This window comes from Mesorhizobium sp. WSM4840, from assembly GCF_055811755.1.
In genome coordinates, this window is record NZ_JBVVQD010000001.1 from 327887 (window position 1) to 442728 (window position 114842).

The window sequence follows — 114842 nt, forward strand, 5'->3', positions numbered from 1 at the left end:
GCCTGGGTTGAAGGCCTCCAGAAGCGGTACCAGCCGCCCGGCGGCGATGTCGGGTTCCACATGCCAGCGCGCCAGCCGGGCGATGCCCGCCCCCGAAAGCGCCATCTGCCGCATCGCCTCGCCATCGCTGACCAGCGCATTTCCGGTTATCGGAACGAGAACGGCCTCGCCGGCCGCGTCGACGAATGGCCAATCATCGACATGGCGCACGAAACAGAAACCCATCCGATTGTGGCGATCGAGATCGGCCGGCGTCCGGGGGATGCCGTGCGTCCTGAGGTAGGACGGCGCAGCGACGACCACCACCGGACTTTGCCCGAGCTTGCGCGCCACCAACCGTGATTCGCCGAGCGGCCCGGCGCGGATCGCGACATCGGCGCGCTCCTCCATCAGGTCGATGACATGATCGGTCAAAACCAGATCGATGGTGATTTCCGGATAGCGTTCGAGGAAACGCGGCAAAAGCGGGATCAGCCGGTGCTGCCCGAAGGGCACGTAGCTGTTGACCCGCAGCCGACCGCGCGGGGCGGCGCCGGCCGCCGCCTCGCGCTCGGCTGCCGCCATGTCGGCCAGGATGCGCACGCCGCTGTCGAAGAAGGCCGCGCCCTCCGGTGTCAGTTGCAGCTTGCGTGTCGAACGGCTGATCAGCCCCGCGCCAAGACGCGCCTCAAGCCGCGCAATCAGTTTGCTCACTGCCGACGGCGTCATCCGCAACGCGCGAGCGGCGGCCGAAAAACTCCCCGCCTCAACGACGCGGACAAACACTTCGATCTCGCCGGAGCGGTTGATGTCGGGTCTCGCCATTCGTGAATCTATTTCACAGACAATGTGCCCTGCGCAAGGCTGGTTCACAGCACGCCGCGACACGATCTTCCGGGACGGGGCGTGGGAGGACACGGCGTCCCGTCTTCAACACTGGCTGTCATCGAAATGGGAACCGCCATGCCTCTTGCTCTTTACGCCCTCGCCGCCGGTGCCTTCGGCATCGGTGTCACCGAATTCGTCATCATGGGCCTGCTGCTCGACGTCAGCACCGATCTCGGAGTCTCGATCTCGGCCGCCGGCCAGTTGATTTCCGGCTATGCGCTCGGTGTCGTCATCGGCGCGCCGCTGCTGACGATCGCCACCGGCCGCTGGCCGCGCAAGACCGTGCTTCTGGCGCTGATGGCGATCTTCACGCTGGGCAATCTCGCCTGCGCGCTCGCCCCCGACTACTGGACACTGATGGCTGCCCGCGTGCTCACCGCCTTTGCCCACGGCACGTTCTTCGGCGTTGGTTCGGTCGTTGCGACCGGGCTGGTGGCGCCAAACAAGAAGGCCTCGGCGATCGCCCTGATGTTCACCGGCCTGACCATCGCAAACATCCTCGGCGTGCCCTTCGGCACCTGGCTCGGCCAGGCCTTCGGCTGGCGGGCGACCTTCTGGGCGGTAACCCTGGTCGGCATCGTCGCCTTCGCCATCATTCTCCTGCTGGTGCCGCGCAGCCAGGCAGCGCCTGAGAAGAGCAACCTGAGCGGCGATCTCGCCGTGCTCGGCCGCGCGCCGGTCCTGCTTGGCTTCGCCACCACCGTGCTTGGCTATGCCGGCGTCTTCGCCGTCTTCACCTATATCGCTCCCCTGCTGACCGAGATCACCGGTTTTGGGGAAGCAGCCGTGTCGCCGATCCTGCTGGTCTTTGGCGGCGGCCTCATCGCCGGCAATCTGCTTGGCGGTAAGTTCGCCGACCGCTGGCTGGTGCCTTCCGTCCTCGGCAGTCTCGTTGTGCTGGCGCTGGTGCTCGGCACGATGACCTTCGCCCTGCACAGCCAGGTGATGGCCGTCATCTATGTCGGCCTGCTCGGCGCCGCCGCCTTCGCCACCGTGGCGCCGCTGCAGATGTGGGTGCTGGAAAAGGCTGAAGGCGCCGGCCAGAGCCTGGCCTCATCCTTCAATATCGCCGCCTTCAACCTCGGCAACGCCGCCGGCGCCTGGCTCGGCGGCGTGGTGATCGCCCATGGCCCCGGCCTCGGCGCCGTCAGCTGGGTCGCCGCCCTGCTGCCGCTCTCCGCACTGGCCGTGGCGGGATTAGCGCTGCGCCTCGACCGCAGCTCGGAGCTCGGCGCACCGGCATCCGCCCGGTCGTGACGATCCCAAACAAATCCAACCACCCTTCGATACAAGGAGCAAAACCATGGATTATCGACGTCTTGGCGCCTCGGGTCTGAAGGTCCCGGCGCTCTCGTTCGGCGCTGGAACCTTCGGCGGTTCGGGGCCGCTGTTCGGCGCCTGGGGCAACAGCGATGCGACGGAAGCGCGGCGGCTGGTCGACATCTGCCTTGAGGCCGGCGTCAACCTGTTCGACACCGCCGACGTCTATTCGAATGGCGCCTCCGAGGAGGTGCTCGGCGCGGCCATCAAGGGCCGCCGCGATGCCGTGCTGATCTCGACCAAGACCTCGCTGCCGACGGGCGACGGTCCCAACGATGCCGGCTCTTCCCGCTCGCGTCTCATCAAGGCCGTCGAGGATGCGCTGAGGCGTCTCGGCACCGAATACATCGACCTGCTGCAACTGCACGCTTTCGACGCCGCAACGCCGATCGAGGAGGTGCTGTCGACGCTGGACAGTCTCGTGCGCGCCGGCAAGCTGCGCTATGTCGGCGTTTCCAACTTTTCCGGGTGGCAAGTAATGAAATCGCTCGGCCTGGCGGACAAGCACGGCTACCCACGCTACGTTGCCCATCAGGTCTATTATTCGCTGGTCGGGCGCGACTATGAATGGGAGCTGATGCCGCTCGGCCTCGACCAGGGCGTTGGCGCGCTGGTGTGGAGCCCGCTCGGCTGGGGCCGCCTGACCGGCAAGATCCGCCGCGGCGAGCCACTGCCGGAAACAAGCCGGTTGCACGACACCGCAGGCTTCGGGCCACCGGTCGAGGACGAGCAACTCTACCGGGTCGTCGATGCGCTCGACACTGTCGCCAAGGAAACCGGCAAGACGGTGCCGCAGATCGCCATCAACTGGTTACTGCAGCGGCCGACCGTCGCCTCTGTCATCATCGGCGCGCGCAACGAGGAGCAGCTGCGCCAGAACCTCGGCGCCGTCGGTTGGTCATTGACATCAGACCAGATGAAGAAGCTCGACGCGGCAAGCGCGGTCACCGCGCCCTATCCGCATTTTCCGTATCGCCGGCAGGAAGCCTTCGCCAGGCTCAGCCCGCCCGCGGTCTGACCCCGCTCGATACATCAAACGTCCGGGGATAGGGCGTGTTGAGATTTAGGTCAGGCCGCGCCGAGAATGGTGGCTTCCGAGAACCGGAGCGGAGCGTACTTAAAGTAGGTGAGCCCGCGCATGACCCCGAAATCGAGATCGATTTCGGAAAGGTCATGCGCAAAATCAAAGTTCTACAGCGTCCTTTGCCCGCCCAATAGGGCGCGCGGCGCTGTAGGTAAGCGCAGGAAACCGCCATTCGCAGGCCGGCCTCACCTGAATATCGACACGCCCTAATGCAGCACGAACTCGCCGTCCACCTTGTGCCATTCGTTAGGCGCGATCAGCTTCTGGTGCGTATAGCTCACCGAATGCAGCGGGCCGTCGAGCTTGGTCTGCCAGAACTCGATGAACCGGATCAGCACCGGAAATTTCGGAGCGATGTCGTAGTCCTGCCAGATGAAGCTCTGCAGCAGATGCGGATGATCGGGAAAATGATAAAGGATCTTGGCCGTGGTCAAGCCGTAGCCCTTGAGCATCAGGTCCATTTCGGAATGGTCGCGCATCGCGGTCCCCTGGTTGATTCTCCTTTCCTCCCAATTTGAAATTGTGCGCGCAATTCGCTTAATCGTCTATTGATATTTCGTAGCTGAGGCCGGGTTTACGACGCAAAAACATGTAGTTAGCAGCGATCCAACCCGAGTGCTGATAACAGTGAAGAAAGCGTCTGCGGCATCCCGCCGCGCAAATCCAACGTCTAATATTGCCGTCACCGCGGAACTGTTAATAATGCGCGCGAATTCGCGGCCGCTTCGCCGTGATGCCGACGGCGGTCAAGCCGGGCGGCTTGGTCTTGGGAGGAAAGTGAAAAAATGTCCGAGGTTCATGTCCATCGCGTCCAGCCGGCGTGGAAGAAGAACGCACTGATCGACAATGACACCTATTTGAAATGGTATGCCGAGAGCGTGAAGAACCCGGACAAGTTCTGGGGCAAGCACGGCAAGCGCATCGACTGGTTCAAGCCCTACAGCAAGGTCAAGAACACCTCCTTCAACGGCAAGGTCTCGATCAAATGGTTCGAGGACGGCGAGACCAACGTTTCCTGGAACTGCATCGACCGGCATCTGAAGAAGCGCGGCGACCAGACCGCCATCGTCTGGGAAGGCGACAATCCCTACGACGACAGGAAGATCACCTATAGCGAGCTTTACGAGCATGTCTGCCGGCTCGCCAATGTGATGAAGAAGCACGGCGTCAAGAAGGGCGACCGCGTTACCATCTACATGCCGATGATCCCTGAAACGGCCTACGCGATGCTTGCCTGCACGCGCATCGGCGCCATCCATTCGGTGGTCTTTGGCGGCTTCTCGCCGGATGCATTGGCCGGCCGCATCGTCGACTGCGAATCGACTTTCGTCATCACCACCGATGAAGGCCTGCGCGGCGGCAAGCCGATTCCGTTGAAAGACAACACCGACAAGGCGATCGACATCGCCGCGAAGAATTTCGTGATGGTCAACAAGGTCGTCGTCGTGCGCCGCACCGGCGGCAAGGTTGGCTGGGCTCCGGGGCGCGACGTCTGGTACCACGACGAGATCGCTTCGGTGAAGGCGGAGTGCAAGCCGGAGAAGATGAAGGCCGAGGACCCTTTGTTCATCCTCTACACATCAGGCTCGACCGGCAAGCCGAAGGGCGTGCTGCACACCACGGCCGGCTATCTCGTCTATGTCTCGATGACCCACCAATATGTCTTCGACTACCATGATGGCGACATCTACTGGTGCACCGCCGATGTCGGCTGGGTCACCGGCCACAGCTATATCGTCTACGGGCCGCTCGCCAACGGCGCCACCACGCTGATGTTCGAAGGCGTGCCTAACTATCCGTCGCAGTCCCGCTTCTGGGAGGTCATCGACAAGCACAAGGTCAACATCTTCTACACCGCCCCGACGGCGTTGCGCGCCTTGATGGGCGCGGGCGACGCCCATGTCACCAGGACGTCGCGCAAATCGCTGCGCGTGCTGGGCACCGTCGGCGAGCCGATCAACCCGGAAGCCTGGGAGTGGTATTTCAACCTCGTCGGCAACGGCAAGGTGCCGATCGTCGACACCTGGTGGCAGACCGAGACTGGCGGCATCCTGATCACGCCGCTGCCCGGTGCCACTGACCTGAAGGCAGGGTCCGCGACGCGGCCCTTCTTCGGCGTCAAGCCGCAACTGGTCGACGGTGACGGCAAGGTGCTGGAAGGCGTTGCAAGCGGCAACCTCTGCATCACCGATTCGTGGCCGGGCCAGATGCGCACTGTCTATGGCGACCACGAGCGCTTCGTGCAGACTTATTTTTCCACCTACAAGGGCAAGTACTTTACCGGTGACGGCTGCCGCCGCGACGCCGATGGCTACTACTGGATTACCGGTCGCGTCGACGACGTCATCAACGTCTCCGGCCACCGCATGGGCACGGCCGAGGTCGAATCAGCACTGGTTTCACACGAGAAAGTCTCGGAAGCCGCCGTCGTCGGCTATCCGCACGACATCAAGGGCCAGGGCATCTACTGCTACGTCACATTGATGGCCGGTGAGAAGCCGGGCGAAGAGTTGCGCAAGGAACTCGTCGCCCATGTCCGCAAGGACATCGGCGCCATCGCCACGCCCGACAAGATCCAGTTCGCTCCCGGCCTGCCGAAAACCCGTTCCGGCAAGATCATGCGGCGCATCCTGCGCAAGATCGCCGAGGACGATTTTGCCGCGCTCGGCGATACCTCGACGCTGGCCGACCCGGCGGTCGTCGACGACCTCGTCGCCAACCGGCAGAACAAGAGGGCCTGATGCATTGGGTGCCGTCACCGGGCTTTGGCGCTATCCGGCGAGTTCGCTCGCTGGCGAATGCCTGGAGGTGATCTCGGTCGGTCTGGAAACCATCGATGGCGACCGCCTGTTCGGCCTTGTCGATGCCTCGAATAATGAAATCGCACGGCCCGACCGCGAGGCGAAATGGCACAAGGTGCCACGCATCCGGACCCGGTTGTCGCAAGCCCGCGAACTGGAGATCGCGACGCCACAGAGCGATTGGCTGCCAGCGCCTGGAGCCGAAAGCGACCGCGCTGTTTCCGCCTTTCTCGGCTTCGAAGCCTCGATCCGGCCGTTTCGCCGGGAAGATGCTGCGCCGGATTACGCCGGTCCCCTGACCGTGGAGCGTTACCGCAAGGCCCCCATCCACCTCCTGACCACCGCTTCGCTGGCGCGCCTGAAGGCGCTGCATCCCGACGGCACCGCCGACCCGCGCCGGTTCCGCCCCAACATCGTCGTCGACATGCCGGCGGTCGAGGGATCATTCCCGGAGACGGAATGGATCGGTCGCAAGTTGGCGATCGGCGACCTGCTGTTGACGATCTCGGAGCCGTGCCGCCGATGCGGCTTCACCATCATCGCACAGGATGGTTTCGACCACGATCCGGCAATCCTGCGCAATCTGGTCCGTCACAACGCGCATAATCTCGGCGTCTACTGCACGGTCGACCGGCCAGCCCGCGTCGAAATCGGCGAGACGATGCGGTTGGTCTAATGCATGTTGCCCAAAAGTGCGCAGCGGTTTTGGGATAACGACATGTATAAAAACAAGGACTTAAAGCGCGTCGCGCGTCGCGTGAATCCTTTCAGACGCGACGCGCTTATTAGTCCGGTTGGGCCATGCCGAACGCGCCGCGACGAGCCGGACGATTGCCTTCTCGCGCGACCTCACCTTCGCGCCCGTACAGCCGGGCAACTGTCAGCGGCACGCCCTGCCCTCACGTTCGTATCCAGAAGCTTGCGCCAATACCAACCGAACGGCACCATAATGAGCGCAGCAAGGATCAAGATCGTTGGCAACCATTGGCCTATGTCAGCGACCTCGCAGCCGCTAATCACCGCGCCGACCTATCCACCGTGGACGAGGCAATTCGTCGGCGTATCCATATGCTGCATTCACACTGACCATCCCGAAGGAACGCGTCGATAACCCCCGGATCTTAATGAGGGGCAGCTAGTGTGCCGCGGCCGAGATGTTTTGGTTGAGGCTGAAAAAATTCATGGGATCATATTTCCGCTTCACCTCGGCAAGCCGACTGTAATTATCACCGAAGGAGGCACGGATCACCTGGTCCGCGGGTTCGCTCTGAAAGTTGAGAAGGTGCATGCCACTCGAATGCGGCTCGAACGCATTGTACATGGCCTGCACCCAGGCTATATGCCTTTCGCTTTCGGCCGGATCCGTCCACTGCGCGGTCATCCCAATGTTGTATTCCGCGTTCCGCTGGGCGAAGGCAGAGTCCGTGCGACTGACCCGGCCCGGCGCGCCGCCGTAGAACTCCACGAGACAGGCCGAGAGAGGCGACTCCATGCGGTTTCCATGCTCAACAAGCAGGTCGATGACCGTATCGGTAAGTTGCGGAACGAAGCTCGCCTTCCAGTAATTGTGGGTGCCGTCCGGGAACGCCCCGTCCAGCAGCTTCTGCATCGACGGGTAGGGCATTGGCTGTATGGCGTCGACCAGCGGCGGACCGAAAGCTCGCAGCGGCGCCAGCACGCGTGCACCTTCTTCCATGTCACCGCACCAGCATGCGACTATGCCGACCGCCGGCATGCCGTCCGGCGTCGTCAACATGGCCGCGTAGGCAGTCAGTTCCTCCGGTGCCGTGGCCATGAAGTCGCGATAGAAGCGCAGCACCTCGCGGGCCTTGTCGCGGCCGTGAACAATCAGGCCGCCGAACACCGACGATATTTGCTGCGCGCGGAAGGTGAAGCAGGTGACGATGCCGAAATTGCCGCCTCCGCCGCGTAGGGCCCAGAAAAGGTCGGGGTGTTCTTCTGCGCTGGCCGTCAGCAGGCGTCCCTCAGCCGTCACCAGCTCAAACGAGATCACGTTGTCGCAACTCAGCCCGTGCTTGCGGACCAGCCAGCCCACGCCGCCGCCGAGTGTCAGCCCGGCAACGCCGGTCTTCGACACGACGCCGACCGGCACCGCCAGCCCATGCAGATGTGTCTCGCGGTCGAGGTCGCCAAGCGTCGCACCGCCTTGCACCCGCACGGTGCGCGTCTTGGGTTCAACCAGCACGCCACGCATGGCGGAGAGATCGACAACAATGCCGTTGTCGCATAGTGCCCGCCCGGCGACATTGTGACCGCCCCCACGGACCGCGACGAGAAGGTCGTTTCTGGCGGCGAATTTCACCGTGTGGATTACATCGGCGACGCCGAGGCAACGTGAAACCAATCCCGGATGCCGGTCGATTGCGGCGTTCCAAATCCGGCGCGCCTCGTCGTAGTCGGCATCAGCGGGCCGGATTAAGCGTCCAGCCAACCCGACGGCGAACTCATCGATAAGATCAGTGCCAATCCGCACGCCACTGCGGTTTTGAAGCTCCGTCACTGCCATGTCCCCCTCCTCAGCCTCGTCGCACGTCAGCATTGACCAAGCCTCGGAGGCGAAAGGCAGCATAACACCAGCGGGCGGGGTTGTGATGTGCCAAAACACCCTCGATCAGATCAGCAGACGCGCCACCGCGTCTGGTGCGCGGCCTTGCGCAGTCTGCGCTTTGGTGCGGCACACTTTTGGCCTATGGCTGCACTGTTGCGTTTGGTGATGCTAGGCCTGTTTGCCGCCGGGATAGGGCGGGCGGAGGCACCGCAAATAGCATCGTCTCCGCCGATGAAGTGCGAAACTGGTCCAGCGAACAGAACGTTCGGCGGAGCGAGTTGGATCGTCTGCAGCTGTGATGACCAGCCTTCGACGGCAGTCGTCTCTGCGCAGGGCAATCCGGTTTCACCCGACGCCGCTGGCGACGCTCTCTTCAAAATGACCCCAGCAGACTTTCGCAGCGCTTCTTGCAGCAACCAAGGCGTCAAAGACTAACCGCTGAGCCGTTACGTTTATGAGTTCACAACCTAAACCAACTACCGGTACAAATCCGCCCGCGTCGGCGGCAGGCCGCTCGGGCCCCGCGCGCGCTTGGTGACGACGGTCTGGAAAATCTGCGCCGAGCCGCGTTCGAAAGTGATCGAACAGCCGGTGAGATAAAGCAGCCAGAGGCGCGCCTTGGCTTCGCCGACCTCGGCGATCGCTTCGTCGAAGCGTGCGTGGAGGCGCTCGGCCCACAGGCGGCAGGTGCTGGCGTAGTGCTCGCGCAAATTCTCGACATCGTAGACAAGAAAGCCGTGCGCTTCGAGATTGCCAAGCGTCATGCCGATCGTGTCGAGCTCACCGCCGGGAAAGATGTATTTGATCAGCGCCTTGAATTCCGGGCCCTTGCGCAAGGTCTTCTTGACGCTGCCCTTGTCGCGCCGGGTGATGGCGTGATGCAGATAGATGCCGCCCGGTTTGAGCAAGCGATGAATGGTCGAGAAATAGGCGGCGTGGTTGGCCAGCCCGAGATGCTCGAACATGCCGATCGACGAGATCTTGTCGAAGTGGCCGGACAGCTCGGCATAGGACTTTATCTCGATGGTGATGCGATCCTCCAGTCCCTCGGCACGGATGCGCTCGCGGGCGAGCTCAGTCTGGGCTTCCGACAGCGAGACGCCATGGCCGACGACGCCATAATTTTTCGCGGCATGCATGAGCATGGCTCCCCAGCCGCAGCCGATGTCGAGCAGCCTTTCGCCGGGCTTCAGCCGGAGCTTGCGGCAGATATGGTCGAGCTTGTCTTTCTGCGCCTGGTCGATGCCATTGGCGAAATCGGTGAAATAGCCGCAGCTATAGACCATGCGTTCGTCGAGGAAGAGCCGGTAGAAGGCGTTCGAAATGTCGTAGTGGTGCTGGATTGCTTGCCTGTTCGACCCGCTGACGAAGGGGTTGCGGCCGGAAAGGTCGGTCCGCGCCGTCATCTGCTTTCGCGAAAACAGCACGGCCGGCAGGTCGCGCAGGACCGCGAGCTTAGGCAACGACTTGAGCTTCGTCCTGAGCTTGCCGTGCGCAGGCAGAGCGTAGAAATCGAACAGCGACCCGTCTTCCACGTCGATGGTCTTGGAGATCCACATTTCGATCAGCGTCGAGAGGTTGGGCCGGCGCATCACCTGCCAGACGATGTCCTGGTCGTTGATGGTGACCACCGGGCCGGTGGCGGGGCCGATCCGCTCGCCGTTCCACAGCTTGACCGCGAAACCCGGCTTCAACGTCTCGATAACCGTTCGAACGATCCGTGCGGCTCTGTCGGCTGCCTCCATCCCCGTCCTTCCTACTCATCCCGCTGGTGGTCCGGCAGCGACTTTGCCTGTCCGATCGGATAGCCGCAAGCAGTAGCGGCAAACGTGCACCGCATTTTCGAGATGGCGGCTTGCCATTTGCGGATCGACACCCCATCATGGGGGCGTCTTCAACAAATCGAAAGGAGGTGATCCGATGTCGAGTGATTTCGTTTTCCAGAACGTGGCCTCAGCGGATTGCACTTTCGGGAAGCAGTCTTCCCGTTAAGGCGCGAGATGCGCGGCCGGCGACGCCTGGAGCGCCGCGCGTCCTTTGGACGCGCAAAGGACGCTCCAGCACTTTAACACTTTAAGTGACACGTCGCCGCCATGAGCCGCGCCATGGACGGAAACACGGAAGGCCGCCGACTTCGAAAGAAGCGGCGGCCCTTTTTCTTGTCCGGATCCTCTCTGGTCAATGCCCTCTATTTGGTCAATGCCAGGCTTTCGATGTTGTGCGCTATGTCCTGGAAAGCCTGGTTGAGTTCCGTCCCGTTGGCGGCCTGATAGAAGTGCTTGATCTTGGCGGTATCCGGGCTCGCGCAATTGTGCAGTGTCGCCTGGGCAATCTCTTCGTTGAGATCGAAACCGATGGTGAAGATTTCGATGCCCTTGGCGCGCATGGCGGTACAGAGCGTCTTGGCTGCCGTGCGGGTCGGTTCCTTGCCGGCATCATTGTAGACCTCACCGACAGTGGCGGCATCGAAATAGGACAGGTTGAACTCGCCGTCGGTCATCAGGATCGCGATTTTGGCGACCTTGTTCGGATCCGCCTTGGCCGGCCGCTGCGAAGCATTCATCACGCTGCCCCAGCTTTCCGAAAGCATGTACCAGCTCCACTGCACGCCGATATGGCCCGAGGTGCCGCCCGATGCGACAAAGGTCTTGATGACGTTCTTGAGCGCCGCGGCGTCCGCCGTCAGCGGCTTCAACGCGGCGGCCGGGCAGGCAGCCGTGCCGGTCTGCCAGGCAAAGGACGACAACAGGTGATCGCGATTGACCATGCTGACCTCGGGGCCTGCATCCGAATATTGATAGGTGCCTTTGCGCTCGGTGGCGCAATTATCCGGACGCGTTAAGCCGGAGACGTACTGTATGGCGCCATTGCCTGGCGCTTGCTTGCGCTGGCTGGTCGAGGTTTCGACATAGACGCTGCTGGCGGCAAGCGCGCCGGCATTCACCGAATTGGCGTATGGTACGATGGAGACACGCACCCGGGGGTTGGAGGAGTCCTGGCCGTCCAGGAAGCTGTCGACCGCGTTCGCTGCAGCTGTCCTCAGATCGATGATTTTCTGGCCGGCCATCGACCCTGTGACGTCGAGCATCATCGCCACTTCGATCGTCTTGTCCGAATAGAGCGCTGTCGTCGGTGCGGCAACGCGCTTCATGTCACCCATGCTGAAAAGCGGAAAATAAAGGCCGAGATCGACATGGACGTCCGCCTGAACCGTCTTGGCGGTCCTGTCGATGGTCAATTTGTCGAGGACGATCCGATCAGCCTGCAGGATGCCCGCTCGGCTGTTGGCATCGAGAAACGCCTGCACCGACTTGTTGGCATCGGCTTCCTTGATGACGCCGGTCGTCAGGTCGCGTGCAGTAGACGTCACCGCCGCATCGATCACGCCCTGCAAACTCGACTTGGCGTTGTAGAGTTGGGAAATATTGACGGCAAAGCCGACGCCCAGCGCCAGCACCGACGCAACCATGCCGAACAGAACCGCTAAATTTCCGCTGCGATCCCCGGCAACGCTGCCGATTGCGTGAAAAAGACCCCCAAAATGCCGCATGCTTCCGACTCCATTCGCCACGACCTCAAGGCCGTGTGAAGGCCGCATTGCAGGATTCCGGCCGTATGGCGCCGCGAAGGGACCAACAGCTACCGGCTCATTGTCAAACCGTTGTTTCTGCTTGGTTTCGAAATGCGGCAAGGTGAATAGCCGGTAAACGACAAGCCGCTGCGGCAGTTTCGTTTACGAAGCGCTTACCATGATCCCGATGTCTGCCGTGGAGCACAAGGACTCGATCCCGCTCCGGCACAGGCGGGCTGTGCCGAAGCGGATCAGGCGCATCGGACCTGTACGACGGCCCGGATGATCGTAACAACGGTCGCAGGCCGTTCGCGCTTGCGCTTTTATGCCAGCATCTGCGCGGTGACGGTTCTGTCGACGCCGCGATGGGGCGGGCTGAACAGATTGCTTTCCTGCTCGTAGGTCCAGACCTTGAACAGGCTGAGCCGGTGCGGGCCGAAACTGTGCAGCAGCGGCACGTCGGTCGCGTCGCGACCGCGCGCGATGACGACCCGGCCGATCCTCGGCATGTTATGGCGGGGATCGAACGTGTACCATTTGCCGTCGAGGAACACTTCCAGCCACGCCGAAAAATCCATCGGAGCCGGGTCGACCGGCACGCCGATGTCGCCGAGATAGCCGTTTGCGTAGCGGGCGGGAATGTTCATGCAGCGGCAGAGCGTGATCGCCAGATGAGCGAAGTCGCGACAGACGCCGACGCGCTCCTCATGCGCTTGCGCCGCCGTGCGGGTTGGGCGCGCATAGCCGTAACCGAACGACAGACGGTTGTGGACATAGTCGACGATCGCCTGCACCCGCGCCCAGCCGGATGGAACAGGGCCGAAAACCTGCCAGGCCAGATCACTGAGATGATCGGTCTCGCAATAGCGGCTGCCGAGCAGATAGCAGAGCACATCGTCGGGCAACTCCGTCACCGGCACTTCCCTGGCCAGCGGGTTGACCTCGTCGGCCTCGCCGCTGTCCTCGACAACGGCATCGTAAAGAATGCGAAAGCTGCCGCCGGGCGCCGTGAAGCGGCGGCAGGCGTTGCCATAAAGATCGTGATAGAGCTGGGTTGGGACGGAAGGCGAGGTCAGCACGCGGGTCTGCCGCTTGATGTCGGCCTGGCGGTCCTTATGGATCTCGAGCAGCGAAATCACCGGGGTGGCTTCAGCGCAGTCAATGGCGATTTCGTAGCCGAGCCGAATCAGCATCGCGGTTCCCCTCTTTTTTGAGTGTTGTGGAAGACGATTAGGTTAACGCGAGATGGCCGGCCGTGGTTCCCTGGTCTTGTCGAAAAAGGCGATCTCGCGCCTTCCCATGCCGCCGATGCGACGTTACGGTCGATCGACAGGCTTTTGGTCCCTTCCGAAACAACCCGGGATAGCAGATGTTCGCAGGCAGAAAATTCGCAGCCCTGCTGTTCGACATGGACGGCACGGTGGTCAATTCGATCGCCGCGGCAGAAAGGGTCTGGGCAGATTGGGCACGACGGCAAGATCTCGACGTTGCCGCATTCCTGCCGACGATCCACGGCGTGCGGGCAATCGAGACCATCGCGCGGCTGGCGCTTCCAGGCGTGGACCCGATGCGCGAAGCCGATGCGCTTCTGCAGGCCGAGGCGGCCGATATCGACGGCATCCTTCCGATCGCCGGCGCAGCGGCGTTTCTGGCGTCGCTGCCGCCCGAGCGCTGGGCCATCGTCACTTCGGCGCCGCGCGAGCTGGCTCTCCTGCGCATCGCCGCCGCCGGCATCCCGCGTCCCGCCATCCTTGTCGCGGCCGAGGACGTTTCCCGCGGCAAGCCAGCGCCGGATTGCTTCCGGCTGGCGGCCGAGCGGCTGGGCGTCGATGCGCGCGACTGCCTCGTTTTCGAAGATGCGCCTGCCGGCATATCGGCGGCCGAGGCCGCAGGAGCCACGGTCGTTGTGATCAGCGCCACCCACCAGCATCCATTGCAAACGCCGCATGCTGCGATCGCCTCTTATGCCGGGCTGGGCATCACGGTCGACGACCGCGGCTGGATTGTCCTCGCTGCGGAGCGCGCTGCGGCTTAGGGTATGTTGAGATTCAGGTCAGGCCGGCATCACTTGAATATCAACATACCCTTAGAAATCGCTGGTCAGGCCCTTCACTTCCCAGTCGTCATAGCGGCCGGGCTCCTTGCCGCCACGGCCGCCGATCTCCCGGGGCATCGCGGCTTCCTGCTGGCGATAGTGTTCGCGCCGGGCTTCCGCTTCCGCCAAAGCGCGGCGGGCTGCCGGCGTCAGCGTTTTTTGCGGCGCGCCGTGACCGGAGCCGGCGTTTGTATTGCTGGTTTCGCCTGTTCTACTGGTTTCGTCAATCATGCGATATTCCCGGCGGATTGAAACCGGCCCCAATTGAAACAGGGCCGCATGTTTCCCATCATATAGCGATGAGCCGATAGGGATCGACCCCTTTTACGCAGGGCCGGCAGAAACGGGAGCAGACGATGAACACACTTCGCACCGCCATGCTTTTGGCCGCGATGACCGCGCTGTTCATGGGCGTCGGCTATCTGATCGGCGGAACGGGCGGCATGATGATCGCCTTGCTGATTGCCGCCGGCATGAACCTGTTCAGCTATTGGAACGCCGACAAGATGGTGCTGTCGATGAACCGCGCCGTCGAGGTCGACGAAAGGAACGCCCCGGAATATTACGCCATCGTGCAGAGCCTCGCCAGACAGGCCGGCCTGCCGATGCCGAAAACCTATCTGATCGACAACCCGCAGCCCAACGCCTTCGCCACCGGCCGAAACCCGCAGAATGCCGCGGTCGCCGCCACCACCGGGCTGCTGCAGCAACTGTCGCATGAGGAGGTCGCGGCGGTGATGGCGCACGAGCTCGCCCATGTGCAGCACCGCGATACGCTGACCATGACGATCGTCGCCACGCTTGCCGGCGCGATCTCGATGCTCGGCAATTTCGCCTTCTTTTTCGGCGGCAACCGCGACAACAACAATTCCTTCGGCATTATTGGCGTGCTGGTGGCGATGATCGTGGCACCGTTTGCCGCGATGATTGTGCAGATGGCGATCAGCCGCACCCGCGAATACGAGGCCGACCGGCGCGGCGCCGAGATCTGTGGACAGCCGCTTTGGCTTGCCTCGGCGCTTGACAAAATCGCCCGTGGCGCCGAACGCATCCGCAACCCGGATGCAGAGCGCAATCCGGCGACCGCCCACCTCTTCATCATCAATCCTCTTTCCGGCGAGCGCATGGACAGTCTGTTTTCCACCCACCCGAACACCGACAACCGTATCGCGGCCTTGCAGGCGATGGCGCGGGATATGGTCGGTGGCGGCTCATCCGACGTGACCCCAGTGTCGCGCCCACGACAGGCCGACGAACAATCGCCATCGGGCCCGTGGGAGAAGGCAACACAGCAGCCTGAGCAGCCGCCGGCGCAACCGGCCCCGCCGAAGCCAAATCCTTGGGGCCGCAATCCGACCGGACCCAAGGGTCCGTGGTCGTGAGCGAAGCGAAACGCCGGCACCGAATTTCAGGCGATCACGAAAACAATGCAGTGAGCCCCGGCGAGCCCGTTGCCGGTCTCGCCGCGCGCAAGGCGGCTGCCCGGCTGCTCGCCGCCGTCATCGATGCCAAAACGCCGCTTGATGGGCTGACCGACCACGAGAACGGCCATCCGCAGTACAAGGCGCTCGACCTGCGCGACCGGGCGCTGGTGCGCGCCATACTGGTCACTGCGCTGCGCTTCCGCATGACAATATCAGGGTTGCTGGCCCGCCGCCTGGAAAAGCCGTTGCCGCCCAATGCCACCGTGCTTTCGCATATTCTGCATGTGGCGGCGGCGCAGATCCTGTTCCTCGATATTCCCGACAGCGCCGCCGTCGACCTTGCCGTGACCCACGCCAAGTCCGATCCGCGCACGGTGCGCTTCTCCGGTCTCGTCAACGGCGTGCTGCGCACGCTGGCGCGGTCCAAGCAGGCCGAGTTGGCTGCAGCGCTTGCCGGTACCGACGAGGCGCCGAAGTGGTTTTCCGACCGGCTGAAGGCCGCCTATGGCGTCGACAAGACCAGGCAAATCCTCGCCGCTCATCGGTACGAGGCGCCGGTCGACTTCACCGTCAAGTCAGATCCCGAGCTGTGGGCCGAGCGGCTCGGCGGCATCGTGCTGCCGACCGGCACGGTGCGCGTGGAAAAGCTCAGCGCCTCCGTCACCGAACTGCCCGGCTTCGAAGACGGCGCCTGGTGGGTTCAGGATGCCGCCGCCAGCCTTCCGGCCCGGCTCTTCGGCGACATCAGGGGTTTGCGCGTCGCCGACCTCTGCGCCGCCCCCGGCGGCAAGACCGCTCAGCTCATTCTCGGCGGCGCCACGGTCACCGCGATTGATTCCTCGAAGAACCGGTTGGCGCGGCTGTCGCAGAATCTCGAACGGCTTGGCCTGTCCGCAGAGATCGTCCAGGCCGATCTGCTCAAATACGAGCCGGAACAACTGTTCGACGCCGTCCTCCTCGATGCACCCTGTTCTTCGACCGGCACGGTGCGGCGGCATCCCGACGTGCCCTGGACGAAGACGGCGGCCGACATCGAAAAGCTCGCCGATCTGCAGCGAAGGCTGCTCGCCCGCGCCGTCACCCTGGTCAAGCCCGGCGGGCGCGTCGTCTTTTCCAACTGTTCGCTCGACCCGCTCGAAGGCGAGGCGCTTCACCGCGCCTTCCTCGCCGGAACGACTGATATCGTCGACGATCCGCTCCGCCCAGGCGAGATCGCCGGCATCGATCCCTTCCTGACGCCGCAAGGCACGCTACGCACCACACCCGCCGATCTGGAGCTCGGCTCACCGGAACGGTCCGGCCTGGACGGCTTCTTCGCCGCCCGCATGCGCAGAGCCGGCTAACGCTGAGAATTTGAAGACTGTTTTAGGGAAAATCCTGCGGAAAACAGGCTGAACTTCCAAGGTCTCCATGGAATTCGCCTTCGCATAAGTTCTTGAATCATATAACTTGTCTTCGGGTTGAGAGGTATGAGGAGGGCTTTTGGCGATCGCTGCCGGCAGCACGACGCGTCTATGGACGCTTGTCGCGAAGGAGTTCTGGCGCAAGACGCGCCGGCGCCTGCGTGCCGGGCCACTCTATCGCTGGCGCTATTCCGGCCGCACGCCGGAACGTGTGTTGATCGCTCCGCCGGACCTGCGCCTGGCCGACCCGCAGATTGCGCTCGAGATCTACTATGGCCGCTATCCGCTGTCGGGACATATGGTCGAGACCGGCGGCAAGTCGCCCTTCCAGATCGCCGTGGCCAATCCCGGCTGGCAAAAGGCCCTGCACGGCTTTCGCTGGCTGCGCCATATGCGCGCCGCCGGCACCGAGCTCGCCGCCGCCAATGCCCGAGCGCTGGTCTCCGACTGGATTGCCATGCACGGCAGCAACATTTCCGGTGTCGCCTGGGAGCCTGGCACGACGGCCAAGCGCGTCATTGCCTGGCTGCAGCATTCCTCGGTGGTGCTGCAGGGCGCTGAATTTCCCTTCTACCGGGCCTTCCTGAAATCGCTTGCCATGCAGATCCGCTATCTCAGGGCGATGGCACGCGAGATGCCGGACGGCAAGGACAGGCTGCGCGCCCGCATCGCGCTCGCTTTTGCCGCTCTGTCGCTGCCGGCGCCGGCATCGGCGCTGCGCGGTGCGACCCGCAGCCTCGCCGATGAGCTCGATCGCCAGATTCTGCCGGATGGCGGCCACATTTCCCGCAATCCGATAACCGTTCTTGAAATCCTCGCCGACCTTCTGCCGCTGCGCCAGACCTATGCCAATCAAGCCGAAACGCCGCCGGCGGCGCTGATGGGCGCCATCGACCGTATGCTGCCGGCGCTGCGTTTCTTTCGCCACCAGGACGGCAGCCTCGCCCGCTTTAACGGCATGGGCGCGACCATCCACGACCGCATTGCCACCATTCTGCGCCACGACGACACCGCCGGCGCGCCTTTGCTGCACGCGCCGCATTCAGGCTACGAGCGCCTCTCAATGGGCGGCGTCACTGTGATCGCCGATACCGGCCCGCCGCCCCCAATCGACGTTTCCAACGCGGCGCACGCCGGATGCCTGGCTTTCGAATTGTCCTCCGGCCGCCAGCATTATGTCGTCAATGCCGGCGTCGACACCTATGGCGCCGCCGAATTCCGGCCGCTTGCCCGCGCCACGGCCGCCCACTCGACCGCCACCCTCAACGACACCTCGTCGGCGCGTTTCAGCCATTCGCTGCGAGTCAACGATCTGCTCGGCACACCGTTGATCGGCGGCCCGCAGCATGTATCTTGCAAGCGCACCGACCAGCCAGGCAGCCAGGGTTTCCTGGCTCGCCACGACGGCTATGTCGCGCGCTTCGGCCTGCTGCATGAGCGCGAGCTGAAATTGTCGACGAACGGCAATGTGCTTGCCGGCAGGGATCGCTTTCTGCGGCCGGGCAATGCTGCGATCCGCAACAACGGCCGCGATTTCGTCACGGTGCGCTTCCACATCCATCCCGCCATAGGCCTGCTCCAGGACGAGCACGGCCGCCTGGTGCTGACCGCCGAACAGGCCGACACGTGGGTGTTCACCTGCACCGAGGTAGCGCCCGAGGTCGAGGAATCCATCTACTTCGCCGGTTTGGGCGGCCCGCGCCGCAGCCGGCAGATCGTGCTGGCCTTCAAGGCATCGGAGGTTTCCGAAGTCCATTGGCAGCTGACGCGAACGGTGATCGCCGGTCAGGTCGCAAAAAGCTGAGACTGCGGTTAGCCTCGCAGTTTGATTTCCAGGCCTCATGTGCTACGGCGCGCGGACACTTTCCCAATCAGCCGTGAAAGGCCGCCAGCCCATGGCCGTCGCCGCCAAGAACATTCCCGCGCCCGACCTCGTTCCCGTTCGTCGCGCGCTGCTTTCCGTTTTCGACAAGACCGGGCTCATCGATTTCGCGCAGGCCCTCGTCTCGGTCGGTGTCGAGCTGGTCTCCACCGGCGGCACGGCAAAGGCGATCGCTGAGGCAGGCATGGTCGTGCGCGACGTCTCCGACCTCACCGGCTTTCCCGAGATCATGGACGGCCGCGTCAAGACGCTGCATCCGTCCGTGCATGGCGCGCTGCTCGGCGTGCGCGACGATCCCGAACACGCCGCGGCGATGCGCGATCATGGCATCGAGCCGATTGATCTGGTCGTCTCCAATCTCTACCCTTTCGAGGATGTCCGCCGCTCCGGCGCCGCTTACGCCTCGATCGTCGAGAACATCGACATAGGCGGCCCGGCGATGATCCGCGCCTCGGCCAAGAACCACGCTTATGTCGCCATCCTCACCGATCCCGAGGACTATGCCTCAGTACTCAACGCACTGGAGATGAATTTCGGCTCGCTCTCGCTGGATTTCCGCAAGAAGCTGGCGGCCAAGGCCTTCGCCCGCACCGCCACCTATGATGCGGCGATTTCCGGCTGGTTCGCCGAAGCCCTAGAGATCGAGCATCCCACCTGGCGCGCCTTCGGCGGCAGGCTGGAGCAGGTGATGCGCTACGGCGAGAACCCACACCAGGGCGCCGGCTTCTACGTCGATGGCGACAGGCGGCCGGGCGTCGCGACGGCGCGCCAGCTTCAGGGCAAGCAGCTTTCCTACAACAACATCAACGACACCGACGCCGCCTTCGAACTGGTCGGCGAGTTCGATCCGGCCCGCTCCGCCGCCGTCGCCATCATCAAGCATGCCAACCCGTGCGGCGTCGCCGAGGGCGCGTCGCTGAAGGCGGCCTACGCCAAGGCGCTTGCCTGCGATCCGGTCTCGGCCTTTGGCGGCATTGTCGCGATGAACCGTACCCTCGATGCCGAGGCCGCCGAAGAGATCGTCAAAACCTTCACCGAGGTCATCATCGCGCCGGGCGCCTCGGAAGAAGCAATCCGCATCGTCGCCGCCAAGAAGAATCTGCGCTTGCTTGTCACCGGCGGCCTGCCCAATCCGCGCACGGCCGGCTCCACCGTGAAATCCGTTTCCGGCGGGTTGCTCGTCCAGGGCCGCGACAATGCGGTGGTCGACGACCTGGAACTCAAGGTCGTGACGAAGCGGGCGCCGACGCCGGCTGAAATGGCCGATCTCAAATTCGCCTTCCGCATCGCAAAGCATGTCAAGTCGAACGCCATCGTCTATGTCAGAGATGGTGCCACCGTCGGCATCGGTGCCGGCCAGATGAGCCGGGTCGATTCCTCGCGCATCGCCGCGCGCAAGGCGCTCGACGCGGCTGAAGCTGCCGGACTGGCCGAGCCGCTGACCAAAAATTCTGTCGTCGCGTCGGACGCGTTCTTTCCCTTCGCCGACGGGCTGCTGTCTGCGATCGAAGCCGGTGCCACCGCCGTCATCCAGCCGGGCGGCTCGATGCGCGACGACGATGTCATCGCCGCCGCCGACGCCCACGGCATCGCCATGGTGTTTACCGGCGTGAGGCATTTCAGGCATTGAGCGATTCTTTCCTTCTCCCCTTGTGGGAGAAGGTGGCCGAGCGAAGCTCGGTCGGATGAGGGGTGTTGGCAGGATCGCTACGATGAAGGCGTAAGCGGCTCAAATCCCTTGATGTTTTCACGTCTTGCTTCTTCCAACACCCCCTCATCCGTCTCGGCGCTACGCGCCGATCCACCTCCTCCCACAAGGGGAGAAGGCAAGAGCCCTACTCCGCCGGCCGGTTATCCGCCGGATACGGCGTGCGGACCAGGATCGCCAGGCCGACGCCGAGGAACAGCACGATAACCGCCATGCCAAGCCGTTGCGAGCCGCTGACCCAACCTATGGTCGATACCAAAAACGGCGCGAGGAAGCTGGTTGCCCGTCCGGCCAGTGCGTAGATGCCGAAATAGCGACCCGATTCGGCCGCAGTGACGCTGCGCGCCATATAGGAGCGGGACGAGGCTTGTACTGGCCCGAAGGCAAGGCCGATCAGCAATCCGTAGAAAATATAGGCCTTTTCCGCCGCCGTGCCGAACAGGCCGCCCGAATCGGCGGTGGAGAGCTGTAGCATCCCGAGCAGCGTGAAACCCGGTCCGGTCGAGACAATGCCGATTGTCGCGATAGACAGCATCACCAGCGAAATCATCACCACCGCCTTGGAGCCGAGCGCCGTGTCGAGACGGGCGGCGATCCAGCAGCCGACGATGGCGACGACGTTGAGGATGATGCCGAATAGGCCGATCTCGGTGATCGACCAAGCGAACATCCCTGCCGCGAAAAGCCCTCCAAGCGCAAGCAGCGCGTTGACGCCGTCCTGGTAGATCATGCGGGCGACCAGGAAGCGGAAGATGCCGCTGCGCTGGCGCACTTCGGCCAGTGTCGACTTCAGCTCCGACAGCCCCTCGCGCACCGCTGGCCCGATCGGAATGCCTTTGACGGCATCCGGGGTGAAGAAGAACATTGGCAGGATAAACAGCAAGTACCAGCCAGCCGACAGCGGCCCGGTCGCCCGAGCGTCCTCGCCGAGCATCGGGTCGAGACCGAAGATCGGGTCGAGACCGATGATCGTCTTGCCGGTTTCCGGCGAGCCGGCCATGACGGCAACGACGAAGATCAGCGCGATCATGCCGCCGAGATAGCCGAGACCCCAAGCGATGTTCGAGATCCTTCCAATCTCGCTCTTCGGCACCAGGCGCGGCATCATCGAATCGTTGAACACTGTCGAGAATTCCGCTGCAACCGACGCCAGTGAAAAGAGCATCGCGACCAGGAAAAGACTCGAGCCGGGGGCGGCAAACCAGAGCAAACAAAGACTGGTGATCTTGATCGCAGCAAAGAACGCGATCCACGGCTTTCGCGGGCCAGTCTGATCTGCGATCGAGCCGAGTATGGGCGACAAAACGGCAATGACCAGTCCCGCTGCGGCGATGCTCCAACCCCAGACCGTCTGGCCAAGTAGGTGCTGGGATTCGACGTAAGTTTCAACTGCGGCTGGACCGGCTGTCTGGGCAGCTTGCATGGCAGCCGGATCCAGAACCATGCGCGAAGCGAAGTAAGGCCCGAAGATGAAGGTGGTGATGACCGTGAAGAACGGCTGCGCTGCCCAGTCGAACAGCATCCATCCCCAGATGCCGCGTTCCGGCGCTCGCTGCACTGCTACCTCGGCCATGTGCCCTCCCACGAACGGCGCCCCGAAGTGGGGCACCGCTCCGCTCTATAGCGCAGTTCTTCCCGGCAATCCCGCGCGATGTGGAAGACTTCTCACAGCGCTGTCAGGTCGCTGATCAGCCCCGATGCCACCGACAGCCGCGACACGGTGATGTCGCCGCCCTCGGTCAGCGCCTGCAGCCGCTCGCGGATGCGCCCGACCCTCTCGCCGCCGGCCTCCAGCCACGCCGCCACCGGGTCCGCCGCCTCGGCATGGCCGATGAGCGCCGCCACCGCGATGCCGCGCCTGGCTGCGCCGATTGTATCGGTGGCGCGGGAAAGCGCCAATTGATCATAGTAGTCGGACGGCGCGATCGAGCGCGCCGCGTCCTCGACGCGAGGAATGCGGAAGGCATCGCTGACCGCGAAAAACGCCTTCGCGGCGACGACGATGTCGGCATTCGCGGTTCGGGCCGTCAGCGCGATGTCGGGGACGACGCCTGCCACATCGGTCAGCGCCAGCCGTTCGGCCAGGCTTTCTGGCGCGCCGCCCTTGGCCAGACCATGCCGCCGTTCCTCGATCCGCTCGCGCGAGAAGGCCGGCAGCAGCGAAATCAGCTTCGGCTCCAGAGCCTTGCGCGCGTCCTGCAACTCGGCGATCCGTTGGCCGAGCGGAGCGGTGCTGGTATCGTTTTTGAGATACCAGCCGCTGGCCACATAGGTAAGCCGGCTAATGGCCTGATAAAGATCGAGCTGCACCTGTCCGTCGATCTGGTTGTCCAGCGCGTCGATCTGGCGATAGAGCGCCGGCAAGCCGAAGCCGTCGCGCACCACGGCGAAGGTCCGGACCACGTCGGCCGTGCTGCGGCCGGTCGCTTCCTGCAGCCTGTTGACGAAGGATGGGCCGCCGCGATTGACCAGATCGTTGGCGACGACACGGGCGATGATTTCGCGGCGCAGGCGATGACCATGGATCTCGGCCGCGTATTTCTTCGCCATACGGTCCGGAAAATAGCCCATCAGGTCACGGTCGAAATGCGGATCGTCCGGCACGTCGCTGGCGACGATGTCGGAAAACAGCACGATCTTGGCATAGGCCAACAGCACGCCGAGTTCGGCCCTGGTCAACGGCTCGCCGCGCGCCTCGCGCTCCGCAAGGGCTGCCGGCGACGGCAGAGCTTCGACATTGCGATCGAGCAGACCGCGCGCCTCGAGCGCGGCCATGAAACGGCTCTGATGGGCGATGTCGGCAAGGCCGCGCTTGCGGGCCAGGGACAGCGCCAGCGTCTGCTCGTAATTGTTGGACAGCACCAGCGCGCTCACCTCGTCGGTCATCTCGGCAAGAAGCTTGTTGCGCGCTGGGCGGGTCAGCGCCCCCTTGCGCATGGCGGAAGCCAGCGCGATCTTGATGTTGACCTCGACGTCCGAGCAGTTCACGCCGCCCGAATTGTCGATGGCGTCGGAATTGCAGCGGCCGCCATTCAGCCCGAACTCGATGCGCGCCCGCTGCGTCACGCCGAGATTGGCGCCTTCGCCGATGACCTTGGCGCGCACTTCGAGCGCGGTCACCCGAACAGCATCGTTGGCGCGATCGCCGACATCCTGGTTGGTTTCTGTCGATGCCCTCAGATACGTGCCGATGCCGCCGAACCACAAAAGGTCGACCGGCGCCTTGAGGATGGCGCTCATGATCTCGACCGGCGAGGCGGTCGTCTTGCCGAGGCCAATCGCCGCCGCTGCGGCCGGCGGCAGCGTGATCGACTTCTGGCTGCGCGAGACGATGACGCCGCCTTCGGACAGTTTTGTCTTGTCGTAGTCCTGCCAGCTCGAACGGGCGAGGGCGAACACACGCCGGCGCTCGGCCATCGAAGCGGCCATGTCGGGGGCGGGATCGATGAAGATGTCGCGATGGTCGAAGGCGGCGATCAGCCGGGTCTGCTCGGACAGCAGCATGCCGTTGCCGAACACGTCGCCCGACATGTCGCCGACGCCGACGACGGTGAAGGGCGCGGTCTGGATATCGCGGTTCATCTCGCGGAAATGCCGCTTGACCGCTTCCCAGGCGCCCTTGGCGGTGATGCCCATCTTCTTATGGTCGTAGCCGGCCGAGCCGCCGCTGGCGAAGGCGTCGTCGAGCCAGAAGCCATGTTTCTCGCTGATGGCATTGGCGGTGTCGGAGAAGGTCGCCGTACCTTTGTCGGCGGCGACGACGAAATAGGGATCGTCCTGGTCGCGCCGCACCACGCCGGCTGGCGGGATGACGCCGTCCAGGCCGATATTGTCGGTGATCGACAACAGGCTGGAGACGTAGTTCTTGTAGGCGGACGCGCCGGCTTCGAACATGGCGTCGCGCCCGGCGCCCATCGGCAGCTTCTTCGGATAAAAACCGCCCTTGGCGCCAACCGGCACGATTACCGCATTCTTGACCTGCTGCGCCTTGACCAGGCCGAGCACCTCAGTGCGGTAGTCCTGGGCGCGGTCCGACCAACGCAGGCCGCCGCGGGCGACCGGGCCGAAGCGCAGATGCACGCCCTCGACCTCGGAACCATAGACGAAGATCTCCCGCCACGGCCGCGGCGCCGGCAGGCCGTCGACCGCCTGCGAGTCGAGCTTGATCGCAAGCGACTGGCCCTTCTCCTTCGTATCGGCAACGAAATGATTGGTGCGTAGCGAGGCCTCGATCAGGTTGAGGTAGCGACGGATGATGGTGTCGTCATCGATGTTGGGAACCTCTTCCAACGCATCCCTGATCTTGGCCTTGAGGTGCTTGGCCGCGACTAACCCTTCCGTCTCCGCCATCGGCCCGAGGCGGGCGACGAACAGCTCATGCAGGCCACGCGCGATCTCCGGATAGCGGTTGAGTGCGGCGGCAATGAAATCCTGGCTCTGCGGGATCCCGGCCTGCTGCAGATAGCGGCCATAGGCGCGCAGGATGATGACCTCGCTCGACCACAGGCCGGCGGTCTGGGCAAGGCCGTTATAGCCGTCATTGTCGATGTCGCCGCGCCAGACGCAAAGGAACGCGTCCTCGAACAGCGCGCCGCGGTCGCCAAGGTCGATCGGCTTGCCATAGCTGTTTTCGAGCTCCATGTCGTGGATAAAGACCATGCCGGAAGCCTCGTCCCCAACCTCGAAGGTGCGCTCGCTGATAACCTGGAAACCGATGTTCTCCAGCACCGGAACCCGTCGCGACAGCGCCACCGGGCTGCCGTGGTGGTAGATCTTCAGCGCCGCCTGATGCGGTTCCTGGTTGGCGTGACGGTAGTAGTCGATGGCGATCGGATTGGCTGCGCTGATCCTGGCGATGCGCCCGGCATCGGCCAACGCCTCCGCCGGCGAGAAGCTGTCGCGATAGCTTCCCGAGAAGCGCGAGGCGATCGCCGTGAGCGCCGCATCGGCGCCGGTCTCGGCCGCGGTCTCGCGCAGAATGTCGTCCCAGGTCCGCACGATGGCGCGGATCGCTGCCTCGATCGTCGCCTGGTCGACCTTCGGCGTCCTGCCGCCGGAACGGCCGATGATGAAATGGACGCGCGCCAGCCCGCCTTCCGGAAAGGCGGGGTAGTAGGCCGACAGCCGGCCTTGGAACACCGTCTTCAGATAGGTGCCGACCTTCTCGCGTACGACGCTGTCATAACGGTCGCGCGGCACGAAGACGAGGATCGAGACGAAGCGGTCGAACTGATCGGCGCGCACCAGCGCTCTGACGCGCGGCCGCTCGATCAGCCCCAGAATGGCTTCGGCGTGCTTGCGCAGGATCGGCACCGGAACCTGGAACAGCTCGTCGCGCGGATAGCTCTCCAGCACGTTGATCAGTGCCTTGCCGGAGTGATCTTCAGGGTTGAAACCGGATTTGGCGATGATGGTTTCGGCTTTCGACCTGAGATAAGGGATCTTCATCACCGAGCGCGTGTAGGCGGTCGAGGTGAACAGGCCGACGATGCGCAGTTCGCCGGCAAGCACGCCCTTGGCGGTGTAGGTCTTGACGCCGATGTAATCGAGATAGATGCGGCGGTGCACCGACGATTTGGCATTGGCCTTGGTGACGATCAGCGGTTCCGGCCCGTGCAGGAAGGCGCGGATTTCCGGCGTCGTTGTCACCGCTTCGGTGCCGCGCCGCAACACCAGCACGTCGGGATCGGAGAGGATGCCGAGGCCGGGCTTTTCGGTGCGCTCCAGCGTGCCGCTCTTCTCGCCGCCGGTGTATTTGAACTCGCGCATGCCAAGGAAGGTGAAATTGTCGTCGCGCAGCCATTCGAGGAAGGCGATCGCGTCGGTGACGTGGGCCTTGTCGAGCGGCACCGGGGCGTAGCGGAACTCCGAGATCGCCTGGTCGAGGCGGGCCAGCATCGGCTTCCAATCGGTGACCGCGGCGCGCACCTGGCCCAATATTTTTTTCAGCCGCTCGGCCAATGCCTCGGCCTGATCGGCCGAAAGACGCGCGATATGGACGTGGATGACGCTCAGCCGCTCATGACTGTGATCGCCCTTGGCAAAGCCGCCATCGCCGAGGATTTCGTCGACGCCGCTCTTGCCGTGCCTGACGACGATGACCGGGTGGGTAACCAGCAGCGGTTCGCCGGCGCTCTCGGTGATCTCGCCGAGGATGGAATCGAACAGGAACGGCATGTTGTCGTTGACGACGGTGATCACCGTTATCGGCCTGCCCTGGCGGACGACACCGGAATCGACCTCTATGGCAACGAGGCAATCGCCCTTCCTGTGCCTGGCGACGGCGCGTCCGGCGAGATCGGCGGCGCGTTCGAGGTCGGCGACGTCATAGGCGGCGACATCTTCGGCCGGCGCACGGGCCAGCAGGTAATCGGCAAGCCTGCCGGGTTTCTCGCTGCCCTTGGCCGTGCTTATCTTTTTCAACTGGCTTGCAGATTTCAGGCCGGCCATGTCGCTAATACCTCCCGTCATATGTTTTGCGACTATGGTAGCAGATGACCGATATTTGGCGACAAAGGTTTGACCGCTTGCGACGAAATGTCGGGATTCGCCGGTGGGTCACCGAAAATGAGGAGAAAATCCGCCATGAAAGACAAAATCATCGCACTTGACCTCGCGCCTGCGGAACTGAGCGAAGCGACGAAAGCCTATTTCGCCAAATGCGAGGAGAAGCTCGGCCTCGTCCCAAATGTGCTTTTGGCCTACGCCTTCGACGAGACGAAGCTGCGCGCCTTCACCGACATGTACAACGATCTGATGCTGGGCCAATCCGGCCTGTCGAAGCTGGAGCGCGAGATGATCGCGGTGGCCGTCTCCTCCGTCAACCATTGCTACTATTGCCTCGCCGCCCACGGCGCGGCGGTGCGCCAGCTTTCCGGGAGCCCGGCCTTCGGCGAGATGATGGCGATGAATTTCCGCGCCGCCGATCTTTCCGCGAGACAGAAGGCGATGCTCGAATTCGCGGTGAAGCTGACCGAGCAGCCGGCGAAAATCGTCGAGGCCGACCGTGCAACGCTGCGTGAGGCCGGCTTTTCCGATCGTGACATCTGGGACATCGCCTCGACCGCCGCCTTCTTCAACATGTCGAACCGGGTGGCGGCGGCGGTCGACATGCGGCCGAACGATGAATACCACGCGATGGCGCGGTGAGGTGCGGCCCAACCGAATCTTATATTAGCTATTGCGCATTCTCGTTGCTTGTTTGCCGGTTTGGTCCGATGATCGCCCTGCGGCGTGACCGCATGCAGGTTCGACGCCGCTGATCAACGGAGGAGAACATGGCGAAATTTCTCTATGTGTATCACGGCTCGGGCAAGATGCCGACCGATGAGGCCGAACGGAAGGCAGCGATGGATGCCTGGAACGGCTGGTACGGCAAGCTTGGCTCGGCCGTAGTCGACGGCGGCAATCCGGTCGGCATGTCGAAGACCGTCCTGCCCGGCGGCAAGGTCGAGAACAATGGCGGCAGCAATCCGACCGCCGGTTACACAATCATCGAAGCGAAAGACATCGACGATGCCGTCGCCAAGGCCAAGGATTGTCCTATCCTGACGGACCCGGGTTTCAGCGTCGAGATCGCGCCGATCATCGAGATGATGTGACGCTCAGGACCGCGCCGCGATCGCCGCAGCGGCGCCGGCCATGGTGCCGGCGCTGACGCGGTTGGCGATCTTCATTGCCCGCTTGCTCTTCAGCAGTTTTCGCGCCTGCGCTGCCGCAAGCACCCAGGCGAGATCGATGGCGACCAGAACCACGGCCATGGTCAGCGTCAGCTCGATCCAGCCGACGACCGTCACCGAAGCGAGGTCGATGATGGTCGGCAGCAGCGCCAGGTAGAACATCATGATCTTGGGATTGCCGAGCGTCATCGCCATGCCGGCAAAGAACAGTTTAACGGCCGACTCTTCGCGCGGCATCTCACCCTCGCGCGCCTCGACCGGGGCCGTCCACATCTTCCAGGCGAGGTAGGCGAGATAAGCGACGCCGACCCATTTCAGTACGACGAAGGCGAGATGGAAGGTCTGCGCCACCACCGCCAGCCCGAACACCGCCAGTGACAGCCAGATGCCCTCGCCGATCCACATGGCGAGCAGGAACGGGAACACATCGCGAAAGCCCTTTGCGATGACCCGCGCCACCAGAGCGGCAATCGAGGGGCCGGGCGAGCCGGCGGCGACGAAAAGGGCGGCGGCGAAGATCAGAAGCGAGGTGAAGTGCATGACCGGGATCTTTGCTTGGGACGTTGATCGCTCGATTGTAGCGCAAGCGTCCCACCGGCGGTAGCACCGATCAAGGAAGAGGCTTGCCGGCTCGACACCTCGCGGTTAGAATTTCCGCCCCGACACAATTTCGAGCTTCACTTTGCCTACGTAACCGCCGGTCTCGTCAACTCCCCCGACACAATGCATGGCGCCGCTTTTCGCGACGCCTGTTTCATATCATGTGTTCCTCAGGGTGGCGGTTCGAGACCGGTTTGGCACTGCTGAACCGCTGTCGCGCGCAGTCACCCGCGACACCTGATTTCCGACCACCGCAGCCTCTCGCCACGCCGTGCCCGCATGGGCATCTCGACATCGCCGATCTGACGAACTTCCCGACGGGAAGGCCTTTTCGCATGTCTTCGATACTGCGTATGCGCTGGACGATCGCACCCAAAACCCCACCTCGACCTCACAACAACTGCAATCGCTGCGGCGGCCTGAAGGCGTACCACAGCAGCGGGAAATTCCGCGTCAACGCCAACGGCAAACGCATCGACGCGTGGCTGATCTACCGCTGCATCGGGTGCGACAATTCCTGGAATTTCGGCATTCTGGAGCGGTGCAATCGCCGCGAGATCGAGCCGGCGCTGCTGCAGGCGCTCGAAAACAACGACCCGGCCCTGGCGCGGCGCCATGCCTTCGATGTTGTCGCACTGCGAAGCAGGATCGGACGCGTCGAGGAATTTCCCGAAACCGCCGTCCACAAGGAGATGCTCGGCGACAGGCCGGAAAACATCACCGCTCTCGAGCTCCAGCTCGGGCTCGAGGTGCCGACAGCGTTGCGGCTCGACCGGTTGCTCGCCAGCCAACTCGGCATCTCGCGATCGCGGCTTCAGGCCTGGGAAGAGAAGCGATCACTGGTCGTTGGTCAGGACGGCGCCAAGGTACTGCGCAAGCCGGCTCGAACGGGAACGGTGATCCGCGTCGATCTGGCCGGCGAATCCGACCGGGACGCCATTATCTCGGCTGCCGGCGGGTAAACTAAAAGGGAGGGAGCACGCGCGTGCTCCCTCCCTCATAATCGCTGAGAAAAAGTGGCTTACGCCGCGCCGACCACTTTCGCCGACTTCTCAAAACGCTTGCGCTCGTTCGGGTCGAGGTAGAGCTTGCGCAGGCGTATGGTTTTCGGCGTCACCTCGACCAGCTCGTCGTCCTGGATCCAGGCCAGCGCGCGTTCCAGTGTCATGCGGATCGGCGGCGTCAGCTTTACTGCCTCATCCTTGCCGGCGGCGCGGATGTTGGTCAGCTTCTTGCCCTTCAGCACGTTCACTTCGAGGTCGTTGTCGCGGGAATGGATGCCGATGATCATGCCCTGATAGACCTTGACGCCCGGATCGATGACCATCGGACCGCGGTCTTCCAGGTTCCACATGGCATAGGCCACCGATTCACCCTGTTCGTTGGAGATCAGCACGCCATTGGTGCGGCCCGGCAGCTCGCCCTTGTAGGGTTCGTAGGCATGGAACAGCCGGTTCATGACAGCGGTGCCGCGCGTGTCGGTCAACAGTTCCGACTGGTAGCCGATCAGGCCGCGCGTCGGCGCGTGGAAGACGATGCGCTGGCGGTTGCCGCCTGACGGGCGCAATTCGACCATTTCGGCCTTGCGCTCAGACATCTTCTGCACGACGACGCCGGCATGCTCCTCGTCGACGTCGATAACGACTTCCTCGACCGGCTCCAGCAATTCGCCGTTGTCGCCCTGCTGCATGACGACCCGCGGACGCGACACGGCGATCTCAAAACCTTCGCGTCGCATCGTCTCGATCAGAACGGCAAGCTGCAATTCGCCGCGGCCGGAGACGAAGAACGAGTCCTTGTCCGGCGATTCCTCAATCTTCAGCGCGACATTGCCTTCGGCCTCGCGCAGCAGGCGGTCGCGAATGACGCGGCTGGTCACCTTGTCGCCCTCGGTGCCGGCCAGCGGGCTATCGTTGACGAGGAACGACATCGTCACAGTCGGCGGATCGATCGGCTGCGCATGCAGCGGTTCGGTCACCGACGGGTCGCAGAACGTGTCGGCGACGGTGCCCTTCGACAGGCCGGCAATGGCGACGATGTCGCCCGCCTGCGCTTCGTCGATCGGCTGGCGCTCGAGCCCGCGGAAGGCCAGGATCTTCGAGATGCGGCCGGTTTCGACCTGGGTGCCATCATGATGCAGCACCTTGACCGCCTGGTTGGATTTCAGCGTGCCGGATTCGATGCGGCCGGTGATGATGCGGCCAAGGAACGGATTGGCTTCCAGAATGGTGCCGATCATCCGGAACGGGCCGGGATGGACGGTCGGCGCCGGCACATGCTTGATAACAAGGTCGAACAGCGGCGCCAGACCCTGATCCTTCGGACCTTCGGGGTTTTCCGAGACCCAGCCGTCGCGGCCCGAGCCGTAAAGGATCGGGAAGTCGAGCTGGTCGTCGGTCGCATCGAGCGCTGCAAACAGGTCGAACACTTCGTTGACAACCTCGACGTGGCGGGCGTCCGGCCGGTCGATCTTGTTGATGACGACGATCGGCTTCAATCCGACCTTGAGCGCCTTGCCGACAACGAATTTGGTCTGCGGCATCGGCCCTTCGGCGGCATCGACCAGCACGATGGCCGAATCCACCATCGACAGGATGCGCTCGACTTCACCGCCGAAATCGGCGTGGCCGGGGGTGTCGACGATGTTGATGCGGGTGTCCTTCCAGTCGACCGAGGTCGCCTTGGCCAGGATGGTAATGCCGCGTTCCTTTTCGAGGTCGTTCGAATCCATGGCGCGTTCGGCAACGCGCTGGTTGTCGCGGAACGAGCCGGACTGTTTCAGGAGCTGGTCGACGAGGGTGGTTTTTCCATGGTCGACGTGCGCGATGATCGCGATATTACGAATTTTCATGTTGTGGTCTCGGGAGCGTTGCAGGCAGCAGGCCAAATGGCGCTGCCTCTTTCGGTTGGGCGGCTCATACAGGGTTTTTCGCAATTGCGAAAGAGGAGGCGTGCCACCAAATACATGGTCACCAAATCTTAAGCGTCTTGGTGTGAAATGGAATTATTAACCAAAGCGGAACCTTTCACGGTCGGGACAGTTCAAATTTCATGAGCAATACGGGCATCAGATACCGGCCAATCGCATGGGCCGCCCTCGCCGTCCTCCTTGCGGCAGGCGCGGCACAATCGGCCGCGTCGTTGAAGGACACACGGCCTGCCCTGCCGTCCGACGCCCGAACGGCGGAGCAGTTGTTTGCCGATGCTCCCGATGGCGTCGACCCGGTGGTGACCGGGCCGGTTAGCGCCGCCTTCAAGCAGAGGCAGGAGGCTGCCAACTGCGACATCGCTGTTTGGCCCGAAATTCCGACCGTTTGCTATCCAGATTAGGACTGCTTTCGGCACATTGTGGAAAAGATCGGATCGGCCCTTCCTGAAATCTTGCCCGCGCCGGCGCGGCCCCTCATCCGCCTGCCGGCACCTTCTCCCCGTAAACGGGGAGAAGCCCGCTGCGCGAAATGTCGGCTCTCCTTCTGCAACGTTCGCGATTAGCGAAATCTTCGATGCGGGCCACTTTCTCCCCGTTTACGGCGTTTACGGGGAGAGATGCCCGGCAGGGCAATGAGGGGCAGCACGACGTCACCCAGGCTTGATACAAGGTGACCCAGTCCCCTCACGCCGACTGCACCGGATCGAGCGTGACCTTGTAAAGTTCATTGTCGTCGCGATCCATCAGCCGCACCGTCATCTGTTCAGTGGCGCCGTCGATGTCGACGAGGCCGAAGAACTGCAGGCCGGCCGAGGGTGGCAGGTTCTGCCCCTGCTCGGCGGTTGGCGCCTTGATGAATTTCAGCTCCGGGCCGAAGGTCATGTCGAAATCATTGGGTCCATACGTGCCGGCATGGAGCGGACCCGAGACGAATTCCCAGAACGGATTGAAGTCCTGAAACTGCGCCTTGTCAGGATTGTAGTAGTGCGCCGCCGTGTAGTGCACGTCAGCGGTCAGCCAGACGGTGTTGGTGATACCGGCGTTCTTTATGTAGCGAAGGAGGTCGGCAATTTCCAATTCGCGGCCTTTGGCCGGACCATTGTCGCCATTGCTGATGGCCTCGGCGCCGGCCTTCTTGGTGGCGTCGTTCCAGACGACGAGACCGAGCGGCATGTCGGCGGCGATGATTTTCCAGGTCGCGTTGGAGGTTGCCAGTTCGCGCTTCAGCCACTTCGTCTGCTGTTCGCCGAGAATGCGCGATTGCGGCGTCACCGTATCCTGCATGCCGGGGCCGTTGGCGCCGCGATAGGAACGCATGTCGAGGAAGAACACGTCGAGCAGCGGCCCGTAGGCGATCTTGCGATAGACGCGGCCCGGTTCCGACGGCTCGTAGCGGATCGTCGTCATCTCGTGGAAGGCGCGTGCCGCGCGTGCCGCCAGCACATGGATGTTTTTTTCCGAGTAGCGGTCGTCGGCGCTCAGGTCCTTCGAATCCGACCAGTTGTTCACCACCTCGTGGTCGTCCCACTGGTAGAAGGTCGGGCAGATGGCGTTGAGCCCCAGCACATGCCCATCCATCAAATTGTATTTCCACTGGCCGCGGTACTCGTCCAGCGTCTCGGCAACCTTGCGCTTTTCGTCGATGAGGACGTTGTTCTTCCACTTGCTGCCACCGGGGAGGTCGACCTCGTCCTTCATCGGGCCGTCGGCATAGATGGTGTCGCCGGAATGCAGGAAGAAGTCGGGCGTATGCTTGCCGATCGTGGCATAGGTCTTCATGCCGGTGTCGTCGATGCCCCAGCCCTGGCCGGCGGTATCGCCCGACCAGGCGAACCGGATATCACGCTTCGAGGCCGGCGCCGTGCGGAAGCGGCCGACGATCGGCTCGGAGACGGCGTTGATGTCGGCGAGATCGGCCGCGATCATGCGGTAGAAGATGTCCTGGTCGGAGGCGAGGTCGGTGAGCAGCCGCTTTACCGTGTAATCGCTGGCCGGCGACGTATCGAGCGGCGCAAGGCGCAAGGCGTTGGCGAAATTTTCCGTCGACGACACTTCGAACATGACACGCGAAGGGCGGTCGGTGCGGGTCCACACCACGCCGCTGATTGCATCGACATCGCCCGACTGGATGCCATGGGTGAAGGCGGGCCGCTGATTGGCGCGCGAATAATAGGGAACCGCGAGGCCCGATACGCCGACGAGGCCGGCGGCGCTCACGGACGTGACGAAGGCGCGCCGGGTCATCGAAATCTTGTTCATGGCTGTCTCCTGGATGGCGTTGAACGGCGCCGCCAAGGTCCAGCCTCAATGTTTCAGGCACATCTCGAAACCATGAAGGTTTCGTTACAATCGACAGGAGGGAAGGCTGGGTCGCGCAGACGGCGAAGCTGCCGATCTCCCCCCTCGTGGGGGAGATGGCCGGCAGGCCAGAGGGGGGCGCTGTCCCGCCGACGTACAACAATCAGATAGAAATCAGATAGAGTCGCAAACGCTTTACAGAGTACGACGCAGAATCCAGAGGGTAGCGATCCTTCGCGCCCCCCTCTGCCCTGCCGGGCATCTCCCCCACAAGGGGGGAGATTGGCAGTTTGGCCGACGGCGCCTCTCCTGTGACGAGGGCGCCTACGCCGGTTGACCTTCCGGCGCGAAGGCCGGACGGCTGGTGTTGATCAACAGCGAGATGCAGGCTGCGGCTATTGCGGTCATGCCGGCGATGAGGAAGGCAAGCTCGTAATTGCCCTGCAATTCACGCATGGTGCCGCCGAAGAAAGCGGCCGCCGCCGCACCCACCTGATGGCCGGCGACGATCCAGCCGAAGACGATCGGCCCGCTGCGATCGCCGAACGCCTCGTTCGACAGCCTGAGCGTCGGCGGCACGGTGGCGATCCAGTCCAATCCGTAGAGCACGGCGAAGATGATCAGGCTGGTCGACGAGAAGCCGGAATAAGGCAGGTAGATCAGCGACAGGCCGCGGATGCCATAATAGACGCCGAGCAGCTTGCGCGGATCGAAACGGTCGGTGAGCCAGCCTGACAGCGTGGTGCCGATCAGGTCGAAGATGCCCATCAGCGACAGCAGGCCGGCGGCTTGCACTTGGCCGATGCCCATGTCGCCGCAAAATGCGATCAGGTGCGTGCCGACCAGTCCGTTGGTGGTGAAGCCGCAGATGAAGAAGGTGGCGAACAGGTACCAGAACACGCGCGTGCCGGCGGCACGGCGCAGCGTGCTGAGCGTGTGCGTGAGGAAATTGCCCTGCGAGGCCGGCGGAACCGGCGGCACGTCATCGGCGTCCGCACCATAGCGTACCATGCCGATCGAAGCCGGACGTTCCGGCACCAGCAGCCAGACCAGCGGCACCAGGCAGGCGGTGGCGACCGCAATGGCGATGGCGACAGGCTTCCAGCCGCCCAACTGGGCGAACGCGGCGAGCAGCGGCAGGAACACCAGCAGGCCGGTGGCGGCGGAGGCCGACATCAGTCCCATCACCAGGCCGCGATTGGTCTTGAACCAGCGGTTGACGATGGTGGCGCCGAGCACGGTGGCGACCGCGCCCGAACCGACGCCGGAAAATACGCCCCAGGTGAGAAGCAGGTGCCACGGCTCGGTCATCAACAGGCTGAGCGCCGTCGAACCCGACATCACCACCAGCGATGCCAGCAGCGTGCGGCGCAGCCCGATCCGCTCCATCAGTGCCGCGGCAAACGGTCCGGTCAGGCCGTAGAGGAAGATGCCGATTGCCGCGGCGAGCGAGACGACATCGCGCCGCCAGCCAAAACTCTCCTCCAGCGGCAGCATCATGACGGCCGGCGCCGACCGCAGGCCCGCCGCGATCAGTAGGCAGAGGAAAATGACGGCGACCACGACAAAAGCGTAGCGCTGGCCAAACGGGCGGGATTGGACTATCATGTTACTGACCAGTACGTTGCTATTGCACCGAGGTATACGTACCGATCGGTAACATTGTCAAGCAGGCAACACCGTGTCGAGAATCAAAAGCATTGAACCAGCGATCAAAGCGGATGAAGTAGCCCCGCCCCGCGCCGGCGAAAAAATCCTTCGCGTTGCCCGCGACCTGTTCTACCGGCAAGGCATCAGGGCGATCGGCGTCGACGAGATCGTGCGGCGCGCCGGCGTCACCAAGCCCAGCCTCTATCGCAGCTTTCCCTCCAAGGACGAATTGGCCGCCTCCTATCTGCGGCAGTACGACCTGGAGTTCTGGGATCGCTTCGACGCGGCGGTGGCTGCCCATCCCGGCGATCCGCGCGCGCAGATCGCCGCCTTCCTGACCCGCATCGGCAAGCGCACGCAAAAGCCAGACTATCGCGGCTGCGGCATGACCAATGCGGCCGTCGAATATCCCGAGCACGGCCATCCGGCCCGCCTGGTGAGCGAGGCCAACAAGCAGGAATTGCGACGGCGCCTGCGCGCCATGGCGGCGGCAATGGGTGCCGGCGACGCCGATACGCTGGGCGACGGGCTGCTGCTTCTGATCGAGGGCGCCTATATCAGCGGCCAGCTGTTCGGTGCCGGCGGACCGGCGAAGTCTGTAGCCCGCAACGCCGACCTGCTGATCGAAGCGAGCTTGAAGAAATAGCGTTTGACGATACCGTGCGGCAGCCCCGAAACGGAGTTGCTCGCGATGCGTCGCTTTTTGATGATCCCGCTTGCCCTTGCCGGCCTCTGCCAGGCTGCCCAGGCCGGCGATATTTCCAGCGCCTACACCGATCTCGACTGGAAGAAGGACTGCGTGACCTACGCGCAGGCGGAGGAAGGCGAAGGCGACTGGACCAGTCTCGCCTGTTCGGGCTATCGCGGCTACTCGGTGCTGATCGCCTACGACGATGCCCGGGAATCGCTGTTCTATGGTTTTCCGCCCAGCGACATGACCGCGGTCTGGGAAAGTTTTGTCGGGCTCAATTCGGCTGGATCAAAACTCGAATGGCGCATCGAGACGAACGGCGACGCAGCCATTCCTTTCGCGGTCATCCACCGTCGCTCGATCAGCAATCCTGAGGGAGAGAACAAACCCACCGACGTGCTGGTCGTCGCCAAGGTCGCCCAGCCGGAGACCTATGAGGGCTGCACCGTCGGCCTGGTGCTGGCCACCGGCAACCCCAGCGCCAACGACCAGGCCCGCAAGCTCGCCGACGAGAAGGCGCGGACCTTTGCCTGCGGCAAGGACAAGCGCGTGGTTATCGGCGACGCACCCGATTTCGGCCGCGTCGATAACTGACTTCGTCATCCTGGGGCGGAGCAAGGAGCGCAGCGACGCAGCGCAGACCCCTGGATCCATGCCGTGACGTCAAAGCGCCGCAACGGTGCAGAATTCTGGTCCCTGCATTCTTCGGCTGATGTCACGATCGGGTAGGAGGGAGCCTTGCGGCATCCCCCCTCCCACACCACCGTGCGTACGGTTCCGTACACGGCGGTTCATGAAGCGTGGTTTAGGCGTCGAAGCTCGTTTTGAAGCGAGATCAGCCCTAGCTTGCTGAAGAAGGCATTGCGGAAGGCATCGCTCATATGACTGGCCCCGGCATTCCACCACGGGCCGCGGCCGTTTGAGGCCCCGTCACGCGCACGCTGCTCCGTCAATCCTCGCTGCATCAGCCGCATGAACCGGGTGCGTGGCCGTTTCCATTGCCGCCATAGGATGCAGCGCAACCTGCGCCGTACCCAGCGATCCAGTTCCTCGAGAACCCCTTGCCGTCGGTCAGCCGAAAGTAGGCGATCCAGCCGCGCAGTATCGGGGCGAGGTCCTTGATGGTGGCAGCAAGGGCGCGACCGCGCCCGGCACGGAAGAAAGCCCTCAGCTTGTGCCGCAGCCGCGCCACGCTTTTGTGCTCGATCCAGAGACGCGGCACTTTGTGGGCGGACATGGTATAGCCAAGGAACGTTCGGTTCCACGGTCGGTCCACAGCGCTTTTGTCGCCGTTGACCTTGAGCTTCAGCCGCGCGGCCAGGAACCGGGTGAGCGAGGCCATGATGCGCTCGCCGGCACGCTGCGACCGTACATAGACGTTGCAGTCGTCGGCGTAACGGCAGAAGGCATGACCACGCCGTTCCAGTTCCTTGTCGAGATCGTCGAGCAGGATGTTCGACAGCAGCGGCGAGAGCGGCCCGCCTTGCGGCGTCCCTTCGCTACGCGCCGTCTCGACCCCGCCCGTCATCAACCCTGCCTGCAGGTAGCGGCGGATCAACCGCAGCACCCGCTTGTCTTCGACCTTGCGCGCCACGCGTGCCATCAGCACGTCGTGGTTCACCCGGTCGAAGAACTTCTCCAGATCAAGATCGACCACGAAGCGGCGACCTCCGGCCACGTGCGACCGGGCGGCCAGAACCGCATCATGAGCGCTCCGCCCCGGCCGGAAGCCGTAGGAGGAGTCGGAGAAGTCCGGATCGAAGATCGGCATCAGCACCTGATGCATCGCCTGCTGAATGAGCCGGTCCAGGACGGTCGGGATGCCCAGTTGGCGCATTCCCTTGCCGCCGGGCTTGGGGATTTTCACCCCACGCACCGGCGCCGGTCTGTAACGACCCGCCAGCAGCTCTTCTCTGATGCGCGGCCAGTGCTCCGTGAGGTGGGGCTTCAGCTGTTCCACCGTCATCTCGTCGATGCCCGGTGCGCCCTTTTTCCTCACCACCCGGTGGTACGCCGCCATCATGTTCTCGCGGCTGAGGATCATCTCCATCAGTCGCTCGTCTGCCTCCGGTCGAGAGGGTGACGGTCCTGCCGTGGGGCTCGATGCAACCGATGCCTGCTTTCGCGGCTTCCGGCCGCTGCTCCAGGTTTCGGCATGGGGATTTTCGGCCCCGTTTTCTGCATCTTGTCCAACCATCGAAAGACCGTTCTCCGTCCGGCACTTCATGTTCAGCCCTTCGCCGTTTGGTCCGGCTACTACGGCCTCTGCTGACTCCTGCCGACCCATCCCGGCGCCTCTCGGCGGCGGTAGCACACCTGTTTCCAGGGGCAGGCCGGCAGGCCTCCCAGGGTAAGACGCGTGACCTTCGTGCCATGTGCCTGTCGCATCTACGGCCGCACCCTCCGGGGTGATATCGGGCTTCGGGTCCATTCGCCCCCTCGCCCGGATGCAGACGCCTCATATGCGCTTGCTGTTCGTCAGGCCGGCACTTTGCTTGCAGCTTCCTTCAGACCCCGCCTCGCGACGACGCCCTTGCTGTTCGGCTAGCGGTTCCCATCACCCGGGCCCGCAGAGGACTTGCACCTCCAAGTCACCTCGACCGCCACCACAGCGGCCGAAACAGCGCCATTCACGGCGCTACGCGCCATGCCTGGCGCACGAATGGATCCCAGGGTCTGCGCTCCGCTTCGCGTCGCTCCGCCCAGGGATGACGAAGCTGAGGGGCTTCGGCCAACCTCAATCGTTGCGACAACCCATTCGGTCAACTTCAGGCGTTCGGCTACTTGCTTTTCTTCGCCCGTTCGATCGCCTCGATGATCATCTTCTTGGCGTAGGCGGCATCGTGCCAGCCTTCGATCTTGACCCATTTGCCGGGTTCGAGATCCTTGTAGTGCTCGAAGAAGTGCTGCACCTGCTGGCGGGTGATGTCGGGCAGGTGCGTGTATTCGGTGACATTCTCGTAGCGCAGCGTCAGCTTGGGCGAAGGCACCGCGATGATCTTTTCGTCCAGACCGGAGTTGTCCTCCATCACCAGCACGCCGATCGGCCGCACATTGATGACGCAGCCCGGCACCAGCGCGCGCGTGTTGCAGACCAGCACGTCGATCGGGTCGCCGTCACCCGACAGCGTGTGCGGCACGAAGCCGTAATTGCCGGGATAGCGCATCGAGGTGTGCAGGAAGCGGTCGACGAACAGCGTGCCGGCCTCCTTGTCCATCTCGTACTTGATCGGCTCGCCGCCGATCGGCACTTCGATGATGACGTTGACGTCCTCCGGCGGGTTCTTTCCGATGGCGATGGCTTCGATACGCATGGCTTTTGTCCCTCTTTCGATTGGAGACCGATAGCGGGCAGCGGCGCATGGTGCAATGCGGCGAATGGTACTGAAAGCAGCTGAGGGTGTTAGCGAAAGGCGTGTCGAGCCGTCATTCCCAGACGAAGGCGACCTTCTTCAGAGCCTTCTGCTCGAAGATCTCGACGCCCTCGGCGACGTCGCGGCCGCCGGCGCCGGCATAGAAGGTGAGCGCGCTCTGGTTGTCCTCCAACGCCCACACCACCATGCCTTTCAGGCCGTGGTCTGCCAGTCGCGCCCGTGCGGCCGAGAATAGCCGGCTGCCGAGCCCGATGCCCTGATATTCCGGGCGCACGTAAAGTTCGTAGATCTCGCCCTGCTGCTTGAGCTCGCGGGCGCGGTTCTTGCCGATCGTGGCGTAGCCGGCGACCTTGCCGCCGATCTCGACGACCAGGACGGTGGCGGCACGACGGATGGCGTTCGCCCACCAGTCGGCGCCGCGGCGGTTGATCATCGATGTCAGCGTGCGATGCGGGATGATGCCGGAGTAGGCGCCGCGCCAGGCCAGCAGGTGCACGTCGGCGATGGCGCTTGCGTCGCGCGGCTCGGCTTTCCTGATGTCGATGCTCAGCGTCTTCATGATTGGTTAACCATAAACCCGCATCGCCCGATTGCAAGAGTCCCGTCAGCGGCTCGCAAGCTTTCGCACAGCCGATGAACGTGCTTGCGACACGAAAAGAGCCTGTCTGAAAACGCGCTCTGCCGAGGCGAATGGCGCGGTTTTCGAGAACCGAAGCGCAGCGGACATTTAAGTCCGTGAGCATCGGAGGCGCAGAAAATCGCGTCAGGCGTCCGGCAGAGTAGCGTTTGCAGGCAGGCTCTCAGATTTCGACCAGATGATCGTCCAGCTCGTTGCTGTCGCCGGTAGAAACCGGGAAATGCTCGGCCAGTACCGCACCCGTCGCTTCGATCGCCTTGATGAAGCCGTCGGCGAGACGATCGTCGCGGGCATGCGCGGTAAGGTCGCGGACGACGCCGTCCCAGACATGCTGGCCGACACGGCTGTCGATGCCGCTGTCGGCGACCACCTCGGCATAGTGTTCGGCAATGGAGACGAAGACCAGCACGCCGGTGCGCGCCGTGGTGCGGTGGACGTTATGGGCGAGGAACTGCATTATCGCATTCGCGTGCGCGGCCTGGTAGCGCAGCCGCCTCGGCACCAGGTGGATGCGCAAGCCGGGCAGCGCCCACAACAGGACAAGCACCGAGGCCATCGCCAGAAGCTGCGCAATAACGAAATGCGGCACGCGGATCGAAAGCCACCACGCTTCCAGCCCGTAACTGACGGCGAGGCTGACAACGAGCATGGCCAGCGTCGCCATGAAGGCGGCCGGAAAGAAATAGCCGTCGCTGGCATAGGCGACCACGCAGTAGATTTCGCCATCGGTCTTTGATTCGGCGGCGCGGATCGCCTTGGCGATACGGTCATGGTCCTCGGGGCTGATCGGTCGTGTTGCCATGTTGTGTCTCACCAGCTTCCTGAGGAACCGCCACCACCGGACGAGCCGCCGCCGCCCGAAAAGCCGCCGCCACCACCGCCCGACGACCAGCCGCCGGCGGAACGGCCCGATGACCAGCCGCTGCCGGTGCCGGTTGTCCAGACGCCGCCCGAGGCCGCGGAACCCGACCTTTGGCCATAGCGACCCGATCCTTGGCCATAGCGGAATGTCATGCCCAGCCATTTATACACGCCCGGCGACAGCTTCGTGCCGAAGATCGGCGGCAGGAACGCCATCGCCAGGCCGCCTAAAAACAGCGTCGCCCACACGATGATGAACAGCGCGACGATGGGATCGACGGCATTGCTTTCGGCCGGGTTGCGCTCGCCGCGCGCTTCCAGTTCTTCCGGATTGCCTTGCAGCACCATGATCAGGTCGTCGACGGCCTTGGCCATGCCGCCGGAGAAATCGCCGGCGCGGAAGGCCGGCACCATGTCGTTTTCGATGATCAGCTTGGTGTGCAGGTCGGTCAGCGTGCCTTCCAGTCCGTAGCCGACCTCGATACGCATCTTGCGGTCGTTGTTGGCGACCAGCAAAAGCACGCCATTGTCCTCGCCGGCCTGGCCGAGATTCCAGGCGCGGAACAGACGATTGGCGTAGGGCTCGATCTCCTCGCCGTCGAGGCTATTGATTGTCGCGACGACGATCTGGTCCGAGCTCTTGGCTTCGAAATCGGCGAGCTTCCGGATCAGCGCCGCCTCGGTCGCGGCATCGATGATACCGGCATTGTCGACGACCCGCCCGGTCAGAACAGGCAATTCGGCGGCAAGTGCGGTGAAGCCGACCAGCAGCAGCACCGCCGTGGCCGCCAAGGCAGCGCCGATCGTCGCGGCGAAACGGCCGGAAGCTGGTGAGCGGATGGCGCCTCTTGTCATGCCGTCACCAGCTTCCCGATGAGCCGCCGCCGCCGGACGAGCCACCGCCGCCGGAAAAGCCGCCACCGCCTGAGGACCAGCCTCCCCCGCCGGAACTTCCCGACCAGCCGCTGGAAGATCGCCGGCCTGGCTCGAAAGTCATGCCCAGCCAGCGATAGCGGCCGGGACCGAGTTTCCGGCCGAAGATCGGCGGCAGGATGGAGGCGGCGATGCTGCCGAAGAAGATGATCGCCCAGATGCTTATGAAGATCGCAAAGAACAGATCGTCGGTGTTGAATGGCGCCTGCTGGTTGCGGGTCCCGCGCGCTTCCAGCTCTTCCGGATTGCCTTCCAGCACCATGACCATGTCGTCGACGGCCTTGGCTATGCCGCCGGAGAAATCGCCGGCGCGGAAGGCTGGCACCATGTCGTTTTCGATGATCAGCTTGGTGTGCAGGTCGGTCAGCGTGCCTTCCAGTCCGTAGCCGACCTCGATACGCATCTTGCGGTCGTTGTTGGCGACCAGCAAAAGCACGCCATTGTCCTCGCCGGCCTGGCCGAGATTCCAGGCGCGGAACAGACGATTGGCGTAGGGCTCGATCTCCTCGCCGTCGAGGCTATTGATTGTCGCGACGACGATCTGGTCCGAGCTCTTGGCTTCGAAATCGGCGAGCTTCCGGATCAGCGCCGCCTCGGTCGCGGCATCGATGATACCGGCATTGTCGACGACCCGCCCGGTCAGAACAGGCAATTCGGCGGCAACGGCGGTGATGGGGAGGAAGAGAAGGCTTAAAAGGAAGCCAAAAAATATCAGGCTGGTGTTTCTTCCCACCCCCCTCTGTCCTGCCGGACATCTCCCCCACGAGGGGGGAGATCGGCTGTCGCGTTGGCTTTCGCCAATTTTGAATGCTGCAGGAGCGGACGGAACGCAGAAGCTGCAAATCTCCCCCCTTGCGGGGGAGATGTCCGGCAGGACAGAGGGGGGTGGGACGGAGTACAAGGCCAATGGAAACTGCGCTCGCTAAGCGCCGATCACCCGCCCTGCTGCGTGCCGAAATCGACCTTCGGCGTCTGCATCTTGTCTTCCTCGATGGTGAAATTGGCGAACGGCTGATTGTCGCGGAACCACAGGGTCGCCCAAATCACCGACGGGAAGGTCCTCAGCGTCAGATTGTACTCCTGCACCGCCTGGATATAGTCGCGGCGGGCGACCGCGATGCGGTTTTCGGTGCCTTCGAGCTGCGCCTGCAGTGCCAGGAAATTCTGGTTGGCCTTGAGGTCGGGATAATTCTCCACCACCGCCAGCAACCGCGACAGCGCGCTGGTCAGGCCGGCTTGACTGTCCTGGAATCTCTTGACGGCTTCCGGATCGCTCAGCGTTTCCGGCGTCACCGTCACCTGCGTCGCCTTGGCGCGCGCCTCGACCACGGCATCGAGCGTCTCCTTCTCGTGCGCGGCATAGCCCTTGACCGTCTCGACCAGGTTGGGAATGAGGTCGGCGCGGCGCTGGTACTGGTTCAGCACCTGGCTCCATGCGGCCTTGGCGTTTTCCTCCGCCGTCGGGATGGTGTTGTAGCCGCAGCCGGCCAGCAGCGGCAGCACGATCGCCATCATCAGCAAGGCAGGCAGATTGCGGAAGACGAAAGGGGAGGAAAGGGCAAGCATGGAAAGATCCCTCGATAAGACTGACAGGCGAAGCATTACCACAATCCGTGCGCGAGGACATGACCTCCGGGGGACCTTACTGGTGCTTTATCATTCACTGTCAGGCCCTGTAATTGGCCGGGCGAACAGGTTAAAGTCGCCGCGAAAACAGGGCATCGCCATGGCGGAACGCCAGGACAGCGACGACGAATCGCGCCGCATCATCGAGCGCGTGGCACGCGAAACCGACCCGGCCTCGTTCATTGCGCGGACCGCGAAGGGCGCGCGCGATCACGTCACAGCTGCAGACGCCAACCAGTCGGACCCGATCGAATATTGGGGCACGCGCATTGGCCGGGCGCTGGGGTTCGTTATCGCCATTGGCCTGTTGATCTGGCTCGTGGTTTTCATCAGCCAAAGTTAGGAACCTCGTGAGCACCGAAGAACACGACGCGCCGCGCGCGGTCATCGTCATTTCCAGCCATGTCGCGCGCGGCTCGGTCGGCAACCGCGCCGCGGTCTTTGCGCTGGAGACGCTGGGCTTTCCGGTGTGGGCGGTGCCGACCGTCATCCTGCCCTGGCATCCGGGCCATGGACGGGCGACGCGCATCGTGCCGCCGCTCGATCAATTCAAGGCGCTGATGGCTGATCTCGAGCGCGCGCCATGGCTGGGCGAGGTCGGCGCGGTGCTGTCCGGCTATCTCGGCGAAGGCGGCCAGGCCGACGCCGTCGCCTCGCTGGTCGGCGCGGTCAAGGCGAAGACGCCGGACGCCGTCTATATCTGCGACCCGGTGATGGGCGATTCGGGCGGGCTCTTTGTGCCGGAGACGACCGCCATTGCCATGCGCGACCGGCTGATGCCGATCGCCGACATCGCCACGCCCAACCGCTACGAGCTGGAATGGATGGCGGAAGCGCCGCTGCCCGACCTGAAAGCGGTGATGGCGGCCGCCCTTCATGCCGGGCCGTCGACCATGCTGGTCACTTCCGCGCCGGCGATGATGGCCGGCGGCACCGGCAATCTGCTGCTCAACGGCAATCAGGCGCTGCTCGCCGAACATCGCCTCATCGACAATCCGCCTAATGGCCTCGGCGACCTGACGGCGGCCGTCTATCTGGCGCGCATCCTGTCCGGCCAGCCGCCGATCAAGGCACTGCAGTCGACCACGGCGGCGGTCTACGAGATACTGGCGCGCACTGCCAAGCGCGGCGGCGACGAATTGCAGCTCGAAACCGACGCGCAGAGCCTGTCGCACCCGATGGCGATGGTGCAGCTTCGCCATCTCCTGCATCCGGGGCGGGACAAAAGAGCGTGACTTTCGTCGGTGTCGACGGCTGCAAGGCCGGCTGGATCGCCGTTCGCCGCGATCCGGGCGCAGCCCCCTCGGTAGCCGTTTTTCCCAGCTTCGCGGCACTGCTCGACGGATTGCCGGCCGATGCGACGGTCGCCGTCGACATGCCGATCGGCCTGCCCGACCTTTCGCAAAAGGGCGGCCGCGGGCCCGAAGCGCTGGTGCGGCGGCTGCTTGGCAAAAGGCAATCCAGTGTCTTCGCCATCCCCTCGCGTGCGGCGCTTTACGCGCATACGGATGGCTTCACCACGATCGAGGCCTGGTATGCCGCGCATCGCCAGGCAAGCGAAGTGGCCAAGGCGACCTCCGATCCGCCGCGCGGCGTCTCGATCCAGGCTTTTGGCATCTTTGCCAAGATCCGCGAGGTCGATGCGGTGCTGATCGCGCGTCCCGAACTGCGCAGCCGCGTCTTCGAATCGCATCCGGAAGTCGCCTTCTGCCGCCTGAACGGCGATCAGGCAATGCGCCTGCCGAAGAAGATCAAGGGCGCCGTCAACCCGGCCGGCATGGCGGAACGCAAGGCGCTGCTTTGCCGGCACGGCTATATCAGTGGCTTTCTCGACCGGACGCCGCCGCGAGGCGCTGCTGCCGACGACTTTCTCGACGCCGCAGCGATGATGCTGATCGCCGGCCGCATCGCCAGCGGCGAGGCAAGGCCGTTTCCGGATCCGCCGCTCGCCGACCGATTTGGCATCTCTGTCGCGATCTGGGCATGAATTTCTTGGTCCCGTCTATCGGCGAGACAATCGCATTGGGCGAAGGCCCCTCATCCGGCCCTTTCGGGCCACCTTCTCCCCGCTGGGGAGAAGAGGCTGGCACCGGCGCCTGCGACCTCTTCTTCCCTTGGGGAGAAGGTGGCCGTAGCGAAGCGGAGGCCGGATGAGGGGGCCTTCCAGCATGGCAATTGCAGCCATCTGCGATTCGGCATTGCTCGCGACCGGCTTTTGCCGTTAGAGCCTTCCTGACTTGAAAGAGCTGCCGTCTAACCCCGAAAGGCTCCAGACGCCGCCGATGCCTCACCTCCCTGACCATCTGCTCACCGGCTACCGCAATTTCATGAACGGCCGCTATCTCGCCGAAAGCGGACGCTATCGCTCGCTCGCTCGCGAGGGCCAGGCCCCCGAAACGATGATCATTGCTTGCTGCGACTCGCGCGCGGCTCCCGAGGCGATCTTTGACGCTCGCCCCGGCGAACTCTTCGTGCTGCGCAATGTCGGCAATCTGGTACCGCCCTATGCGCCCGACGACCAGTTCCACTCGACCTCGGCGGCGCTCGAGTTCGCCGTGCAGAGCCTCAAGGTGAAGAACATCGTGGTGATGGGCCATGGCCGCTGTGGCGGCATCCGCGCGGCACTCGACAGTACGGCAGCGCCCCTTTCACCCGGCGACTTCATCGGCAAATGGATGAGCCTGATTGCGCCGGCGGCCGAGACCGTGTCGTCAAGCACCTTCATGACGGCGACCGAGCGGCAGACCGCGCTCGAGCGCATTTCGATCCGCTATTCGATTGCCAATCTCAGGACCTTTCCCTGCGTCTCGATCCTGGAAGGCAAGGGACGGCTGTCGCTGCACGGCGCCTGGTTCGACATCTCGACCGGCGAGCTCTGGGTGATGAACAAGGACACCGGTGACTTCGAGCGGCCGGAGATGACGTAGGAGGCTTGCATGGTATGCCGTTCGATCGCCTTGGCCGCAGCGGCGCTGCTGATTTCACTCATGTCCGCCCACGCCGATGACGGCGCGCTCATCGACCGCTGGTACGCGGCGCTGCTGGTCGCCGATCGCACGGAATTGTCGGATCTGCTTGCCGACGACGTCCGGATAAAACTCGACGATCTCGGCGTCGTCCAGACCAAGCAGGAATTCATCGCCTCGATCGACGACTGGGAAGGCGCTGTCGCCGGGGCTGAAATCCGGCATCGGATCGAGAAGACCGAGGGTGGCGTCACCACGGTCATCGCCTGCTATGATTTCCCCAACAACGACATGCTGATGCAGGAAACCTTCGCGATCAGCGACAACCGCATCACCGCCAGTTCGCAGGCGGCGATCGCGGAAAACTGTGACGGCTACTGACCGGCCGCGATATTGCGTGCGGCAAGCCAGCGCCTTACATCGGTGGTGGTCCCGACCTGCCTCTACAGCCACTCAGCGAAAGCCCCTCACTTACGAAAGCCCCTCACTTAACGGAAGATTGTCCATGCCGTCCACGAATACCGTCGACCTCGCCGCCCATCCGCTGACCGCATGGCAAGGGCCGCTCGGCCTGCCCGATTTCACCCGCATCGGCGACGGCGATTTTTCTCCGGTGTTCGATGCGGCGTTAAAGGCGCATGAGGCCGAGATCGAGGCGATAGCGGGCAATGCCGAGACGCCGACCGTCGAGAATACGCTTGCAGCACTAGAGCTTGGCGGCGAGGCGCTCGACCATGTCTCGTCGATCTTCTGGTGCCGGGCCGGCGCCCACACCAACGAGGCGATCCAGGCGCTGGAGCGCGACATCTCGCCAAAGATGTCGCGGCATTTCTCGGCGATCTCGATGAACGAGAGGCTGTTTGCCCGCATCGACGATCTCTACCAGCGCCGCGAGGCCCTGAAGCTCGATGCAGAAACGCTGCGGGTGCTGGAAAAGACCTGGAAAAATTTCGTCCGCTCCGGCGCCAAGCTCGACGCCGAGGGCAAGAAGCGGCTGGCGACGATCAATGAGGAGCTGTCGTCGCTCGGCACGATTTTCGGCCAGAACCTGCTTGCCGACGAGCGCGACTGGGCGCTGTTTCTTGATCAGGCCGACCTTGCCGGCCTGCCGGAATTCCTGAAAAGCGCGATGGCGGAGGCCGCCGAGATGCGTGGCCAGAAGGGCCGCTATGCCGTCACCCTGTCGCGTTCGATCTACGAGCCGTTCTCGACCTTCTCCGAGCGCCGTAACCTGCGCGAGATTGCCTTCCGCGCCTTCACCATGCGCGGCCAGAACGGCGGCGCCACCGACAACACCGCCGTGGTGCGCGATATGCTGCGTCTCCGCGCCGAAAAGGCGAAGCTGCTCGGCTACGCTTCCTACGCCGCCCTGAAGCTCGACGACACCATGGCAAAGACGCCGGAGGCGGTGCATACGCTGCTCGACCCGGTCTGGGAAAAGGCGTTGGAAAAGGCCGCAAGCGACCAGATCGAATTGCAGCGGCTGGCGGCCGAGGCCGGCAGCAACGAAGAATTCGCCGCCTGGGACTGGCGCTTCTATCAGGAGAAGCTGCGCGCCGAGAAATTCGCCTTCGACGAGGCCGAGCTGAAGCCCTATCTGCAGCTCGACCGCATCATCGACGCCTGTTTCGAAGTGGCGACACGATTGTTCGGCATCACCTTCGAGGAGAAGAAAGGCATCGCCGCCTGGCATCCGGACGCACGCGTTTTCGTCGTCAGAAATGCCGACGGCAGCGAGCGCGGTCTATTCCTGGCTGACTATTTCGCGCGGCCCTCAAAGCGCTCCGGCGCCTGGATGAGCGCGCTGAAGTCCGGCTACAAGCTTGGCGATGGCTCGAAGCCGGTCATCTACAACATCATGAATTTCGCCAAGCCGCCGGAGGGCGAGGCAGCACTTTTGTCGGTCGATGAGGCCAAAACCCTGTTCCACGAATTCGGTCATGCGCTGCATGGCATGCTGACCGAAGTCACCTGGCCATCGGTCGCGGGCACCTCGGTCAGCCGCGATTTCGTCGAACTGCCCTCGCAGCTCTACGAGCACTGGCTAACGGTGCCGGCGGTGCTGGAAAAGCATGCGCTGCACGTGACGACCGGCAAGCCGATGCCGAAGGCGCTGGTCGACAAGATGCTGGCGGCGCGCACCTTCGGCGCCGGCTTCGCCACGGTCGAATTCACCGCCTCAGCACTGGTCGACATGGCCTACCACGCGCGGTCGGATGCGCCGGAGGAGCCGCTTCGTTTCGAAGCCGAAACGCTTGAGAAGCTCAACATGCCCGACACCATCGCCATGCGCCATCGCACCCCGCATTTCGGTCACATCTTTGCCGGCGACGGCTATTCGGCCGGCTACTATTCCTACATGTGGTCGGAGGTGCTCGACGCCGACGCCTTCGCCGCCTTCGAGGAGATGGGCGACCCGTTCAATCCGGCGCTGGCCGAGCGGCTCAGGAAGAACATCTACGCCGCCGGCGGCTCCAAGGACCCGGAAGAGCTCTACACCGCCTTCCGCGGCAAGATGCCGTCGCCCGAAGCGATGATGATCAAGCGCGGGCTGGTGTAAACGCCGAAGCTGCCAATCTCCCCCTTGCGGGCCACAAGGGGGAGGGAACGCTGCCGCGCGCCCTTACTTCCCCTTTGGCGCCGAAAGGCAGGCAATTTGCCGAGGTCAGCGCCAGCGGAAGTCTCCCTCCCCCTTGTGGGGAGGGGTTAGGGGTGGGGGTACATCGTAGAGCGAAAGCCTCGGCTTTCCACCTGCGATAGCCCTGCCCTTGTGGGGGAGATGCCAAGTATTGGCAAAGAGGGCAGGACTGAGACGGTTCAAGCGCTGCTAAGCGCCTCGATGGCTTTCGCCAGCGCAGCCGGATCGCCGAGGATGCGCAGCGTCTTCAGCCGGGCCGTGCCGCCGGCGACGACCGAGACGGCCGATCGCGACACTCCCAGCGCCTTGGCGACCAGCCGTACGAGCGCTTGGTTGGCGGCGCCGTTTTCCGGCACGGCGCGGACGCGCGCCTTCAGGTGGCTTCGCCCGTCTCCCGAGGTCTCGATGCCTTCGAGCCTGTCCATCGCCGCTTTCGGCGTCAGCCGGACGAACAGGTCGACACCGTCATTACGCAAGCGAAACGAGGTGCTCATAAACGCTTGGTCAGACCAGCGGCAACACCGTGGTGAGCAGGAACTGCCTGAGGAAGAACAGGATCAGAAGCAGGATGATCGGCGAAATATCGATGCCGCCGAGATCGGGCAGGAAGCGGCGGATCGGCCGCAACGCCGGCTCGGTCAGCCGGAACAGCATGTTGCTGACGCTATCGACGAACTGGTTGCGCGAGTTGACGACGTTGAAGGCGTAGAGCCATGAGAAAATCGCCGAAGCGATGATGATCCACCAATAAATGTCAAGCGCCAGGACAATGGTCTGAATGAGGGCTATCATGCCGGTCTCCGATTGGTTGCCGACATGTAGCCATTACGGGCGAAAGCGGCAAGAGCTTCCGCGGCCACGCCAGGCCGGTGGCTGGCCGCGCGGCTTTTGGGCAAAACGCAGTCTTGACAGGAAACCGCCGCGCCCGATAAATGCGGCCATCCGCTGGACGGGGCTGTAGCTCAGCTGGGAGAGCGCGTCGTTCGCAATGACGAGGTCAGGAGTTCGATCCTCCTCAGCTCCACCAGCGGAAATTTACCCCAGTAAAATCAAGAAGATAGCTGTACCGGCGCACCCCGAAGGCGCTCTGGCGGAAGGCCGCTTTGAGCTTGGGGCTTAAACCTGCCCATCAAGCCATTCTCGCAGATCGCGGTCCTCGTGATCTTCAGCGATAGATGGTCTCGTCCTAACGTACCAGATCACGGCAAATCCACCGGCCGCCCACGCGCCAGCAAACACGTCTACGATGATGTCCGTCACTTCAAAACCCCTAAGCCCAACCCACATTTAGCTCGACCGAAATCGCTCCACAACAGCAAAATCAGGTCGTTGCCGGAGTGGGCTGGCGCCCCGCCTGGGGGAGTCATGCTGTTGTCAGATGCCCAATCAGCCGCATCTTTGCAGCGGTCCAACGCCAATCTGCATTTTCTCAATGGCATGGTCGGCGCCTCGCAGGCCTCGCTCGGCCGCATCGACAATGGCCTCGACATCGCTTCGAGCGCATGGTTGATCTGCTGGCTTCCATATCTGAAAAAATGAAACGTTGTTCCGGGAGGAGGAATGGAACTTCGGCTAGACAACAAGGTGGTGCTGGTCACCGGTGCGACGCAAGGCATTGGCCGGGCGATCGCCGAGACGCTCGCGCGTTCTGGTGCCGGCGGTCTGCTGGTCACCGGCCGCGAGCCCGTGCGCGGCAACGAAGTGGCGACGTCGCTCTCCCAGGCCGGCACGCCAACCGCGTTCGTCGCCGCCGATCTGGCGGATACCACGGCGCCGGCGCGGCTGGTGGACGAATGCGTCAGTCGTTTCGGCCGTATCGACGCGCTGGTCAACGCCGCCGGCCTGACCAACCGCGCCTCGTTTCTCGATGCCGACCTCGACGATTGGGCGGCGCTGTTCGCCGTCAATGCGCGGGCGCCGTTCTTCCTGATGCAGGCAGCCATCACGCAGATGCGCAAGCAAGGTCAAGGCGGCGCCATCGTCAACATCCTGTCGATCAACGCGCATTGCGGCTCGCCGGAACTCGCCGTCTATTCGGCCACCAAGGGCGCGTTAGCCACACTCACCCGCAATGCCGCCAATGCGCACCGATTCGACCGCATCCGCGTTAACGGCATCAATGTCGGCTGGACCGACACGCCGGCCGAACGCATCATGCAAGCCGAGACGCTGGGGCATGGCCCGGGCTGGATCGACGCCGCCAACGCGTCGCAGCCTTTCGGGCGCCTGCTGGCAGCCGACGAGGTGGCCAACCTCACTGTCTTCCTGCTCGCCGACGCCTCCGGGCCGATGACCGGCGCGCTGATCGACCAGGAGCAATGGGTCGTCGGGGCGAACCGGTGACGGCTTCCGCATCGCCCGAACCGCTGGGCCCGGCACTGCTTAGCCGGCTTCCTCCTTCCGTCCAAAAGCCGTCCTACGACCGGACAGCGCTGGCCCCGGGCATCGCCCATATCGGCGTCGGCGCCTTCCACCGCTGCTTTGCCGGGTGGCGCGGGAATGGCGGACTGGATCGCCGCTAACGATGATTTCCGCACGGCTGTCACGGCCAGTCACGACGGCTTGCTCTGCGACGATCCGATGGCGTTCGTCGGACAGGTTTGCGCATTGCCGGCGGCCACACGGTTGAAGCGGCCCGCACAATCGGCATAGTAGATCGGTCGTGGATCACGACCAGGGGAGGGCAATATGAAGCTCGGACTGCTCACCGCACCGTTTGCCGACACCTCGCTCGGCGAGGTCGCCGACTGGGCAAGTTCTGCCGGCTTCGAGGCGCTGGAGATCGCCTGCTGGCCGAAATCCTCAGGCGCTGCCCGGCGCTATGCCGGCACCAGCCATATCGACGCCGCCTCGACCTCGGCCACGCAGGCGAAGGAAATCGCCGCCGCACTGGCGGAAGAGAACCTGTCGATCTCCGGCCTCGGCTTTTATCCCAATCCGCTGCATCCCGATGCCGCCCGCCGCAAGGCCGTCATCGATCATTTGAAGAAGGTGATCGTGCTGGCGAGCCATATGGGCGTGCCGGTGGTCAACACCTTCTGCGGCGGCGACGCTTCAAAAACCATCGACGCCAACTGGCAAGAGGCACTCAAGGTCTGGCCCGCTATCATCGCCCATGCGCGCGACAACGGCGTCAAGCTGGCCTTTGAGAACTGCCCGATGATCTTCAGCTATGACGAATGGCCGGGCGGCCACAACATCGCCTATTCGCCCCATATCTGGCGCCGCATTCTCGAGGCGTGGGGCGGCGACGTCGGCATGAATTTCGACCCGTCGCATCTGGTCTGGCAGATGATCGACCAGGCCCGCTTCATCAGGGAATTCGGCCCGTACATGCTGCATGTTCATGCCAAGGACCTGATGATCGATCATGATGGACTTTACGAGCGCGGTATTCTCTCGGCCGGCATGGGCTGGCAGGTGCCGCGCATGCCGGGGCTTGGCGATGTCGACTGGAATGTGATCTTCTCCGGCCTCTACCGGGCCGGCTACGACGGGCCCATCATCATCGAGCACGAGGACCGGGGGTTTGAGGGGAGCGATGAAAAGGTCAAGCGCGGCTTTCTGCTGGCCCGCGACGTGCTGCGCCCCTTCGTGAAATGAGCCCCTTTTCGAACTGAACTGAGATCAATGTGGAGGAAGACTGAAATGAAAAAATATCTGGCAATGGTCCCGCTGCTTGCCGGCGCGGCATTTCTGGCTTCGGTGGGCGTCTCGTCCGCTGAAGCCAAATACACGATCGGCGTCTCCAACACGGTGCAGGGCAACGGCTGGCGCGAGGAGATGATCTGCGCCATCAAGGCGCAGGCGCTCGCCTCCGGCGAGGTGACCAAGCTCAACATTGCCCATCGCAACACCGACGCCGCCGGCCAGCTCGAGGACATCCGCAACCTGATCAGCGCCAAGGTCAACGCCATCGTCGTCAACCCGGCCGATCCCGCCGGCATCAAGTCAGCCCTCGAGGAAGCCACCAAGGCCGGCATCGTCGTCGTCGCCGTCGACCAGGCGGTCACCGAGCCCTCGGCCTACATCATCTCCAACAACCAGGAGCAGTACGCCTATCTCGGCGCCAAATGGCTGTTCCAGCAGATCGGCGGCAAGGGCGACGTCGTCTACATGCGCGGCGCGGCCGGCGCCTCGGCCGACAGCGACCGCGACAAGGGTTTCAAGAAGGCGCTTGCCGAATTCCCCGACGTGAAGGTCGTGCACGAGGTTTTCACCGGCTGGCAGCAGGACCAGGGCAAGCAGCAGATCCTCGATTTCATCGCCACCGGATCGCCGTTCAACGGCATCTGGACCTCGGGCATCGACAATGTGATCGTCGACGCGCTGGTCGAGTCGCAGACGCCGCTGGTGCCGGTGGTCGGCGCCGACAATGCCGGCTTCGTCGGCCAGCTGAACTCGGTCGAAGGCCTTGTCGGCGCGGCGGTGACCAATCCCGGTTCGATCGGCGGCGCCGGCGTGACGCTGGCTCTGCAGATCCTGAACGGCAAGAAGCCGGCGGAGCAGACCGTGCTGGTCGAACCGCAGCTCTGGGAGAACGCCACCGAAGAGGGCAAGGCCAAGCTGAAGGGCGCGGCCGATCCGTCGCTGAGCCCGGAATGGCCGGTCTCGATCTCCATCCCGGAGTGGACCACCTACACCAAGGACCAGATCATCGCCTGCAAGGGCCCGGGCGAGTAAAGATCGCTTCAGCCGTAGCGCGAGGGACGGCGAACTGCCGTCCTCGCGCTACAAAGAGTTGATAGACTGGCGCTCTACGGCGCCCGCCTCTGTCCTGCCGGACATCTCCCCCACAAGGGGGGAGATCAGCCGTCACCAAGGCTTTGGCCAATCTTCGGCGTTGCAAGAAGAGGGCCAGCGTCAAAGCTGCTAATCTCCCTCCTTGTGGGGGAGATGTCCGGCAGGACAGAGGGGGGCGCCGTAGAGCGCCAGCAATAGAGTTTCGGGAACGAGAGCAACGCGATTTTGACCACCAACCCCCTCCTGCACGCCACCGGCGTCGTGAAGACTTACGGCGCCGTGGTGGCGCTGCGCAACGCGTCGCTGTCGGTTGTGCCGGGCGAGGTTCACGCCCTGATGGGCGCCAATGGCGCCGGCAAATCGACGCTGGTAAAAATCCTGACCGGCGCCATCCGCGCCGATGCCGGGCATATCCTGATCCGCGGCGAAGCCCGCGACGTGCGCTCGCCCGCCGATGCGCGCCGCGCCGGCCTGCTTCCGGTTTACCAGGAACCATCGCTCATCCCCGATCTCGACGTCGCCTCCAATCTTCGCCTGACCGACACGCCGGTCGAGCCGTTCCGCGCCTGGGTGCGCGAACTCGGCATTCCCGACCTCGACATCCGCGACACCGCGCGCGACATCCCGCTTGCCGTGCTGCGCGTGCTCGATCTGGCGCGGGCGCTGGCGGTCGAGCCCGACGTTCTGCTGCTCGACGAAATGACCGCGGCACTGCCGGCAAACCTTGCCGAAAAGGTGCTCGAGGTCGTTCGCCGCCAGGGCGACAGCGGCCGTTCGGTGATCTTCATTTCCCACCGTTTTGTCGAGATATCGGCACTTTGCGACCGCGCCACCGTGCTTCGCGACGGCGAGACCGTCGGCGTCGTCGACATCGAACCAGGCGTCGAGGAGCGCATCGTCGAGATGATGCTCGGCGTCAAGGTCGAAAAGACGCAAGTGGCGGCGCGCCAGGCGGGCCAGGCCGCTTCGCCTAGGGATAGCCGTCCGCGCCTCGGCGTGGCGAACCTTCGTGTCGGCACCAAGCTCAACGACGTCTCGTTCGACCTGGCCAACGGCGAGGTTGCGGGCGTCGTCGCGCTTGAGGGACAAGGCCAAAACGAGCTCTTCGCCGCCCTCGCCGGCTCCATCCGCCCGTCCGGCGGCACGATCGAGGTGGACGGGAAGCCGATGAGATTCGTGCATCCGGCCGATGCGATCCGCGCCGGCATTGCCTATGTGCCCGGCGACCGCACCGAAGCTTTGACCATGCAGCGCTCCGTGCGCGAAAACATCGCGCTCCCGTTCAGCGCCGCGTTGCGCAACTGGGGGCCGATCAACATGGCGCAGGAACGCTCCAGCGTCGTCAGTGCGATCGAGCGTCTGCAGATCGACACGCGCGCCCAGCGCGAGGTGCAGCGCCTGTCCGGCGGCAACCAGCAGAAGGTGACGATCGCCCGCTGGATCGCCGCCGAAGCACAGACCATCCTCTGCTTCGACCCGACACGCGGCATCGATGTCGGCACCAAGCAGGAGATCTACAAGCTGCTGCGCGAACTCGCCGACCAGGGCAAGTCCGTGCTGTTCTATACATCCGAGCTCGAGGAGGTACAGCGTGTCTGCGATCGCGTCATCGTCATCTTTGGAGGGCGCGTCGTCGATGTCTTCCCCGTCGAACTCGCCGACGAGCCGGCGCTGATGCGCGCCGCCTATGGCTTGCCGCGCGGCGCCAAGGAGGATGTCGGCATTCTCGCCGATATCCACTCGAGCCCGGTGGCGAAACCTTGACCCGCCTCGTCCGCCGTCAGGGCTGGGTCGCAGGCCTGCTTGTCCTCTTCGTGGTCCTCTTCGTGATCACCAGGCTCATCCAGCCGGGCTATGGCAGCGGCGATTTCGGCTCGCTGGTGCGCGCCGTGCTGCCCTACGCCTTTGCCGTGGCCGCCCAGACGATTGTCGTCATCGCCGGCGGCATCGATCTTTCCGTCGGCGCCATGATGGCGCTGACCAGCGTCACCGCCGCCTCGATGATGGACGGCGCCAGCGAGGAATACGCGCTTTTCGTCGTGCCGTTCGTGCTGGCCATGGGACTGGTGCTGGGCGCCGTCAACGGCATGCTGATCGTCGTCACCCGCGTGCCCGACATCGTCGTCACGCTGGCCACCCTCTTCGTTCTGCAGGGCGCGGCGCTGCTGGTCCTCAGTGCGCCCGGCGGCGCGGTCGCCGAATGGCTGAGGGCGACCATCGTCGGGACGGTCGCGATCCCGGGGTTGCCCGGGATCTCCGCCTGGATACCGAAGGCGCTGGTGCTTTTGGTCGTCTGCCTCTGCATCATCTGGATACCGCTCAAGCGCTCAAAACTCGGCCTGTCGATCTACGCCATCGGCAGCAGCGAGCTCGCGGCGTTTCGCAGCGGCGTGCCTGTCGCGCGCACCAAGATCATCGCCTACGCCCTGTCGGGGCTTTTCGCTGCCATGGGCGGGCTGGCGCTGACCATGAGCACAGGCATCGGCGCCCCCATTCCCGGCCCCTATCTTCTTGCCAGCGTGGCGGCGGTCGTGCTCGGCGGCGTCGCACTTGGCGGCGGCAAGGGCGGGTTGCTCGGCCCGATCGTCGCGGTCTTCGTGCTGCGGCTGGTGCGCACCGACCTGACGCTGCTGGCCATCGATCCCAACGTCACCGCAATCATCGAGGGCGCGATCATGGTCGCCGTTGTCATGTTCGGCGCCTTCATCACCATGCGGAGCCGGCCATCATGAGAGGCGAGGTGATGCTGACGATCTCTCCCTTTAAGGCAAAGCAATCGCGTATGAGAGACCCCCTCATCCGGCCGCTTCGCGTCCACCTTCTCCCCGTTGGGGAGAAGAGGCTGGCGTCGACGCTGGCGACCTCCTCTCCCCTCGGGGAGAGGTCGGATTGCCCCGAATTGCCCTTCGCAATTCGGTTGGCAATCCGGGTGAGGGGGCACTTGCTCCTATGCGATCGCCCTGTCCCTCGTGGCGACCGGCAGGACAGAGGGGGGCGCCGTGGAACGCCATCCTCCCCCAACCGGAACAGCACCAACATCGGGCAAAACCAATCGCGAGCAACGTCATGAGCACAACCGCGATCCAACCGGTACCCTTCGGCCGCCGCCTCAAGCGCTTCATGGCCGACCGGCCGCTGATTCCCCTGATCATCCTGCTCGTCATCCTGGTGCTGGTGCTGCAGATCCTGCGCCCCGGCATCGTCAACGAGCGGTGGCTTGCCAACACCGTCAAATTCGCCATCCCGCTGGCAATTCTGGCCGGCTGCCAGACCATGACCATGCTGACCGGCGGCATCGATCTGTCGGTCGGAACCGTAGCGACGATGAGCGCCTTCATCATGGCGACGCAGGTCGTCAATCATGACCCGGCGGTGGCGATCCTCATCGCACTTGTGCCGGCGGTGCTCATTGGCCTGGTCAACGGCATCGGCGTCGGCGTGTTTCGCGTGCACCCGCTGATCATGACGCTCGGCACCAGCCTGATCGGCACCGGCTGCCTGCAGGTCTATCAGCGTACCGTCATCGCTTCGGGCGCCAAGATTCCGCCCTTCCTGGCCTGGCTCGGCACCGGCCTGACCTATGGCGTGCCCAATGCGCTGCTGTTGTTCGTGCCCATCGCCGTCCTCATTGTTTTCACCTTGAACCGCACCGGGTTCGGCCGCCTGCTTTACGCGGTCGGCGACAATGAAGGGGCAGCACGCCTGTCCGGCGTCCGCTACTGGCAGGTCATCACCGCGCTCTACGTCATCTCGAGCGTGCTCGCAGGGATTACCGGGCTGCTCTACATCGGCCTGATCAAGGCGCCGTCGCTGTCGCTGGCAGAGCCGCTGGTGCTGCCCTCGGTAGCAGCCGCCGTGATCGGCGGAACCTCGATCTTCGGCGGCCGCGGCGGCTACACCGGCACCATCATCGGGGCGCTGATCCTCACCGTGCTGACGACGCTGCTCACCATCCTGCAGATGCCAGAAGGCGCGCGGCGGATACTGTTCGGGCTGATCGTGCTGTTTGTGACGGCGGCTTATCTGCGGATTATTGAGGATCGGTAGGGGAGGATTGACGCGAGCAGCTGCTTTGACCCGAAGCAGACTCTCGCAAACGGAGCCGTGCATGACAGCTTTGCGCCCCGATGTCGTGCATCGAGATCAGAATTGCCGCTTCCTGAGAGCCGACATCCCAAGCGACCACGCTGAGGGTCGTGGTTGCCGGGAGCAGTCATTCGGTGGAAGCTGGATAAATGTCCGCTTTGCGCCGCCAATTACGGACTTCCGCTGACGCCGGCCCGCTGTCAGGACGACCTGCTCGTGGGCGGTGGCGTAGAAGGAACCAACACCTTCCGGTTTTCCGCCACGGCCGGAGAGGGCGATTTCCCTACGCTCGCAGATTTGGTGGCGCGCTTCGATGGCGTCGCGCTCGACACGAATAATGATTTTGGGTTCCGGGGCGACGCGGCATGACCGGGAGCGTGGAGATCACGCTGGCGGGATCGCGTTGCTCGGCGCCGATGACCTTTTCTTCATCACGTGACTGACGCCCTCGCCCATCTGTTGCACGTTGCGGCTGGCAGGCGCAAAATGGCGGCGACATGGCGAGCCAAGGGCGCGCAGCCGCTACTCGAGCTTCGGAGACAGACTATGGACTGGACCAAGGGACGCGGCCGGCAGATCCTGATTGCGGGTGCGGTGGGGGCCTTCGCCCTCCTGCTCGGCATGGAGGCGGTGAGGGAGGATGAGGTGGTGACCCTCACCGAGCTGTTGACGGAAGCGGCGGGCATTGCACTTCTCGTAGGCTGCTCGGCCTGCGTTGCGCTCCTGTCCTCGCGCCTGCGGGAGCAGGAAGCGGAAAGCTTCGACATGCGCGATGAGATTGCGCGAATCCGTGAGCGCGACACGCAGTGGCGGGCCGGCCTGGATGACCATTTCCAGGAACTCGGCGCCGCCATCCAGCGCCAGTTTGCGGCTTGGGGTTGCACCCAGACGGAGCAGGAGGTCGGGCTCCTGCTGCTCAAGGGCTTCAGCCACAAGGAGATCGCGCGAATCCGGGGAGCAAGCGAAGCGACCATTCGCCAGCAAGCGACTGCGCTCTACCACAAGGCTGAGCTCTCGGGCCGCGCGGCGCTCTCTGCCTATTTCCTCGAGGAGTTGCTTCTGCCGCCGGTGCCGTCGAACTCCTTGGAGGCTCGCAACGGCCTTGCTCGTCCCGAGATGTCGAGCCGGCCGGCCGCTTCGCGCCGGGCGTAGCGCGGAGCTAGCTCCAGGGTCACGGGCCGTGCGCTTTCTTGCCTCAGTTCTCACCGGCCTGGGGTTGCTTGTATTCTCAACTCCAGTACTGGCCGAAGATCCAGTAGCGGAGCTGGTCGAGGGCTGCGCGGCGCCCTGTGTCAGTTACGAACTATCTACGGAACTTCAAAACGACTGGATTTTTGCGGCCGATCCGTCATTCCTGACGTCCGACGTGCTTCAACCGACATTCACAGCCGATTTGCTTTTCGCGCCGACGGATTATCTGCAACTGGAGACTTCCATCATCACCGAGCCGGTGGTGGACTCGGCGCCCGGCGAGAATACGGTTCTTGAAGGAATTGGCACCTACGTAGCCGAACTGTATACCGTGATCGAGGCAGGTCCCGCTACCACGCGGGCCGGAAAATTCGATACGATCTTCAGTCTCGCCAGCGAAGTCGCGCCAGGGATCAATGCCACGGAACTGGTGTCGGATTTCGACGCGGACGAACGTCTAGGCGGGGAAATTGTTCTCCGCTTCGAAAACCTCGGGTTGAACCATGCTTTGGCAGCGACTGCATTCACAACCGATCGCACGATCCTCAGCGAGTCGCTCTTTACCAACCGGGGCCGGGCCAGCCTGTCGGATGGCGGCGCGGGCAACACAAAGGGCGTGTCGTCGTTCTCGGTAACTCTTGATGGCTGCGAAGGTTCGGAAACAGCCGATTGCTATTTGGACGGCGAATTTGGCTACAGGTTCGGCTTTCGGTATCAGAGGGCCGGGCATCCTACCGAGGAGGACATCGAAGACGACGTTAAGCTTGGTGACGAACTTGCCTACCTCGCCGCCGCGACCAAGAGTTTCGAACTGGACGAAATGACGCTCAGGCTGCTGGGCGAAACGTCGTATCTTCGGCATTTTGACGGCCGCCAGGACGATGCCCTGGTCGTCACGGGCTCCGCCGCGCTCGACGTAGACTCCTTAACCTATATCGCGACCTACACGGAGCAGACGAACCTGGTCGCCGGAGGTCCGGATACCCGCGATTACCTAGCTGATTTCGAGGTCATATATTCGTCCGACGACAATACGCCGTTCGTTGGATCAAAATGGCAACTCGCCGCCGCCTATACGTTCGCGCGGAATGCGGATCACGAAAACGCTCACATTCTCAGCGTGCGTGCGGTGTTCGATTTCAGCGGAGGTGTGGAGTTCGGCAGGTAGACTGCCGCACGTCGGCACGGAGATAAGGGCCCCAATTGCGTTCACGCATGATGGCCAAGGCGTCCCTTGAAGAAGCCCGTGAACGCCAAAATTGCCCTCCCTCGTTTTGGTCCGCCGCTGGCCAGCTTCAAGGCTTCACGCCCTCAGATACTCGACTGCAGTCCGTGACCGGGAAAGCTGTCATGCTAACTGCCGCCGGCAGGGCACTCACATCCGTAGGATGTGCCGTCTAGGGCTTTGAAAGGCTGAGTCTTTTTACCCGTCACGCCTGCCGGATTCCCGTGAGGCGGGAGCCAAGCCATGCTGGGGACTGCGGCGAGCGTCCGGCCGCGAACGCGCCCGCGACGCGATCCACCTCGGAGGACATTCCCATGGCCATTTTACCCGACTTCGCCGCCGCCACGTTCGGCAATTCCACGAATATCGACAACACGTTCTTTCCGCTGCCCGGCGGCACCATCAACAGCTACGGCGCCGCGCTCATCGATCCCGAGACCGGCGAGGAGGAGACGGAGCGCAACGATCACTTCGCCACGTTCGAGACGAAGATCATCGAGGGCGTCGAGACGATCGTCGTCCGCGATACGGCCTATGCTGACGGCGTTCTCGTCGAGGACACGCTCGACTGGTACGCGCAGGCCGATGACGGCAATGTCTGGTATCTGGGCGAGATCGCGACGAACTACAACTACAACGACGAGGGCGAGTTCATCGGGACCGACTTCGGCGGATCGTGGGAGGCAGGCGTCGACGGCGCCGCGCCGGGCTGGATCATGCGCGCAGCACCGATGCCGGGCGACAGCTATTTTCAGGAGTTCTACGCCGGAGTGGCGGAGGATGAAGGCAAGGTGATCGCGACAGGCCTCGACGTCGAGACCGACTTCGGCTCCTTTCACGGTGTCGTCAAGATCCTCGACACTTCGGGCCTGGAGCCCGGCGTGGGCGCCTACAAGTACTTCGCGCCCGGCATCGGCCTGGTGTTGGAGGAGGAGGTCGTGTTCCCGGAGGACGAGCCCGAGCTCGTCATCGAGATCACGAACAGGCGCGAGGTCGACGTTTCCGCCCCCGTCGATCCGACGGAGCTCGCCTTCGCGGGAGACGGCGCTGCCAAGACCATCACCTTCATCAGCGAGGACGCGAGCACCAACGGCGCGATCGGCGCCTACACTTTCGACACCGCGACGGGCGAAATTGGCGAGGCGCGCATCCTCTTCGCCGACACCGAGGACGTGAAGGCGGGCGCCCAGGCGACGATGGCAGTCGCGGCCGGGCAGTCGCTCGGCCTGTTCCTCATCCCGGATGTCGAGGAACTCGGCCTCGAGCTCGAGGACTACGCAGACGGCGGCCTCTTCTTCCGCAACTTCACCTCGGGCGATGTCGCCGACGTTTACGACGGCGACGACGCGACGACCTACACGCCTGGCCCGGCCACCATCTACGACCGGGTGGCGCCGGTCGTCACCGATGCCGACGGCAACCTGCTGCCGATCCGGGCGTTCCATTCGGTCGGCAACCGCGACGGCTTCAACTTCCTGAACCCGGTGGCCGGCGAGAACGCCCTTGCAAGCGATATCGACGACGGCCTCGCCGGGGTCGAGGTGGTGAGCTTCGAGGATGGCCTGGCCAGCACCGAGGACTTCGACGGCGATTTCGACGATGCTTTCGTTGCCGTTAGCGATGCGCCGCTCAGCGGCGAGACAGTCAATGCCCTGGTTGAAGCAACCGGCATCAGCCGGCGGGTCGGCACGGACGGCCCGGATCGGCTCGTCGGAACCGATGAGGACGATCAGCTCATCGCGCTCGACGGCAATGACGTGATCCGTGGTAGCGGCGGCGGCGACCAGATCGAGGCCGGCGACGGCAACGATCGTGCCTATGGCGGCGCCGGCGATGACGAGATCTCCGGCGAGGAGGGGCACGACCGGCTGTTCGGCGACGAGGGCGACGACGAGATCGATGGCGACGAGGGTCGCGACAGAATCCAGGGCGATGCGGGCGATGACGAACTCGCAGGTGGCGAGGGTAACGACCGGCTCTGCGGCGGCGATGGCTTCGACGAGCTCAAGGGCGGTGAAGGCGACGACCGGCTCCAGGCCGGCGGCGACGGTGCGCGGATGTCCGGCGGCGCGGACGACGATACCCTCTTTGGCGAGGCCGGCGCCGAGGATGTCTTTGTCTTCGACCTGATACCTTTCGGCAGTGACCTGATCCGGGGCTTCGAGAACGGCGCCGATCGCATCGAGATCGCGACCTATACGGGCGTCGAGAGCTTCGAGGACGTCGCCGTCACGCAGGACGGACATTCGACCGTGCTGAGCTTCGCGGAGGGAACCGTAGAGATCGCCAATTTCGACTCCGCGCTGATCAATGCCTCCGATTTCTTCTTCGTCTGACGCGCGGGCGGGGCGCGGTCTCCCTGGCCGCGCCCTTGCCCATCGGCTGGAAGGAGTCACCTGCAAGCGCTACAAGCGCAGCACGGCGCGTGAAGTTCTGATTAATAGTAAGGAATAGGGCCGCATGGGCCGGCGCCGCTTGCTCCGCGGTCATTGGCCCTAAACTTGCGGCGCCTCTCCCGAAAATGAACCGGATGCTTGGCGCGAGCGCCAAAAAGGCCTCTGTCAAAGGAACCATGATGTCCGCTTCAATTGCCCCGCAACCTTTCAATCAGCGAAAGAGACTTCTTGTCGTCCAGGGCTTGAGCATCGCGGCGATCGGATCGCTGTTGTTCTCTCGACCAGGCTGGGACGAAGCATCGACCCTTCATGAACTTATCGAGATGACAGGCTTTGTCCTGATCCTCGTCTGCATATTCGGAAGATTGTGGAGCATCCTATATGTCGGGGGCCGGAAGAACACCGAGTTGGCGGTAAACGGGCCATACTCGATCACTCGCAATCCCCTGTATCTGTTTTCGATGATTGGAGCATTCGGCATCGGCCTCATGTTCGGGTCGATCATCGTTGCCGTCGTTCTCGGAGTGTGCACCTACGCGGTTTTCGGGATGACCGCTAGAAAGGAAGAGGCGTTTCTTCTGGGAAAGTTTGGCCCGAAATACGAGGCGTATGCGGCCAGAACACCACGGTTCTGGCCCAAACTATGGCTTTATCACGACGAGCATCAGCACACGTTCTCCACGAAAGCGCTAAGAAGCACATTCTTCGATGCTCTCTATTTTCTCGCGGTCTTTCCAGCCATCGAAGGCATCGAATACCTCCAGGTGATTGGTTATCTGCCAACCTATTTCTGGCTATTCTAATCCCAAGGTCGAGGCAATCCGCCGTCGCCAACTTGCCTACCATTTAGCCTTTGTAACCCACTAGAACCGCGCCTGTTGCGATCAATATAACACCTACCCAATTCGACAACGACGAGTGCTCCTTGAGGAATGTCACTCCGAACATCGCCACGAGCACGACGCTCAGTTTGTCGATAGGGGCAACGCGTGCCGCATCTCCCAATTGAAGCGCACGGAAATAGCAAATCCACGACGCACCTGCAGCAAGCCCCGACAGGCCGAGGACAGGTAGGTCCTGCTCGAAATAGAGCTAAGCGGCTGGAACTGTTGGTGGCCGCAAGGATCGTCCCAAGGACTAACAGAATAACAATGGTACGGATGAAGGTGGCGAAGTCCGAGCTAACGTTCTCCACTCCGACCTTGGCGAAAATAGCGGTCAGAGCGGGGAAGCAGCCGAGAGCACCGCCCAGGACTGCCACGAGAGGAGAAGGTACTTCACACTTCTTACCCACAAATTGTACCGATCAGGAACGGCGGCGTCCAGCGCGACAAGCAAGTAAGCCGCTGTCGCGAGAGGTTGAAGACGCGCCCCATCATTACGGCTGTCACGTTCGCCCGCAAAGATGTTGCCGAGCGCAGCCCCGCTTTTTTTGGTGCAACTTGCTCGTTGGGTGGGACAGAAGGCAGCTTTCCACACTAAGCTGACCATCGTGCAGTCCGGCCGAGAGGTCCGGTTCGGTCAGGTTATGACGATGCTCACGCCGACATGAACGTCCGCTCTTGAAGATCCGCAGCCTGAAGCTGCCAGTCCGCTCGGCCCCAAACGCGACGTCTGAGTAGCACAATGACCGCTCTTGGCGCTTTTCTGATTTTTGAGCGACGTCAGCTTTCGCCCAAACTGCATCAGCCCTCACACAGCCAAGCTCCCCTGCGCCACCTCCTCCGCATTAGGATCCCCCGGCGCCGTCGCCCAGGCCAATTCCACCAGCGTCACTGTCCGCCTCCCGACCCCGTCAAGCTGGCATACGATCAGCCCCTGCTCCTAGATATAGGTCAGCAGGCGCCGGGCGCGGCGCAGCGAGTGCGAACCATAGGCGCGGGGCAATCGCCGCGTCGCTGGGGCAGGACCAGCCTTCCTTGGCCGCGCGGGCGATCATCATGAACACACCTTGCATATCCTCGGGCAGCAGCGAGGCGCAGGTCGTCCTCAGGAGGGATAGCTAAGCGGTCGGCCGGAAATAGCCGATGTCGCGCTTGCCTTGCCGCGAAACATGCCGTCCGTCAGGCCCCTCCACAGCATTAATCATCGCGCACGTTCCCCCGATCAGCGCGGAAATCAGCGTGGAGCGATCTCTGCGACGAGATCGTTCGTCGTCTTGACCCCAGCCATGAAGCCGGCGGCATTGAATTCGTTCATGACGAAGAAAGCGCCGACGCCGCGTGTCGGTGCAATCGCAACATAGAGAAACATCCCTTGCAGGCCGCCGCTCTTCTGGAGGATGAGCGGGCGATGCTCGTTGGGGAGCATGATGACCCATCCGAGACCCATGGCGTCCATCGGGCCGCCGTCATCCAGCCCCACCACCGACGCGAGCCCGTCCCGGTACAAAAAAGCCGCGTGGTTCACGAGGCGGAACTCGGCGTCGGCCGCGGAAGGCTTGTTGTCGACATGCCAGTTCATCCAGCGCAGCAGGTCGGCCGCGGTCGAGTACAATCCACCGGCGCATTCCATGGCTGTGCTCGTCGGCACGATTGGCATGGGGCTGCCGTCGAAGTTATGGCCCTGCATCAGGCGCGGCTCGTCGTCCGGCCTTGGGTTGAAAACCGTGTCTTTCATGCCGAGGGGATCGAGGACACGCTCCCGAAGGACCTCGGCATAAGGCTTTCCAGAGACATTCGCGAGCGCCGCTCCAAGGAGGTCGTATCCGAAGTTCGAATAGAGAACGGCGGTACCCGGCGTGAACAGCAGCGGATTGTCCTTGAGGGCGGCAATCTGCGCCTCTTTGGTGTTCGTAGAGAAGGGGTCGGAGGGGGGCGCCTCGGCCACTGGCACCTCCCGCGGAAGGCCGGAAGCTTGCGCGACGAGATCGATCAGGCGGAGGGCGTGGCCATCTTTCTCAGGGAGCGGGACGTCCCAGCCAAGGCGATCCTGCAGCCGGTCGGTGAGCTGTACCTTGCCGTCGATCGCCAGCGAGGAAAGCACACTGCCGCAGAACACTTTGCTCACGGACGCGATGCAGAACATTGTGTCGCCGTTGGGCACCTTTTCACTCCCGTCGGCAATCTTGCCGAAACCGGCCAAGGCCGTCTCGCCGTTGCGCACCGCGCCGAAGATCAGGCCAGGCACCTCGGTGGAGAGATACAGGATTGTACCGTTGAACTGCACCGCTTCCGTCAGCAGCTTGTCCTCGGCATGTCCATAAGAGGGAAGGGTGACGGCTGCGATTGCCGTCAAAGCGATGGCCATAAGTCGGCGCGATCGAGACAAACGCATTGCCAAATCCTTTGATGAAGCTGCAGAATAAATCTTCGGAAAAGAGCCGCCGCGTAGTATCTTACCATCTCTCCAGAAGCAGGAGATGTCAACAGAACGAACCGAGGGGGTAATCGGCGGCGGTAGCCGTAGTTTCGGCGGCTATTTGCGCTACAGTCCTGCCGTATTTCTTATCCTTCGTCAGTTGATCGGGGCTGATCTCTTCATTGGCAAACCGACGCGCGGGTAATTTAGAAGATATGTAAAGCGCCGTCGGCAGGAGGGAGTGCTGTAGCGTCGAACAACTTACAATAGGCGGATCTGCGTCGCGCCAATCGTCGTCGTATGATGAAGACCGGGCAGAAGAGTTGTGGCGGGCCAGCGAGGCCCTATCTGCGCAAAAAAAGACTCGCCGCTGTACCTGCCGCTTAGCCATACCTCGACTTTATGCGTGGCATTCCCCTTGCGCGCTCGGCCGCCGCCTCACACAGCCAAACTGCCCTGCTCCGCCTCCTCGACGTTGGGGTCGCCGGGTGCCGTTGCCCAGGCCAATTCGACGAGCGTCACGACCCGCCGGCCGAGACCGTCAAGCTGACACACGATCAGGCCCTGCTCCTCGATATAGGTCAGCAGGCGCCGGGCGCGGCGCAGCGAGTGCGAGCCGTAGGCGCGGGCAATCGCCGCGTCGCTCGGGCAGGGCCAGCCTTCCTTGGCCGCGCGGGCGATCATCATGAACACGCCCTGCATATCCTCGGGCAGAAGGGAGGCGCGCACCGAGACATCCTGCCACGCGTCATCGCCTGCCATATCGGAGCCGAGGCCGGCGCGGGCGCGTGTCAGCATGCGGCGGAATTCGGGCAGATCCGGCACGACCGAGGCGAGGCCTTCTATGCGGCAGCGGACCACGAACTCCTGATAGAGCACGCCGATGACACGGAACCCCGCATCGGGCTGCGCCAGCACGGCGCGCAGCACGCGGTCGACGCGCTCACGCCGCTCCGCCAGATCCTCGGCACTGATCGGCGGCTCCACCGGTTCGGGGCGGATTTCCAGCGCCGCCGACTTCGCCGCCATCAGCTGATCGAGCAGGTCCGGCGACGACCGGCGCTGCGGCCGGACAGTTTCCGGCGGCGGGGCTGCCAGGATGATGGCGCGCGCGTCCTCCAGTGCCGCTTCCGGCAGCGGCATCAGCCGCGGCGTGCCATTGCGCGGACTTGTATCCGTCGGGCCGATGCGCAAGCCGAGCGGACGGCGCGACAGCGCCGGGCCCAGCGCCATGAATTGCCCACGCTCCAGGTCGCGAAAAGCCTCCGCCTGCCGCCGCTCCATGCCCAGAAGGTCGGCGGCGCGCGCCATGTCGATGTCGAGAAAAGTCCGGCCCATGAGGAAATTGGAGGCCTCGGCGGCAACGTTCTTGGCGAGCTTGGCCAGTCGCTGGGTGGCGATGATGCCGGCCAGGCCGCGTTTGCGGCCACGGCACATCAAATTGGTCATGGCGCCGAGCGAGAGCTTGCGCGCCTCGTCCGAGACCTCGCCCGCCACTGCCGGCGCGAACAGCTGCGCCTCGTCCACCACCACCAGCATCGGATACCAGTGGTCGCGGGCGACTTCGAAAAGCCCGCCGAGAAAGGCGGCGGCGCGCCGCATCTGGTTCTCGGCGTCGAGCCCCTCGAGATTGAGCACTGTGGAGACGCGATGGATGCGCGCCCGCTCGCCGGCGCTCTGCAGGCCGCGCTCGGTATGCTCCTCGGCATCGATCACCAGATGGCCGAAACGGTCGCCCAGCGACACGAAGTCGCCTTCGGGGTCGATGATGGTCTGCTGCACCCAGGGCGCACTCTGCTCCAGCAGCCGGCGCAGCAGATGGGATTTGCCGGAGCCCGAATTGCCCTGCACCAAAAGGCGGGTCGCCAGCAGCTCCTCAAGATCCAGTGCCGCCGGGGCGCCCGCGGTCGTGTGGCCCATCTCGATCGCAACGGTCATGTCTCGACTCTCCTTGAGCGAGGGCTTATCAACCGCATTACAGCCCGTCGAGCGCCGATGGCCGGCGGCACGGGGTTGCGCACAGGTCGACGCTGCGCGCGGTGTCAGTTCGCTGACGTAAGCATCACGGGCGCAAGAGGCTGTCTTCTGATCAGGACGATTGCCGAGAAAGCCAGTATTCCGAGCATGCCGACCGCAGCAGTCAACCAGAGCGATGGCTGGACGCCGATGCCTGCCATCGCCATGGCTAGGGCAAACGGCGCAAGCGCTGAAGAAAACTGACGCGCGGCCGTCACCCAGCCGAGCCGGGCGCCGTAGCGCTCCCGTCCGAACAGTTCCAGGGGCAGCGTGCCGCCGACGATGCTGGCGAGGCCCGAGCCCAATCCAAACAGGATGACAAAGGCGATGGCGCCAGGCACCGATGGTGTGGTCCCCAGCAGGGCGACAAGGCCGAGCGGTAGCAATGTCGCGCCGATGACCGCGAGCCAGGTCTGTGCCAGCCGGCCGCCGAACAGCATGTTGATCAACCGGCTCGCCACCTGGGACGGGCCAAACAGCGTGGTTACGACAAGCCCGACGGAGCCAAGCCCGAGCGCCGTCGTCAGCGGGACCATGTGAACGAGGATCGAGGAGAGGACAAAACCCTCGACCGCGAAGCCGCCAAGCATGAGCAGAAACACTCTGCTGCGGTCGCGCGCGGTGAACGCAACCGGACCGCCTGCCGACCCGATGGCAGCAGCTGTCGCCGAAGCGTTTTTGTCCACCCGACGCGACAGCCGCGCCAGCCAGGCATGGATGGGCAGGCAGATGGCGACATTGATGCCGGCAAAGACCAAATAGACCTCGCGCCAGGTCAGGTATTCGTGCAGTGCCGCCGTCAGCGGCCAGAACAGGGTGGAGGCGAAGCCGGCGATCAGCGTCAGATGGGTGATGCTGCGCTGCGCCTTGGCGCCGCCGATCTGGACGATCGCGACGAAAGCGGCGCTGTAGAGCACGAAGGTGGACGCCAGCTCCATCACCATCAGCGCCGCCACGAAACTCACCCGGCCTGGTGCTATCGCGCAAGCGACAAGCGCTGCTGCGGCCGCAAGCGAGCCAAAGGTCATCACCCGGCCGGCGCCGAAACGATCGGCCCAGCGCCCGGCTGTCGGAGCAAACAGACCACCGACCAGCAGCGACGCCGACAAGGCGCCGAAAACCCATTGTTCCGGCCAGGCGAACTCTAGCGCGATCGACGGCACCAGGATGCTAAAACTGTAATAGAGCGTGCCGTAGCCGATGATCTGCGTCAGCCCCAACGCCCAGAGTGCGGCAGCCGGGATTTTCCGGTCGCTCATTGGGCGGCAATCTCGAGATCGCCGCTGCGCACTGCTGCGATCGCTTGCGTGCTGCCGCAGCCGCACCCAGACTTGCCGCTCGCCTTTGCCTTTGCATCGTCGGCACAACAGGCATCGACAGCAGCCGGCGCGGGTCCGCCGCAGCAACCCTGAGATGACGTGCCTGAAAGTGACGCCGGCACAGTGCAGACGCCGGTCTCGGGCAACACCAGTTGCACAGCATCGGCGGCAGCCATGTCGCCGGCGAGCGCCGCGGCGACCGAGCGGACCTGTTCATAGCCGGTCAGCAGCAGGAACGTTGGCGCCCGGCCATAGCTTTTGACGCCGACCGTATAGAAATCGGGCTCGGGGTGGCTGAGTTCGCGATGACCATGCGGTGGGACATCGCCGCAGGAGTGTTCATTTGGATCGATGAGCGGTCCGAGCGCCTTAACTCCTTCGAGCCACGGATCGAGGTCCAGCCGCAGCTCCCGGGTCAAGGCGAGATCGGGGCGCTGCCCCGTCGCGGCGATGATCCTGTCGACGGGGCCGAGCGTGCGCAACCCGTCCTTTGTCTGGCCTTCGACAATCAGCCGGCCGTCGACCTCGCGAATGGCAACCGTGGCAAAGCCGGTCACCAGCCGCACACGGCCGCTCTCGGCGAGCTGCCGGACATCGGAACCAAGCTCGCCCCGCGCCGGCAGGGCATCGGCATCGCCGCCGCCGTAGATGCGGACAAGATCGGTGCTGCGCGTCACCCATAGTGCCGAGGTGCCCGGTTCGGTTTGCGCGAGCCTGTCCAGTTCCAGCAAGGCGTTGGCGGCGGAATGGCCGGCGCCCACCACCAATGTCGTGCGGCCTGCATAGAGATGACGGTCGCGTCCCAGGACATCCGGGATGCCGTAGGCGATGCGGTCGCCAAATTCCCTCTCGCCTTCGGCCGGCAAGCCGCCCGCACCGAGCGGGTTCGGCGTCTGCCAAGTGCCGGACGCATCGATGACGGCACGAGCGCTGTCCCGGCGCGTGCCTTTCGCCGTTTCGACCAGAAGCATGAACGGCCGCGTCTGCCGCGCCTTGCTCAACACCTTGTCGGCCCCCCACCGGGAAATGGCGACAACACGGGCACTGGTCCCGATCGACGGCGCCAGTTCGGAAAGCTTTGCGAGCGGCGCGAGATACTGGTGGACGATCTCATTGGCGGTGGGGAATGCCTCCGGCTCCGGCATTTGCCAGCCGTGGCTCTCGAGAAGTTTTCGGGCGACCGCATCAACACAATAGCGCCACGGCGTGAAAACCCGCACATGGCCCCAGTCCAGAAGGTTCGACCCAACCGCGGGACCTGCCTCGTAAACTGTGACCGGAAGGCCGCGGCTGACAAGTTGGGCGGCGGCCGCCAGGCCGACAGGTCCGCCGCCGATGATGGCGACCGGGAGATCGTTTTCAGAAACCATGGCACACCTTCTATGTTTCTAGGATTATAGAAATATAGGCCAAAAAAGAGTTAAGCAGCCGCCTCGCCGACAGCCGGGCCGCATGCGGCATCGGCACAACATTCATCGGCAAGAAAGCCAAGGAGATCGTTCATCACAGGGTAATTGGCACGGCAAATCAGCGTCGTTGCCTGGCGTTCCTGGGTGACCAGGCCGGTCAGGATAAGCCGGTGGAGATGATGCGACAGGGTCGACGCAGCGATGCCGAGGGCTTCCTGCAGATAACCGACCGGTCGCCCGGCCTCACCTGCCCTCACCAGCGTACGATAAAGATTGAGCCGCGTCGGATTGCCGAGCGCCTCGAGCTGTTTTGCTGCTTGTTCGAGTTTCATGGAAATAAGCTAGCGCCCGCTGCCGGGTGTCGTCAAGCGCTATTTCCAAGGTTATCGAAGAACTACATTATACCTTCAGACGCGCCGCCCCGATGCGTCGATGACGACTTCGCCGTCTTCCTTGGTGAACGGCCCGATCTCCGGATTGGGCAGGATGTCGAGAACCGCTTCAGACGGCCGTGCAAGCATGGTGCCGAGCGGTGTGACGACAATCGGCCGGTTGATCAGGATCGGATGCGCCAGCATGAAATCGACGATCTCGTCGTCGGTCCATTTGGGGTCACCGAGATTGAGTTCGGCGTACGGCGTACCCTTCTCGCGCAGCAATTCGCGCGGTGTCATCCCCATCGCCTTGATCAGCTCGACCAGCCGTTCGCGCGACGGCGGGTTTTTCAGATACTCGATCACATCAGGCTCTTCGCCGGACTGCCTGATGATGGCGAGCGTGTTGCGCGAGGTGCCGCAGTCGGGATTGTGATAGATGGTGATGGTCATTTCGCGGCTCTCATCTGTCTGACTGGTTTGGGCTCGCTGAGCAGCCATCCTGCCAAGGCCATGGCAAGCAGCGCCCCCAGGAGCTCGGCGAGGATGAACGCCGGCAGGTCCATCGGCCGGATGCCCGCGAAGGTGTTGGAAAGAGCGCGGGCGACCGCGACCGCTGGATTGGCGAAGGACGTCGAAGCCGTGAACCAATAGGCCGCGGTGATGTAGAGGCCGACCAGCCATGGAATCGCATCCGAACGGAAGCGAAGGCCGGCGAGAATGGTGAAGACCAGGCCGAAGGCCGCCACCAACTCCGCAATCCATTGTCCGTTTCCGGTCCGCACGGTTTGCGAGATCTGGAGAATCGGCAGTTCGAACATGGCGTGCGCCATCAGCGTCCCGGCGACGCCGCCGACAATCTGGGCGATCACATAGGCCAGTGCAGCGTTCGCTTCGATTTCCCGCCTGAGGGCAAAAACCAGCGTCACCGCCGGATTGAAATGCGCCCCGGAAATCGGACCGAGTATGGTGATCAGCACCACCAAAATCGCTCCAGTCGGCAACGTGTTGCCGAGCAGGGAGAGACCCACGTCGTCCGTCAGACGATCTGCCATGATGCCGGACCCGACGACCGTCGCGACGAGCATTGCCGTGCCGAGCGCTTCGGCGACGATGCGACGGGGAATGTCTGCCGCCATGAGGTCAGCCGGCCTTCGGTAGATCGCGGCCGATTTCATCCAGCCGTTTCTGCAGGGCGAGCTTGTCGATCGTGTTCATCGGCAGGCTGACGAAGATCGAGATCCGATTGTTGAGCATGCGGTAGGCTTCGGCAAAGGCCAGGTGCTTTTCGGCGTTCGTGCCGTCCACGGCGGCCGGGTCGGGCACGCCCCAATGCGCCGTCATCGGCTGTCCCGGCCAGACCGGGCAGGATTCATTGGCCGCGTTGTCGCACACGGTGAAAACGAAATTCATCTCCGGGGCGCCGGCAGCCGCGAATTCCTGCCAGTCCTTCGAACGGGCGAAGGACGTGTCGTGGTTGAGGGTTTTCAAAAGCTGGAGTGCGTAGGGATGGACTTCTCCCTTCGGGTGCGATCCGGCCGAATAGGCCCTGAACTTGCCGGCACCGACACGGTTGAGGATCGCTTCGGCAAGGATCGACCGTGCCGAATTGCCGGTGCAGAGAAAAAGCACGTTGTATGGGTCATTCATGGGGTGGTCCTCCCTTCTAACAGTTGCAAGTCACGGCCTGAATGACCGGCTGGCAGAGTTCCGGCGCGCCGTTGCAGCAATCCTCCATGAGATAGGCAAGCAGATCGCGAAAACCGGTCATGTCGGCGACGTAGCGGATCGTCCGGCCGTCGCGCTCGGCGCGGACGAGACCGGCATGATCGAGAACCTTCAGATGCGCCGACATGGTGTTCTGCACCGTACCGAGGCGCGCGGCGATCTCGCCGGCAGGCACACCGTCTGCGCCCGCCCGCACCAGCAGGCGAAACACCTCGAGCCTGGTGTCCTGGCCAAGCGCTGCCAATGCGAGAAGAGCGGTGTTCTTATCCATGCATCCTAGAATCCGGAATTATGGATGTATATGGCCGGCATATGACAGACAGATGACGACGGATAGTCGAGATTATCGCTGGATGCTGGCTGCAATGGTCCGCGCCCTGCAAAGGCGACTACGAAATCGGAAGGACCTGGTCCTCGGTCGCGTCGCCTAATTACGCAGGGCGAACGTGAACGGCGCGGTGCGGGTTATGCGGGAGCCGAGTTCCGGCGGCGGCTTGGGCACTGAGGCACCCTGCAATGTGCTAAGCGCCGCGCTATCGAGGTCTGGATCGCCGGAGGAACGAGCCAGCCGGGCGGATAGGACCCGGGCGGACGCGTCGACGGTGAAGGTCACGCTCGGACTACCTTCCACGCGCCGGGCCTTCGCGGCCCTCGGATAGTCGGTGTGCCGCCTTATCCACGCACGCAATTGAGAGTCCCATCTGGGCGAGTTGCCGCGTTTTGCAGCCGCCGCTTTGGCCGATTTCGGCGCGGCCGCCCTGGCTGCGGGATTCGCAGCGACACTGGCGGTGACTGTCTTCTTCGGCGGAGGTGCGGCTTTCTCCTTTTTCGGACGCTTTTTGGCCTCTTCGACCGGCTCCTTGGCTTTGACCTCAGCCGGCTCCTTCACCTTGGCCTTTGCCTGCTTCTTTGGCTTGGCCTCGACGGGTATCTCGACCGGTTTCGGCTGCGGCAGCAGGATGACCACTTCCGGCGTGACGGCCTCGGCAACATCGGGCACGACCTCCTCGAGCGGCGGCTGGTCGACCCGTTCCGCCACGGTCGGCGGGGTGGGCTCGACTGTGTCGGCCGGAGCGGCTTCCGACGGCTCGGTGACCGGCTCTGCCCGCTCGACGGACGGTTCGGGCGGAGGCTCCGTTTCGACTGTCTCGGGCTCGTCGACCGGATCCGGCTGATCGGGCGCTATCTCCTCCGTCAGCGGGGCCGGCATGGCCGGCGTGAACGCCATTGGCGCCAACTCGATCACCTGCGCCTGCGGCGGCCCGCCATCGGGCTCGGCCGGGCGCCAGCTCTGCATCGCATAGCCGATCGCGGCATGCGCCACGAGAACCAGTGCAGCCGGGCCCGCCCACCAGGCAATCTCGCGCACGCCGAAACGCCGCTGATCGGCCATCGGCAGGGCGGCCGACGGCGACATTATTGGCCCGTTCCGACTTGCGGTGCCGCGGCATCGCCGGGCGCGGTCTCGAGGCCGACCAGCGCGATCTTCAGATAGCCGGCGCCCCGCAAAAGGTTCATCACCTCCATCAGCTCGCCATAGCCGACCGCCTTGTCGGCGCGCAGGAAGATGCGCGTCTGCCTGTCGCCTTTTGTCCTGCCGACCAGCGCGGCGGCGAAGGCTTCGCGCCGCACGGTGTCGTTGCCGATTGCCAGGCCGAGATCATCTTTCAGCGTCAGGAACACGGCGTCTCCGGCCGGGGAGCCGGCGTTGCGGTCGAGCCCGGCAGGTCGACATTGACGTCCACCGTCGCCAGCGGCGCCGCGACCATGAAGATGATCAGCAGGACCAAGATCACATCAATGAACGGCGCGACGTTGATCTCGTGGTTTTCCTCGAGATCGCCGTCGATGTTCTCTCGAATTCTAGCCGCCATGGCGTCGCTCCGTGTTCATTCCGCGGCCATCTGCTTTGCCGGCGCGACCGTGCGGAAATCCAGATCCCGGCTGACCAGCCGTTCGACCCCTGCCGACGCGTCGGCGAGGATCTGCCTGTAGCCGGCTATCGATCGCGCGAAGACATTGTAGATGACCACCGCCGGGATCGCCGCGACAAGGCCCATCGCGGTGGCCAGCAAGGCTTCCGCAATGCCCGGGGCAACGACGGCGAGATTGGTGGTCTGCGCCTGCGAGATGCCGATGAAGGCGTTCATGATGCCCCAGACGGTGCCGAAAAGGCCGACGAAGGGCGCGGTCGAACCGATCGTCGCCAAGACGCCAGTGCCGCGCGACATGCGCCGCACCGCCGCCGCCTCGATGCGCGACAGGCGCGAGGTGACCCGTTCCTTCAGCCCGTCGCCGGACACGTGGTCGAGCGAGCCGGCCGAAAGCGCGGTCTCTTCTTCGGCTGCCCGCACCAGCAGGGCGCCAGGACCGTTATTATGGCCAAGCGCGCGGCCGGCCTGGTTCAGCGTCGCGGCATGGCCGATCGCTTGTGCCGCGCGGCGGGCGCGCAGCTTGCCGCCAAGGATCTCCAGCGATTTGGCCAGCCATATCGTCCAGGTGACGAAGGACGCAAAGGCCAGCCCGATCATCACCGCTTTCACGACGATGTCGGCCGCCATGAACATGCCCCATGGCGACAGGTCACGCGGCAGGGTCAGGGAGGTTGCCGTCGAAGGCCCCGTCTCGACAGGCGTGGTCACGGTAGGCGTGGCCTCTGGGGGCGCGGGCACGCCGGGCTGGGTCGCCGGTGGCACGGCGGCGTCTGGCGCAGCCTGCCCAGGCGCCGGAGCCGGCGCCTCGATCGCCGGGGCCGCGGCCGATTGCTCCTGGGCGGCAGTGCCGCCGGCCGACAGGATGACGGATGCGAGCAACGCCGCGAACAAACCATGTCTGGACAAGGGCTTCTTCCTTATTCTCACAGTGGCCTCATTGCACATAGCCGATGGGCTGGCCGGTGACGGGGTGCGCAAACACGCCCATCTCGACACCGAAAATTCCTCTAAGCACCTCGCCCTGCATGATCTGGTCCGGCGTGCCGCGCGTCAGCAGCCTGCCGTCCTTCAGTGCGATCAATTCGTCGCAGTAGCGCGCCGCCATGTTGGGATCGTGCAGCACGACGACGACGCACAGGTCGCGTTTGCGGCTAAGATCCCTCACCAGTCCCAGCACCTCGACCTGATGGGCGATGTCGAGCGCCGAGATCGGCTCGTCGAGCAGCATGACGCCGGCATTCTGCGCCACCAGCATGGCCAGCCATGCGCGCTGGCGCTCGCCGCCGGACAATTCGTCGACCAGCCGGTCGGTGAAGTCAGCCATATCGGTCAGGACAAGCGCCTCGTCGACATGGCGCCTGTCCTCGTGCCCGAAACGGCCGAGCGCGCGGGCGAGTTCGCGTGCGCCCCACTGCGCCTGCGGCCGCCGCGCGAAGGTGATGCCTCCCGAGCTTGCCGGCTGCTCGCGCGCCAGGAGCTTGATCAGCGTCGACTTGCCCGAGCCGTTGTGCACGATCAGCCCGTAGATGCGCGAGCGTTGCAGCTTGAGCGTAACAGGACCGAGCAGGTTCCGCTCGCCGACGGCGAACCGCACCGCTTCGACCTGGAAGGCAGTCTGGGCATGAGTTCCTGCCACGGTCTCGGCCTCTTTCCAGCTTCGCGCGCGCATTTCGAAATCCGGATTTCGGCAATACGATTTGCGGCTCCGACGCCCGGTTGACTATGAAACATGAGTTTACGAGTCAACAATGAAGATGGCTGTTTGAGTCAACAAAATGTCGTGACGCCGGATTTACCTCGAAATTCGAAAGGGGAGCGCGCCGAGATGGTGACTGGTTTTGGTCGCGGAAGAATTCGAGACGAAACGACTGCGCGCCGAAACCTGCTGATCGCGGCACTGTCGCTGCCGGTGCTGCTTGGCGGCCACGCGTCGTGCAGGAGGCGACCACCACTCTCGACCCGACCAACATTCAGGAACGGGTCGAAAGCGTCCTTTGGGACGGTCGACGGCGATGTCGCCACCCAGGGCTCTACCGCCCGACCGAGGAGACCCTCCGCGAGATCGAGCTCGGCGCCGGAAGTTTCGACCGCTATGAAGGAAAGTTCGACTTCAGCGGGGCTGTCAACGCTGACAAGTCGCTGCCGTTCCGCCGGCGCGTGCTTCCCGGATCGCGCGGGACGCAAACGCCCCGGGCTGGGGGACATCGGCCTCGCGGCGCGTCAGCGAATTGCGCAGCAGCGCGATCGTTTCGCGGCCCGCCGCCGCGATCTCGCGCGGCCTGTCGACACCGACGATCATGAATTCCTCGATTCCCAGCGCCGCATAAGGGAGCAGCGACAACGCGACCTGTGCCGGCGGTCCGGCAATTTCGACCGCCTTCTGGCAGGGGTCGTTGTGCTCCGAACGGATCCGGACGGGAAGCGCAAAACGCAGCTTGCCGGCCCGGCCGTGCTCGGCGGCGGCACTGCGCACCCGCCCTATCAGCTGCCGGATCTCGTCGGGCGAACCCGGCGCCAGTTCGAAGACATCGGCATGCCGCCCGGCGACCCTGAGGGCCGTTCCGGACTGTCCGCCCATGCGGATGGTCATGTCGGCGCCATGCGGGCCCTTGCGCGGCACGTAGCCGCCCTTGACGCTGTAGAAGGCACCTTCATGATCGAACGGCCTATCGTTCGACCACAGCCGCTTCAGCAGCACCAGATATTCGTCGATCCGCTGCCAGACGATCGTATGGCCGACCGGCCGTGCCTCGGCATCGTCGTCGTTCAGCGGCTCGCTGAGCATCCTGAGCGACAGCCGCCCGCCGCTTTCTGCGTCGAGCGCCGCCAATTGCCGTGCCGCCACCGTCGGCTCGATCACACCGGCCCAATGCGTGAGAACGACCTCGAGTGAGGACGTGCGGTCCAGCGCCCGGGCGGCAATATCCATATTGGTCAGCAGCCCGGCCGGATCGTCGACGACGATCTTCTGAAAACCGATGTCCTCGATCAGCAACAGCTTTGTCGCGGTTTCCGCGAAATCGTAGAAAAACGGCACGGTTGAATCGGCAGGGTGAGTTTTGCCGGGAACATGCGTGAACTCGATCGGCATTGCCATCTCCTCCATCACGTTGGGTCAGGGGCACGCGCGAAAGCGCACCGGCACTGGGTTCATTCAACTCCGATATTGCGCAACGGCAGATCGCTATCCCTGTAAGTCAGGACCCGATGACTCGGGCGCTCCATGATCAGGGGATAAGGCCCAGGACGACTGCCCCGGTGAACACGAACGCAAGGGCAAAGACGAGATAGGCAAAGGCGCCCTCATAGGCCGGCCGCCAAGTCTGGTCAGAACCGAGTCTTTGGTCTTTGCGGGCGGTCCGGGCGTTCTGGAAATAGGACATATCGATCTCCGTCTCGGCAGTTACTCTATAAAATCAGTAGACTTTGTCGAGTGCTATTTTTCAGCGATCCTTGGAATGTTTTTCTCAAATCAGAAGGCAATTTGGTTTGTTTGCTGCTTAGCGCGGCGCTCCCGAGCCCGATCGGCCCGATGGCAAAAACGCCGGGCCCATGCAGGCGCAGGGACACGGGCCGGGGCGGCGTGCTATTTGCTGGGCGGCCTGTAAGCTTCCAGACCGAACAGCATCAGCACCAGCGACACCAGGAAGAATCCAACCGCTACGCCGAGCGCGATCCGGGCGTAGAGTTTGTAAACATCGCAGATGATGGTGCCAAACACCCGTCGCGCCGGGCCATCGGCTGGGCGCGATTTCTCATCGAGGTAGAGCCAGACTTCGGTGTGTTTGGGATTCTTGCTGCCTGCGGTCGTGGCTTTCCACATCAGTGCCAAAACCATAGTCAGCGTGAGGAACGCGCCGGAACGGAATGCTGACACCGGGTTGAAGGAGAAGCCGACCATGACACAGCCGATGGCAAGCGATCCGAACATTACGGCGCGCCCGATGCATCCCACAGCAACCCGTCTGATCTCATCCATCGGCCGCCTCGGCAACAAACTCGCCGACAATGTGCGAGCGCTTCGACCGTATCAAATCACTTTAAGGCGAATGTGCCGCCTGGACGGGTGTGCCATCGCCTGAATTCGGCCATCGACGCGGCCCGGCGGCGCGCTCTATGCTGCAGGGCAAGCAGGATCGAACCTTTCCGGCATCGACAGAGCGCTGTTTCGGCAAGCCGGGACATCCGGCAGAGGAAGCCTATCAGCTATGTCAAAAGGGACGAAATTGAAGCCGGCGACCGGCGCGACACCGCTGATAGCGATTGCGGCTGCCGCCGTCGACACCGAAACAACCGGGCCAGACGCCACAAGGGCACGCGTGGTCCAGATTGGTGCGATCGGCATCGCGCATGGCAAGGTCGTCCGGAAACCTCAGCTCGATCTCCTCATCGATCCTGGCGAAGCAATCTCGTCCGAGGCCTCGCTTGTCCACGGCATCACCGATACCGATGTTGACGGAGCCGGGAGCTTCCCTGATGCATGGGGGCAATTCCAGGAGTTCGTCGGCGACCGCATCCTCGTCGGACACTCGATCGGCTTCGACCTGGCGGTCTTGGAGCGCGAATGCCGACGCGCCCGCTTGCCCTGGAAAAAGCCTCGGGCGCTGTGCGTCCGGCTTCTTGCAACCATAGCAAATCCCAATCTGGCAGATCATTCGCTGGAAACGATCGCCGCCTGGCTTCGCCTGGAGATAGCTGGCCGCCATTCGGCCCTGGGCGATGCGATCGCGGCGGGAGACATCTTTGCCGCGTTGATTCCGGAATTGCGCAAGCGCAACATCCGAACACTCGGAGAGGCCGAGGTCGCCTGCCTTGCTCTTTCGGACGCTCTCGAAGCCGGCCATCGCGCCGGCTGGGCCGAGCCGGTGTCGCGACCCCAGGCTCCCGCGTTTCAGCCGGTTGATCCCTATGCCTATCGCCATCGCGTCGGCAGCCTCATGAGCGGCCCGCCAGTCGTGGTCAAGTCGACCAAACCGACCAGGCAGGTCATCGACCTCATGGTGAAGCGCAAGATCAGCTCGGTCCTGGTGTCCGACCGTGGAACGCCGGATCAACCGATCGAGGAGTATGGCATCGTTACCGAGCGTGACCTGATGCGCCGCATATCGTCCGACGCCGAGCGGGCTTTTGACATGCCGGTCGGAAGCATCGCAACGCGACCGCTGATAAGCATCCGCGCCGCCGCCTTCGCCTATCGGGCGATCGGCCGCATGGATCGACTGAAAGTCCGCCACCTCGCTGTCCGCGACGATGGGGGCATGCTGGTCGGCGTGCTTTCGGCGCGTGACCTGCTCAGGCTCCGAGCTGCCGCGGCCATCGATCTCGACGACAACATCGAACATGCCAGGGACGCCGCCGAACTGGCGGCCACCTGGTCGATGCTGCCGGGCGTGGTACGTTCGCTCATCGGCGAGGAAATCGACCCGCGTGTGGTGGCGGAAATCATCAGCGACGAACTTTGCTCGCTTACCCGTCGCGCCGCCGTGCTTGCCGAACAACAAATGCAGATCGAAGGCCACGGCCCGCCGCCCTGCGCCTATGCCGTGCTCGTGCTCGGCTCGGGCGGCCGTGGCGAAAGCCTGATGGCCCCGGACCAGGACAACGCAATCGTCTTCGCAGACGGCGAGCCGGATGGGCCCGAGGACAGCTGGTTCAAAATACTCGGCGCCAAGCTCGCCGACATGCTCGACATCTCAGGCGTACCGTATTGCAAAGGCGGGGTAATGGCCGCGAACGCCGCATTCCGCGGAAGCCTCGACACCTGGAAGGGGCGCGTCGAAGATTGGGTTCGCCGCCTACGGCCGGAGGATCTGCTCAACGTCGATATCGTCTACGATCTGCGGCCGGTGCACGGCGACACGACGCTGGCCGCGCAGTTTATCGAATATGCGTATGAGCGTGGCCACGCCGAGCCGGTGTTCGCGAAGCTTCTCGGCGAGCAGATGACAACCGGCAATCCCTTCACTGTTTTTGGTGGCTTTCAGCTCGAAAATGGCCGGCTGGACATCAAAGCGCATGGCCTTTTTCCGATCGTCGCGACCGCACGCACGCTTGCAATTCGCCACGGCATCCGCGAGCGGAGCACACATGCCCGGCTCGAGAAACTGATCGCGCTGGAGATTGGCGGCGAGCGCGACATGAAGGCGATGCTGGCCGGCCATGCCATGCTGATCGGCTTGCTGCTCGGTCAGCAGACGCATGACATCTACGTCGGTATACCGGTATCCAACCGCATCGAGATCAATGCCCTGACGCGCGAGCAGCAGGCAGAGCTCAAGAGCCTCATCAAGCGCCTCCAGTCGGCACCCGACCTGGTGCGGGACCTGATGTTCGCATAGCCGGCGACGCTCGGAAGGCGCAGGGCCGAAGGGGGAGCCTTCGACATCGGCGCGCCGGAACAAAGCTCAGATGCGTACGGCACCAAGCAGCTCGTCGACGAGCGCGCTGCGGTCAGCCTGCGCAAGGAAATCCTCATGCGCGCGCAGCAGATTCATCCTCAGGAAGTTGAAGATATAGTCGTAGTCGTTGGTCAGGAGGTTGGGATGGATCGGGACCATCTCGAAAACCATTCGCGCCAGCGGCTCGGGGATCTCGCGCACCGGCCGCGGCGGGCCGATCTGGGTGGCGGCGAGGTGCTGACGTGTGAGCTGGGCGGCGTCCTCCCAGAAAGTGGGGGGCGAGCCCTCCGGAACGGCATATTTGGAGAAGCTTGCCAGGGCCACTTTTTCCAGCGCCGCTGGCAGGCCTCGCTGGCGCAAGCCGGCGGGTTCGCGCAGCGCACCCTCCACCATTTCCGCCACGATGGCGTAGCACGCAGGGTAGGCGCGCCAGCGTGAATGGTTGAGCGCCGCCTGGAATTCCTTCTCGCTGAACAGCTTCTGCCAGTAGACCCCTGCCCTGACCCGGCAGAACTCGACGATGCTCTTCTGTGCCAGGAAGGCGGCGCGCGAATCCATGAAGTCACCCAGGTCGTCGACGCTGACGATCGGCTGCGGCTTGCGCAGGAACTCGGGCAACAGGTCGTTCAGCAGGCCCATGACGCTCTCCCTTCGGTTTTGTTTCCAACCGATATTGACCGTTTAGCCTCCGCCACGCCGCACCGCCAGTCCTCTCACCGATTCTAAAGTCGTATGAACAGACGCGACAAGAAGTGATACTCATACAAAGTTACGGTCGGCTGATTCTATACCTGGCCGCGACCTATGCCGGAGGGCTTCCGCGTTAGCGGAAGAGGCAAGCTTTAAACGGCGCCTTGCGGTCGAGACGGTTCGCAAGCTGCCAACCAAGGGAGGGTTCAAGCTATGGCGACGCCAGACCGCGTAAGTTATTGGAACAAGACCAAGGGCCTCATGTTCACCATGCTGGGCCTGTGGGTATTCTTCGGTTACGTCATCCACATGTTCGTGGAGCAACTCAACACCATCGTCATTTTTGGTTTTCCGCTCGGCTTCTACATGGCCGCTCAGGGTTCGCTCATCGCCTTCGTCGTCATGCTGTTCTGGTTCGCACGGCGCCAGAACGCGATCGACGAAGAGCATGGCGTCCATGAAGATTGATCGGGGGAACGTCAATGGCTAACACGACATCTACCACCGCAGGCGGAGGCGACTTCACCTCCAATCTCGGCCGCATCTACGGCATCTACACCGGCGGCTTCATAGCCTTCATCATCTTGATGGCTATCTTGAGCGCCATGGGCGTCGAAAATGTCGTAATCGGCTACCTGTTCATGGGCTTTACCATCGTCATCTACGCGGTAATCGGCATCCTGAGCCGCACCATGCACGTCGGCGAATATTACGTCGCCGGGCGCCGCGTACCGGCGCTCTACAACGGCATGGCGACCGGCGCCGACTGGATGTCAGCGGCCTCCTTCATCGGCATGGCCGGTTCGCTCTACCTGCTTGGCTATGACGGCCTCGGTTTCGTGCTCGGCTGGACCGGCGGCTACGTGCTCGTGGCCATCCTCGTTGCGCCCTATCTGCGCAAGTTCGGCGCCTACACAGTTCCCGACTTCCTGTCGGCGCGCTACGGCGGCAATCTTGCCCGCTTCATCGGCGTGATCGTTCTGTTCTCCTGCTCGTTCACCTATGTGGTCGCGCAGATTTTTGGCACCGGGCTGATCTCGGCTCGCTTCCTTGGCATCGACTTCAACGTCGCGGTCTATGTCGGTCTTGCCGGCATCCTGGTGTGCTCGATGCTGGGCGGCATGCGCGCCGTCACCTGGACGCAGGTCGCCCAGTACATCGTGCTGATCATCGCCTATCTCATCCCTGTCATCTGGATGTCGACGGTGAAAACCGGCGTGCCGATCCCACAATTGATGCAAGGCCAGGCGCTGGCGAACATCACCGCGCTTGAGACGGCGCAGGGCATCACCGTGCATCACATCACGCCGTTCGTGCATGGCGGCTATGATGCCAAGAACTACTTCCTGCTGATCCTCTGCCTGATGGTCGGAACGGCGTCATTGCCGCACGTCCTGATGCGCTACTTCACCACCCCGTCGGTGCGTGAAGCGCGTGTTTCGGTCGCCTGGTCGCTGCTGTTCATCTTCATCCTCTACTTCACCGCGCCCGCCTATGCGGCGTTCGCCAAGTGGACGATGCTCGACCTGGTGGCGTCGGGTCTGACGCCCGAAAGCATCGCCGAGAAAGCCGGATGGATGATGCGCTGGGCCGCTGCCGACAATACGCTCGTGCAGATCTGCGGCAAGGCGGCGACAGACACCGCGGCGATCGTCGCGGCATGCGCCGAAAAGGGCGTGACGGCACTTTCGTTTGCCGACATCAACCTCAACGCCGACATGATCGTGCTGGCGACGCCGGAAATGGCCGGCATGCCTTATGTCATCTCGGGCCTCGTCGCCGCCGGCGGTCTTGCCGCCGCGCTGTCGACGGCGGACGGCCTGTTGCTGGCCATCGCCAACGCGCTCAGCCACGACATCTACTACAGGATGATCGACCAGAATGCGCCTACGTCGCGGCGCCTGATCGTGTCCCGCATCTTGCTGGTTATGGTCGCCGTGCTGGCCGCCTACGTCGCGTCGACCAAGCCGTCGGACATCCTGTCGATGGTGTCGTGGGCGTTTTCGCTTGCCGCCGGCGGGCTGTTCCCGGCGCTGGTGCTCGGCGTCTGGTGGAAGCGGGCCAACTCGGCCGGTGCGGTCGCCGGCATGATCGCGGGCTTCGGCATCACCATCTTCTACCTTGTCATGACTCAGTATGGCGCCGACTTCGACAAGGCGACGCCGAATATGGAACTGTGGTGGGGCGTGAAGAACATTTCGTCGGCGGCCTTCGGTCTGCCGGTGGGCTTCGCCGTGATGATCATCGTCAGCCTTCTCACCAGGGCACCGTCCCGGGCTATGCAGGATTTCATCGAGGAAATCCGCGTACCGCGCGGCAAGCAGATGATGGAAGAAAAGACTGCCTGATCGCGCATAGCGATCGGCGCTCGAAGCGGGGTCCGGCGACGGACCCCGCTTTCATTTCGGAGGCGTCGCTGGCATAACGCGGCGCCGCCGCTGCCTGGAAAATCCTACATGAACGATTTCTGGTCCTATTGGTATTTCCACATTCCGAATTTCATCCTCGCCGCGGTGATGTACACGCTGATGGGGCGTCTCGTGCTCGGCCTCTTCGTGCCCGAAAGCTGGGACAACTACATCTGGCGCTTCTTCAAAACCGTCACGGACCCGTTCCTGCGGATCGTGCGGACCATTACACCGTCGATCCTGACCCAGCCGGTGCTGATCGTCTTCAGCGTGCTCTGGCTTATGGCCTTGCGCGTGGGCTACCTCGTCTTGCTGATCAATTTCGGTATTGCACCGATGGCTTCACAGGGGGGTTGAGGCAATGGACAGAAACGCTCTTGTGCCTGTCATGGCGGTCGCCATCGTCAACGGTATCTTTTCGCCGTGGGTGCTGATGGTGTTCCTGTTCTATCCGGTCTGGTATCCGGGCTGGGCGCCTCCCTTAAGCCAGATCGTTTACATGGCAAGTGCGCTGATCCTGTCGACGGTGACCATCATGCTCGCCGGCGTGCCGGCAGCGCTTTATGAGCGCTGGTCGGCGCAGCCCAGGAGCATCGTCGTCTCGTCTATCTGGCTTGCCGGCACGGTTTTGTTGACGCTGCCGGCGCTGCCGAATGTGATGCGGGCGCTAAGCGGCGGCTGATAATTTCGCCCCAGCCTGTCAACGTTCCTCCCGGCGGAACGGCTTGAGCAGCGCCGAAGGCGCGACGGCATTGCGCGACATTACCGCCATCGCAACGATGGTGAAGATGAAGGGCAGCATAAGGAACGCCTCATAGGGAATGTGGCCGAGCCCGCTCGCCTGCATGCGCAGTTGCAAGGCATCGACGAAGGCGAACAGCAGGGCGGCCCCTGCCGAACGCCAGGGATCCCAGCGGCCGAAGACAACCAGCGCGATCGCCACCCAGCCACGCCCTGAAACGAGGCCGAAGGTGAATGCGTTGAACTGCACCATCGACAGGAAAGCCCCGGCCAGCCCCATCAAGGCACCGCCGAGGATCACCGCTTGGAAGCGCGTGGCGATGACGCTGACGCCGGCCGAGTCGGCGGCGCGTGGATTTTCGCCGACCATGCGCACCGACAGGCCCCACGGCGTCCGATAGAGCACGAAGGCGGCCAGGGGAACGGCTGCCATCGCCATGTAGACCAGCGAAAACTGGTTGAATACCGCCGGTCCGAGCACCGGGATGTCGGAGAGAACAGGGATCGGCAGCGTTTCGAAACTCTTGATGCTGGGCGGCACCGATTGCTGGCCGAAGATCAGCCGGTAGAGGAAATAGGCCAGGCCCGACGAGAACAGCGTGACGCCGATGCCGCAGACATGCTGACTGAGGCCGAGCGCCACCGTAAACAGCGCATGCACGGCACCCATCAGCGCACCGGTCAGCATCGCCGCAAGCACGCCGAGCCACAGGCTGCCGCTGAGGCTGGTCGCGGTGAAGCCGGTCATCGCCGACAACAGCATGATGCCTTCGATGCCGAGATTGAGCACGCCGGCCCGCTCGGAGAACATCTCGCCCAGCGTTGCGAAAGCCAAAGGCGTGGCAATGCGGATGATCGCGGCGAGGAAGCCGACCTGAAAAATCTGTTCGAGCACCACGCTCATCTGGCTGTCCCCACGCGGCGGACGCGGTAGACGGTGAACAGCAGCGCCACCAGCATGGCGAGCAGCGCGGTTCCCTGGATGACATCACTGAGGAAGGCGGGAACGCCGGTCGCCCGCGACATCGCCTCGGCGCCGGTCATGACGGCGGCGAGGAAGAGCGCCGCCGGCACCACGCCGAGCGGATTGAGCCTCGCCAGCATGGCGACGACGATGCCGGAATAGCCATAGCCCGGCGAGATGTCGCTCATCACCTGGAAATGCACGCCGCCGACCTCGCCGACCCCGGCAAGGCCAGCCAGCGCGCCGGACAGCAGCGCCGTCGAGATCAGCACCCGCTCGACATGGATACCGCCATAGCGCGCGGCCTCGGGATTCTCGCCGATGACCCTGATCCTGAAGCCGAGCGTCGTGCGCGCAATCAGGAACCAGATCACCGGCGCAGCAAGGAAAGCCGCCACGACGCCGAGATGCAGCCGCGTGCCTTCAAGCAGCACCGGGAAATTCGCGGAATCCTCGATCGGCGGCGAGATCGGGTAGCCGCTGAAACTGTCTTTCCACGGGCCTTCGATCAGCGCCATCAGGGCATAGAAGATGACCGAGTTGAGCAGCAGCGAGCTGACCACGTCATCAACCCTGAAGTTTACGCGCAGCGTCGCCGGCACCAAAGCGACTGCCGCACCGGCGGCAGCGCCCGCCACCGCCATCAGAAGCATGGCGAGCGGCCCCGGCATCGGGATGGCGCCGACGGCGCAGCTCGCCACCGCACCGGCAAGCAACTGCCCCTCGGCGCCGATGTTCCAGAATTTGGCGCGGAAGGCGACGGCGACGGCAAGCCCGGTAAAGATCATCGGGGTCGCGCGCACCAGCGTTTCGGTGATGGCGTAGCTGTCGCCCAGCGACGCCGAGAACATCACGCCATAGGCCTCGATCACCCCGGCGCCGGCCAGCGCGATGAGGCCGCTGCACAGCACCAATGTCGCGCCGATCGCCAGCAGCGGCAGGGCGAGATTGAACCAGCCGGGCGTGCTGGTGCGGGCTTCGAGACGGAACATCAACTATGGCCCTCCGCCCCGGTCATCATCAGGCCGAGCCGCGCGATGGTGGCATCGGCGCTGTCGAGCGTACCGACGATACGTCCCTCATACATCACCGCAATGCGGTCGCAGAGCATGAGCAGCTCTTCGAGATCCTCGCCGATGACGATGATGCCGCAGCCCTTGGCACGCATGTCGAGGAACTTCTCGTGGATGAAGCGCGCCGCACCAATGTCGAGACCGCGCGTCGGCTGCGACACGACCAGCACCTTTGGGTCGAAGGCGAGCTCGCGCGCCAGCAGCGCCTTCTGCAGATTGCCGCCGGAAAGCGCCCCGGCCCGCGTCATCGGTCCCGGGCAGCGTATGTCATAGGCCTTGATCTGTGCTTCGGCGAAGGCGCGGATCGCGTCGGACCTGAGCAGGCCGTTGTGGCTGAACGCCCCCGTGCCGATGCGCGGCAGCACCATCGAATCCGCCAGCGGCAGATTGGTGACCAGCCCGGTCGTCATGCGGTCTTCCGGTATACGCCCGAGGCCGAGCGCCTGCACCTCGCGCGGCGAGAATCGCGAGACCATTTTGCCGGCTATCGTCATCCGGCCGGCATCGGGCGCACGAATGCCGGAGACCACCTCCGCCAGCGCCCGCTGGCCATTGCCGGAAACGCCGGCAATGCCGAGGATCTCGCCCGCGCGGACAAAGAGCGAGACATCGGCGAGCGCCATGCCGGAATGGCGCGAGGTCGAGATGCCGTCAAGGGTCAGCACAGCCTCACCCGGCGTGGACGGTCCCCTGGCCGGCGGAACGATCTCGTGGCCGCACATCAGCCGCGCCATTTCCGACGACGTCGTGCTGGCAGGGGCATCGACGCGCCCAGTCACGCGGCCATGCCGCAGCACCACGCAGCGATGGGTCAGCGCGCGCACCTCGTTGAGCTTATGCGAGATGAAGATGATGCCGAGACCCTGGGCCGCCATCGACCGCAACGCCGAAAACAGCCCGTCGACCTCTGTCGGCGCCAGCACCGCCGTCGGCTCGTCGAGGATCAGCAGCCTTGCACCGCGAAACAGCGCCTTGACGATTTCGAGCCGCTGCTGCTCGCCGATCGACAGCGCCGAGACGGGAAGGTCCGGATCGAGCGTAAGCCCATGCTGCCGGCCGATCTCGTTGAGCCGCGCCCGCCCACCGGCGCGATCGATCCGGCCCGATTTGCCGGGAATGCCGATCAGCAGGTTTTCCAGCACCGAAAGCCGCGGCGCCAGATGAAAATGCTGGTGCACCATGCCGATGCCGGCGACGAGCGCATCGGCCGAGCTGTTGATCGTCACCGGCCGGCCCTGAACCAGGATCTCACCGGCGTCCGGCGCATAGGCGCCGAACAGCACGTTCATCAGCGTCGTCTTGCCGGCGCCGTTTTCACCCAGCAGCCCGAGAATTTCGCCCGGCGCGACGCTCAGATCGACGGCTTCGTTCGCCTTGACGGCGCCGAAGCTCTTGGAGATGCCGCGCATTTCGATGAGAGGGGCGGGCGTTGACAAGGGTGCTCCTGGTGAGAGATGGCGCTGACACCCCTCCCCCTTGAGGGGAGGGTGCCGAGCGAAGCGAGGCGGGAGGGGTCACCTCAGCTGCCTCGACCTTTAGACCGATAAAGATGGAGCGCGTCACAGCGGACCCCACCCGGCCCTTCGGGCCACCCTCCCCTCAAAGGGGAGGGCTGCGCCGCTCAATCCGAAACCGGCGTTTCCTCGTCGACGTTGACGCGGAAATTGCCGTCGAGGATTTCTGCCTTTTTCGTTTCGACCAGCTCCTTGACGTCGGCGGGCAGCGTCTTCTCGAATTTGTGATACGGCGCCAGAAAGGAGCCGCCCTTGGCCATGCGCGAGAAATCGCCGTAGTCCTGCGCGGTGAAGACGCCGGCCTTGACCAGCTTGATCGCGTGCTCGACCGTCGGATACATGTCCCAGACCGGGCCGGTGATCACTGAGTCCGGGCCGAGGTTGGACTGGTCGGACATGTTGGAGATGGCGAGGATCTTCCTCTCGACCGCCGCTTCGATGACGCCGAAACGTTCGGCATAGATCACGTCGACACCGGCGTCGATCTGGGCGATCGCCGCTTCCTTCGCCTTTGGCGGGTCGAAGAAGGAGCCGATGAAAGCGACCTTCCTCTTGATTTCAGGATTGACCTCCCGGGCGCCGGCAAAGAAGGCATTGACCAGCCGATTCACTTCCGGAATGCCCATCGCCGCGACGGCGCCGATCGTGCCTGATTTCGACATCTTTCCGGCGATCAGGCCGGAGAGATAGGCCGGCTCGTGAATCCAGTTATCGAAGACTGCGAAATTCGGCTCGGCCGGCCCGGCGCCGGAGCCGAACAGGAAGGCGACCTTCGGAAACTGCTTGGCCGTGCGGCGGGATTCGCGCTCGGCCGCGAAAGCATCGCCCAACACCAGCTCATAGCCGCCCTGCGCATATTCGCGCATGACACGGCTGAAGTCGGCCGTCTGCACTTTCTCCGACCATTTGTATTCGATGCCGAGTTCCTTCTCGGCCCTCTGCAGGGCGACATGGATCTGGTGGACCCATGGCTCCTCGGTCGGCGTGGCGAAGATCGCCGCCACCTTCAGCTTCTTGTCCTGCGCCAAGGCACTGCCCGGCAGCATGGCTGCCGCCAGGCCAAGCGCGCCGAGTTCCAGCACATTGCGTCGCGAAAGTCCTTCGCGTTTCGATTGCATTTTGCTCTTCCCATTTTCCATTGCATGCCCCTCTGATTGGCGCCGCGTCGAGCCGGCTTTGTTCTCTGGAGTATCAGCCAGAGAACTATGGAACGGAGCCCCACCTTTGTCCACATGGTCAAATTTGCCGGCGGAAAAGCTGCAACCTGGCCGCCCTCCATCGCAACCACGGCGGCAGTGGATCGCTTGCGCTCAATGCTTGATGCGGTCGCGCATGGCGTACCAGAGCATGCCGAGCACATAGAGCGGGCCGCGCAGCGCGGTGCCGCCGGGAAACGGCATTGGCCTCAGCGTCGAAATCAGATCGAGCCGCGAAGCATCGCCGGTGATCGCCTCGGCAAGCAGCTTTCCCGACAGCGTCGACAGGATCACGCCCTTGCCGGAATAGCCATGCGCAAAATAGACCTCGCCATAGTGGCCGACATCCGGCAGGCGCGATGTTGTCACCGAGACCAGCCCGCCCCAGGCATGATCGATGCGGCGGCCGCGCAATTGCGGAAAGGTCTTTTCCATATGCGGCCGCACGAAGCCGGCAATGTCGGCGGGCGGCGACGGCGTGTAGCGCTCGCCGCCGCCGAACAGCAGGCGTCCGTCCGCCGACAGCCGGTAGTAGTTGACCACGAAGCGGGTGTCGGAAACGGCGACATTGCTTGGGATGACGTCGCTCGGGTCGTCCAGCGGCTCGGTGGCGACGATGTAGTTGCCGACCGGCATGATGCGGCTGTTGACGCGCGGCTCGAGCCCCTGGAGCAGCGCGTCGCCCGCCAGCACGACATGCTTGGCCCGGACCGAACCCTTGGCCGTCGCAACCCTGATGGCAGGTTCCCGCTCCAGCCGCAGCGCCACCGAATTTTCGTGGATGGTGACACCTGCCGCTGCCGCGGCGCGGGCAAGACCCAGCGTGTAGTTCAGCGGATGCATATGGCCGCCGAGCTTCTCGTACATCGCGCCGTGATAGGGCGTGTTCACCATTGCACGCGCCTGCTCCGCCGACAGTATCTCGACGTCATGAAAGTCCATCACGGCGGCAAGGCACTCGGCCTCTTCTTCGAGGTCGCGCAGGTCGGAGCCGTTGACCGCACCGGCCAGATGCCCGGTGAGCCGAGGGTCGCAATCGATGGCATGGCGCTCGATCAGGTCGAGCACCAGCCCGCGCGCCTCGAAGGCGAGATCGAACAGCGCCCGAGCCCGTTCGGGCCCATAAAGCTTGACCAGACCCTTGGCGCCCTTGCGCAGGCCGGGGATGATCTGGCCGCCATTGCGCCCCGATGCCCCCCAGCCGATCTTGCCGCCTTCCAGAAGTACGACCTTCAGCCCGCGCTCGGCCGCATGAAGGGCTGCGGACAGGCCGGTACAGCCGCCGCCGACCACCACCAGATCGGCGTCGATATCGCCCTGCAGCGCCGGATGATCCGGCGCCGGATTGGCCGTTGCGACATAGTAGGATTTGCCGATATCGAGGCCGGAGTTGAAGCCCATCATCAAACCTTGAGCAGCAGGTGATCGCGTTCCCAGCTCGTCACGACGCTCTGGAACAGGTCGAGCTCGACGCTCTTGACGCGCAGATAGGTCTGGAAGAAATCCTCACCGAGCAGCTCCCGAACCGGGCTGCACGCAGCGAAACGGTCGAGCGCCTCCTCCATGGTTTTCGGCAGCGTGCTCTTGCTGCGATAGGCGTTGCCCGATGCCTCGGGCGAACGCGAGAGCTTTTCCTCGACGCCGAGATAGCCACAGAGCAGCGAGCCGGCCATCGCCAGATAGGGATTGGCGTCGGCGCCGGGCACCCGGTTTTCCACCCGCCGCGCGGCCCGCCCGCCGGCCGGCACGCGCAGGCCGCAGGAGCGATTGTCGTGCGACCACTCGATGTTGGCGGGGGCGCTGTGGTTCGGCCGGATGCGGCGGAACGAATTCACGTTCGGCGCAAACAGCGGCATCACGTCGGGAATGTATTTCTGCAGGCCGCCAATGAAATGCCCGAACATCTCGGTGTCGGCATCGTCACGCCCAGCAAACAGCGTATTCCCGGCCTCGTCGATGACCGACATGTGGAGATGCATGGAGCTGCCGGCTTGCGCGGCGATCGGCTTGGCCATGAAGGTCGCATGCATGCCACCTTCCTGCGCGGCCTGGCGCGTCAACCGCTTGAACAGCAGCACCTTGTCGGCCAGCGGCAGCGCGTCGCCATGCAGGAAATTGATCTCGAGCTGCGCCGTGCCCGATTCGTGGATCAGCGTGTCGAGCGGCAGCCCGGCCGCCGCGGCATAGTCGTAGAGGCGCCGGATCACCGGCTCGAACTCCTCCAGCGCCGCCATGTCGTAGGGGTGCTGTACGGTTTCGGGGCGGCCATTGCGCCCGACCGGTGCGGTCAGCGGCCGATCGGGATCTGGATTGGGCGCGGTCAGGTAGAATTCGAGCTCCGGCGCGACTACTGCCCGCCAGCCGCGCTGGCGATAGAGATCAAGCACGGCCCTCAAGACATGACGTGGCGAGGCCATCCACGGCCGGTCGTCCATGTGAAACGCATCGGCGAAGACATAGGCTTTCCCTGCTCCGGCACCGGGTGCAAGGCAGAGCGTCGCGACATCCGGCACCATCCGCATGTCGGGGTCCTGATAGCCGAAGCCCTCGTCGTTGGAACCGGAATAGCGGCCGTCTATGCAGACCAGGAAGGCGCTGCTCGGCAGGTAGAGCGCACGGTCCTCGAGCGACTTCAGGAACCTGGCCTTCGGCAGGGCCTTGCCACGCAACACGCCATTCACATCCGGCACCAGGCACTCGACTTCCCTGATCCCCTGCTGCTCCAGCCATCCCTTCGGATCCTCCGTTGGGGTCATTTGCGGTGCATCCGTTGTCGTGGTGTTGAGCATCAGGTCACGTCCTTACGAGGGCGAGAATGGCTTCGGCGGTGGCGTCGGTTCCCGGCGCCCGTGCCATGGTGGCTGCATTCTCCTTGAGACGAAAGCGCATCTCGCGATCGGCCATTAGGCCAAGGATGGCGTTTTCCAGTTCGTCGTCGCTCCAGCCATCGCGGCTGATGTGGCGGCCGACTCCGGTTTCCTCGGCGCGTCGCGCATTGTCATGCCCGTCCCAGCAATAGGGCATGATCAGCGACGGCACGCCGAAACGCAGCGCTTCGCAAAAGCTGTTGTTGCCGCCGTGATGGATGAAGAGGTCGGATTTCGCAACGACCGACGGCTGCGGAAACCAGGCGTCGAGATAGACATTGTCCGGAACCGCGCGATAGGTGTCACGCAGGCCACCGACATTGACGATGAAGCGGGCCGGAAGCCGGTCGAACAAGGTGAGCATGCGCTCGATCAGGCCGACATCCATGGCGCCCAGGCTGCCGAAGCTGAGATAGACCAGCGGCCCGTCATTGCGCGGAAAGACCGGCACGTCGAACGGCCCTTCCGAGCGGACGCAGCCTTCAAGATAGACGAAGCGGGCCGGGTCGAGCGGCTCTGCCCGCTCCCTGCGCACGATCGTCGGAGTCAGCAGCAAATTGAGGTCAGGCGAAGCTTCCAGAAAAAGACCCTTCGGCAAGGGCGCAAGTCCAGCGTCGGTCCGAAGCCGGTTAAACCGATCATGCGCCGGAGCGACCGCTGCCAGATAACGGACCTCGAAGGCCGCACGGCTCGGGTCGTCGGCGGCGAGCCCGGACAGATAGGGGGGTACATCGGCGTCGGGTAGCTCGGTCTCGGCGCAGGAGACGACGCGCACCCAGGGGCAGCCGACGGCAGCCAGCGCCGGAAACATGATGACGTTGTCGAGCACCACGGCATCCGGCTTCAGCCTGGCCAGCAATTGGCGCAGCGGCGCCTCGGCATTGACCGCGGTATCGACGATCGCTTCCCAGGTCGGGGCGACGTAGGTTTCGAGCTGATCGATCGGGCTCAGCCTGAAATGCGGCAGATGGCGGCGCACGAACGCCTGCCAGTAGCTCTGGCGCTCGCTGTCGGTCAGCGGATCGTCGGTCGGCAACTGGTATTCCTGAAACCCGTAGTCGGCAAACACGCCGGAAAAGCCGGCGTGACAGATGAACACCGGCCGGGCGCCCCTTGCGCGCAAGGCCTGTGCGATGCCGACGCAATTGAGCGCGGCGCCGAAGCTCGCTTCGGGAAACAGCGCGATGGTCGGGCTGGCTTTGCGCATGTTCCTCGTTATTCCGGCCGGCTGATCATGCCGAACAATGCGGGGGCCCCTCGACTGGCCGCCTGCGGCCGCTGACTGCGGGACAACCGCAGGTGGACGCGAAGCAGATCGGCTGCAACCTCATACTGCCGGCTTTCCAATTGGTCGAGTATGGTCAGGTGCTCGCGCAGCGATTGTTTCAGCCGGAAGACGTTGACGCCGGCATAAGTCCCCGGCAGCCGGCGCAGCCTGAGGTGATCGGACAGCGCGTCGGTGACGAACCGATTGGCGGCGCCGTCGGCGATCATGCCGTGAAAATCGATGTCCAGCCGCTGGAACTCTCTGATATCGAACGCGGCGTCGGGCAGCGCCAGCAGCGTTTCCATGCCCTGGCGCAAGGCTGCCGCGCGGGTCCCGTCCAGCCGAAAGCCAGACGCCAGAATGGCGGCGGGTTCGAGCAGCAGGCGGAACTCGTAGCTTTCCCCTTGTGCCTCTGGATCGTCAGGCGCCCGCCTGAACAGCCAGGCCTGGCCCGGTGCCCGGTCCAGAAGATTTTCATCTGTCAGTTTCTTTAGCGCTTTTAGTACCGTCTTTCGCTCGGCATCATACCGCCGCATCAGCGCGCCGATGGTCACCGTCTGATCCAGTCGGCGCGCCGACCGGTCGCGCAGGATCATTTCCGCGAGTTCGTCTTCTTCGGCGCTCGGCAGGTCGGCGGCAACGGTCGCCTGGTTGGTGAGGTCGACGGCCAGCCGATAGCCGGATTCAGCTTGCCAGCGCACCACGCCTTTTTCGGTGAGCAGGCGCAACGCGGCCCGCACCGGGGTCCGCGAGACGTTGCAGAGAGAAGCGATCTGCTGTTCCGGGAGATGAGCGCCGGCCTCAAAGCCGCGTTGCCGGGCCACATCGAGAATGCGCTGAGCGAGATCGAGATGGTTGGTACGTGGTCGTCTGGCAACGGCTTGCATGGTGATTCTCGTGAGCGGGCTTGACCGCTGCGGTTTGACCGATCGCCCTTGTAGACACAATCGGCGATTTCGCAGCGATCTGGCAAATTATGGATTGACGTACTTTTTTCTGCAATAGTACTGTGACGTCAATCGGCAACAAAAAAAGACCGGGGAACAGGATCGAAGCGGCGGCATGATCGCAAGCGCTGGTCCGACGATTGATTGAATTCGACGATCAACCAGAATGGGAGTCTGTCATGACCGCCACCACCCTGCGGCACCGTTCGTTAAAAACATCCTCGATCGCGCTTGGCCTCGCCATGGCGCTGTCGGCGCCAGCGGCCGCCGCCGACCTCGTCATTTCCAACTGGGACGGCTACATGGCGCCGGATGCCATGGCCGCCTTCAAGGCGGCGACCGGCGTTTCCGGCGAGGTCGTCGTTCACGCCACCAATGAGGAGATCATGGGCAAGCTCGTCGCGTCGGGCGGCAAGGGCTATGACGTGGTTTTCGTCTCCTCGCCCTTCGCCGAAGTCCTGAACAAGCTCGGCCTGATCGAGACGATCGACCACGCCAAGGTCCCCAACCTCGCCAATCTCTATCCCGAGGCGGCGAAGCTGCCGCACGACGACGGCAACAATTTTTCCGTGCCTTACACCTGGGGCACCACCGGCCTCTGCTACCGCTCGGATCTGGTCAAGACTGAGCCGGCCAGCTGGAATGATCTTCTCGCCCCGTCCGATGCGCTCAAGGGCAAGACCACCATGCTGGCAACCGACCGCTGGCTACTTGCCGCCGGCCAGCTCGCCAAAGGCTATTCGGTCAACGAGACCGATCCGGCCAAGCTCGCCGAGGTCAAGGACCTGCTGATCTCGGCCAAGAAGACCTTGCTCGCCTATGACGACACCACCTTCTATTCGAAGCTGGTCTCGGGCGAGGCGCTAATGGTGCAGGCATGGGATGGCTGGTGCAATTACGGCATCGCCGAAAATCCTGAGATTAAATACACCATACCCAAGGAAGGCTCGGACCTGTGGGTCGACACGATGGTGGTGATGAAGGCATCGGCCAACAAGGACGCCGCCTTCCAGTTCATCAACTTCATGCTGGACGCCAAGAACCACGCCTGGGCGGCCCAGAACATCGACTACAAGGTGCCGAACAAGCCGGCTATGGAAAGCCTGCCGGCCGATTTCCTCGCCAAATTCCCCAATATGGCCATGCCGGTGGCCGAGCTGGTCAAGTTCGAGCAGTTGCGCGACGTCGGCGATGCCCAGCGCGACTATTCGAAGATCGTCAGCGAGATCAAGGCCGCGCAATAGTTTCGGCATCTGGAATCAGGCTTGCGTTCCTTCACGCCCCCCTCTGGCCTGCCGGCCATCTCCCCCTCAAGGGGGGAGATCGGCTGGATTGCGGCCTGTCGCCAATCTCCGGCGCAGCACCCCCTCATCCGGCCGCGGAGCCTGTCCTCGGGCTTGCCGGAGGCAAGACCCGTGGGCGGCCACTTTCTCTCCGCTGGGGAGAAGAGGCAGGCGCCAGCGCCGACGATCTCCTCTCCCCTCGGGGAGAGGTCGGATTGCCCCGAATTGCCCTTCGCAATCCGGGTGAGGGGGCGCCTGTCCAAACACAAATTCGATGCCTTTGAGATGGCCGGCAGGCCAGAGGGGGGTACTCCTCAATGAGATCTTTCGTCCCCTCTCGCTCCTCTTTGCTGATGGCGCCGGCGCTGGCCTGGCTCACCGCCTTGATGGTGGTGCCATGCGCGTTGGTGCTGGCGCTCGCCTTCTTCCGGCGCGGCATCTATGGTGGCATCGAATACACCTTCACGCTGGAGAATTTCGGGCTGGTCTTCGACCCGCTCTATGCCGGCATCTTCTTCAATTCGGCGCGCATCGCCGGCACGGCAACCCTGATCGCCGTGGTGATCGGCTATGCCGCCGCCTATGCGATCGCGGCGGCACCGCGCCGGTGGCAACCGGTGTTCCTTTTCTTCGCCGTCTTGCCGTTCTGGTCCAACTACCTGATCCGCACCTACGCCTGGATCGTGCTGCTCAACCGTGAAGGCCTGATCACCCAACTCTTGCGCTGGTTCGGCTACACCGGCGAGCCGCCATCGATGCTCTATACCGAAGGCGCCGTCATCGCCGGTCTGGTCTACAATTACCTGCCCTTCGTGATCCTGGCCTGCTACGCGCCGCTGTCGCGGCTCAATCCGGAGCTCGCCGAGGCATCGCGCGATCTTGGCGCTTCGGCTATGACCACATTTCGCCGGATCATCCTGCCACTGACGGTGCCGGGTATCGCCGCCGGGGCGGTCTTCGTGTTCGTGCTGTCGATCGGCAATTTCGTAACGCCCGCACTGCTCGGCGGCGGCCGTTTCCAGATGATCGGCAATCTCGTCTACGACCAGTTCCTTACCGCCAATGACTGGCCGTTCGGCGCAGCACTGGCGATGGCGCTGATCGCCATCATGCTGCTGGTGCTGACGGCGCAGGCCTTGGCCGCCGATCGCGCCGCCGGCCGTATCGCCGAAGCGAAAGGAGGCGCCGATGGCTGAGCGCTGGCCTCTCTTTCCCTTCTCCCCGTTTACGGGGAGAAGGTGCCCCGAAGGGGCGGATGAGGGGCGGCGCAAACGCCGGCAATGTTGGGCGTTGCCCCTCATCTGTCTGCCGGCATCTCCTCCCCGTAAACGGGGAGAAGGACGCTGGCCGCTCGCTCACCGTTATACCTTCAAGCGGCGGCCATCATGACCCAGTCGTTTGCCCGCATCTTCGGCCTGCGAACGATTCTCGTCCTCGTCTTCGCCTTCCTCTACATTCCGATCGCCGTGCTGGTGGCGCTGTCTTTCAATCAAGGCGGGCTGCCGACCGTCTGGTCGGGCTTTTCGCTGAAATGGTATGCCTCGCTTGCCGGAAACGCCGCGATCCTTTCCGCCGCCCTCAACACGCTGATCGTGGCGCTGGTCTCGACCGCCATCGCCACGCTGCTCGGCACGCTGCTGGCGATCGGCGTCGAAATACGCCGGCAATATGGGAGCGGACTCGAGGCGCTGATCTTTGCGCCGATGATCATTCCCGACATCGTGCTGGCGATCGCGCTGCTCAGCTTCTTCTCTTTGCTCGATTTCACCCTGGGCCTGCACACCATCATCCTCGCCCATGTCGTCTTCAACCTCGCCTTCGTCTGTTCGGTGGTGCGCGCGCGGCTGAAGAGCTTCGACTGGTCGATCGTCGAGGCCTCCGCCGATCTCGGCGCTTCCGCGCTCACCACCTTCAGGCGGGTGACATTGCCGGTCATCCTGCCGGCGGTCGTCGCCGGTGCGCTGCTCGCCTTCACGCTTTCGGTCGACGAGTTCATCATCGCCTTCTTCACATCAGGCGCCGGCCGCGCCTCGACCACGCTGCCGATGCAGATCTATTCGATGATCCGCTTCGGCATCACCCCGGAGATAAACGCATTGGCGACCATCGTCATGGCGGTCAGCATCACCGCGCTGACCCTGTCGCAGCGGCTCAACCGCGGGGTGATCGGCCAATGAGCGCGCCCCGCACGCTGCTGGCAATCGACAAGGTGTCGAAGAATTTCGGCCGGGTCACGGCCGTGGACGGCATCTCGCTTGATATCCGCGAGAACGAGTTCTTCGCCTTGCTTGGTCCTTCGGGCTGTGGCAAGACCACGCTGTTGCGCATGCTGGCCGGCTTCGAGACCCCCAATCACGGGCGCATCCTGCTCGACGGCCGCGACATCGCTAAAACCCCGCCCAACAAGCGGCCGGTCAATCTGATGTTCCAGTCCTATGCGCTGTTTCCGCATATGAGCGTCAGGGCCAATGTCTCCTACGGCCTCGAAATGGACCGTTTGCCGGCAAATGAAATCCGCTCCCGCGTCGACGCCATCCTGGCGACGACCGAGCTCATTCCTTTCGCCGACCGCAAGCCGGAGCAATTGTCGGGCGGCCAGAAACAGCGCGTCGCGCTTGCCCGGGCGTTGGTCAAGCGGCCCCGGCTGCTGCTGCTCGACGAGCCGCTCGGCGCGCTCGACAAGAAATTGCGCGGCGCCATGCAGCTGGAGCTGAAGCGCTTGCAGCACGAGGTCGGCATTACCTTCGTCATCGTCACCCATGACCAGGAAGAATCGCTTGTCATGGCCGACCGCATGGCCGTGCTCAGGGACGGCAAACTGCTGCAATGCGACACGCCGCATGCGGTCTACGAGCATCCGGCCGACCGTTTCGTCGCCGACTTCATCGGCGTCATGAATTTCGTGCCCGGTAAAGCCGCCGCCGACGGGGTCATGGCGGCCAACGGCGCGCGGATCGCCGGAACGGTTCCCGCAACACTTTCGCCCGGAGCAGCGGCGGTCGCTTCGGTGCGGCCCGAACGCATCCGGCTTTTCCCGTCGCCAGAGACAGCCAACCGGATCGCCGGCACCGTCGAGGCGCTCGCCTATCACGGGCTCGACCTGCAGCTGCATGTCCGCACCGCTCTGTCGCCAAAGCTATTCCTGGTGCGCGTCACCGCCGACGCCGCCGACCGGCGCCCGGTCTCGTCAGGCGATGCGGTCGAACTCGGCTGGGATGCCGCCGACGTCAGAATTTTCGCAGATTGATCGAAGGAGAACTTTCATGGCGCAGAAGACGATCGCGTTTTTTCCGGAAGCGGCCTATGGCCCGGCGCTCAATTCCGTCGGCATCGCCCAGGCGGTCGAGGCGCGCGGCCACAGAGCGGTATTCCTGTCGGACCCCGGCTTCGTCGACGTCTACAAGGGCTACGGCTTCGAGGCTCATCCGGTGAACCTGTCCGAGCCGATGCCGCCCGAGCAGATGGCCAAGTTCTGGGAAGACTTCATCAACGGCCATATCCCGAACTTCCGCAAGTCGCCCTACGACCAGATCGACAACTACGTGAAGGACTGCTGGACTGCGATCGTCGACAGCGCCAAATGGGCTGAGAAGGATCTGCCTGGCGTGCTTGCGACAATCAAGCCCGATGTCATCTGCGTCGACAACGTCATCCTGTTTCCGGCGATCAAGCAGTATGGCAAGCCGTGGGTGCGCGTCATCTCCTGCTCGGAAAACGAGATCGAGGACGAGGATATCCCGCCGCATCTGTCCGGCTGCGGCGAGAACGACCACGCCTGTCATGAGCGCTACCGCAACCATTTCAACGCCGTCATCAAGCCGATCCATGACGACTTCAATGCATTTTTGAAAGCGAACAACGAAGCGCCTTATCCGATCGGCCAGTTCTTCGAGGCGTCGCCCTACCTCAACCTGCTGCTCTATCCCGAGGCGGCAAAGTTCAAGCGCCGCCGTCCGCTCGACCCGGCAAAGTTCCAGTATCTGGAAGGCTGCGTGCGGCAGGAGAAGCCCTACACCGTGCCGACCTTCGCGAAAAACAATGACGGGCCGCTGCTCTATGTTTCCTTCGGCAGTCTTGGCGCCGGCGATGTCGACCTGCTGAAGCGCATCATCGCGACGCTGGGCAAGACGCGCTACCGGGCGCTGGTCAATGTAGGCGGCTACAAGGACCAGTACGCGCAAGTGCCCGAAAACATCATCGTCGAGAGCTGGTTCCCGCAACCCTCGGTCATCCCGCAGGTCGACGCTGTAATCCACCATGGCGGCAACAATTCGTTCACCGAGTGTCTCTACTTCGGCAAGCCGGCGATCATCATGCCCTATGTCTGGGATGGCCACGACAACGCGACGCGGGTCGAGGAGACCGGCCACGGCTTCGGCATGCCGCGCTACGACTGGACCGACGCCGAGCTGATCGCCAGGATCGAAATCTGCCTGACCGACCCGGCAATCAAGGCCAAGCTGGCGAAGACGTCGGCGCAGATGCGGGCGCAGAACGGCCCGGAGAAGGCAGCGGGGCTGCTGGAAGAACTTCTATGAGCGCGATGCTTGACGTGCCGAGCCAAGGCACCCACCTCTGGCCTGCCGGCCATCTCCCCCTCAAGGGGGGAGATTGGCAGTTTCGCCGACGGCTTCTCACAGTACCCGTTGGCAATTGGCGAAGGCCTAGCGGCAGTCCGATCTCCCCCCTGGAGGGGGAGATGTCCGGCAGGACAGAGGGGGGCGCCGTAGAGCGAGATCATCGCGAAGTCATGCGCCGCACCAGCGGAGCACCCGCATGACCTCCTCTGTGCCACATCTCCACCAAGCCTCGACCCGCACCGACCTCGTCGACTGGGGCGCACAGCCGGATGCGCTGGAAGGCGCTTCGCACTCCACCGGCAGGCTCGTCCACAAGGGGCCGAACAACCAGCCGGAATCCGGCATCTGGGTCTGCACGCCCGGCCGCTGGCGGCTGGCGATCCCGCGCGACGAATTGTGCCATTTCGTTGCCGGCCGCGCGACCTACCGATCGGACGACGGCGAGGTGATAGACGTCTCCGCCGCCACGGTGGTCATGTTCCCGGCCGGCTGGGCGGGCGAATGCACCGTCCACGAGACCATCCGCAACATTTACATGCTGGCCTGAAGCCAGCCACTGGAGCTCTACGACATGCCGACACCGATCATGAAATCGCCGCTCGCCCTCACCGACCTCGTCGACTGGGGCGTCATCCCTACCATGATCGAGGGAGAATCCCGCACCTCCGGCAAATTGCTGCACAAGGGACCTGAGGGCCGCTCCGAATGTGGGCTGTGGGTCTGCACGCCGGGCAAATGGCACTGCCACGTCACCCGCGACGAGTTCTGCCATTTCCTCGAGGGCCGCTGCACCTATGTCCACGAATCCGGCGAGGTGATCGACATCGAACCGGACACCGCAGCGTTCTTTCCGCAGGACTGGAAGGGCGTCTGCACCGTCCACGAGACCGTCAAGAAGGTCTACATGATCCGCTGAGCCTTCTCGATAATTCTACCTCTGCCGGACACCTGACGTGGTTTTCTCCGCTTCCGATGCTCACGGACTCCAACGTCCGCTCCGCTTCGGTTCTCGAAAACCACGTCATCTGTCTCGGCAGGGCGAATTCTCAAAAAGGCTCCGTGCACACGGGAGGACAGAATGGATTTTTCACCTGACCGGCCGACCTTCTTCGTCAATCCCGATTATCGGCCGATGACCGGCGCAGCAAAACCGGTGATCGATCCGGCGACGCTGGAAACCGTCGGTGCGATCACCGCAGCCAGCGATGGCGAGATCGATGCGGTGCTCACCGCGGCGACGAAGGCGCAGGCGGCGTGGAAAAAACTCGACGCCAAGAGCCGCGCCAGGCATCTGCATGCTGTCGCCAACGCCATCGAGGCGGCCGACTTCACGCGCTGCGCCGAGCTGATGGTGCGCGAGATGGGCAAGCCCTATCCGGAAGCGATCGGCGAGATCGCCAACTGCGCGCCGATCTTCCGCTACTGCGCCGAAATGGCGCGTGACGACGCCGGCAAGATTGCCGGCACGACGCAGACCGGTTCGTTCCAATATGCGCGCTACGAGCCTTACGGCACGTCGGTGCACATCATGCCCTACAACTTTCCGATCCTGTTGATGTGCTGGACCGTCGCCGCCTCGCTCGCCGCCGGCAACGCCTGCGTGATCAAGCCGGCCGAAGCGACGACATTGTCGACGCTGGATTACATGACGGTGTTCCGCTCTCTGCCTGAAGGCCTGGTTTCCTGCCTGCCGGGTGGTGCGGCTACCGCGCAGGCGCTGATCGCTTCGGACCGCACGCATGCGGTCGCCTTCACCGGCTCGGTTGCCGCCGGCAAGGCTGTAGCCGTCGCTTGCGCCGAACGCATGAAGCCTTGCGTTATCGAGGCCGGCGGCAGCGATCCGCTGATAATCAGCCAACACGCCCCGCTGGAGGTGGCGGCGGCCGGCAGCGTCACCGCCGCTTTCCATCTCACCGGCCAGGTCTGCACCTCGGCCGAACGCTTTTTCGTCGTCGATGCCGTCCACGACCGTTTTGTCGAGCTGTTTGCGCAGAAGACACGGGCGCTGCGCATCGGCAACGGGCTGGACAAGACCGAGATCGGACCGCTGGTCAGCGAGGCGGCGCGGGCGAAAGTCATGCGGCTGGTCGATGATGCGATCCGCAGCGGCGCCAAGGCCGTCACCGGCGGGCGCATTCCGCCGGCGCATAATGTCGGCTGGTTCTACGAGCCGACGATCCTGACCGGCGTGACCCCCGACATGGCGATCGTGCGCGAAGAGTGTTTCGGACCGGTCGCCGCGATCTGCCGGGTCAAGGATTTCGACGAGGCAATAGCGCTTGCCAATGACAGCCCGTTCGGACTCGGCGCCTCGGTCTTCACCACCGATCTCGCCGAAGCGCATGAGGCTGCGGAGCGGCTCGAAGCCGGCATAGTCTGGGTCAACAATCCGCTGATCGACAATGACGCGCTGCCGTTCGGTGGCTGGAAGGCGTCGGGCCTTGGCCGCGAACTGGGACGCCAGGGGCTCGATGCCTTCCGCCGCTCGAAGATGGTGATCATCGACCACAAGCCAGCGATCCAAGGCTGGTGGTATCCCTATCCCGACAGCTGGTTCCGCGAAGCCGGCGGCCGCAAGCACGTATGAGATATGAACGGCTGCGTCAGCCGATGCTCTCGCCGCCGTCGATCACCAGCGCTTGGCCGGTCATGAAGGACGAGCGATCGGAGACGAGGAACAGGATCGCCTCGGCTATTTCTTCCGCGCTGGCCCAGCGCTGCATGGGAATCTTGGTGCGAACGTAGCGTTCGATCGCGTCCCGCCCGCCCATCTGGGCGATGAACGGCTCGTTGAAGGGCGTGTCGACCCAGCCCGGGCAGAGCGCGTTGACGCGGACATTGTGTTTGGCATAGTCGAGCGACATCTGCCGGGTCATCGCCACCACGGCATGTTTTGAGGTTGCGTAGGCGATCATCTCGCGGTCGTAGAACACACCCGAATTCGAGGCGGTGTTCAAGATGACACCGCCGCCCTGTTCGATCATCGATGGCATGACGAGCCTGGCCGCGAGGAACTGCGCCCGTACGTTGATCCGCCAGGAGGCATCCATGCCGTCGATGCCGACTTCGGTCAGCGTGCCGCCGACCTGGACCCCGGCATGGTTGTGCAGGATATCGATCCGGCCATGTTTGCCCAGTGTGTCCGCAATGAGTTGCTCGACCGCCGCGTCCTGGCCAACATCGGTCGCGACCGCTTCGGCCCGGCCGCCGGCTGCTCGGATGCCGGAAGCCGTGGCTTCGCCCGCAGGCTGATCCCTGTCGGCGACCACCACCACCGCGCCTTCCCTGGCCATGACCATGGCACCGGCGCGCCCGATGCCCGAGCCGGCGCCCGTCACCACGGCAATGCGATCTTTCAGAATCATGATGCGACTTTCAGTTTGATGGGTTGCGTCGGCGCAATTGCCATTGGGCAAGCACCACAAGCAGAACGGAGGCGACGAGGACGATCGTCGCGATGGCATTGATTTCCGGCGTGACCCCGCGCCGGATCGAGGCAAAGACATAGATCGGCAACGTCGTCTGTGCGCCGGCGACGAAGAAGGCGACGATGAAATCGTCGAAGGAGAAGGTGAAGGCGAGCAGGAAGCCGGCGATCACCGCCGGCATGATCTGCGGCAACACGATGCTGCGGAAGGTCGTCAGCGGGGTGGCGTAAAGATCACTCGAGGCCTCGACCAGATTGCGGTCGAGGCTGCCGAGGCGTGTGCCGACGATCATCGCCACCAGCGCCATCGAAAACAGGCCGTGCGCGGCGATGATCGAGCCGTAGCCGAGCGCCAGGCGTGGCGGCTGGTCGTTCGGCCACAGCGACGCGAGAAACGGATTGACGACCCCAAATAGCTGGACGAGCGCGACCAGCGTCGAGATGCCGATGACGACGCCCGGGACGACGATCGCAGCACCCAAAAGCGCATCGAATACGGCCCGTGTCCGCGCGCCGACACGCGCCAGGCCAAGCGCCGCCGCCGTGCCGCACAGCGCCGCGAGCAAGGCGCTGGTGGTGGCGATGAACAGGCTATTCTTTAGCGCTTCGACCAGGAACGGGTTCGACAGCGCCTTGCCGTACCACTGCACCGAAAAGCCGGTGAATTCGCTGGCGTGGCGACCGGCATTGAAGGAGAACAGCACCACAAGCGCGATCGGCAGGTACAGGAAGGCAAAGACCGCAACGACGAAGGCGCGCATCAGATCAGGTCCACCCGGCGCGCGCCGGAAAGCCGGGTCGAAATGCGGTTGGCGACAATCAGCACCACCACCGAGACCAGAACCAGCGTGATCGCGATTGCCGATCCGAACGGCCAGTTGCGTGATTGCAGGAACAGATCGACCAGCGCGTTGCCGATGAAGAACACCTTGCCGCCGCCGAGCAGTGTCGGGATCAGATATTCGCCGAGCAGTAGGATCATCACCAGTGAGAAGCCGGTCATTACACCCGGCAGCGACAGCCGCAGCGTCACGCCAAGGAATGTCGAGATCGGCATTGCGCCGAGATCGGCGGAGGCTTCCAGCAGTCGGCGATCGAGCCGCTCGAGGCTGACATAGATCGGCAGGATCATCAGCGGCAGATAGCCATAGACGATGCCGAGCAGGACCGCGCCCGGCGTGTTGATCAGCCGCACATCTTCGAACCCGACATAGGTCAGCAACGCCGGGATGCCGCGCCCACCCAGAACGTACATCCAGGCGTAGGTACGCATCAGCAGGCTAGTCCAGAACGGGATGACGACGAGCGCAAGCAGGATCAACCGCCACCGCTCCGGCGCGCGCAAAGCGAGGTAATAGGCGACCGGATAGGCGACGAAAAGACAGGCCAATGCGCCCGCCGGCGCCAACACCATCGTGTTCCAGAAGGCGGTCGCCCGCGCCGGAAGATTGGCATATTGCGCCAAGGTGAAAGCGGCCTGATAGCCGCCTTCCGGCGCCCGCTCGCCGACGCTGAAGACAGCGATTGCGACGAACGGCAAGACCAGAAACACCACCAGCCACGCCGCTGCTGGACCGAGCAACAGCGCAGTCAGGAGATTGTGACGAAGGACATTGCTGCGCATTGAAACCCGCCCGGGTGCCGGCGGACATCTGCCCGCCGGGTGAGTTGCCTGCATCGGACCTATGGCCCGCCCGGTTCAAGCCGACTTGAAGCGTGCCATCAGTTCGGCCCGGCCCGGATCGGTCAGCGTCGCAGCCGCACCGAATTCCAGCGGCTTCAGCAGATCGGCCGCCGGGTAGAGGATCGGATTGTCCAGCACTTCCTTGGGCAGCAGCGCATTGACCCGCGCATCGGTGGAGGGCGCACCGTTGGCCAGATGCTCCTTGACCGCGACTTTCGGGTCCATCAGATAGTTGAGAAGGGCATAGCCGGCGGGCTTGTTGGGCGCATCCTTCGGAATGGCGTAGAAGTCGGTCCAGATCTCGCCGCCCTCCTTGCCAAGCACATAGGCGATCTCGGGAATGTCGCGGTGAAGCTGAGCCCCGTCATTGGTCCAGCACATCGTCATCCAGGCGTCGCCGGCACGCATCGACGGCTGATAGTCGCTGGAGACCGCAAACAGATGCGGCTTGACCTTCAGCAGCAATTCCTCCGCCTTGGCGAGCTCGTCCTGCTTCAGCGAGTTGAACGAGAAGCCGAAATATTTCAGCGCATTGCCGATCGTAGTGAGCTGGTAGTCGTGAACCATGGTCCGGCCGTCGCCCTCCGACATGGCCGTGTCCCAGAATTCCTTCCAGCTCGTCATCGGCTTGGTGAGCTTCTTGGTATTGACGGCAAATCCGGTGGTGCCCCAATTCTTCGGCACCGCGTAGGTTACGCCGTCGATCGTGCCTTCCGAGGTGAAGCGCAGATCCTGTTGCGAGCCGTCGAAATTGGCAAGCTTGGCCATGTCGAGCGCTTCGATGATGTCGAGCTTCTTGTAGGTGGAGATGGTGTAGTTCGTCGGAACGAAGAGGCTCCAGCCCGAGGCGCCAGCCTGCAGCTTGGCCAGCATCTCCTCGTTTGACCCGAACACATTGACCTCGACGGCGACGCCCGTCTCGGCCTTGAAATTCTCGAATGTTGCCGGGTCGTGATAATTGGGCCAGGTGGCGATCGACATGCGGTCGCCAAGACCCTCCTGGGCGAAGGCCGGCGACGGCATGATGCCTAGCTCGCGGGCCATCACCGCCGTTGCGATGCCAAGACCGGTGAGGCCGAGAAACTCGCGGCGGCCGATGGAACCGCGCTTGAGGCGCATCAATTGATCGACGAATTTTTCGGGGCTTATCGGCAGTCCGTCACGATATGATTTCGACATGTCTGTTTTCCCTCTGGTTGGTCCCGTTGTTCTTGGGTTCCGGAAACGCGAGCGGCGTTCCGGCTGTAAAGCCGATGGCGACGGGTTCACCCGGCTTGAAGAGATTTCCACTGCCGATCAGGTGATCGGCCTTGGCGAGCAGCGTTCCGATACCCCCAACCTCGATCGCGTATTCCGCGGTCGAGCCCAGAAAGATCCGGTTGCGGACAATGCCGTTGAGCCGGCCGCTTCCCGGCGCGCCGAGGCTTAAAGATTCAGGACGCAGGCTGACCGAAACGGCTTCGTCCTGCCGCAGCGAAGTCCGCTTGCGCGCGGCAATGACGGTACCGTCGGCGAGCGCCACCTCGACGAGGTTGCCCGAATGCCCGGCGACCTTGCCGCTCAACAGGTTGGTCTTGCCGACGAAGTCGGCGACGAACAGGTCGGCGGGCTCGTCATAGATCTCGTTCGGCTGTCCGAGCTGGACGATGCGCCCGCCATTCATGACGCAGACGAAATCGCTCATCGACAGGGCTTCTTCCTGGTCGTGCGTAACAAGGACGAAGGTGATGCCGATCTCGCGCTGCAGGTTCTGCAATTCTATCTGCATGTCTGTGCGCAGCTTCTTGTCGAGCGCCGCCAGGGGCTCGTCGAGCAGCAGCACCGCCGGCTTGTTGACCAGCGCGCGCGCCAGGGCGACACGCTGCTGCTGGCCGCCGGAAAGCTCGTGGATCTTGCGGCGGCCGTAGCCGGCAAGCCGCACCATGGCGAGCGCCTCGCCTGCTCTCAGGCTGATCTCCCGCGACGCCAGCCGCGGCCGCGCCTGGCGCAGCCCGTAGGCGATGTTGTCCTCGACATCCAGATGCGGAAACAGCGCATATTGCTGGAACACCATGTTGACCGGCCGCCGATAGGGCGGCGTGCCGGCCATATCGCGGCCGCGGATGAAGACTGCGCCTTCGCTCGGCTGTTCGAAGCCCCCGATCATGCGCAGGCAGGTTGTCTTGCCGCAGCCGGACGGCCCGAGCAAGGCGACAAAGGCAGACGGCGGGATGGCAAGATCGATGCCGCTGACCGCGGTCACGCTGCCGTAGCGTTTGGTGACCCCGCGAAACTCGATATCGGGTACTGCGGTCAAAGCTGCGGCTCCAGCAACAAGACAATCTCGAAACGCTATCAGAGCCAATGCCGGCTAGTATATACCTCGCGGGTGGTATATTTGGTCTATTTTATCGTTTAAAGGGGTATGGATTGAGCGTATCGCGCAACGACGAATACAACCAGCTCGCTACGCTCATCGCTGCGACACGGGAGACGAGCGGCGAGCTTTTCGGCAAGGCGATGGTCGCCTGGCTCCGGCAGCATGTCAGCTTCGATCACTGTGTGATCTTCGGCTATCGCGGCGCGTCGCGCCCGCCGCTGCTGTTCGAGACGTTCTCCCCAACCGAAAGCCACGTCTTCGTCGCGCTCTATCAGGAAGGGCCTTATCTGCTCGACCCGTTCCACCACGCGGCGGTCGAGCGCAAGGAAGGTTTTTGGCGCATGCGCGAACTGGCGCCGGATCGCTTCTATGCCAGCGAATATTACCGCTCCTACTATAGCCAGACCAAGCTGGCCGAGGAGGTCGGTTTCTTCGTGCCGCTGTCGGGAAAGGACGCGCTGGTGGTCTCGCTGATGCGACTGCACGCTTCGGGACCCTTCGGAACCGCCGATACCAGGCTACTGCGCGACATGGCGCCGGCGGTGATCAGCTTCGTCAGGCTGCGCTGGCCTGGTCTTCCGGCCGACAAACCGGCAGAGACGAAGCATGACGAGGCGATGGCTACAGTCAACGAATTCGAACGTGCTCATATCTGGAAGAGCCTTTCGCTCACGCCGCGCGAAAAGCATGTTGTCGATCTGGTGCTTCAGGGGCATTCCACGGAATCGATAGCCAGGGCGATGCGCATCGTACCGGGAACCGTAAAGGTTCATCGCCGCAACATCTATCGCAAGCTCAAGATCAAGTCGCAGGCGGGTCTCTTCGCGCGTTTCGTCGAGATCATGGACGCTCGGATTCGGTAATCCACGATTTCGAAAATGGCCTCGCTCAGGCAATTTAGCTGACAACGCCTTCCCAGGAGCCGGATGCTGCCATTTGCCGGAGCAGGGGCGCCGGCTTGAAAACATCCTTGCCGGTCCGTTTGTGCCAGCAGCGCGTTGAGCGGCGGGTTGTCGATGTTCACGACCGCGACGTCGGCCATCCCTGGTAACGCTGACGAAATTGCTACACGCAATTCTCTCGCAATGATATCGGCCGAACGATTTACAGGGCCGATGCCGGATGGGAACCGGATGTTTTCGCGGAAGACCTCGCCGCCGCAGCGATCGTCATCCTGGGCGGAGCAAGGAGCGAAGCGACGCGGCGCAGACCCGAGGATGACGATCAGCGCAGCGCCTTCTGGCCGCCGGCAGCGGTGATGACGCCGACGATGATCAGTCCGGTCAGCAGCAGCCGGACGCCGGCGCTGACGCCGAACGTGTTGAGCATGGTCAAGAGCAGCACCAGGAACAGCGCCGCGCCCCAGACGCCCGGCACATTGGCCTTGCCGCCGGCCACCGACGTGCCGCCGATGACGACCACGGCGATAGAGGCCAGTAGGTACTCATTGCCGATATCGACATTGGCGCCGCGGAAATAGCCGGCGAGCAGCGCCCCGTCGAGGCCGCCGAGCGCGCCCGACAGCGTGTAGGTGAGGAAGCGGATGCGGCTGACATTGACGCCGGCAAGCCACGCGGCGCGAATGTTCTGGCCGATCGCCAGCACCGAACGGCCATAGATCATGCGCTGCAGCGCGATCGCAGCGCCGATAGTGAACAGCACGGTGAGGATCGCCAGCACCGGAACGCCAAGAATCTGCCAGTTGGTGAAATTGGCAAAGCCCGGAGGCGGCTTGATCTGCAAACCGCGGCCATAGCTGATGTCGATCGACTGGATGATGAAGCTCGCCGACAGCGTGGCGATGATCGGCGGAATGCGCAGCGCCCAGATCAAGAGATAGTTGGCGGCGCCGATCGCCATGCCGCAGGCCAGCGCCGCCAGCAGCCCGACGGCGATCATCTGGTCATTGCCGTCCATCACCTTCATGGCGACGGCACTGGCGAGGCCGATATTGGCGGGCAGCGACAGGTCGACATTGCCCGGCCCGAGCGTGATGACGAACATCTGGCCGACACCGACGATGACGGTAAAGACGGCAAGCGAAAGTGCCGCCGTGATCATGCCGCCGCCGCCATATCCGCCGGTGAAGGTGATCGTCGCCAGCCAAACCAGCAGCGCGCCGATGAAGGACCAGATCCAGGGTTTGGCGAGCAGCAACCGCAACGAGGCCATCGCTCACCTCTCCCTGCGGCTGATCAGTACCCGGGCCGCCAGCACGATGATGAGGATGGCGCCATTGGCGGCCACCTGCCAATCGGGCGGAATGTGCATGAAGGTCAGCAGCGGCGAGGCGGCGAGCGCCAGCGTCAGCGCGCCGATCACCGCGCCGATTGGCGATACCCGGCCGCCGACAAATTCGCCGCCGCCGAGGATGACGCCGGCTATCGAAAGCAGCGTATAGCCGTTGCCGATATTGGCATCAGCCGAGGTGGTGATGCCGATCAGGGCCATGCCGGACAAAACGCCGAACAGGCCGGTCAATGCGAACAGCACGATCTTGGTCTTGAGCAACGACCAGCCGGCGCGGCTGAGAGCCGCGGCATTGCCGCCGGAGCCGCGCAGGATCACGCCGTAGGAGGTGCGCATCAGCCCGAAATGGACGATCGCGGCGATCAGCAGCGCCGCTATGATCGGAAAGGGAATGAAAGGCGGCTTGAAGGCCATGAGCGACAGCAGCCAGTCCGGCGCCTTGCCGCCGGGCTTCGGCAGGATGAGGATGGCCAGACCCTGCCAGACAAAACTCATGCCGAGCGTCACGACGATTGAAGGCAGATTGCGCAGATGGATCAGCGCGCCGAGCAGCGCATAGACGCCGATCGACCCGAGCAGGATCAAGACGCCGACCAGCGGCGCGTCCTTCAGCCACGTCGCCGTGACGCAGCCGACGAAACCGACGAAAGTGCCGATCGACAGGTCCAGCTCGTTGCCGGCGATGACGAACATCTGCGCGATCGTCGCCAAGGCGATCGGGATCGCCAGGTTTAGCATCAGGCTGAAGCCGAAATAGCTGATGGCGCGCGGATTGAGCCAGGCGATCGCCAGCAGTACCAGCACTAGCGACAATGCCGGCAGCAGGCCGCGCAACAGGCGCGCCCGCGCCAGCCTGCCGCGCTCGGAGAAACTTTTGATGCCGGTCTCGACGGGTGCTGCCGTCATCTCAGGCCGCATCGCCGAACGAGGACTGGATGATCTTTTCCTCCGTCAGCTCGTCGCGACCAAGGTTGGCGACGATCCGGCCGTTCTTGAAGACATAGACTTGGTGGCAATTGTCGAGCTCTTCGGTTTCCGTGGTGTACCAGAGGAAGGTACGGCCGCGGCCAGCCTCTTCGCGCACAAGGTCGTATACCTCGAGCTTGGTGCCGATATCGACGCCGCGCATCGGGTCGTCCATCAGCACGATCTTCGCGTCGGAGCCGAGCGCCCGGGCAAACAAGGCCTTCTGCTGGTTGCCGCCGGACAGCGAATAGATGTTGTTGTTCATGTCGGGCGTGCGGATGCCGATCTTTTTTTGCCAAAAAGTTGCGAGCTCGGCTTCGCGCTGCGGCGAGATCAGCAGGCCGTTGCGCAATCGCGCCAGCGAACGGATGCCGATATTTTGCGCAATCGACCATTGCGGAAAGATCCCGTCAGACTGGCGGTCGCCGGCCACCAGCGCCACCGGCGCGGTGACCTCGAAGCCGGTTTTGGCGCGGGCAGCGGCGGCGAAGATCGCGAGCAGCAGGTCGGTCTGTCCATGGCCGGCAAGCCCGGCAAGGCCGATGATCTCGCCTGCATGCGCCACAAGTTCGTTGCCGTCCTCTTGCCGCGCCGGCCGGGCCCGGACCCGTAACGGACCGGTCTCCGGCTTTTGGGTCGCGATTTCGGCCGCGATCTTCTCACGCGCTTCCGCTCCCCCCATGGTCGTCACCAGCCTGTCGCGGTCGAAAGCCTTCGCCGCGTCTGACGCAACGACCTTGCCGTCGCGCATCACCACGATGCGGTCGGCATTTCCGAGCACCTCGGCCAGAACATGCGAGATCAGGATACAGCTCTTGCCCCCGGCGACAAAGCGCCTGACGAAGGCCAGCAACTGGCCGGCCGTATGCGCGTCGAGCGAGGATGTCGGCTCGTCGAGGATGACCAGTTCGAGCGGATCCTGCGTCACCGTGAAGGCACGCGCCACCTCGACCATCTGCCGCCTGCCAATGGAAAGGTCGCTGGCGATATCGGAGGCGGAGATGCTGTGGCCCGGGAATATCTCGTCGAGCTTGGCGGCAATAAGATCGGCCGCCTTGCGCCGCCAGCCAAAACCGCGCAGCGCCGGGTGGTTGATACGCGTGTTCTCGGCAACGCTGAGGTTCGGGCACAGCGAGAGTTCCTGGAATACGCAACGAATGCCGAGCTGTTGCGCGCGAGGCACCGAATAATTGTCCTCGATGGCGCCACGCACCGCGATCCGACCGCTGTCGGGCAGGAGCGTGCCCGCCACCATATGCATGAGCGTCGACTTGCCCGCGCCATTGTGGCCGACGAGGCCGACGCATTCGCCGGCACCAACGTGGAAGTCGACGCCGGCGAGCGCCCTGACGGCGCCGAAACGTTTTTCGGTGCCGTCCAGTCTGATGATGTCGATATTGGCGGCGCCGAAATGTTTTTCGGCGCCGTCCAGCCTGACGATGTCTGCGTTACCCCTAGGCATCCCTAGCGATATCCAGTTGGCGATGCAGTTGGCAACGTGCCACGCTCACTTGATGTTGGCTTTGATCGCCGCGATGGCGTCTTCCTGCGTGTATTCGTGGCTGGCGACACCACCCTTGGGGATTTTCGGCAGCGCAGCCTCGAAATCGTCCTGGGTGAAGGCGAGGTAGGGCACCAAGAGATCATGCGGGACGTCAGTGCGGCCGTCGAGCACCTGCTGCGCCACCCAGAAGGCCAGCGACGATACGCCCGGCGCGATGGACGCCGACCAGGTCTGGTAGCCGTCCTTGTCCTTCTGTTCCTTCCACCATTGCAGCTCGTCCTGACGGTTGCCCATGATGATGGTCGGACGCGGCTTGCCGGCTGCGGCGAAGGCTTGCGCCGCGCCATAGCCGTCGCCGCCCTGATCGACGACGCCGACGATTTCCGGCAGCGATGGCAGGATCGTCGCGACCGCCTTCTGTGCTGTGGTCTGATCCCAGTCGCCGGTTACCGAACCGACGATCTTGAACTCGGGATGAGCGGCGACGCCCTCCAGAATTCCGGCATGGATGGCGTCATCGATCGAGGTGCCGGCAAGGCCGCGGATTTCCAGCAGATTGCCGCCCTTAGGCTGGAATTTGGCCATCTGCTCGAGTTCCTGCCTGCCCATGTCCTTGAAGTCGACGACCACGCGGTAGGCGCAGGGCTCGGTGACGATGCCGTCGAAGGAGACGACGACGATGCCGGCGTCGCAGGCCTGCTTGATGGCGCCGTTGAGTGCGTCCGGCGAGGCGGCGTTGATGACGATCGCATCATAGCCTTGCAGGATCAGGTTCTGGACCTGGGCTGCCTGGGTCGGCACTTCCTTGTCGGCCGTCGTGAAAATGTCCGCGGCTGCGACCACCCCGTCGGCGACCGCCTTCTTGGTGACGATGCCATAGCTGTCGAGCATCGCCTGTCGCCACGAATTGCCGGCATAATTGTTGGAAAAGGCGATCTTCTTGTCGCTGGTGTCGGCAAACGCGGTGCCTGACGCGAGCATCGCCGCAAGGGCACTCAAGACGAGTATCTTCTTCATATGTTATCCTCCCATGGATTGCTGGTCGTTGTTGGCTGCTGGTGGCTGTTATGACGACCCTCGTTTCAATATTGTCAGACAAATTTAGAAGGGCGCACTTGTCAACAGCGATCGGTGACGGTTTGACGATCAACTTGCGGTGCAATGATTGAAAAGGCTTCGGCTCCTGGTCTAGGGGTGGGGCAGGAGACCGAAATCGAGATGGCAGCGACGCCGACTGATGCGCTGGGCGCACCCGGAATTCCGGCGCGCTGGACGTCAAGCGCCAAGAGCGGGGTCGGAACCGCGCTGTCTCCGGCCTGCCCTATCTGGTTCACGATCAGCCACGGCATTCTCAACGAGGTCTATTATCCCGGCCTCGACAGCGCCTGCACCCGAGA

At 63.6% G+C, this 114842-nt stretch carries 103 protein-coding genes, 1 tRNA gene and 4 pseudogenes (2 of these 108 running past the window's edge); 50 read left to right on the forward strand and 58 right to left on the reverse strand.

The features are described 5' to 3' along the window. Positions 1-804 carry the 5' portion of a LysR family transcriptional regulator gene (locus AC0L3I_RS01755; RefSeq protein WP_473525769.1) on the reverse strand. Its footprint begins 105 nt before the window's first position, so only the first 804 of its 909 coding nucleotides appear in the window; its start codon is at positions 802-804; its stop codon lies beyond the left edge, outside the window. A gap of 138 nt (positions 805-942) precedes the next feature. Between AC0L3I_RS01755 and AC0L3I_RS01760 the strand changes: the two genes are divergently transcribed. Beyond that, the gene (locus tag AC0L3I_RS01760; RefSeq protein ID WP_473486240.1) at positions 943-2124 is read left to right on the forward strand and encodes an MFS transporter; all 1182 of its coding nucleotides are present in this window, start codon (positions 943-945) and stop codon (positions 2122-2124) included. A 46-nt stretch (positions 2125-2170) separates the two neighbouring features. Further along, positions 2171-3205 (forward strand): aldo/keto reductase, encoded by a 1035-nt coding sequence (locus tag AC0L3I_RS01765; protein ID WP_473525770.1) that lies wholly within the window; start codon positions 2171-2173, stop codon positions 3203-3205. Positions 3206-3477: 272 nt separating this feature from the next. Here the strand turns inward: AC0L3I_RS01765 and AC0L3I_RS01770 are convergent, their stop codons facing one another. Next, positions 3478-3750, reverse strand: coding sequence for an usg protein (locus AC0L3I_RS01770; protein ID WP_065011174.1), 273 nt, complete (start codon positions 3748-3750; stop codon positions 3478-3480). A gap of 306 nt (positions 3751-4056) precedes the next feature. On the opposite strand from AC0L3I_RS01770, the gene acs reads away from it, so the two are divergent. Together acs and AC0L3I_RS01780 are read left to right on the forward strand one after the other, a co-directional pair. Continuing rightward, complete coding sequence (gene acs / locus AC0L3I_RS01775; protein ID WP_473486238.1) at positions 4057-6012, forward strand: acetate--CoA ligase; 1956 nt, start codon at positions 4057-4059, stop codon at positions 6010-6012. 4 nt (positions 6013-6016) lie between these two features. Beyond that, on the forward strand, positions 6017-6748 hold the full coding sequence (locus tag AC0L3I_RS01780; protein ID WP_473486237.1) for an MOSC domain-containing protein: 732 nt from the start codon (positions 6017-6019) through the stop codon (positions 6746-6748). 459 nt (positions 6749-7207) lie between these two features. On the opposite strand, the gene AC0L3I_RS01785 is transcribed toward AC0L3I_RS01780, so the two are convergent. From AC0L3I_RS01785 to AC0L3I_RS01800, 4 genes are all read right to left on the reverse strand, one after another. Next, positions 7208-8599, reverse strand: coding sequence for an FAD-binding oxidoreductase (locus AC0L3I_RS01785; protein WP_473525771.1), 1392 nt, complete (start codon positions 8597-8599; stop codon positions 7208-7210). A gap of 518 nt (positions 8600-9117) precedes the next feature. Continuing rightward, on the reverse strand, positions 9118-10386 hold the full coding sequence (locus AC0L3I_RS01790) for a class I SAM-dependent methyltransferase (protein ID WP_473525772.1): 1269 nt from the start codon (positions 10384-10386) through the stop codon (positions 9118-9120). A gap of 443 nt (positions 10387-10829) precedes the next feature. Beyond that, entirely contained in the window at positions 10830-12191 is a 1362-nt protein-coding gene (locus AC0L3I_RS01795) for a TadE/TadG family type IV pilus assembly protein (protein ID WP_473525773.1), read from the reverse strand. A gap of 344 nt (positions 12192-12535) precedes the next feature. Next, positions 12536-13405 carry a transglutaminase-like domain-containing protein gene (locus tag AC0L3I_RS01800; RefSeq protein ID WP_473525774.1) on the reverse strand — a complete coding sequence of 290 codons (870 nt, stop codon included), beginning with the start codon at positions 13403-13405 and terminating at the stop codon, positions 12536-12538. 176 nt (positions 13406-13581) lie between these two features. On the opposite strand from AC0L3I_RS01800, the gene AC0L3I_RS01805 reads away from it, so the two are divergent. Then, positions 13582-14247 carry an HAD-IA family hydrolase gene (locus tag AC0L3I_RS01805; RefSeq protein WP_473525775.1) on the forward strand — a complete coding sequence of 222 codons (666 nt, stop codon included), beginning with the start codon at positions 13582-13584 and terminating at the stop codon, positions 14245-14247. Positions 14248-14298: 51 nt separating this feature from the next. Here AC0L3I_RS01805 and AC0L3I_RS01810 read toward each other — a convergent pair whose 3' ends face one another. Then, positions 14299-14538, reverse strand: a complete 240-nt coding sequence (locus AC0L3I_RS01810; RefSeq protein WP_473525776.1) for a DUF1674 domain-containing protein — start codon at positions 14536-14538, stop codon at positions 14299-14301. A gap of 125 nt (positions 14539-14663) precedes the next feature. On the opposite strand from AC0L3I_RS01810, the gene htpX reads away from it, so the two are divergent. The 4 genes from htpX (at position 14664) to purH (ending at position 20646) form a co-directional block, all read left to right on the forward strand. Next, positions 14664-15689: a zinc metalloprotease HtpX gene (htpX, locus tag AC0L3I_RS01815; protein ID WP_473525777.1), complete on the forward strand. Its 1026-nt coding sequence runs from the start codon at positions 14664-14666 to the stop codon at positions 15687-15689. Continuing rightward, positions 15680-17074, forward strand: a complete 1395-nt coding sequence (locus AC0L3I_RS01820; RefSeq protein WP_473525778.1) for an RsmB/NOP family class I SAM-dependent RNA methyltransferase — start codon at positions 15680-15682, stop codon at positions 17072-17074. Before htpX ends, AC0L3I_RS01820 begins: the two co-directional genes overlap by 10 nt. A gap of 139 nt (positions 17075-17213) precedes the next feature. Then, positions 17214-18938, forward strand: a complete 1725-nt coding sequence (locus tag AC0L3I_RS01825; RefSeq protein WP_473525779.1) for a heparinase II/III family protein — start codon at positions 17214-17216, stop codon at positions 18936-18938. 91 nt (positions 18939-19029) lie between these two features. Next, positions 19030-20646 (forward strand): bifunctional phosphoribosylaminoimidazolecarboxamide formyltransferase/IMP cyclohydrolase, encoded by a 1617-nt coding sequence (purH, locus tag AC0L3I_RS01830; RefSeq protein WP_473525780.1) that lies wholly within the window; start codon positions 19030-19032, stop codon positions 20644-20646. A 205-nt stretch (positions 20647-20851) separates the two neighbouring features. On the opposite strand, the gene AC0L3I_RS01835 is transcribed toward purH, so the two are convergent. Together AC0L3I_RS01835 and AC0L3I_RS01840 are read right to left on the reverse strand one after the other, a co-directional pair. Continuing rightward, entirely contained in the window at positions 20852-22297 is a 1446-nt protein-coding gene (locus tag AC0L3I_RS01835) for an MFS transporter (protein WP_473525781.1), read from the reverse strand. 92 nt (positions 22298-22389) lie between these two features. Next, positions 22390-27174 carry an NAD-glutamate dehydrogenase gene (locus AC0L3I_RS01840; protein WP_473525782.1) on the reverse strand — a complete coding sequence of 1595 codons (4785 nt, stop codon included), beginning with the start codon at positions 27172-27174 and terminating at the stop codon, positions 22390-22392. Positions 27175-27309: 135 nt separating this feature from the next. Here AC0L3I_RS01840 and AC0L3I_RS01845 point away from each other — a divergent pair, with 135 nt between their 5' ends. Then, a complete protein-coding gene (locus AC0L3I_RS01845) occupies positions 27310-27873 on the forward strand; it encodes a peroxidase-related enzyme (RefSeq protein WP_473525783.1) in 564 nt (187 codons plus the stop codon). 128 nt (positions 27874-28001) lie between these two features. Beyond that, the gene (locus tag AC0L3I_RS01850) at positions 28002-28325 is read left to right on the forward strand and encodes a YciI family protein (protein ID WP_473486224.1); all 324 of its coding nucleotides are present in this window, start codon (positions 28002-28004) and stop codon (positions 28323-28325) included. Positions 28326-28328: 3 nt separating this feature from the next. On the opposite strand, the gene AC0L3I_RS01855 is transcribed toward AC0L3I_RS01850, so the two are convergent. Then, positions 28329-28943, reverse strand: a complete 615-nt coding sequence (locus tag AC0L3I_RS01855; RefSeq protein WP_473525784.1) for a LysE family translocator — start codon at positions 28941-28943, stop codon at positions 28329-28331. Between the two features lie 395 nt (positions 28944-29338). Between AC0L3I_RS01855 and AC0L3I_RS01860 the strand changes: the two genes are divergently transcribed. Continuing rightward, complete coding sequence (locus tag AC0L3I_RS01860) at positions 29339-29965, forward strand: DUF1062 domain-containing protein (protein WP_473525785.1); 627 nt, start codon at positions 29339-29341, stop codon at positions 29963-29965. A gap of 59 nt (positions 29966-30024) precedes the next feature. On the opposite strand, the gene typA is transcribed toward AC0L3I_RS01860, so the two are convergent. Further along, on the reverse strand, positions 30025-31854 hold the full coding sequence (typA, locus tag AC0L3I_RS01865; RefSeq protein WP_473525786.1) for a translational GTPase TypA: 1830 nt from the start codon (positions 31852-31854) through the stop codon (positions 30025-30027). Positions 31855-32054: 200 nt separating this feature from the next. Between typA and AC0L3I_RS01870 the strand changes: the two genes are divergently transcribed. Next, positions 32055-32333 (forward strand): hypothetical protein, encoded by a 279-nt coding sequence (locus tag AC0L3I_RS01870; protein ID WP_473525787.1) that lies wholly within the window; start codon positions 32055-32057, stop codon positions 32331-32333. A 283-nt stretch (positions 32334-32616) separates the two neighbouring features. Here the strand turns inward: AC0L3I_RS01870 and AC0L3I_RS01875 are convergent, their stop codons facing one another. Both AC0L3I_RS01875 and AC0L3I_RS01880 read right to left on the reverse strand, forming a co-directional pair. Beyond that, on the reverse strand, positions 32617-34191 hold the full coding sequence (locus tag AC0L3I_RS01875) for an alkaline phosphatase D family protein (protein WP_473525788.1): 1575 nt from the start codon (positions 34189-34191) through the stop codon (positions 32617-32619). Positions 34192-34554: 363 nt separating this feature from the next. Continuing rightward, positions 34555-35838 carry an MFS transporter gene (locus tag AC0L3I_RS01880; RefSeq protein WP_473486220.1) on the reverse strand — a complete coding sequence of 428 codons (1284 nt, stop codon included), beginning with the start codon at positions 35836-35838 and terminating at the stop codon, positions 34555-34557. Between the two features lie 82 nt (positions 35839-35920). Here AC0L3I_RS01880 and AC0L3I_RS01885 point away from each other — a divergent pair, with 82 nt between their 5' ends. Together AC0L3I_RS01885 and AC0L3I_RS01890 are read left to right on the forward strand one after the other, a co-directional pair. Next, positions 35921-36526: a TetR/AcrR family transcriptional regulator gene (locus tag AC0L3I_RS01885; RefSeq protein ID WP_473486378.1), complete on the forward strand. Its 606-nt coding sequence runs from the start codon at positions 35921-35923 to the stop codon at positions 36524-36526. Positions 36527-36571: 45 nt separating this feature from the next. Beyond that, entirely contained in the window at positions 36572-37165 is a 594-nt protein-coding gene (locus tag AC0L3I_RS01890) for a hypothetical protein (RefSeq protein ID WP_473486219.1), read from the forward strand. 197 nt (positions 37166-37362) lie between these two features. Here AC0L3I_RS01890 and ltrA read toward each other — a convergent pair. From ltrA to AC0L3I_RS01925, 7 genes and pseudogenes are all read right to left on the reverse strand, one after another. Beyond that, positions 37363-39002 (reverse strand): annotated as a pseudogene (gene ltrA, locus AC0L3I_RS01895) (group II intron reverse transcriptase/maturase). Positions 39003-39351: 349 nt separating this feature from the next. Next, complete coding sequence (gene ppa, locus AC0L3I_RS01900) at positions 39352-39885, reverse strand: inorganic diphosphatase (protein WP_473525789.1); 534 nt, start codon at positions 39883-39885, stop codon at positions 39352-39354. 112 nt (positions 39886-39997) lie between these two features. After that, positions 39998-40504, reverse strand: coding sequence for a GNAT family N-acetyltransferase (locus AC0L3I_RS01905; RefSeq protein WP_192360455.1), 507 nt, complete (start codon positions 40502-40504; stop codon positions 39998-40000). Between the two features lie 241 nt (positions 40505-40745). Beyond that, positions 40746-41384, reverse strand: a complete 639-nt coding sequence (locus AC0L3I_RS01910) for a TPM domain-containing protein (protein ID WP_473525790.1) — start codon at positions 41382-41384, stop codon at positions 40746-40748. A gap of 8 nt (positions 41385-41392) precedes the next feature. Beyond that, entirely contained in the window at positions 41393-42298 is a 906-nt protein-coding gene (locus AC0L3I_RS01915; protein ID WP_473525791.1) for a TPM domain-containing protein, read from the reverse strand. A 4-nt stretch (positions 42299-42302) separates the two neighbouring features. After that, complete coding sequence (locus AC0L3I_RS01920) at positions 42303-43109, reverse strand: TPM domain-containing protein (protein WP_473525792.1); 807 nt, start codon at positions 43107-43109, stop codon at positions 42303-42305. A 200-nt stretch (positions 43110-43309) separates the two neighbouring features. Next, a complete protein-coding gene (locus tag AC0L3I_RS01925; protein ID WP_473486214.1) occupies positions 43310-43942 on the reverse strand; it encodes a LemA family protein in 633 nt (210 codons plus the stop codon). Positions 43943-44102: 160 nt separating this feature from the next. Here AC0L3I_RS01925 and AC0L3I_RS01930 point away from each other — a divergent pair, with 160 nt between their 5' ends. From AC0L3I_RS01930 to AC0L3I_RS01955, 6 genes are all read left to right on the forward strand, one after another. Continuing rightward, positions 44103-44345: a hypothetical protein gene (locus AC0L3I_RS01930; RefSeq protein ID WP_473525793.1), complete on the forward strand. Its 243-nt coding sequence runs from the start codon at positions 44103-44105 to the stop codon at positions 44343-44345. Between the two features lie 7 nt (positions 44346-44352). Further along, positions 44353-45237, forward strand: coding sequence for a pyridoxal kinase PdxY (gene pdxY, locus AC0L3I_RS01935; protein ID WP_473486212.1), 885 nt, complete (start codon positions 44353-44355; stop codon positions 45235-45237). After that, the gene (locus AC0L3I_RS01940) at positions 45234-45989 is read left to right on the forward strand and encodes a DUF429 domain-containing protein (protein WP_473525794.1); all 756 of its coding nucleotides are present in this window, start codon (positions 45234-45236) and stop codon (positions 45987-45989) included. Before pdxY ends, AC0L3I_RS01940 begins: the two co-directional genes overlap by 4 nt. Positions 45990-46284: 295 nt before the next feature. Continuing rightward, positions 46285-46929 (forward strand): carbonic anhydrase, encoded by a 645-nt coding sequence (locus AC0L3I_RS01945; protein WP_473485831.1) that lies wholly within the window; start codon positions 46285-46287, stop codon positions 46927-46929. Between the two features lie 9 nt (positions 46930-46938). Further along, positions 46939-47349, forward strand: a complete 411-nt coding sequence (locus AC0L3I_RS01950; protein WP_473485832.1) for a nuclear transport factor 2 family protein — start codon at positions 46939-46941, stop codon at positions 47347-47349. Between the two features lie 124 nt (positions 47350-47473). After that, a complete protein-coding gene (locus tag AC0L3I_RS01955; protein WP_473485833.1) occupies positions 47474-49528 on the forward strand; it encodes a M3 family metallopeptidase in 2055 nt (684 codons plus the stop codon). A 257-nt stretch (positions 49529-49785) separates the two neighbouring features. On the opposite strand, the gene AC0L3I_RS01960 is transcribed toward AC0L3I_RS01955, so the two are convergent. Both AC0L3I_RS01960 and AC0L3I_RS01965 read right to left on the reverse strand, forming a co-directional pair. Beyond that, positions 49786-50100, reverse strand: coding sequence for a DUF167 family protein (locus AC0L3I_RS01960; protein ID WP_473485834.1), 315 nt, complete (start codon positions 50098-50100; stop codon positions 49786-49788). Positions 50101-50110: 10 nt separating this feature from the next. Next, complete coding sequence (locus tag AC0L3I_RS01965; RefSeq protein ID WP_473485835.1) at positions 50111-50398, reverse strand: YggT family protein; 288 nt, start codon at positions 50396-50398, stop codon at positions 50111-50113. 159 nt (positions 50399-50557) lie between these two features. On the opposite strand from AC0L3I_RS01965, the gene AC0L3I_RS01970 reads away from it, so the two are divergent. The 14 genes from AC0L3I_RS01970 to AC0L3I_RS02035 all read left to right on the forward strand — a co-directional run bounded on the left by AC0L3I_RS01970 (position 50558) and on the right by AC0L3I_RS02035 (position 64050). After that, positions 50558-50633, forward strand: a tRNA-Ala gene (locus AC0L3I_RS01970). Positions 50634-50764: 131 nt separating this feature from the next. Further along, on the forward strand, positions 50765-51145 hold the full coding sequence (locus AC0L3I_RS01975) for a hypothetical protein (RefSeq protein WP_473525795.1): 381 nt from the start codon (positions 50765-50767) through the stop codon (positions 51143-51145). Between the two features lie 21 nt (positions 51146-51166). Then, complete coding sequence (locus AC0L3I_RS01980; RefSeq protein ID WP_473485837.1) at positions 51167-51949, forward strand: SDR family oxidoreductase; 783 nt, start codon at positions 51167-51169, stop codon at positions 51947-51949. Continuing rightward, a complete protein-coding gene (locus AC0L3I_RS01985; RefSeq protein WP_473485838.1) occupies positions 51946-52128 on the forward strand; it encodes a hypothetical protein in 183 nt (60 codons plus the stop codon). The genes AC0L3I_RS01980 and AC0L3I_RS01985 overlap by 4 nt, the downstream gene beginning before the upstream one ends. Before the next feature lie 166 nt (positions 52129-52294). Beyond that, complete coding sequence (locus tag AC0L3I_RS01990; RefSeq protein ID WP_473485839.1) at positions 52295-53209, forward strand: sugar phosphate isomerase/epimerase family protein; 915 nt, start codon at positions 52295-52297, stop codon at positions 53207-53209. A gap of 45 nt (positions 53210-53254) precedes the next feature. Beyond that, positions 53255-54289, forward strand: coding sequence for an ABC transporter substrate-binding protein (locus AC0L3I_RS01995; protein WP_473485840.1), 1035 nt, complete (start codon positions 53255-53257; stop codon positions 54287-54289). Between the two features lie 285 nt (positions 54290-54574). Next, complete coding sequence (locus AC0L3I_RS02000; protein WP_473525796.1) at positions 54575-56113, forward strand: sugar ABC transporter ATP-binding protein; 1539 nt, start codon at positions 54575-54577, stop codon at positions 56111-56113. Then, positions 56110-57081 (forward strand): ABC transporter permease, encoded by a 972-nt coding sequence (locus tag AC0L3I_RS02005; protein ID WP_473485842.1) that lies wholly within the window; start codon positions 56110-56112, stop codon positions 57079-57081. Before AC0L3I_RS02000 ends, AC0L3I_RS02005 begins: the two co-directional genes overlap by 4 nt. Positions 57082-57415: 334 nt before the next feature. Further along, the gene (locus AC0L3I_RS02010) at positions 57416-58396 is read left to right on the forward strand and encodes an ABC transporter permease (protein WP_077380804.1); all 981 of its coding nucleotides are present in this window, start codon (positions 57416-57418) and stop codon (positions 58394-58396) included. Positions 58397-58549: 153 nt separating this feature from the next. Next, a complete protein-coding gene (locus AC0L3I_RS02015; protein ID WP_133254785.1) occupies positions 58550-58804 on the forward strand; it encodes a hypothetical protein in 255 nt (84 codons plus the stop codon). A 177-nt stretch (positions 58805-58981) separates the two neighbouring features. Next, positions 58982-59587, forward strand: a complete 606-nt coding sequence (locus tag AC0L3I_RS02020; protein WP_473485843.1) for a helix-turn-helix transcriptional regulator — start codon at positions 58982-58984, stop codon at positions 59585-59587. A 28-nt stretch (positions 59588-59615) separates the two neighbouring features. Next, positions 59616-60794 (forward strand): hypothetical protein, encoded by a 1179-nt coding sequence (locus AC0L3I_RS02025; RefSeq protein ID WP_473485844.1) that lies wholly within the window; start codon positions 59616-59618, stop codon positions 60792-60794. Between the two features lie 371 nt (positions 60795-61165). After that, positions 61166-63187 (forward strand): hypothetical protein, encoded by a 2022-nt coding sequence (locus AC0L3I_RS02030; RefSeq protein ID WP_473525797.1) that lies wholly within the window; start codon positions 61166-61168, stop codon positions 63185-63187. Positions 63188-63372: 185 nt separating this feature from the next. Further along, a complete protein-coding gene (locus AC0L3I_RS02035) occupies positions 63373-64050 on the forward strand; it encodes a methyltransferase family protein (protein WP_244602857.1) in 678 nt (225 codons plus the stop codon). A gap of 43 nt (positions 64051-64093) precedes the next feature. On the opposite strand, the pseudogene AC0L3I_RS02040 reads toward AC0L3I_RS02035, so the two are convergent. The 18 genes and pseudogenes from AC0L3I_RS02040 to AC0L3I_RS02125 all read right to left on the reverse strand — a co-directional run bounded on the left by AC0L3I_RS02040 (position 64094) and on the right by AC0L3I_RS02125 (position 79306). Continuing rightward, positions 64094-64528 (reverse strand): annotated as a pseudogene (locus tag AC0L3I_RS02040) (EamA family transporter). Positions 64529-64939: 411 nt separating this feature from the next. Then, positions 64940-65225: pseudogene (locus AC0L3I_RS02045) on the reverse strand (ATP-binding protein); the annotation flags it as partial. A gap of 140 nt (positions 65226-65365) precedes the next feature. Then, positions 65366-66496, reverse strand: a complete 1131-nt coding sequence (gene ampH / locus AC0L3I_RS02050; RefSeq protein WP_473525798.1) for a D-alanyl-D-alanine-carboxypeptidase/endopeptidase AmpH — start codon at positions 66494-66496, stop codon at positions 65366-65368. 489 nt (positions 66497-66985) lie between these two features. Further along, positions 66986-68485: a helicase HerA domain-containing protein gene (locus tag AC0L3I_RS02055; RefSeq protein WP_473525799.1), complete on the reverse strand. Its 1500-nt coding sequence runs from the start codon at positions 68483-68485 to the stop codon at positions 66986-66988. A 104-nt stretch (positions 68486-68589) separates the two neighbouring features. Beyond that, positions 68590-69822, reverse strand: a complete 1233-nt coding sequence (gene arsK, locus AC0L3I_RS02060) for an arsenite efflux MFS transporter ArsK (protein WP_473485848.1) — start codon at positions 69820-69822, stop codon at positions 68590-68592. Then, positions 69819-71252 carry an NAD(P)-binding domain-containing protein gene (locus tag AC0L3I_RS02065; protein ID WP_473525800.1) on the reverse strand — a complete coding sequence of 478 codons (1434 nt, stop codon included), beginning with the start codon at positions 71250-71252 and terminating at the stop codon, positions 69819-69821. The genes arsK and AC0L3I_RS02065 overlap by 4 nt, the downstream gene beginning before the upstream one ends. Positions 71253-71302: 50 nt before the next feature. Beyond that, positions 71303-71623: an ArsR/SmtB family transcription factor gene (locus AC0L3I_RS02070; RefSeq protein WP_123148885.1), complete on the reverse strand. Its 321-nt coding sequence runs from the start codon at positions 71621-71623 to the stop codon at positions 71303-71305. Between the two features lie 75 nt (positions 71624-71698). Continuing rightward, positions 71699-72118, reverse strand: coding sequence for an arsenate reductase (glutaredoxin) (gene arsC, locus AC0L3I_RS02075; protein WP_473485850.1), 420 nt, complete (start codon positions 72116-72118; stop codon positions 71699-71701). Continuing rightward, a complete protein-coding gene (locus AC0L3I_RS02080; RefSeq protein ID WP_473486004.1) occupies positions 72115-72804 on the reverse strand; it encodes an aquaporin in 690 nt (229 codons plus the stop codon). The genes arsC and AC0L3I_RS02080 overlap by 4 nt, the downstream gene beginning before the upstream one ends. A 4-nt stretch (positions 72805-72808) precedes the next feature. Next, complete coding sequence (locus tag AC0L3I_RS02085; RefSeq protein ID WP_473485851.1) at positions 72809-73315, reverse strand: arsenate reductase ArsC; 507 nt, start codon at positions 73313-73315, stop codon at positions 72809-72811. Positions 73316-73331: 16 nt separating this feature from the next. After that, complete coding sequence (locus AC0L3I_RS02090) at positions 73332-73664, reverse strand: ArsR/SmtB family transcription factor (RefSeq protein ID WP_258121464.1); 333 nt, start codon at positions 73662-73664, stop codon at positions 73332-73334. 156 nt (positions 73665-73820) lie between these two features. After that, positions 73821-74810: an energy transducer TonB family protein gene (locus AC0L3I_RS02095; protein WP_473525801.1), complete on the reverse strand. Its 990-nt coding sequence runs from the start codon at positions 74808-74810 to the stop codon at positions 73821-73823. After that, positions 74810-75267: pseudogene (gene exbD, locus AC0L3I_RS02100) on the reverse strand (TonB system transport protein ExbD). Before exbD ends, AC0L3I_RS02095 begins: the two are co-directional and overlap by 1 nt. Positions 75268-75282: 15 nt before the next feature. Next, on the reverse strand, positions 75283-76233 hold the full coding sequence (gene exbB / locus AC0L3I_RS02105; RefSeq protein ID WP_473525802.1) for a tonB-system energizer ExbB: 951 nt from the start codon (positions 76231-76233) through the stop codon (positions 75283-75285). A gap of 28 nt (positions 76234-76261) precedes the next feature. Beyond that, on the reverse strand, positions 76262-76996 hold the full coding sequence (locus tag AC0L3I_RS02110; RefSeq protein WP_473525803.1) for an ATP-binding cassette domain-containing protein: 735 nt from the start codon (positions 76994-76996) through the stop codon (positions 76262-76264). A gap of 453 nt (positions 76997-77449) precedes the next feature. Beyond that, on the reverse strand, positions 77450-78418 hold the full coding sequence (locus AC0L3I_RS02115; protein WP_473485855.1) for an LLM class flavin-dependent oxidoreductase: 969 nt from the start codon (positions 78416-78418) through the stop codon (positions 77450-77452). 136 nt (positions 78419-78554) lie between these two features. Next, on the reverse strand, positions 78555-78710 hold the full coding sequence (locus AC0L3I_RS02120) for a hypothetical protein (RefSeq protein ID WP_473485856.1): 156 nt from the start codon (positions 78708-78710) through the stop codon (positions 78555-78557). Between the two features lie 203 nt (positions 78711-78913). Continuing rightward, positions 78914-79306 (reverse strand): hypothetical protein, encoded by a 393-nt coding sequence (locus AC0L3I_RS02125; protein WP_473525804.1) that lies wholly within the window; start codon positions 79304-79306, stop codon positions 78914-78916. 229 nt (positions 79307-79535) lie between these two features. Between AC0L3I_RS02125 and AC0L3I_RS02130 the strand changes: the two genes are divergently transcribed. Then, positions 79536-81665 carry a DUF294 nucleotidyltransferase-like domain-containing protein gene (locus AC0L3I_RS02130; RefSeq protein ID WP_473525805.1) on the forward strand — a complete coding sequence of 710 codons (2130 nt, stop codon included), beginning with the start codon at positions 79536-79538 and terminating at the stop codon, positions 81663-81665. A 66-nt stretch (positions 81666-81731) separates the two neighbouring features. Here the strand turns inward: AC0L3I_RS02130 and AC0L3I_RS02135 are convergent, their stop codons facing one another. Beyond that, complete coding sequence (locus AC0L3I_RS02135; protein ID WP_473525806.1) at positions 81732-82364, reverse strand: hypothetical protein; 633 nt, start codon at positions 82362-82364, stop codon at positions 81732-81734. A gap of 264 nt (positions 82365-82628) precedes the next feature. On the opposite strand from AC0L3I_RS02135, the gene AC0L3I_RS02140 reads away from it, so the two are divergent. The 4 genes from AC0L3I_RS02140 (at position 82629) to AC0L3I_RS02155 (ending at position 85505) form a co-directional block, all read left to right on the forward strand. Next, positions 82629-82883, forward strand: coding sequence for a DUF4212 domain-containing protein (locus tag AC0L3I_RS02140; RefSeq protein WP_192362171.1), 255 nt, complete (start codon positions 82629-82631; stop codon positions 82881-82883). A 14-nt stretch (positions 82884-82897) separates the two neighbouring features. Continuing rightward, complete coding sequence (locus AC0L3I_RS02145) at positions 82898-84763, forward strand: sodium:solute symporter family protein (RefSeq protein WP_473525807.1); 1866 nt, start codon at positions 82898-82900, stop codon at positions 84761-84763. Positions 84764-84871: 108 nt separating this feature from the next. Continuing rightward, entirely contained in the window at positions 84872-85180 is a 309-nt protein-coding gene (locus AC0L3I_RS02150; RefSeq protein ID WP_473525808.1) for a YggT family protein, read from the forward strand. 4 nt (positions 85181-85184) lie between these two features. After that, positions 85185-85505: a hypothetical protein gene (locus AC0L3I_RS02155; RefSeq protein WP_473525809.1), complete on the forward strand. Its 321-nt coding sequence runs from the start codon at positions 85185-85187 to the stop codon at positions 85503-85505. An 18-nt stretch (positions 85506-85523) separates the two neighbouring features. Here the strand turns inward: AC0L3I_RS02155 and AC0L3I_RS02160 are convergent, their stop codons facing one another. From AC0L3I_RS02160 to AC0L3I_RS02195, 8 genes are all read right to left on the reverse strand, one after another. Continuing rightward, positions 85524-86468, reverse strand: a complete 945-nt coding sequence (locus tag AC0L3I_RS02160; protein WP_473525810.1) for an ABC transporter permease — start codon at positions 86466-86468, stop codon at positions 85524-85526. Beyond that, a complete protein-coding gene (locus AC0L3I_RS02165) occupies positions 86465-87520 on the reverse strand; it encodes an ABC transporter permease (RefSeq protein WP_473485872.1) in 1056 nt (351 codons plus the stop codon). Before AC0L3I_RS02165 ends, AC0L3I_RS02160 begins: the two co-directional genes overlap by 4 nt. Then, positions 87520-89010, reverse strand: a complete 1491-nt coding sequence (locus AC0L3I_RS02170; RefSeq protein WP_473525987.1) for an ABC transporter ATP-binding protein — start codon at positions 89008-89010, stop codon at positions 87520-87522. The genes AC0L3I_RS02165 and AC0L3I_RS02170 overlap by 1 nt, the downstream gene beginning before the upstream one ends. 212 nt (positions 89011-89222) lie before the next feature. Then, positions 89223-90254 carry a BMP family protein gene (locus AC0L3I_RS02175; RefSeq protein ID WP_473525811.1) on the reverse strand — a complete coding sequence of 344 codons (1032 nt, stop codon included), beginning with the start codon at positions 90252-90254 and terminating at the stop codon, positions 89223-89225. Positions 90255-90425: 171 nt separating this feature from the next. Continuing rightward, complete coding sequence (locus tag AC0L3I_RS02180; RefSeq protein WP_473525812.1) at positions 90426-91715, reverse strand: NAD(P)/FAD-dependent oxidoreductase; 1290 nt, start codon at positions 91713-91715, stop codon at positions 90426-90428. After that, entirely contained in the window at positions 91715-93067 is a 1353-nt protein-coding gene (locus AC0L3I_RS02185) for a glutamine synthetase family protein (protein WP_473525813.1), read from the reverse strand. The genes AC0L3I_RS02180 and AC0L3I_RS02185 overlap by 1 nt, the downstream gene beginning before the upstream one ends. Positions 93068-93104: 37 nt before the next feature. After that, on the reverse strand, positions 93105-94385 hold the full coding sequence (locus tag AC0L3I_RS02190; RefSeq protein WP_473525814.1) for a glycosyltransferase: 1281 nt from the start codon (positions 94383-94385) through the stop codon (positions 93105-93107). 8 nt (positions 94386-94393) lie between these two features. Then, a complete protein-coding gene (locus AC0L3I_RS02195; protein WP_473525815.1) occupies positions 94394-95332 on the reverse strand; it encodes a GntR family transcriptional regulator in 939 nt (312 codons plus the stop codon). A 239-nt stretch (positions 95333-95571) separates the two neighbouring features. Here AC0L3I_RS02195 and AC0L3I_RS02200 point away from each other — a divergent pair, with 239 nt between their 5' ends. The 8 genes from AC0L3I_RS02200 (at position 95572) to AC0L3I_RS02235 (ending at position 103842) form a co-directional block, all read left to right on the forward strand. After that, complete coding sequence (locus AC0L3I_RS02200) at positions 95572-96636, forward strand: polyamine ABC transporter substrate-binding protein (RefSeq protein ID WP_473525816.1); 1065 nt, start codon at positions 95572-95574, stop codon at positions 96634-96636. Between the two features lie 392 nt (positions 96637-97028). After that, a complete protein-coding gene (locus AC0L3I_RS02205; protein ID WP_473525988.1) occupies positions 97029-97871 on the forward strand; it encodes an ABC transporter permease in 843 nt (280 codons plus the stop codon). Between the two features lie 189 nt (positions 97872-98060). Beyond that, entirely contained in the window at positions 98061-98852 is a 792-nt protein-coding gene (locus AC0L3I_RS02210) for an ABC transporter permease (protein WP_473525817.1), read from the forward strand. Next, positions 98849-99922, forward strand: coding sequence for an ABC transporter ATP-binding protein (locus AC0L3I_RS02215; RefSeq protein WP_473525818.1), 1074 nt, complete (start codon positions 98849-98851; stop codon positions 99920-99922). The genes AC0L3I_RS02210 and AC0L3I_RS02215 overlap by 4 nt, the downstream gene beginning before the upstream one ends. Before the next feature lie 16 nt (positions 99923-99938). Further along, on the forward strand, positions 99939-101213 hold the full coding sequence (locus AC0L3I_RS02220) for a glycosyltransferase (RefSeq protein ID WP_473525819.1): 1275 nt from the start codon (positions 99939-99941) through the stop codon (positions 101211-101213). Between the two features lie 238 nt (positions 101214-101451). After that, positions 101452-101802 (forward strand): cupin domain-containing protein, encoded by a 351-nt coding sequence (locus tag AC0L3I_RS02225; RefSeq protein WP_473485882.1) that lies wholly within the window; start codon positions 101452-101454, stop codon positions 101800-101802. A 24-nt stretch (positions 101803-101826) separates the two neighbouring features. Next, positions 101827-102171, forward strand: a complete 345-nt coding sequence (locus AC0L3I_RS02230) for a cupin domain-containing protein (protein WP_473525820.1) — start codon at positions 101827-101829, stop codon at positions 102169-102171. 162 nt (positions 102172-102333) lie between these two features. Next, the gene (locus AC0L3I_RS02235; RefSeq protein ID WP_473525821.1) at positions 102334-103842 is read left to right on the forward strand and encodes an aldehyde dehydrogenase family protein; all 1509 of its coding nucleotides are present in this window, start codon (positions 102334-102336) and stop codon (positions 103840-103842) included. Positions 103843-103858: 16 nt separating this feature from the next. On the opposite strand, the gene AC0L3I_RS02240 is transcribed toward AC0L3I_RS02235, so the two are convergent. From AC0L3I_RS02240 to AC0L3I_RS02260, 5 genes are all read right to left on the reverse strand, one after another. Beyond that, positions 103859-104620 carry an SDR family NAD(P)-dependent oxidoreductase gene (locus AC0L3I_RS02240; RefSeq protein ID WP_473485885.1) on the reverse strand — a complete coding sequence of 254 codons (762 nt, stop codon included), beginning with the start codon at positions 104618-104620 and terminating at the stop codon, positions 103859-103861. A gap of 10 nt (positions 104621-104630) precedes the next feature. Further along, complete coding sequence (locus AC0L3I_RS02245; RefSeq protein WP_473485886.1) at positions 104631-105443, reverse strand: ABC transporter permease; 813 nt, start codon at positions 105441-105443, stop codon at positions 104631-104633. Continuing rightward, positions 105443-106306, reverse strand: coding sequence for an ABC transporter permease (locus tag AC0L3I_RS02250; RefSeq protein ID WP_473525822.1), 864 nt, complete (start codon positions 106304-106306; stop codon positions 105443-105445). Before AC0L3I_RS02250 ends, AC0L3I_RS02245 begins: the two co-directional genes overlap by 1 nt. A 75-nt stretch (positions 106307-106381) precedes the next feature. Next, on the reverse strand, positions 106382-107545 hold the full coding sequence (locus AC0L3I_RS02255) for an ABC transporter substrate-binding protein (protein WP_473525823.1): 1164 nt from the start codon (positions 107543-107545) through the stop codon (positions 106382-106384). After that, positions 107526-108662: an ABC transporter ATP-binding protein gene (locus AC0L3I_RS02260; RefSeq protein ID WP_473525824.1), complete on the reverse strand. Its 1137-nt coding sequence runs from the start codon at positions 108660-108662 to the stop codon at positions 107526-107528. The genes AC0L3I_RS02255 and AC0L3I_RS02260 overlap by 20 nt, the downstream gene beginning before the upstream one ends. Before the next feature lie 113 nt (positions 108663-108775). Between AC0L3I_RS02260 and AC0L3I_RS02265 the strand changes: the two genes are divergently transcribed. Continuing rightward, positions 108776-109588 (forward strand): helix-turn-helix domain-containing protein, encoded by an 813-nt coding sequence (locus AC0L3I_RS02265; RefSeq protein ID WP_473525825.1) that lies wholly within the window; start codon positions 108776-108778, stop codon positions 109586-109588. Between the two features lie 361 nt (positions 109589-109949). Here the strand turns inward: AC0L3I_RS02265 and AC0L3I_RS02270 are convergent, their stop codons facing one another. The 4 genes from AC0L3I_RS02270 to AC0L3I_RS02285 are packed head-to-tail and all read right to left on the reverse strand — an operon-like array spanning position 109950 to position 114462. Beyond that, positions 109950-110897, reverse strand: a complete 948-nt coding sequence (locus AC0L3I_RS02270; protein WP_473525826.1) for an ABC transporter permease — start codon at positions 110895-110897, stop codon at positions 109950-109952. 3 nt (positions 110898-110900) lie between these two features. Then, positions 110901-111881, reverse strand: a complete 981-nt coding sequence (locus tag AC0L3I_RS02275; protein WP_473525827.1) for an ABC transporter permease — start codon at positions 111879-111881, stop codon at positions 110901-110903. 1 nt (position 111882) lies between these two features. Continuing rightward, positions 111883-113403: an ATP-binding cassette domain-containing protein gene (locus AC0L3I_RS02280; protein ID WP_473525828.1), complete on the reverse strand. Its 1521-nt coding sequence runs from the start codon at positions 113401-113403 to the stop codon at positions 111883-111885. 45 nt (positions 113404-113448) lie between these two features. Further along, complete coding sequence (locus AC0L3I_RS02285) at positions 113449-114462, reverse strand: substrate-binding domain-containing protein (protein ID WP_473525829.1); 1014 nt, start codon at positions 114460-114462, stop codon at positions 113449-113451. Positions 114463-114663: 201 nt separating this feature from the next. Between AC0L3I_RS02285 and AC0L3I_RS02290 the strand changes: the two genes are divergently transcribed. Then, on the forward strand, positions 114664-114842 hold the 5' portion of the coding sequence (locus tag AC0L3I_RS02290) for a glucan 1,4-alpha-glucosidase (protein ID WP_473525830.1). 2230 nt of this gene lie beyond the right edge of the window; the window shows 179 of its 2409 coding nt (coding positions 1-179); its start codon is at positions 114664-114666; its stop codon lies beyond the right edge, outside the window.

Bases quoted from the DNA above. Each gene is read 5' to 3' on its own strand.
- AC0L3I_RS01760 (WP_473486240.1), top strand. From the start codon at position 943: ATGCCTCTTGCTCTTTACGCCCTCGCCGCCGGTGCCTTCGGCATCGGT.
- AC0L3I_RS01765 (WP_473525770.1), top strand. From the start codon at position 2,171: ATGGATTATCGACGTCTTGGCGCCTCGGGTCTGAAGGTCCCGGCGCTC.
- AC0L3I_RS01770 (WP_065011174.1), bottom strand. From the start codon at position 3,750: ATGCGCGACCATTCCGAAATGGACCTGATGCTCAAGGGCTACGGCTTG.
- acs (WP_473486238.1), top strand. From the start codon at position 4,057: ATGTCCGAGGTTCATGTCCATCGCGTCCAGCCGGCGTGGAAGAAGAAC.
- AC0L3I_RS01785 (WP_473525771.1), bottom strand. From the start codon at position 8,599: ATGGCAGTGACGGAGCTTCAAAACCGCAGTGGCGTGCGGATTGGCACT.
- AC0L3I_RS01790 (WP_473525772.1), bottom strand. From the start codon at position 10,386: ATGGAGGCAGCCGACAGAGCCGCACGGATCGTTCGAACGGTTATCGAG.
- AC0L3I_RS01795 (WP_473525773.1), bottom strand. From the start codon at position 12,191: ATGCGGCATTTTGGGGGTCTTTTTCACGCAATCGGCAGCGTTGCCGGG.
- AC0L3I_RS01800 (WP_473525774.1), bottom strand. From the start codon at position 13,405: ATGCTGATTCGGCTCGGCTACGAAATCGCCATTGACTGCGCTGAAGCC.
- AC0L3I_RS01805 (WP_473525775.1), top strand. From the start codon at position 13,582: ATGTTCGCAGGCAGAAAATTCGCAGCCCTGCTGTTCGACATGGACGGC.
- AC0L3I_RS01810 (WP_473525776.1), bottom strand. From the start codon at position 14,538: ATGATTGACGAAACCAGTAGAACAGGCGAAACCAGCAATACAAACGCC.
- htpX (WP_473525777.1), top strand. From the start codon at position 14,664: ATGAACACACTTCGCACCGCCATGCTTTTGGCCGCGATGACCGCGCTG.
- purH (WP_473525780.1), top strand. From the start codon at position 19,030: ATGGCCGTCGCCGCCAAGAACATTCCCGCGCCCGACCTCGTTCCCGTT.
- AC0L3I_RS01835 (WP_473525781.1), bottom strand. From the start codon at position 22,297: ATGGCCGAGGTAGCAGTGCAGCGAGCGCCGGAACGCGGCATCTGGGGA.
- AC0L3I_RS01840 (WP_473525782.1), bottom strand. From the start codon at position 27,174: ATGGCCGGCCTGAAATCTGCAAGCCAGTTGAAAAAGATAAGCACGGCC.
- AC0L3I_RS01845 (WP_473525783.1), top strand. From the start codon at position 27,310: ATGAAAGACAAAATCATCGCACTTGACCTCGCGCCTGCGGAACTGAGC.
- AC0L3I_RS01850 (WP_473486224.1), top strand. From the start codon at position 28,002: ATGGCGAAATTTCTCTATGTGTATCACGGCTCGGGCAAGATGCCGACC.
- AC0L3I_RS01855 (WP_473525784.1), bottom strand. From the start codon at position 28,943: ATGCACTTCACCTCGCTTCTGATCTTCGCCGCCGCCCTTTTCGTCGCC.
- AC0L3I_RS01860 (WP_473525785.1), top strand. From the start codon at position 29,339: ATGTCTTCGATACTGCGTATGCGCTGGACGATCGCACCCAAAACCCCA.
- typA (WP_473525786.1), bottom strand. From the start codon at position 31,854: ATGAAAATTCGTAATATCGCGATCATCGCGCACGTCGACCATGGAAAA.
- AC0L3I_RS01870 (WP_473525787.1), top strand. From the start codon at position 32,055: ATGAGCAATACGGGCATCAGATACCGGCCAATCGCATGGGCCGCCCTC.
- AC0L3I_RS01875 (WP_473525788.1), bottom strand. From the start codon at position 34,191: ATGAACAAGATTTCGATGACCCGGCGCGCCTTCGTCACGTCCGTGAGC.
- AC0L3I_RS01880 (WP_473486220.1), bottom strand. From the start codon at position 35,838: ATGATAGTCCAATCCCGCCCGTTTGGCCAGCGCTACGCTTTTGTCGTG.
- AC0L3I_RS01890 (WP_473486219.1), top strand. From the start codon at position 36,572: ATGCGTCGCTTTTTGATGATCCCGCTTGCCCTTGCCGGCCTCTGCCAG.
- ppa (WP_473525789.1), bottom strand. From the start codon at position 39,885: ATGCGTATCGAAGCCATCGCCATCGGAAAGAACCCGCCGGAGGACGTC.
- AC0L3I_RS01905 (WP_192360455.1), bottom strand. From the start codon at position 40,504: ATGAAGACGCTGAGCATCGACATCAGGAAAGCCGAGCCGCGCGACGCA.
- AC0L3I_RS01910 (WP_473525790.1), bottom strand. From the start codon at position 41,384: ATGGCAACACGACCGATCAGCCCCGAGGACCATGACCGTATCGCCAAG.
- AC0L3I_RS01915 (WP_473525791.1), bottom strand. From the start codon at position 42,298: ATGACAAGAGGCGCCATCCGCTCACCAGCTTCCGGCCGTTTCGCCGCG.
- AC0L3I_RS01925 (WP_473486214.1), bottom strand. From the start codon at position 43,942: ATGCTTGCCCTTTCCTCCCCTTTCGTCTTCCGCAATCTGCCTGCCTTG.
- AC0L3I_RS01930 (WP_473525793.1), top strand. From the start codon at position 44,103: ATGGCGGAACGCCAGGACAGCGACGACGAATCGCGCCGCATCATCGAG.
- AC0L3I_RS01945 (WP_473485831.1), top strand. From the start codon at position 46,285: ATGCCTCACCTCCCTGACCATCTGCTCACCGGCTACCGCAATTTCATG.
- AC0L3I_RS01950 (WP_473485832.1), top strand. From the start codon at position 46,939: ATGGTATGCCGTTCGATCGCCTTGGCCGCAGCGGCGCTGCTGATTTCA.
- AC0L3I_RS01955 (WP_473485833.1), top strand. From the start codon at position 47,474: ATGCCGTCCACGAATACCGTCGACCTCGCCGCCCATCCGCTGACCGCA.
- AC0L3I_RS01960 (WP_473485834.1), bottom strand. From the start codon at position 50,100: ATGAGCACCTCGTTTCGCTTGCGTAATGACGGTGTCGACCTGTTCGTC.
- AC0L3I_RS01965 (WP_473485835.1), bottom strand. From the start codon at position 50,398: ATGATAGCCCTCATTCAGACCATTGTCCTGGCGCTTGACATTTATTGG.
- AC0L3I_RS01980 (WP_473485837.1), top strand. From the start codon at position 51,167: ATGGAACTTCGGCTAGACAACAAGGTGGTGCTGGTCACCGGTGCGACG.
- AC0L3I_RS01990 (WP_473485839.1), top strand. From the start codon at position 52,295: ATGAAGCTCGGACTGCTCACCGCACCGTTTGCCGACACCTCGCTCGGC.
- AC0L3I_RS01995 (WP_473485840.1), top strand. From the start codon at position 53,255: ATGAAAAAATATCTGGCAATGGTCCCGCTGCTTGCCGGCGCGGCATTT.
- AC0L3I_RS02010 (WP_077380804.1), top strand. From the start codon at position 57,416: ATGAGCACAACCGCGATCCAACCGGTACCCTTCGGCCGCCGCCTCAAG.
- AC0L3I_RS02020 (WP_473485843.1), top strand. From the start codon at position 58,982: ATGGACTGGACCAAGGGACGCGGCCGGCAGATCCTGATTGCGGGTGCG.
- AC0L3I_RS02030 (WP_473525797.1), top strand. From the start codon at position 61,166: ATGGCCATTTTACCCGACTTCGCCGCCGCCACGTTCGGCAATTCCACG.
- AC0L3I_RS02035 (WP_244602857.1), top strand. From the start codon at position 63,373: ATGAACCGGATGCTTGGCGCGAGCGCCAAAAAGGCCTCTGTCAAAGGA.
- ampH (WP_473525798.1), bottom strand. From the start codon at position 66,496: ATGGCCATCGCTTTGACGGCAATCGCAGCCGTCACCCTTCCCTCTTAT.
- AC0L3I_RS02055 (WP_473525799.1), bottom strand. From the start codon at position 68,485: ATGACCGTTGCGATCGAGATGGGCCACACGACCGCGGGCGCCCCGGCG.
- arsK (WP_473485848.1), bottom strand. From the start codon at position 69,822: ATGAGCGACCGGAAAATCCCGGCTGCCGCACTCTGGGCGTTGGGGCTG.
- AC0L3I_RS02065 (WP_473525800.1), bottom strand. From the start codon at position 71,252: ATGGTTTCTGAAAACGATCTCCCGGTCGCCATCATCGGCGGCGGACCT.
- AC0L3I_RS02070 (WP_123148885.1), bottom strand. From the start codon at position 71,623: ATGAAACTCGAACAAGCAGCAAAACAGCTCGAGGCGCTCGGCAATCCG.
- arsC (WP_473485850.1), bottom strand. From the start codon at position 72,118: ATGACCATCACCATCTATCACAATCCCGACTGCGGCACCTCGCGCAAC.
- AC0L3I_RS02080 (WP_473486004.1), bottom strand. From the start codon at position 72,804: ATGGCGGCAGACATTCCCCGTCGCATCGTCGCCGAAGCGCTCGGCACG.
- AC0L3I_RS02085 (WP_473485851.1), bottom strand. From the start codon at position 73,315: ATGAATGACCCATACAACGTGCTTTTTCTCTGCACCGGCAATTCGGCA.
- AC0L3I_RS02090 (WP_258121464.1), bottom strand. From the start codon at position 73,664: ATGGATAAGAACACCGCTCTTCTCGCATTGGCAGCGCTTGGCCAGGAC.
- AC0L3I_RS02095 (WP_473525801.1), bottom strand. From the start codon at position 74,810: ATGTCGCCGTCGGCCGCCCTGCCGATGGCCGATCAGCGGCGTTTCGGC.
- AC0L3I_RS02110 (WP_473525803.1), bottom strand. From the start codon at position 76,996: ATGCGCGCGCGAAGCTGGAAAGAGGCCGAGACCGTGGCAGGAACTCAT.
- AC0L3I_RS02115 (WP_473485855.1), bottom strand. From the start codon at position 78,418: ATGCCGATCGAGTTCACGCATGTTCCCGGCAAAACTCACCCTGCCGAT.
- AC0L3I_RS02120 (WP_473485856.1), bottom strand. From the start codon at position 78,710: ATGTCCTATTTCCAGAACGCCCGGACCGCCCGCAAAGACCAAAGACTC.
- AC0L3I_RS02125 (WP_473525804.1), bottom strand. From the start codon at position 79,306: ATGGATGAGATCAGACGGGTTGCTGTGGGATGCATCGGGCGCGCCGTA.
- AC0L3I_RS02130 (WP_473525805.1), top strand. From the start codon at position 79,536: ATGTCAAAAGGGACGAAATTGAAGCCGGCGACCGGCGCGACACCGCTG.
- AC0L3I_RS02135 (WP_473525806.1), bottom strand. From the start codon at position 82,364: ATGGGCCTGCTGAACGACCTGTTGCCCGAGTTCCTGCGCAAGCCGCAG.
- AC0L3I_RS02140 (WP_192362171.1), top strand. From the start codon at position 82,629: ATGGCGACGCCAGACCGCGTAAGTTATTGGAACAAGACCAAGGGCCTC.
- AC0L3I_RS02145 (WP_473525807.1), top strand. From the start codon at position 82,898: ATGGCTAACACGACATCTACCACCGCAGGCGGAGGCGACTTCACCTCC.
- AC0L3I_RS02150 (WP_473525808.1), top strand. From the start codon at position 84,872: ATGAACGATTTCTGGTCCTATTGGTATTTCCACATTCCGAATTTCATC.
- AC0L3I_RS02155 (WP_473525809.1), top strand. From the start codon at position 85,185: ATGGACAGAAACGCTCTTGTGCCTGTCATGGCGGTCGCCATCGTCAAC.
- AC0L3I_RS02160 (WP_473525810.1), bottom strand. From the start codon at position 86,468: ATGAGCGTGGTGCTCGAACAGATTTTTCAGGTCGGCTTCCTCGCCGCG.
- AC0L3I_RS02165 (WP_473485872.1), bottom strand. From the start codon at position 87,520: ATGTTCCGTCTCGAAGCCCGCACCAGCACGCCCGGCTGGTTCAATCTC.
- AC0L3I_RS02170 (WP_473525987.1), bottom strand. From the start codon at position 89,010: ATGCGCGGCATCTCCAAGAGCTTCGGCGCCGTCAAGGCGAACGAAGCC.
- AC0L3I_RS02175 (WP_473525811.1), bottom strand. From the start codon at position 90,254: ATGGAAAATGGGAAGAGCAAAATGCAATCGAAACGCGAAGGACTTTCG.
- AC0L3I_RS02180 (WP_473525812.1), bottom strand. From the start codon at position 91,715: ATGATGGGCTTCAACTCCGGCCTCGATATCGGCAAATCCTACTATGTC.
- AC0L3I_RS02185 (WP_473525813.1), bottom strand. From the start codon at position 93,067: ATGACCCCAACGGAGGATCCGAAGGGATGGCTGGAGCAGCAGGGGATC.
- AC0L3I_RS02190 (WP_473525814.1), bottom strand. From the start codon at position 94,385: ATGCGCAAAGCCAGCCCGACCATCGCGCTGTTTCCCGAAGCGAGCTTC.
- AC0L3I_RS02195 (WP_473525815.1), bottom strand. From the start codon at position 95,332: ATGCAAGCCGTTGCCAGACGACCACGTACCAACCATCTCGATCTCGCT.
- AC0L3I_RS02200 (WP_473525816.1), top strand. From the start codon at position 95,572: ATGACCGCCACCACCCTGCGGCACCGTTCGTTAAAAACATCCTCGATC.
- AC0L3I_RS02205 (WP_473525988.1), top strand. From the start codon at position 97,029: ATGGCGCCGGCGCTGGCCTGGCTCACCGCCTTGATGGTGGTGCCATGC.
- AC0L3I_RS02210 (WP_473525817.1), top strand. From the start codon at position 98,061: ATGACCCAGTCGTTTGCCCGCATCTTCGGCCTGCGAACGATTCTCGTC.
- AC0L3I_RS02215 (WP_473525818.1), top strand. From the start codon at position 98,849: ATGAGCGCGCCCCGCACGCTGCTGGCAATCGACAAGGTGTCGAAGAAT.
- AC0L3I_RS02220 (WP_473525819.1), top strand. From the start codon at position 99,939: ATGGCGCAGAAGACGATCGCGTTTTTTCCGGAAGCGGCCTATGGCCCG.
- AC0L3I_RS02225 (WP_473485882.1), top strand. From the start codon at position 101,452: ATGACCTCCTCTGTGCCACATCTCCACCAAGCCTCGACCCGCACCGAC.
- AC0L3I_RS02230 (WP_473525820.1), top strand. From the start codon at position 101,827: ATGCCGACACCGATCATGAAATCGCCGCTCGCCCTCACCGACCTCGTC.
- AC0L3I_RS02235 (WP_473525821.1), top strand. From the start codon at position 102,334: ATGGATTTTTCACCTGACCGGCCGACCTTCTTCGTCAATCCCGATTAT.
- AC0L3I_RS02240 (WP_473485885.1), bottom strand. From the start codon at position 104,620: ATGATTCTGAAAGATCGCATTGCCGTGGTGACGGGCGCCGGCTCGGGC.
- AC0L3I_RS02245 (WP_473485886.1), bottom strand. From the start codon at position 105,443: ATGCGCGCCTTCGTCGTTGCGGTCTTTGCCTTCCTGTACCTGCCGATC.
- AC0L3I_RS02250 (WP_473525822.1), bottom strand. From the start codon at position 106,306: ATGCGCAGCAATGTCCTTCGTCACAATCTCCTGACTGCGCTGTTGCTC.
- AC0L3I_RS02255 (WP_473525823.1), bottom strand. From the start codon at position 107,545: ATGTCGAAATCATATCGTGACGGACTGCCGATAAGCCCCGAAAAATTC.
- AC0L3I_RS02270 (WP_473525826.1), bottom strand. From the start codon at position 110,897: ATGGCCTCGTTGCGGTTGCTGCTCGCCAAACCCTGGATCTGGTCCTTC.
- AC0L3I_RS02275 (WP_473525827.1), bottom strand. From the start codon at position 111,881: ATGACGGCAGCACCCGTCGAGACCGGCATCAAAAGTTTCTCCGAGCGC.
- AC0L3I_RS02280 (WP_473525828.1), bottom strand. From the start codon at position 113,403: ATGCCTAGGGGTAACGCAGACATCGTCAGGCTGGACGGCGCCGAAAAA.
- AC0L3I_RS02285 (WP_473525829.1), bottom strand. From the start codon at position 114,462: ATGAAGAAGATACTCGTCTTGAGTGCCCTTGCGGCGATGCTCGCGTCA.